This window comes from Vibrio profundi (assembly GCF_005281835.1).
Lineage (GTDB): Bacteria > Pseudomonadota > Gammaproteobacteria > Enterobacterales > Vibrionaceae > Vibrio > Vibrio profundi.
The window spans coordinates 1-112,194 of sequence record NZ_RZIS01000012.1 but is presented as its reverse complement, the minus strand read 5'-3'; the positions used below and the strand labels follow the sequence as shown (position 1 = coordinate 112,194).

The 112,194-nt window shown below is 44.0% G+C and carries 112 protein-coding genes, 1 pseudogene and 2 riboswitches; of the genes and pseudogenes, 50 read left to right on the top strand and 63 right to left on the bottom strand.

The genetic code is table 11. The features are described 5' to 3' along the window. Positions 1-397: 397 nt before the first annotated feature. Complete coding sequence (locus tag ELZ11_RS21650; RefSeq protein WP_137359460.1) at positions 398-925, bottom strand: DUF3087 domain-containing protein; 528 nt, start codon at positions 923-925, stop codon at positions 398-400. A gap of 193 nt (positions 926-1,118) precedes the next feature. On the opposite strand from ELZ11_RS21650, the gene trmY reads away from it, so the two are divergent. Beyond that, the gene (gene trmY, locus ELZ11_RS21645; RefSeq protein ID WP_137359459.1) at positions 1,119-1,715 is read left to right on the top strand and encodes a tRNA (pseudouridine(54)-N(1))-methyltransferase TrmY; all 597 of its coding nucleotides are present in this window, start codon (positions 1,119-1,121) and stop codon (positions 1,713-1,715) included. A gap of 96 nt (positions 1,716-1,811) precedes the next feature. On the opposite strand, the gene ELZ11_RS21640 is transcribed toward trmY, so the two are convergent. Then, positions 1,812-2,114, bottom strand: coding sequence for a hypothetical protein (locus tag ELZ11_RS21640; protein ID WP_137359458.1), 303 nt, complete (start codon positions 2,112-2,114; stop codon positions 1,812-1,814). A gap of 154 nt (positions 2,115-2,268) precedes the next feature. Continuing rightward, entirely contained in the window at positions 2,269-3,120 is an 852-nt protein-coding gene (locus tag ELZ11_RS21635; protein WP_137359457.1) for a LysR family transcriptional regulator, read from the bottom strand. 104 nt (positions 3,121-3,224) lie between these two features. Between ELZ11_RS21635 and ELZ11_RS21630 the strand changes: the two genes are divergently transcribed. Further along, on the top strand, positions 3,225-4,199 hold the full coding sequence (locus ELZ11_RS21630; RefSeq protein WP_137359456.1) for a haloalkane dehalogenase: 975 nt from the start codon (positions 3,225-3,227) through the stop codon (positions 4,197-4,199). A gap of 14 nt (positions 4,200-4,213) precedes the next feature. Beyond that, complete coding sequence (locus ELZ11_RS21625) at positions 4,214-5,131, top strand: short chain dehydrogenase (protein WP_137359455.1); 918 nt, start codon at positions 4,214-4,216, stop codon at positions 5,129-5,131. 78 nt (positions 5,132-5,209) lie between these two features. Here the strand turns inward: ELZ11_RS21625 and ELZ11_RS21620 are convergent, their stop codons facing one another. Next, positions 5,210-6,295, bottom strand: coding sequence for a permease (locus ELZ11_RS21620; protein WP_137359454.1), 1,086 nt, complete (start codon positions 6,293-6,295; stop codon positions 5,210-5,212). A gap of 243 nt (positions 6,296-6,538) precedes the next feature. On the opposite strand from ELZ11_RS21620, the gene ELZ11_RS21615 reads away from it, so the two are divergent. Then, on the top strand, positions 6,539-6,835 hold the full coding sequence (locus ELZ11_RS21615; protein ID WP_137359453.1) for an ArsR/SmtB family transcription factor: 297 nt from the start codon (positions 6,539-6,541) through the stop codon (positions 6,833-6,835). After that, the gene (gene sigZ, locus ELZ11_RS21610) at positions 6,819-7,391 is read left to right on the top strand and encodes an RNA polymerase sigma factor SigZ (protein WP_137359452.1); all 573 of its coding nucleotides are present in this window, start codon (positions 6,819-6,821) and stop codon (positions 7,389-7,391) included. The genes ELZ11_RS21615 and sigZ overlap by 17 nt, the downstream gene beginning before the upstream one ends. A 43-nt stretch (positions 7,392-7,434) precedes the next feature. Here sigZ and ELZ11_RS21605 read toward each other — a convergent pair whose 3' ends face one another. Together ELZ11_RS21605 and ELZ11_RS21600 are read right to left on the bottom strand one after the other, a co-directional pair. After that, a complete protein-coding gene (locus ELZ11_RS21605; RefSeq protein ID WP_137359451.1) occupies positions 7,435-8,040 on the bottom strand; it encodes a DUF6198 family protein in 606 nt (201 codons plus the stop codon). A gap of 173 nt (positions 8,041-8,213) precedes the next feature. Next, positions 8,214-8,660 (bottom strand): hypothetical protein, encoded by a 447-nt coding sequence (locus ELZ11_RS21600; protein WP_137359450.1) that lies wholly within the window; start codon positions 8,658-8,660, stop codon positions 8,214-8,216. Between the two features lie 169 nt (positions 8,661-8,829). Here ELZ11_RS21600 and ELZ11_RS21595 point away from each other — a divergent pair, with 169 nt between their 5' ends. The 4 genes from ELZ11_RS21595 (at position 8,830) to ELZ11_RS21580 (ending at position 11,601) form a co-directional block, all read left to right on the top strand. After that, entirely contained in the window at positions 8,830-9,009 is a 180-nt protein-coding gene (locus ELZ11_RS21595) for a hypothetical protein (RefSeq protein ID WP_137359449.1), read from the top strand. Positions 9,010-9,024: 15 nt separating this feature from the next. Beyond that, the gene (locus ELZ11_RS21590; protein ID WP_137359448.1) at positions 9,025-10,242 is read left to right on the top strand and encodes an MFS transporter; all 1,218 of its coding nucleotides are present in this window, start codon (positions 9,025-9,027) and stop codon (positions 10,240-10,242) included. A 110-nt stretch (positions 10,243-10,352) separates the two neighbouring features. Then, positions 10,353-10,691, top strand: a complete 339-nt coding sequence (locus tag ELZ11_RS21585) for a hypothetical protein (protein WP_137359447.1) — start codon at positions 10,353-10,355, stop codon at positions 10,689-10,691. A gap of 175 nt (positions 10,692-10,866) precedes the next feature. Further along, positions 10,867-11,601 carry a sulfite exporter TauE/SafE family protein gene (locus tag ELZ11_RS21580; protein WP_137359446.1) on the top strand — a complete coding sequence of 245 codons (735 nt, stop codon included), beginning with the start codon at positions 10,867-10,869 and terminating at the stop codon, positions 11,599-11,601. A 117-nt stretch (positions 11,602-11,718) separates the two neighbouring features. Here the strand turns inward: ELZ11_RS21580 and ELZ11_RS21575 are convergent, their stop codons facing one another. Beyond that, entirely contained in the window at positions 11,719-12,183 is a 465-nt protein-coding gene (locus tag ELZ11_RS21575; protein WP_137359445.1) for a hypothetical protein, read from the bottom strand. Positions 12,184-12,517: 334 nt separating this feature from the next. On the opposite strand from ELZ11_RS21575, the pseudogene ELZ11_RS21570 reads away from it, so the two are divergent. Together ELZ11_RS21570 and ELZ11_RS21565 are read left to right on the top strand one after the other, a co-directional pair. After that, a pseudogene (locus tag ELZ11_RS21570) lies at positions 12,518-12,631 on the top strand (sulfite exporter TauE/SafE family protein); the annotation flags it as partial. Positions 12,632-12,754: 123 nt separating this feature from the next. Then, complete coding sequence (locus ELZ11_RS21565; protein WP_137359444.1) at positions 12,755-13,399, top strand: DsbA family oxidoreductase; 645 nt, start codon at positions 12,755-12,757, stop codon at positions 13,397-13,399. A 42-nt stretch (positions 13,400-13,441) separates the two neighbouring features. Here ELZ11_RS21565 and ELZ11_RS21560 read toward each other — a convergent pair whose 3' ends face one another. After that, positions 13,442-14,389, bottom strand: coding sequence for a GlxA family transcriptional regulator (locus ELZ11_RS21560; RefSeq protein WP_137359443.1), 948 nt, complete (start codon positions 14,387-14,389; stop codon positions 13,442-13,444). A 114-nt stretch (positions 14,390-14,503) separates the two neighbouring features. Here ELZ11_RS21560 and ELZ11_RS21555 point away from each other — a divergent pair, with 114 nt between their 5' ends. After that, positions 14,504-15,025: a cysteine hydrolase family protein gene (locus tag ELZ11_RS21555; protein ID WP_137359466.1), complete on the top strand. Its 522-nt coding sequence runs from the start codon at positions 14,504-14,506 to the stop codon at positions 15,023-15,025. A gap of 64 nt (positions 15,026-15,089) precedes the next feature. Here ELZ11_RS21555 and tenA read toward each other — a convergent pair whose 3' ends face one another. The 7 genes from tenA to ELZ11_RS21520 all read right to left on the bottom strand — a co-directional run bounded on the left by tenA (position 15,090) and on the right by ELZ11_RS21520 (position 21,172). Beyond that, positions 15,090-15,758 carry a thiaminase II gene (gene tenA, locus ELZ11_RS21550; RefSeq protein ID WP_137359442.1) on the bottom strand — a complete coding sequence of 223 codons (669 nt, stop codon included), beginning with the start codon at positions 15,756-15,758 and terminating at the stop codon, positions 15,090-15,092. 22 nt (positions 15,759-15,780) lie between these two features. Next, positions 15,781-16,731 (bottom strand): ABC transporter substrate-binding protein, encoded by a 951-nt coding sequence (locus ELZ11_RS21545; protein WP_137359441.1) that lies wholly within the window; start codon positions 16,729-16,731, stop codon positions 15,781-15,783. Positions 16,732-16,814: 83 nt separating this feature from the next. After that, positions 16,815-17,612, bottom strand: a complete 798-nt coding sequence (locus tag ELZ11_RS21540; RefSeq protein ID WP_137359440.1) for an ABC transporter permease — start codon at positions 17,610-17,612, stop codon at positions 16,815-16,817. Beyond that, a complete protein-coding gene (locus ELZ11_RS21535) occupies positions 17,605-18,471 on the bottom strand; it encodes an ABC transporter ATP-binding protein (protein WP_244291700.1) in 867 nt (288 codons plus the stop codon). The genes ELZ11_RS21540 and ELZ11_RS21535 overlap by 8 nt, the downstream gene beginning before the upstream one ends. After that, positions 18,461-19,330, bottom strand: a complete 870-nt coding sequence (gene thiD, locus ELZ11_RS21530; RefSeq protein ID WP_137359439.1) for a bifunctional hydroxymethylpyrimidine kinase/phosphomethylpyrimidine kinase — start codon at positions 19,328-19,330, stop codon at positions 18,461-18,463. The genes ELZ11_RS21535 and thiD overlap by 11 nt, the downstream gene beginning before the upstream one ends. 63 nt (positions 19,331-19,393) lie before the next feature. After that, a riboswitch (TPP riboswitch) is annotated at positions 19,394-19,492 on the bottom strand. A 310-nt stretch (positions 19,493-19,802) separates the two neighbouring features. Next, positions 19,803-20,429 carry an isochorismatase family protein gene (locus ELZ11_RS21525; RefSeq protein ID WP_137359438.1) on the bottom strand — a complete coding sequence of 209 codons (627 nt, stop codon included), beginning with the start codon at positions 20,427-20,429 and terminating at the stop codon, positions 19,803-19,805. Positions 20,430-20,497: 68 nt separating this feature from the next. Next, the gene (locus ELZ11_RS21520; protein ID WP_137359437.1) at positions 20,498-21,172 is read right to left on the bottom strand and encodes a pirin family protein; all 675 of its coding nucleotides are present in this window, start codon (positions 21,170-21,172) and stop codon (positions 20,498-20,500) included. A gap of 185 nt (positions 21,173-21,357) precedes the next feature. Here ELZ11_RS21520 and ELZ11_RS21515 point away from each other — a divergent pair, with 185 nt between their 5' ends. Next, positions 21,358-22,242 carry a LysR family transcriptional regulator gene (locus tag ELZ11_RS21515; protein ID WP_137359436.1) on the top strand — a complete coding sequence of 295 codons (885 nt, stop codon included), beginning with the start codon at positions 21,358-21,360 and terminating at the stop codon, positions 22,240-22,242. Positions 22,243-22,369: 127 nt separating this feature from the next. Here ELZ11_RS21515 and ELZ11_RS21510 read toward each other — a convergent pair whose 3' ends face one another. Then, positions 22,370-23,116 carry a phosphatase PAP2 family protein gene (locus ELZ11_RS21510; RefSeq protein ID WP_244291699.1) on the bottom strand — a complete coding sequence of 249 codons (747 nt, stop codon included), beginning with the start codon at positions 23,114-23,116 and terminating at the stop codon, positions 22,370-22,372. A gap of 249 nt (positions 23,117-23,365) precedes the next feature. Next, positions 23,366-23,543: riboswitch (FMN riboswitch) on the top strand. Between the two features lie 168 nt (positions 23,544-23,711). On the opposite strand from ELZ11_RS21510, the gene ribB reads away from it, so the two are divergent. Beyond that, the gene (gene ribB, locus ELZ11_RS21505; protein ID WP_137359435.1) at positions 23,712-24,368 is read left to right on the top strand and encodes a 3,4-dihydroxy-2-butanone-4-phosphate synthase; all 657 of its coding nucleotides are present in this window, start codon (positions 23,712-23,714) and stop codon (positions 24,366-24,368) included. A 197-nt stretch (positions 24,369-24,565) separates the two neighbouring features. After that, complete coding sequence (locus ELZ11_RS21500) at positions 24,566-25,414, top strand: hypothetical protein (RefSeq protein ID WP_137359434.1); 849 nt, start codon at positions 24,566-24,568, stop codon at positions 25,412-25,414. A 96-nt stretch (positions 25,415-25,510) separates the two neighbouring features. On the opposite strand, the gene ELZ11_RS21495 is transcribed toward ELZ11_RS21500, so the two are convergent. Next, positions 25,511-26,401, bottom strand: coding sequence for a LysR family transcriptional regulator (locus tag ELZ11_RS21495; RefSeq protein WP_137359433.1), 891 nt, complete (start codon positions 26,399-26,401; stop codon positions 25,511-25,513). Positions 26,402-26,537: 136 nt separating this feature from the next. Here ELZ11_RS21495 and ELZ11_RS21490 point away from each other — a divergent pair, with 136 nt between their 5' ends. From ELZ11_RS21490 to ELZ11_RS21480, 3 genes are all read left to right on the top strand, one after another. Next, the gene (locus tag ELZ11_RS21490; RefSeq protein ID WP_137359432.1) at positions 26,538-27,176 is read left to right on the top strand and encodes an NAD(P)-dependent oxidoreductase; all 639 of its coding nucleotides are present in this window, start codon (positions 26,538-26,540) and stop codon (positions 27,174-27,176) included. 277 nt (positions 27,177-27,453) lie between these two features. Then, positions 27,454-28,236, top strand: coding sequence for an SDR family NAD(P)-dependent oxidoreductase (locus ELZ11_RS21485; protein ID WP_137359431.1), 783 nt, complete (start codon positions 27,454-27,456; stop codon positions 28,234-28,236). Between the two features lie 78 nt (positions 28,237-28,314). Next, positions 28,315-29,310, top strand: a complete 996-nt coding sequence (locus ELZ11_RS21480; RefSeq protein WP_137359430.1) for an AraC family transcriptional regulator — start codon at positions 28,315-28,317, stop codon at positions 29,308-29,310. A 35-nt stretch (positions 29,311-29,345) separates the two neighbouring features. Here the strand turns inward: ELZ11_RS21480 and ELZ11_RS21475 are convergent, their stop codons facing one another. Together ELZ11_RS21475 and ELZ11_RS21470 are read right to left on the bottom strand one after the other, a co-directional pair. Continuing rightward, on the bottom strand, positions 29,346-30,002 hold the full coding sequence (locus ELZ11_RS21475; RefSeq protein ID WP_137359429.1) for a cupin domain-containing protein: 657 nt from the start codon (positions 30,000-30,002) through the stop codon (positions 29,346-29,348). Between the two features lie 158 nt (positions 30,003-30,160). After that, positions 30,161-30,928, bottom strand: a complete 768-nt coding sequence (locus tag ELZ11_RS21470; RefSeq protein WP_137359428.1) for an SDR family NAD(P)-dependent oxidoreductase — start codon at positions 30,926-30,928, stop codon at positions 30,161-30,163. Between the two features lie 104 nt (positions 30,929-31,032). Between ELZ11_RS21470 and ELZ11_RS21465 the strand changes: the two genes are divergently transcribed. The 4 genes from ELZ11_RS21465 to ELZ11_RS21450 all read left to right on the top strand — a co-directional run bounded on the left by ELZ11_RS21465 (position 31,033) and on the right by ELZ11_RS21450 (position 33,738). Beyond that, positions 31,033-31,374, top strand: coding sequence for a winged helix-turn-helix transcriptional regulator (locus tag ELZ11_RS21465; RefSeq protein ID WP_137359427.1), 342 nt, complete (start codon positions 31,033-31,035; stop codon positions 31,372-31,374). 177 nt (positions 31,375-31,551) lie between these two features. Beyond that, positions 31,552-32,169, top strand: a complete 618-nt coding sequence (locus tag ELZ11_RS21460) for a PEBP family protein (RefSeq protein WP_244291698.1) — start codon at positions 31,552-31,554, stop codon at positions 32,167-32,169. A 73-nt stretch (positions 32,170-32,242) separates the two neighbouring features. Then, positions 32,243-33,166, top strand: coding sequence for a DMT family transporter (locus ELZ11_RS21455; RefSeq protein ID WP_137359426.1), 924 nt, complete (start codon positions 32,243-32,245; stop codon positions 33,164-33,166). A 50-nt stretch (positions 33,167-33,216) separates the two neighbouring features. Continuing rightward, positions 33,217-33,738, top strand: coding sequence for a MerR family transcriptional regulator (locus ELZ11_RS21450; RefSeq protein ID WP_137359425.1), 522 nt, complete (start codon positions 33,217-33,219; stop codon positions 33,736-33,738). A gap of 73 nt (positions 33,739-33,811) precedes the next feature. Here the strand turns inward: ELZ11_RS21450 and ELZ11_RS21445 are convergent, their stop codons facing one another. The 5 genes from ELZ11_RS21445 to ELZ11_RS21425 all read right to left on the bottom strand — a co-directional run bounded on the left by ELZ11_RS21445 (position 33,812) and on the right by ELZ11_RS21425 (position 36,306). Continuing rightward, positions 33,812-34,309, bottom strand: a complete 498-nt coding sequence (locus tag ELZ11_RS21445) for a DUF2867 domain-containing protein (RefSeq protein WP_137359424.1) — start codon at positions 34,307-34,309, stop codon at positions 33,812-33,814. A 2-nt stretch (positions 34,310-34,311) separates the two neighbouring features. Next, positions 34,312-34,641, bottom strand: coding sequence for a DUF2834 domain-containing protein (locus ELZ11_RS21440; RefSeq protein WP_137359423.1), 330 nt, complete (start codon positions 34,639-34,641; stop codon positions 34,312-34,314). 119 nt (positions 34,642-34,760) lie between these two features. Beyond that, a complete protein-coding gene (locus ELZ11_RS21435; RefSeq protein WP_137359422.1) occupies positions 34,761-35,084 on the bottom strand; it encodes a YqfO family protein in 324 nt (107 codons plus the stop codon). A gap of 15 nt (positions 35,085-35,099) precedes the next feature. Continuing rightward, a complete protein-coding gene (locus ELZ11_RS21430) occupies positions 35,100-35,750 on the bottom strand; it encodes a hypothetical protein (RefSeq protein WP_137359421.1) in 651 nt (216 codons plus the stop codon). A 64-nt stretch (positions 35,751-35,814) separates the two neighbouring features. Next, positions 35,815-36,306, bottom strand: coding sequence for a GNAT family N-acetyltransferase (locus ELZ11_RS21425; protein ID WP_137359420.1), 492 nt, complete (start codon positions 36,304-36,306; stop codon positions 35,815-35,817). Between the two features lie 514 nt (positions 36,307-36,820). On the opposite strand from ELZ11_RS21425, the gene ELZ11_RS21420 reads away from it, so the two are divergent. Then, the gene (locus ELZ11_RS21420) at positions 36,821-37,540 is read left to right on the top strand and encodes an SDR family oxidoreductase (RefSeq protein WP_137359419.1); all 720 of its coding nucleotides are present in this window, start codon (positions 36,821-36,823) and stop codon (positions 37,538-37,540) included. A gap of 135 nt (positions 37,541-37,675) precedes the next feature. Here the strand turns inward: ELZ11_RS21420 and ompW are convergent, their stop codons facing one another. Then, positions 37,676-38,317 carry an outer membrane protein OmpW gene (gene ompW, locus ELZ11_RS21415; RefSeq protein ID WP_137359418.1) on the bottom strand — a complete coding sequence of 214 codons (642 nt, stop codon included), beginning with the start codon at positions 38,315-38,317 and terminating at the stop codon, positions 37,676-37,678. Positions 38,318-38,663: 346 nt separating this feature from the next. Here ompW and ELZ11_RS21410 point away from each other — a divergent pair, with 346 nt between their 5' ends. Further along, positions 38,664-39,179: a hypothetical protein gene (locus ELZ11_RS21410; RefSeq protein WP_137359417.1), complete on the top strand. Its 516-nt coding sequence runs from the start codon at positions 38,664-38,666 to the stop codon at positions 39,177-39,179. A 412-nt stretch (positions 39,180-39,591) separates the two neighbouring features. Here ELZ11_RS21410 and cspE read toward each other — a convergent pair whose 3' ends face one another. From cspE to ELZ11_RS21370, 8 genes are all read right to left on the bottom strand, one after another. Beyond that, the gene (gene cspE / locus ELZ11_RS21405) at positions 39,592-39,804 is read right to left on the bottom strand and encodes a transcription antiterminator/RNA stability regulator CspE (RefSeq protein ID WP_137359416.1); all 213 of its coding nucleotides are present in this window, start codon (positions 39,802-39,804) and stop codon (positions 39,592-39,594) included. A gap of 404 nt (positions 39,805-40,208) precedes the next feature. Next, the gene (locus ELZ11_RS21400) at positions 40,209-41,621 is read right to left on the bottom strand and encodes a YfcC family protein (RefSeq protein WP_137359415.1); all 1,413 of its coding nucleotides are present in this window, start codon (positions 41,619-41,621) and stop codon (positions 40,209-40,211) included. Between the two features lie 548 nt (positions 41,622-42,169). Next, positions 42,170-42,913 (bottom strand): DUF3726 domain-containing protein, encoded by a 744-nt coding sequence (locus tag ELZ11_RS21395; protein ID WP_137359414.1) that lies wholly within the window; start codon positions 42,911-42,913, stop codon positions 42,170-42,172. Beyond that, a complete protein-coding gene (locus tag ELZ11_RS21390) occupies positions 42,910-44,652 on the bottom strand; it encodes a hypothetical protein (protein ID WP_244291697.1) in 1,743 nt (580 codons plus the stop codon). Before ELZ11_RS21390 ends, ELZ11_RS21395 begins: the two co-directional genes overlap by 4 nt. A 234-nt stretch (positions 44,653-44,886) precedes the next feature. Further along, on the bottom strand, positions 44,887-46,518 hold the full coding sequence (locus tag ELZ11_RS21385; RefSeq protein WP_137359412.1) for a BCCT family transporter: 1,632 nt from the start codon (positions 46,516-46,518) through the stop codon (positions 44,887-44,889). 157 nt (positions 46,519-46,675) lie between these two features. After that, on the bottom strand, positions 46,676-47,665 hold the full coding sequence (locus ELZ11_RS21380) for a membrane dipeptidase (RefSeq protein WP_137359411.1): 990 nt from the start codon (positions 47,663-47,665) through the stop codon (positions 46,676-46,678). A 70-nt stretch (positions 47,666-47,735) separates the two neighbouring features. Continuing rightward, the gene (locus ELZ11_RS21375; protein WP_137359410.1) at positions 47,736-49,196 is read right to left on the bottom strand and encodes an aldehyde dehydrogenase family protein; all 1,461 of its coding nucleotides are present in this window, start codon (positions 49,194-49,196) and stop codon (positions 47,736-47,738) included. A gap of 143 nt (positions 49,197-49,339) precedes the next feature. Next, entirely contained in the window at positions 49,340-49,738 is a 399-nt protein-coding gene (locus ELZ11_RS21370) for a RidA family protein (protein ID WP_137359409.1), read from the bottom strand. 157 nt (positions 49,739-49,895) lie between these two features. Here ELZ11_RS21370 and ELZ11_RS21365 point away from each other — a divergent pair, with 157 nt between their 5' ends. Further along, positions 49,896-50,783, top strand: a complete 888-nt coding sequence (locus ELZ11_RS21365) for a LysR family transcriptional regulator (protein WP_137359408.1) — start codon at positions 49,896-49,898, stop codon at positions 50,781-50,783. Positions 50,784-50,789: 6 nt separating this feature from the next. Here the strand turns inward: ELZ11_RS21365 and ELZ11_RS21360 are convergent, their stop codons facing one another. Further along, positions 50,790-51,749 carry a nitrilase family protein gene (locus ELZ11_RS21360; protein ID WP_137359407.1) on the bottom strand — a complete coding sequence of 320 codons (960 nt, stop codon included), beginning with the start codon at positions 51,747-51,749 and terminating at the stop codon, positions 50,790-50,792. A gap of 98 nt (positions 51,750-51,847) precedes the next feature. Here ELZ11_RS21360 and ELZ11_RS21355 point away from each other — a divergent pair, with 98 nt between their 5' ends. Further along, a complete protein-coding gene (locus ELZ11_RS21355; protein WP_137359406.1) occupies positions 51,848-52,723 on the top strand; it encodes a LysR family transcriptional regulator in 876 nt (291 codons plus the stop codon). Positions 52,724-52,792: 69 nt separating this feature from the next. Here ELZ11_RS21355 and ELZ11_RS21350 read toward each other — a convergent pair whose 3' ends face one another. Both ELZ11_RS21350 and ELZ11_RS21345 read right to left on the bottom strand, forming a co-directional pair. Continuing rightward, entirely contained in the window at positions 52,793-53,425 is a 633-nt protein-coding gene (locus tag ELZ11_RS21350) for a response regulator (RefSeq protein WP_137359405.1), read from the bottom strand. After that, entirely contained in the window at positions 53,422-54,801 is a 1,380-nt protein-coding gene (locus ELZ11_RS21345; RefSeq protein ID WP_137359404.1) for a sensor histidine kinase, read from the bottom strand. Before ELZ11_RS21345 ends, ELZ11_RS21350 begins: the two co-directional genes overlap by 4 nt. Positions 54,802-55,275: 474 nt before the next feature. Here ELZ11_RS21345 and pstS point away from each other — a divergent pair, with 474 nt between their 5' ends. From pstS to ELZ11_RS21310, 7 genes are all read left to right on the top strand, one after another. Further along, entirely contained in the window at positions 55,276-56,322 is a 1,047-nt protein-coding gene (pstS, locus tag ELZ11_RS21340) for a phosphate ABC transporter substrate-binding protein PstS (protein WP_137359403.1), read from the top strand. A 138-nt stretch (positions 56,323-56,460) separates the two neighbouring features. Further along, the gene (pstC, locus tag ELZ11_RS21335; protein WP_137359402.1) at positions 56,461-57,381 is read left to right on the top strand and encodes a phosphate ABC transporter permease subunit PstC; all 921 of its coding nucleotides are present in this window, start codon (positions 56,461-56,463) and stop codon (positions 57,379-57,381) included. Next, on the top strand, positions 57,378-58,217 hold the full coding sequence (pstA, locus tag ELZ11_RS21330; RefSeq protein ID WP_137359401.1) for a phosphate ABC transporter permease PstA: 840 nt from the start codon (positions 57,378-57,380) through the stop codon (positions 58,215-58,217). The genes pstC and pstA overlap by 4 nt, the downstream gene beginning before the upstream one ends. An 86-nt stretch (positions 58,218-58,303) precedes the next feature. Then, on the top strand, positions 58,304-59,062 hold the full coding sequence (gene pstB, locus ELZ11_RS21325) for a phosphate ABC transporter ATP-binding protein PstB (RefSeq protein WP_244291703.1): 759 nt from the start codon (positions 58,304-58,306) through the stop codon (positions 59,060-59,062). A 462-nt stretch (positions 59,063-59,524) separates the two neighbouring features. After that, the gene (hpf, locus tag ELZ11_RS21320) at positions 59,525-59,881 is read left to right on the top strand and encodes a ribosome hibernation-promoting factor, HPF/YfiA family (RefSeq protein WP_137359400.1); all 357 of its coding nucleotides are present in this window, start codon (positions 59,525-59,527) and stop codon (positions 59,879-59,881) included. 131 nt (positions 59,882-60,012) lie between these two features. Continuing rightward, positions 60,013-60,168, top strand: coding sequence for a DUF3012 domain-containing protein (locus ELZ11_RS21315; RefSeq protein ID WP_137359399.1), 156 nt, complete (start codon positions 60,013-60,015; stop codon positions 60,166-60,168). 192 nt (positions 60,169-60,360) lie between these two features. After that, positions 60,361-61,413, top strand: a complete 1,053-nt coding sequence (locus tag ELZ11_RS21310) for a sensor domain-containing diguanylate cyclase (RefSeq protein WP_137359398.1) — start codon at positions 60,361-60,363, stop codon at positions 61,411-61,413. Between the two features lie 47 nt (positions 61,414-61,460). Here ELZ11_RS21310 and ELZ11_RS21305 read toward each other — a convergent pair whose 3' ends face one another. Continuing rightward, on the bottom strand, positions 61,461-62,297 hold the full coding sequence (locus tag ELZ11_RS21305; protein ID WP_137359397.1) for an SGNH/GDSL hydrolase family protein: 837 nt from the start codon (positions 62,295-62,297) through the stop codon (positions 61,461-61,463). Positions 62,298-62,531: 234 nt separating this feature from the next. Here ELZ11_RS21305 and agaR point away from each other — a divergent pair, with 234 nt between their 5' ends. Beyond that, entirely contained in the window at positions 62,532-63,296 is a 765-nt protein-coding gene (gene agaR, locus ELZ11_RS21300) for a transcriptional repressor AgaR (protein WP_137359396.1), read from the top strand. 163 nt (positions 63,297-63,459) lie between these two features. Here agaR and ELZ11_RS21295 read toward each other — a convergent pair whose 3' ends face one another. Further along, entirely contained in the window at positions 63,460-64,713 is a 1,254-nt protein-coding gene (locus ELZ11_RS21295) for a Gfo/Idh/MocA family protein (protein ID WP_137359395.1), read from the bottom strand. Between the two features lie 341 nt (positions 64,714-65,054). Between ELZ11_RS21295 and ELZ11_RS21290 the strand changes: the two genes are divergently transcribed. From ELZ11_RS21290 to ELZ11_RS21275, 4 genes are all read left to right on the top strand, one after another. After that, complete coding sequence (locus tag ELZ11_RS21290) at positions 65,055-66,299, top strand: ABC transporter substrate-binding protein (RefSeq protein WP_208746728.1); 1,245 nt, start codon at positions 65,055-65,057, stop codon at positions 66,297-66,299. A 69-nt stretch (positions 66,300-66,368) separates the two neighbouring features. Further along, positions 66,369-67,271, top strand: coding sequence for a carbohydrate ABC transporter permease (locus tag ELZ11_RS21285; RefSeq protein WP_137359394.1), 903 nt, complete (start codon positions 66,369-66,371; stop codon positions 67,269-67,271). A 10-nt stretch (positions 67,272-67,281) separates the two neighbouring features. Then, entirely contained in the window at positions 67,282-68,157 is an 876-nt protein-coding gene (locus ELZ11_RS21280) for a carbohydrate ABC transporter permease (RefSeq protein ID WP_137359393.1), read from the top strand. Positions 68,158-68,189: 32 nt separating this feature from the next. Next, the gene (locus tag ELZ11_RS21275) at positions 68,190-69,371 is read left to right on the top strand and encodes an ABC transporter ATP-binding protein (protein WP_137359392.1); all 1,182 of its coding nucleotides are present in this window, start codon (positions 68,190-68,192) and stop codon (positions 69,369-69,371) included. A 447-nt stretch (positions 69,372-69,818) separates the two neighbouring features. On the opposite strand, the gene ELZ11_RS21270 is transcribed toward ELZ11_RS21275, so the two are convergent. The 6 genes from ELZ11_RS21270 to ELZ11_RS21245 all read right to left on the bottom strand — a co-directional run bounded on the left by ELZ11_RS21270 (position 69,819) and on the right by ELZ11_RS21245 (position 76,333). Then, positions 69,819-70,673 carry a tagatose bisphosphate family class II aldolase gene (locus ELZ11_RS21270; RefSeq protein WP_137359391.1) on the bottom strand — a complete coding sequence of 285 codons (855 nt, stop codon included), beginning with the start codon at positions 70,671-70,673 and terminating at the stop codon, positions 69,819-69,821. 50 nt (positions 70,674-70,723) lie between these two features. Beyond that, complete coding sequence (locus tag ELZ11_RS21265) at positions 70,724-71,881, bottom strand: SIS domain-containing protein (RefSeq protein ID WP_137359390.1); 1,158 nt, start codon at positions 71,879-71,881, stop codon at positions 70,724-70,726. Then, entirely contained in the window at positions 71,866-73,173 is a 1,308-nt protein-coding gene (locus tag ELZ11_RS21260) for a D-tagatose-bisphosphate aldolase, class II, non-catalytic subunit (protein ID WP_137359389.1), read from the bottom strand. Before ELZ11_RS21260 ends, ELZ11_RS21265 begins: the two co-directional genes overlap by 16 nt. Positions 73,174-73,350: 177 nt before the next feature. Continuing rightward, entirely contained in the window at positions 73,351-74,250 is a 900-nt protein-coding gene (locus ELZ11_RS21255) for an ROK family protein (RefSeq protein ID WP_137359388.1), read from the bottom strand. Positions 74,251-74,793: 543 nt separating this feature from the next. Further along, positions 74,794-75,312 (bottom strand): RNA methyltransferase, encoded by a 519-nt coding sequence (locus ELZ11_RS21250; RefSeq protein ID WP_137359387.1) that lies wholly within the window; start codon positions 75,310-75,312, stop codon positions 74,794-74,796. Positions 75,313-75,460: 148 nt separating this feature from the next. After that, a complete protein-coding gene (locus ELZ11_RS21245; protein ID WP_137359386.1) occupies positions 75,461-76,333 on the bottom strand; it encodes a LysR substrate-binding domain-containing protein in 873 nt (290 codons plus the stop codon). Positions 76,334-76,870: 537 nt separating this feature from the next. Between ELZ11_RS21245 and ELZ11_RS21240 the strand changes: the two genes are divergently transcribed. The 7 genes from ELZ11_RS21240 to ELZ11_RS21210 all read left to right on the top strand — a co-directional run bounded on the left by ELZ11_RS21240 (position 76,871) and on the right by ELZ11_RS21210 (position 85,097). Next, the gene (locus ELZ11_RS21240) at positions 76,871-77,698 is read left to right on the top strand and encodes a hypothetical protein (RefSeq protein ID WP_137359385.1); all 828 of its coding nucleotides are present in this window, start codon (positions 76,871-76,873) and stop codon (positions 77,696-77,698) included. Between the two features lie 366 nt (positions 77,699-78,064). After that, positions 78,065-79,690 carry a response regulator gene (locus ELZ11_RS21235; protein ID WP_137359384.1) on the top strand — a complete coding sequence of 542 codons (1,626 nt, stop codon included), beginning with the start codon at positions 78,065-78,067 and terminating at the stop codon, positions 79,688-79,690. 311 nt (positions 79,691-80,001) lie between these two features. After that, positions 80,002-80,349: a DUF3316 domain-containing protein gene (locus ELZ11_RS21230; RefSeq protein WP_137359383.1), complete on the top strand. Its 348-nt coding sequence runs from the start codon at positions 80,002-80,004 to the stop codon at positions 80,347-80,349. Between the two features lie 392 nt (positions 80,350-80,741). Then, a complete protein-coding gene (locus tag ELZ11_RS21225) occupies positions 80,742-82,304 on the top strand; it encodes a methyl-accepting chemotaxis protein (protein ID WP_137359382.1) in 1,563 nt (520 codons plus the stop codon). 241 nt (positions 82,305-82,545) lie between these two features. Then, positions 82,546-82,926 (top strand): DUF3316 domain-containing protein, encoded by a 381-nt coding sequence (locus tag ELZ11_RS21220; RefSeq protein ID WP_137359381.1) that lies wholly within the window; start codon positions 82,546-82,548, stop codon positions 82,924-82,926. A 139-nt stretch (positions 82,927-83,065) separates the two neighbouring features. After that, positions 83,066-83,749, top strand: a complete 684-nt coding sequence (locus ELZ11_RS21215) for a heavy metal response regulator transcription factor (protein WP_137359380.1) — start codon at positions 83,066-83,068, stop codon at positions 83,747-83,749. A 1-nt stretch (position 83,750) separates the two neighbouring features. Continuing rightward, positions 83,751-85,097, top strand: a complete 1,347-nt coding sequence (locus tag ELZ11_RS21210) for a heavy metal sensor histidine kinase (protein ID WP_244291696.1) — start codon at positions 83,751-83,753, stop codon at positions 85,095-85,097. Positions 85,098-85,148: 51 nt separating this feature from the next. Here ELZ11_RS21210 and ELZ11_RS21205 read toward each other — a convergent pair whose 3' ends face one another. From ELZ11_RS21205 to ELZ11_RS21175, 8 genes are all read right to left on the bottom strand, one after another. After that, on the bottom strand, positions 85,149-85,751 hold the full coding sequence (locus ELZ11_RS21205) for a hypothetical protein (protein ID WP_137359378.1): 603 nt from the start codon (positions 85,749-85,751) through the stop codon (positions 85,149-85,151). A gap of 61 nt (positions 85,752-85,812) precedes the next feature. Further along, positions 85,813-86,280 (bottom strand): hypothetical protein, encoded by a 468-nt coding sequence (locus ELZ11_RS21200; RefSeq protein ID WP_137359377.1) that lies wholly within the window; start codon positions 86,278-86,280, stop codon positions 85,813-85,815. Between the two features lie 9 nt (positions 86,281-86,289). Beyond that, positions 86,290-88,245: an alkyl/aryl-sulfatase gene (locus tag ELZ11_RS21195; protein WP_137359376.1), complete on the bottom strand. Its 1,956-nt coding sequence runs from the start codon at positions 88,243-88,245 to the stop codon at positions 86,290-86,292. Between the two features lie 198 nt (positions 88,246-88,443). Further along, positions 88,444-90,120: a methyl-accepting chemotaxis protein gene (locus ELZ11_RS24050; RefSeq protein ID WP_279631087.1), complete on the bottom strand. Its 1,677-nt coding sequence runs from the start codon at positions 90,118-90,120 to the stop codon at positions 88,444-88,446. 13 nt (positions 90,121-90,133) lie between these two features. After that, the gene (locus tag ELZ11_RS24045) at positions 90,134-90,412 is read right to left on the bottom strand and encodes a CHASE3 domain-containing protein (protein WP_257619223.1); all 279 of its coding nucleotides are present in this window, start codon (positions 90,410-90,412) and stop codon (positions 90,134-90,136) included. 227 nt (positions 90,413-90,639) lie between these two features. Continuing rightward, positions 90,640-92,700, bottom strand: coding sequence for a VIT and vWA domain-containing protein (locus ELZ11_RS21185; RefSeq protein WP_137359375.1), 2,061 nt, complete (start codon positions 92,698-92,700; stop codon positions 90,640-90,642). 137 nt (positions 92,701-92,837) lie between these two features. After that, positions 92,838-93,590, bottom strand: a complete 753-nt coding sequence (locus tag ELZ11_RS21180) for a helix-turn-helix domain-containing protein (RefSeq protein ID WP_137359374.1) — start codon at positions 93,588-93,590, stop codon at positions 92,838-92,840. A gap of 118 nt (positions 93,591-93,708) precedes the next feature. Beyond that, a complete protein-coding gene (locus ELZ11_RS21175; protein WP_137359373.1) occupies positions 93,709-94,611 on the bottom strand; it encodes a DMT family transporter in 903 nt (300 codons plus the stop codon). Positions 94,612-94,708: 97 nt separating this feature from the next. On the opposite strand from ELZ11_RS21175, the gene ELZ11_RS21170 reads away from it, so the two are divergent. Continuing rightward, on the top strand, positions 94,709-96,154 hold the full coding sequence (locus ELZ11_RS21170) for an aminotransferase-like domain-containing protein (protein ID WP_137359372.1): 1,446 nt from the start codon (positions 94,709-94,711) through the stop codon (positions 96,152-96,154). A 160-nt stretch (positions 96,155-96,314) separates the two neighbouring features. Here ELZ11_RS21170 and ELZ11_RS21165 read toward each other — a convergent pair whose 3' ends face one another. From ELZ11_RS21165 to ELZ11_RS21155, 3 genes are all read right to left on the bottom strand, one after another. Continuing rightward, positions 96,315-97,955: a methyl-accepting chemotaxis protein gene (locus tag ELZ11_RS21165; RefSeq protein WP_137359371.1), complete on the bottom strand. Its 1,641-nt coding sequence runs from the start codon at positions 97,953-97,955 to the stop codon at positions 96,315-96,317. Positions 97,956-98,133: 178 nt separating this feature from the next. Next, on the bottom strand, positions 98,134-98,586 hold the full coding sequence (locus ELZ11_RS21160; RefSeq protein ID WP_137359370.1) for a hypothetical protein: 453 nt from the start codon (positions 98,584-98,586) through the stop codon (positions 98,134-98,136). A 58-nt stretch (positions 98,587-98,644) separates the two neighbouring features. Further along, positions 98,645-99,100, bottom strand: coding sequence for a c-type cytochrome (locus tag ELZ11_RS21155; RefSeq protein ID WP_137359369.1), 456 nt, complete (start codon positions 99,098-99,100; stop codon positions 98,645-98,647). 138 nt (positions 99,101-99,238) lie between these two features. Here ELZ11_RS21155 and ELZ11_RS21150 point away from each other — a divergent pair, with 138 nt between their 5' ends. From ELZ11_RS21150 to ELZ11_RS21140, 3 genes are all read left to right on the top strand, one after another. Beyond that, positions 99,239-99,886 carry a cytochrome b/b6 domain-containing protein gene (locus ELZ11_RS21150; protein ID WP_137359368.1) on the top strand — a complete coding sequence of 216 codons (648 nt, stop codon included), beginning with the start codon at positions 99,239-99,241 and terminating at the stop codon, positions 99,884-99,886. Positions 99,887-99,891: 5 nt separating this feature from the next. Next, positions 99,892-100,320 (top strand): MarR family winged helix-turn-helix transcriptional regulator, encoded by a 429-nt coding sequence (locus ELZ11_RS21145; RefSeq protein ID WP_137359367.1) that lies wholly within the window; start codon positions 99,892-99,894, stop codon positions 100,318-100,320. A gap of 162 nt (positions 100,321-100,482) precedes the next feature. Continuing rightward, on the top strand, positions 100,483-101,262 hold the full coding sequence (locus tag ELZ11_RS21140) for an HAD family hydrolase (protein ID WP_137359366.1): 780 nt from the start codon (positions 100,483-100,485) through the stop codon (positions 101,260-101,262). Between the two features lie 96 nt (positions 101,263-101,358). On the opposite strand, the gene phnE (ELZ11_RS21135) is transcribed toward ELZ11_RS21140, so the two are convergent. The 8 genes from phnE (ELZ11_RS21135) to ELZ11_RS21100 form a co-directional block, all read right to left on the bottom strand. Then, entirely contained in the window at positions 101,359-102,162 is an 804-nt protein-coding gene (gene phnE, locus ELZ11_RS21135; RefSeq protein WP_137359365.1) for a phosphonate ABC transporter, permease protein PhnE, read from the bottom strand. Then, positions 102,162-102,974: a phosphonate ABC transporter, permease protein PhnE gene (gene phnE / locus ELZ11_RS21130; protein ID WP_137359364.1), complete on the bottom strand. Its 813-nt coding sequence runs from the start codon at positions 102,972-102,974 to the stop codon at positions 102,162-102,164. Before phnE (ELZ11_RS21130) ends, phnE (ELZ11_RS21135) begins: the two co-directional genes overlap by 1 nt. Further along, positions 102,962-103,732: a phosphonate ABC transporter ATP-binding protein gene (gene phnC, locus ELZ11_RS21125; protein ID WP_137359363.1), complete on the bottom strand. Its 771-nt coding sequence runs from the start codon at positions 103,730-103,732 to the stop codon at positions 102,962-102,964. Before phnC ends, phnE (ELZ11_RS21130) begins: the two co-directional genes overlap by 13 nt. A 97-nt stretch (positions 103,733-103,829) precedes the next feature. Then, a complete protein-coding gene (gene phnD, locus ELZ11_RS21120; protein WP_137359362.1) occupies positions 103,830-104,870 on the bottom strand; it encodes a phosphate/phosphite/phosphonate ABC transporter substrate-binding protein in 1,041 nt (346 codons plus the stop codon). 278 nt (positions 104,871-105,148) lie between these two features. Next, on the bottom strand, positions 105,149-106,369 hold the full coding sequence (locus ELZ11_RS21115; protein ID WP_137359361.1) for a glycerophosphodiester phosphodiesterase family protein: 1,221 nt from the start codon (positions 106,367-106,369) through the stop codon (positions 105,149-105,151). 248 nt (positions 106,370-106,617) lie between these two features. Then, entirely contained in the window at positions 106,618-107,970 is a 1,353-nt protein-coding gene (locus ELZ11_RS21110) for a sigma-54-dependent transcriptional regulator (protein WP_137359360.1), read from the bottom strand. After that, positions 107,967-109,910 carry an ATP-binding protein gene (locus ELZ11_RS21105; RefSeq protein WP_244291701.1) on the bottom strand — a complete coding sequence of 648 codons (1,944 nt, stop codon included), beginning with the start codon at positions 109,908-109,910 and terminating at the stop codon, positions 107,967-107,969. The genes ELZ11_RS21110 and ELZ11_RS21105 overlap by 4 nt, the downstream gene beginning before the upstream one ends. 318 nt (positions 109,911-110,228) lie before the next feature. Further along, entirely contained in the window at positions 110,229-111,248 is a 1,020-nt protein-coding gene (locus ELZ11_RS21100) for a GlxA family transcriptional regulator (protein ID WP_137359358.1), read from the bottom strand. 145 nt (positions 111,249-111,393) lie between these two features. Here ELZ11_RS21100 and ELZ11_RS21095 point away from each other — a divergent pair, with 145 nt between their 5' ends. Then, a complete protein-coding gene (locus tag ELZ11_RS21095) occupies positions 111,394-112,005 on the top strand; it encodes a LysE family translocator (RefSeq protein WP_137359357.1) in 612 nt (203 codons plus the stop codon). Positions 112,006-112,194 lie beyond the last annotated feature (189 nt).

Genomic DNA, 112,194 nt, shown 5'->3' with positions numbered 1-112,194 from the left:
TGTGCCAAGACCGAAGTCTTGATTGGTCACTCAGTTCATTGAAACCAAAGTGATTCCTAAGAATCAATTTTTGATATTCATCAACGAGTGCCCACACAGATTGATAGGTTTAAATTGTTAAAGAGCTATTCTTCTTTGCGACTTACATCACATCGGAAGAGGCGGCCATTCTAGCGAGATAATTTATTGTGTCAAACACTTTTTAAAAAATCTTTTTATCTAGAAGCCTAACTGACATTCTTCGCTGAAGCCTTGTGGGCTCTGCCGTGTCAGTGAGGCGGCATTATAGAGATAAGATTAAAGTTGGCAACCCCTTTTCTTAAAAAAACTCGAAAAAAGTAGTTACATGACTAAAAGTCCATCAAAGTGATGTTTTAAGCAGTCTTTTGTCTACTATCTAACCAATATTGTTAATCATCTCTACTTCAAAATCGTCTGTGCTCAATTCTAGTTCCCATCGTTCCGCTTGTTCTTTTACTTCATTCAGCGACTTTACGACAGCTGTAATAGTGAGCGTGTTGTTATCCAGTTCGTAGACTTGCTTTTGAGTCACATAGTAGAAGTACAGAACTTGAAGGGCAGTTCGGTTCCCCTTTTCTGCTTCTTTCTTAATATGTTTAAGCTTTCTATAAATGCGATTGTGGATATGCTTAAGTTCCCAAATATAAACCACCTCTTTTAAGTAAGGTTGTCCTTTAAGCTTATTCAACGAAAAGCTGTTTACAGCGACCGCTAAAATCACACCAATCAGATTTAAGTGGAAGTTACCGGTCGGCTCCCCAGATACATTTGGTTCAGCACCGAAGATACTAATCAGTATTGCTCCAAACCCAACAGCTAAAACTGCTAACGAAGCCACGAAGCCAACAATGACAGTGTTAATCTTTTTCCTGTATTCAGACTTTTCAATGGATAGAAGTTTCATAGGTTTCCTTGATTGTTATTTTTGCATCTTACCTAATCGTATTTTGCCACAAGATTCGCTTCTCTGGGCTAATCGATACATCTAATTAGCAGCTTGATTTGACTTCATGTAGAGAAAGGAGTTACATACCGCCATCTACGCTTAACCTTTATTGGTTTAAGCAACTCACTAGAAATTGAATTAGGTCTTATACATGCGTTCATTCGTATTACGTGCTCGTGCTGCTCCTACAGAGAGCAAACTCATTCTAGAAGGTGTTGGCCAAGACGCTCATACAGAGATTCTTGCGCACACTTTAATGAACACTATCTTTGTGGCGCAGTCCCACCGTGAAAACGTGACTGTCCACTTAGTATTAGAGAGTACCAAAGATTTTTCTCGTACGATTACTTTCGATTCTAACGAAATCACCAACATTGGCGGTTTTCACGAGTCGGCATTGTTAGCAGCAGTCGTACGTGCTGTCGACGCTTCTCAAGGTATGACTAAAGAGCAAACTCGCCAAGTAGAGCCTGGAATAACCGTTCGCACGATCAGTTTTGAGAAGCTAGTGAAGGAACTGGCTGAAGACCACCAGCTTTACATGATGGATAAGAAAGGTGAGTTCATCCGTGATGCCGAAATAGCAGACAACCCCTGCTTCCTCCTCACAGATCATATTCCGATGCCGAAAAAGAGCTATAACAGCCTTAAACGATTAGGAACGGAAAAAATCAGCTTGGGTCCGAACATGCTATTTGCTTCTCAATGCGTAGTCTTGATCAATAACGAACTCGACCTTAGAGCATAGCACTGCTGTTATCCTCTAAATCGAAAGCCCAGCATCGCTGGGCTTTTTTGTATTTGTCTGCACATCCGATAGTTCTGCTAAAACTCCAACTGGACATTACATTAAGTCATTCATCAGAATTTCATACTCTTCTCTCGCTAGCTCCACCAACTGATTCAACTCGTCAGCATCTTTTTCATTTAACAGTAATTGCCACTGACCAGATCTAGCGTCTTCATCATAACCTAGCACCTTAGTCTGCCCCTCATAGCGCTCAAAAGAGAGTTGGTGAAAGGTGGTATCATGCCGCTCATGTGATTCTAATATTTCAAATTCCAACTTCCCGATAGGATTAACTTGAAAGTGTGCATGAAAATGATGTTGGTTCTGTAACACATAGTCTCTGTGTATCGCGAACATACTCCCTCCTTTAAGTATTCCCAGACACCGTACAAATTGTAGAACATCTAACCTCTACCATTAGGTTAATATGCACTTATTTGAATTTTCGATAACCAAATCTGAGCCTGTGAAATTAGAGTAAGAAATATGGTTATACCAGTCACGGCGTAAGTTATTGGAAGTATTCCCAAATCGCTTTTGCCACAGGACCGATTGGCTTGCTTTTCAGTTTCGCGACATAAATAGGCAAATCTAGCTCTCCGTAAGTATCAAGAACTACTAATGCACCCGTTTCTATTTCTGTATCAACCAAGTGATAAGGCATTCTGCCCCACCCCAACCCAGAGTTGATCAATGATTTTTTTGTAGTGAGGTCTGTGACGTACCATTTCAGAGCATCATCCATGATCCCTGTATCTGGCGCTTGTTGGTCTGAAGATTTCATGATGACTTGAGGGAAACGGGATAATTCCGACTCTGTTAAGGTCGACTGGCCATCTGTCAGTAATGTTTTGGAAATAACTAAAGGTATATTAATCGTATCGATGACTTGGTAATCCACTGCGCTATTACGCGAAGGGCTCCCATAAATAGCAATATCGACATTTTCTTCAATCAGCCTTCTTTCACCAGACGCCACTTCGATATCTAAATGAATGGTTGTTGTCGGATAACGCTGTTTTAACGCAAGTAGTAAGCTGGTTATCTTTTCGATTGGGAATAATGAGCCCACACCTAACCGCAATTCTGATTCAACCTCGCCCTTCATTTCCTTAACGAAGGTTTCAAACTCTGTTGCTTGTTGAAGTAGTCGTCTGATTTGAACGATCAGCAATTTCCCTTCTGCCGTTAATTCAGGGCGGTAGGTATCTCGTGTAAATATTTGAACGCCATAGTGCGCTTCCATTTGTTTCACGGAATACGACACAGCGGAACGTACCTTATGCAGCTTCTCACTTGCCTTTTGGAAGCTCCCTTCTGCACAAATCGTTTCAATTACATGTAAATGTTCTAAATTTGTCATGGTCAAATATTATGACCATTGCAGTCAAAAAGCTATGCTTTTTATTGACCTAGATTTTACCTAAAGTGTTCTTAAGCCAATCAAGTATCACTTAAGGACAATCTATGAATATTAAGCCCAACACATTACGAACTCCTGAAAGTGCGTTCGAGAACTTGGTGGATTACCCATTTCAACCGAACTATTTAAGTGTTGATGGGATGCGCATGCACTACGTTGACGAAGGAAAAGAAAATGCGAAGACGATTTTTCTATTCCACGGGCAGCCTTCTTGGAGCTACTTATACCGCCATATGATCCCGCTTCTAGTCGAAGAAGGTTATCGCGTTATTGCTCCGGATCTGATCGGATTTGGCAAATCAGATAAACCGACTTCTTCAGCTGAACATACTTATGCGAACCATGTGAAATGGATGCACGAATTCGTACAGCAGCTCAATATTCAACATGCCTCTGGCTTTTTCCAAGATTGGGGGGGAATGATTGGTTTGCGAGTTTTAGCTCAAGAACCAACTTGGCTGTCTAGGCTCATACTCTCTAATACCGCGCTCGCTGAAATGAAGGGCTTAGAAAAGTTTATGGTACCCAAAGTGCTAAAAGCTCTGGCGTCCATTGCAGGCACACCCACTCTTACCACTCTTAAGAACAAAATCAATTACGGAAACTGGGCCGGCTATTTCAGGCACGCACCACAATTGGAGATCGGTGAAGTCATCCAAGCGTTAACCACTAAGCCGCTCACTCAAGAAGAAATGCACGCTTACGATGCACCGTTTCCATCTCCAGATTATTACGCTGGTCCAAGAAAAATGCCCGAAATCGTCGTCTCAGAGCTAAATGAAGTGAACGCTGATTGGGCCGCGCTCAAATCATGGAAACACCCTGTACTGACTTTGTTCAGTGACCAAGACCCGTTTTTGGCAGACAAAGGCTACGACCTCAAGTTCCAAAACAATTTTTCAGGAGCAGCGAATCAACCTCATCAAACGATAGGTAACGCTTCTCACTTTCTACAGGAAGATCAATCCACACAACTTGCTGAATCAACCGCGCGTTGGCTGCAACAAACTCAATTTTAAAAAAGGAAATAACTATGAAAATTTTAGCGATAGGTTCTAATGGCGTTATCGGTAACGCGGTTGTTCAACAATTAAGCCAAGAACATGAGGTCATAGCGGTTGGTCATAGTAAGGGCGAACTTACTGTCAATATTGAAAACCAAGACTCTATTAAAAGTTTGTTTGAAACTGTTGGGAGTGTTGATGCCATAATTAGCATGGCTGGTAACGGTCAGATGGGGGCGCTATCTGAAATGACAGATGAGCACTTTCAAACCGTTCTTGATAACAAAGTAATGGGACAAGTGAATTTAGTTCGAATTGGTTTACGCTACCTTAATCATGGGGGGAGCATCACACTGACGTCTGGTGAAGCAGCTTTTAACGCAATGCCGGATGTTAGCGCGATTTCCATGGGTACGGCTGCCATTAATGCTTTTGTATCTAGTGTTGCTTTAGAGCTTACAGACGGCAAGCGAATCAATGCCGTGAGTCCAAGCATGGTAAAAGAAACTATGGATATGTGGGGAATTGACAGCTCTACGGGAATTCCTGCTAACGATGTGGCTAGCTACTATCAAGCAAGCCTTACTAGTGAGCAAAACGGCCATGTATATCGTGCTATTCATGGCGCATACCAAGTAGACGTTAAACCGGCCTACTTGATTGCTTCAAGCTTATACCCAGACGGTCATCCATCACTTATCGAATATGCCCAAGCATGCGGGCCAATCTTTAAAGCTCACGGAGCAGAGCCAGTTGTTGTCGGAAATACCAATCAAACGGTAAACGTTATTGAGCAAGATTGGCCAAATCAAGATGCTAAAGTGTCGGTGGTCAAGTTTCCTTCTATGCAGCATCTGCTGGATTGTTTCAGCTGCGAAGGTTACCAAAGCATCAAACACCTACGTACTGATGCGATTAGCACTAAATTCACACTCGCTGTTGAGTAACAAATCACACTGCCTCAAATAGAAAAAGAGCTCAATTACCTTGAGCTCTTTTAACCTTACAACTAAGTCATGGGTTAATTAACCAAATAGATAGCTATACAAGAACCCTGCACCAATCGCCATTGACAGTATTACCGCAAGAAATGCCGCTATCATTTGATTCTTAAAGATTGATTTCAAAAGAATCACTTCTGTTAGACTCGCACCCGCACTACCGATAATTAGCGCCATCACTGAGCCTAATGCCATTCCTTTTTGTACCAGCGCTGCACTTAAAGGAATTACAGCCTCAGCACGAATGTATAATGGGATACCAATGATTGCTGCTACTGGGATGGCGTACCAAGTCGCCTCACCTGCATACTGTGCAATAAGATCGGTTGGAATGAAGCCGTAGATAAACGAACCAATCGCAATACCCATCATTAAGTATGGGAACACTTGTTTAAAGTCTTTCCATGTAGAGTGCCAGATTCTTACCCAACGATTCGGCTTCTTCGCTTCAACCATTTCAGCCGCTACGCTGCCACCGACTGAACACGCGCTCACTTTCACCTCAGTTTCACATGAGGCTTGCTCGCTGCATGAGTTTTTTGCCATTACTGGTTCTGGTTTATCACTAGAGCCACAAGTGTTATCCAAGCAAGAAGATTGTGCTTCTGGCTTAGGTTCACCGCAACTTGATCCACAACTCGACGCTTCCGCCGCTTGGTAAGCTTCGGCTTTTACGTAACGTTCGAAACCGAGTTTCTCTAGTGCGTATCCAGCAACGACAGAAACCGTCATTGCGATAGCAAAATAAAACACCGCAACTTTCCAACCAAAGGTGATCACAAACAAACCAATGATCACTGGATTCAGCAACGGGCTACCAAATAAGAACACCATCATAGGTCCAAATCCTGCTCTTGCACGCAGCAAACCTTTCAAAAATGGGATGGTCGAACAAGAACAAAACGGGGTAATCGCCCCAAGTAGTGCCGCGACGACATAGCCTTTACCATTACGAGAACTCAAAATCGATTGGATCTTCTCAGGTGTTAAAAACTCTTGTAGAACGCCTACAATATAGCTAATCGCTAAAAACAGTATGATCAGTTCCGTTGCCAAAAAAGCGAACATGTCTAATGCGTCGCGCGCCATTGTCATATAGTCAGTTGTCATTACTTTCTCCCGAGCCACTTAAGTCGCTCTTTCCGCATCGTGATTTACATAGAAGTCTTTATTTCTACCTTTCTCGAATTATAGAATTATAAATCACAAGATCAATAAATATTTCGATAAATATCGAAATAAATTCCAACTTCATTAAAGATCAATGACTTACTTTCATCGGATTTATCTCGATATTGTCTTTCTTTATTATTTCCATTATTATCGAAACATAATCATATGTGAGGTTTACCTGTGGAATTAGAAACTGTTGCTAAAGCCCTTAAAGAACTTGGGCACCCAACCCGCCTTTCTATCTACAAAGCAGTAGTAAAAGCCGGATTTCAAGGTATTGCTGTTGGCGGATTACAAGAGCGCTTAGAGATCCCTGGTTCGACGCTGTCCCATCATATCTCTAGCTTGGCGTCTGCTGGCTTAATCAAGCAACGCCGTGAAGGCCGCACATTATTTTGTGTTGCTGAGTATCAATGTTTAGAAGGGGTAATTGGCTTCTTGCAAGATGAGTGCTGCGCAGATGAAAACTGCAAATAATGAATTGCACTTCGAAGATATTTGGAGCGAATACCAAAAAGCAATCAAAGCGTTCCTGTATTCAAAAGTCAGTAACCAAGATGATGTAGACGATCTGCAACAAGAAATACTGATCAAAACGTATCAGAATTTAGGGGCGGTCAAAGACTCAGAAAGTGTGAAATCTTGGCTATTCCAATTGGCCAATCACACCATTATCGACTTTTACCGAAAGCGAGCTCGTCACCAACGAGACAATGAACTTCAGGCTGACGAGTTGTGGTTTGAAAGTAATGAGTCTGATATTGAGCACGATTTGGCACAATGTATTCGCCCTTTCATCAATGCGTTGCCCGCTCAGCAAGCTGAACTGCTTGAAGCAGTAGACTTAAACAAGCAGAGCCAGAAAGAAATTGCCGCGAAAAATGGCGTGAGTTATTCCACGCTAAAATCGCAAGTGCAAAAAAGCCGGACTGAACTCAAAAAGTTGTTTGAAGGGTGCTGTCATTTATCACTCGATAAGCATGGTAACGTCATCGACTACCACGCCAAGTCTGATCGCTGCTCTAAGTGTTAATACAAAACAAGCTAGCATTGACGCTAGCTTGTTTCAGTCTCACCTACTGTTGAACGATAGGTTGATATCGTCCCGGCTTATGGTTCATTGCCAATATCAAGTTAGTCGCAATAGCGCCTAATATGGACAATAGAATCAATTGGATATCAACGATAAACAAAGACAACACAACAATGGTGCAATCCAATAGCATCTGAATTTTACCCGCTCGAATGCCAAACCGCTCCTGTAGGTATAACGCTAATATATTGAAGCCACCTAAGCTCATCTTATGCCTAAAGATGACCAGCATACCTATCCCGATCAGCCCACCACCAAGCAATGCCGCATACAAAGAATGAATTTCTGCAATTTGAATAACATTGTGTAAATGGTCCACCGCCAATGAAACGATAGTCACGGCAATGAAGGTATTCACCGTAAATCGCCAGCCCATGCGCGTTACAGATAAAATGTAAAAGGGTAAATTAAGCGCGAAAAAGACTTGTCCGAAACTAAAGTCAGAGACTTTCGTCAAGAATATCGCGAGCCCTGCAGTGCCCCCAGTAAGCAAACCGACTTTACTGAAAAATATGACGCCTAAGGAAACCAGTGCACTACCAAGTACGAGCGCCAATAAGTTTTCTCTGAGGTTATGATCTTGATCCATTGAACAGCCTTACTTCCATGACTACCTGCGCCTAGTTGTTACGCAGTACAAAATAACGGCGTATAAAATGCCGATAATTTATAAATATGTCGAGAAGCCAGTACAGGCTAGTTATTGATTAGTTTGTAAATGAATCTTTACGACCTCCAAGTTTTACTAGAACCTAAAGACCGCTATGACGGTATTTTTGCCGCCCAAGTCGATACTTTCTTACTGGTTAACATCACCAAAATAGCAAGTAGCATGACAATCAAAGCCTGGTAATTCGTCGTACCATGCAAGATCCACTGGCCGCCAAATTTGGCCAGCCCTTCAATCGTCCAATACAAACCGATCAAAAAAGTACCTACGAACATCAACTCCGATGGGGTTGTGGATACTTCCTCAATAACATCATGATTTTTAGGTAATAAAAGCGTCGACAACAAATGACTAAATAAAAATACCAATGTCGATATCACAACTGGAATCACAACATAGCCACAGATCGTTGCAGCGATAGCACTCACTGGCTGCTGCCAAAAGTTGGGCATCATCAAAGCCGGCAAGATAGCGTAAAGGCTCTTTACCAACACCAACATAGCAATCGCTCTAATAAGCAAAATAGAAAAAACTTTCACAGTAACTCCGCTTTATAAATTGGGTGAACACAATAACACGATATCCGGTTAATTAATGAATCTATGCACATTACGCATGTCATTTATCACAAATGGTCATTTGTTTCATAGCAGAGTGAACATTATGATGCGCGCCTTTCTAAACTCGTAACCATTTTTAAAGTGACTCATGTTTTCTCAATCCTTATTGGCACAACTGACTCGAATGATCATTCTGCTGGTTCTAAGCTTGATTATTGTTCATCACAGCAAGCCACTTCTAGAGCTGATCGCTCAGCATGCAATTAACAGCGGATGCCACCAACAGTCTGGTCACGAGCACCAACATTCTTCCGAACACCATCACTAATTTAAGAGCGTACAAATGAGCATTTTTCGTTTTCCTTTACTTGTATGGCTAGGGATCGGCACACTAATTATTAGCCTAGGGATCAGGCAGTCATTTGGTATTTTCATGATGCCTATTTCAGAACATTTTGGAACTGGCAGAGAGTTCTTCAGTTTTGCAATCGCGTTGCAGAACCTGCTTTTTGGCGTGTTTCAACCTTTTGTCGGCATGGCTGCAGATAAATGGGGAGCAAGGAAAATAATCATCACCGGGGCAATTGCCTATGGCTTAGGGCTTTTGCTCACTTCCCTAACGACTGAATCCAGCGTTTTGTACTTTTCGCTAGGAGCATTAATCGGGCTAGGCTTAAGCGCGACCAGCTACGTTATAGTGTTGGGTGCAGTTGCAAAAGTAGTCCCAGCTGAACATGCGGCCAAAGCCTTCGGTTTAACGACTGCGGCTGGATCCTTCGGTATGTTTGCCGTCATTCCTGGTGCACAGTTCATGCTTAACGAATTTGATTGGCAAAGTGCATGGCAGGTATTCGCGGTTTTATGCTGCCTGATGATCGCATTTGCACTCTTTATGCGAGCCCCAAAACCTAGCACTAGTAACAAAGCCACACAGCAAACCCAAGATACGCAAACCCTAAAAGAGGCACTCCGCGAAGCGTTTTCTCACAAAGGATACTGGTTAATCCACGCTGGATTCTTTGTATGTGGTTTCCATGTAATGTTCATTGCTACTCACCTCCCAAGCTATCTAGCAGACAAAAATTTACCTGCCAGCAGTGCAGCCATGGCGCTTGCCTATGTAGGGATCTTTAATATATTTGGGTCTTATTTTTGGGGAGTCATGGGAGACAAATACAGTAAACGTCACGTCATGTCTGCGCTCTACTTTGTACGTACAGCCGTGATTGCAGCTTTTGTCACTTTACCCGTAACCGGATCTACTGCGGCTTTATTTGGTGGAGCCATCGGCTTCTGCTGGTTAGGAACCGTGCCATTGACATCCGGCCTAGTTAGACAAATTTTTGGTGCTCGATATCTATCCACATTATATGGGTTAGTCTTCTTCACGCATCAAGTTGGCAGCTTTCTTGGTGCTTGGGTGGGCGGCCGTATCTACGATTACTACGGCTCTTACGAACCAATTTGGTGGTCGACAGTCGTATTAGCTTTCATTGCAGCGCTGATCCATTTCCCAATCAATGATAAACCTGTATCCCGGTTAGTCGCCGTTACCCAGTAACACCGTACTTTTCTCTCACCCTGCAAAAGTTACACGCACAAATAAACAGAATTTCATTCTGTTTATTTGTGCGTTAGATTGTTTGTAAAGCAGAGAGAGGGAGACAAAACGTGATCATTTTCAATATAGAGTCAGCATTAGTCATGGCCCGTCAATTTGAACAAGACGCATCGCTGCTTAAAGGTGCGGTCTATTTTAATGACGGTATTAAGAATCACCGCGTACACAACTTGCACACAATTACAGAAGAATTCGAAACGAATGGAATGTATTCTTCGCACCTTATCGGCTACAAACTGTCGATTTCTGACAACACTTCACTGCTCATAAAGGTCAATGGCGAATCTACCCTCCTGAAAAATGAGGAGTTCCACGAGACGTATTCCTCTAAAGAAGAGGTTTTAGTCCAAGACATGGTCAAATCAGGGATTCATCGCTACATGTTTTAAAGCGATATATTTTAAGGCTACGACTTAACTCGCTGACGAGCTATATCCTCCAAGTAAACGTGAATTAAGCTTCCGTGCCCTCAGAACATTATTGAACGCCCGCGATAAATATTTAAGCCACTCGCGGGCTTTTACTTTATAGTAATATCCACTCGCTCTTTATCTGACCAATGCCATGCTCACCGATTACTTGGATCAAACCGCTCTCATCGCTATTGCCCTTATCTTTATAGGCTCATTTGTACAAACCGCTATCGGTTTTGGTTTAGCGATTGTCGCGGCTCCGCTATTGTTCTTAGTCTCACCCGATTACGTCCCGGCCCCTATTTGTATCGTAGCCTTATTCATTTCGATATTGAACGCCATGAAACATCGCGAAAATATCTCGATCGGTGGGCTAAAAATGGCACTGATTGGGCGAGTACCAGGCTCACTCGCGGGTGGTGTTTTATTGGTGATGGTATCCACTAACGTATTGTCACTGTGGCTTGGATTCCTAGTGGTGTTTGCCGTAATCGTGAGCCTATTACCATTTAGAATTGAGCCAACTCCAATGCGAATGGGCGTTGCTGGGTTCTTTTCAGGCTTCTTCGGTACAAGCTCTGCGATTGGCGGGCCACCTATGGCGCTATTGTTGCAACACCAGGAAGCGAATCAACTGCGTGGTAACTTATCGGCATTTTTTGTTTTTAGCTCGATCATCTCACTGATTGTGCAAATCCCTGCTGGGTTCCTCACGTTACATCACTTGTATATTACGATCCCCCTTATTCCGGCCTCTTGGCTCGGGTACAAATTGGCTATGCTGACGACACAGAGCCTACCTAAAGAAAAAATTCGTATTGGCGCACTAGCTCTTTGTTCAATCAGTGGTTTTACCGCCATTTGGCAAGGTTTGTCTGTCGCATAACGGCACGCTCTTTTGGTAAAGTCAATGGGGTAGATTCGAACGTCTTACTCTAGCGCACTAGATGCAATTTATACTTCTCTACTCGATTATTCACATTATGCAGGCTAACTATGAAGCTCAAGAAGTCTCTCTCGACTCCATTACTACTTCGATTGCGTTAACCCAATGCTCAAAGCTCTCAACTGGTAACTTATATAATTTGTACTTTCTAACATACTGATCGCGCAATGAAAGATATAATTGAACCGTATCGTCTGTGCATACCACCTCAAAATTTATGCTATCCCCTCCTTCAGAACTAATTACTCCTAGCGGGCCATTAGATATCCTAAAATTAGGGCACAAACCCGAGTCAGTTATAAGCCTCACATCTCTTCGAGCTTTACTTAAAATGACATTGAATTTTTTTATCGTAGAAGAGTCTAGCTTCTCTACAAATACACTTTTACTTTCTATACCACTAAAGACCATAAAATGGCTTTCAAAGACACGGACAAAAGGCAGGTTTTCCATTTGAATATCTTGATGATGAGCGTGTGCGGAACAACCAAAAAGTACCAATAATAAAACTAATTTTTTCACTTTAACTACTTACATATAAAACAATAGGATGACGTGTCGCTTAAATACATACAGCGAGTTGCGAGCGAGCCCAAACACGAAACACACCACCTCTATAAACAAAATGCACTTAAACTGACTTAATACCAAAGGATTATATAAATAAAAATACATATGACAATACCATTAGATATATTTATAACATATAAACCTAAGGGTATAATGTCGAGCTAAGTTTTTACTGATAAGTAATATATGCAATAGTACTTCTTTTACTAAGCGTATAACTTGGTCTTCAATGTATCTCGAAACTTCACAATAAGGTCAAGAAACATTCCTCTTGGCTCGGGTCAATTTGGCTATGCTGACGACACAGAGCCTACCTAAAGAAAAAATTCGTATTGGCGCACTCGCTCTTTGTTCAATCAGTGGTGTAACCGCCATTTGGCAAGGTTTGTCTGTCGCATAACGGCACGCTCTTTTGGTAAAGTCAATGGGGTAGATTCGAACGTCTTACTCTAGCGCACGGATTGTAGTTAATGGCGCTCTTGTTACTATCCACTTAACTCCCTAATAAAGTTCAAGAGTAAATATGAAAAATGTCACAATCGATATTGTCTCTGATGTCGTATGCCCATGGTGCATCATTGGTTACAAACGCCTAGAACTCGCCCTTGAACAGCTCCAAGGCGAGATTCAAGCCGACGTTCAATTCCACCCGTTTGAGTTAAACCCGAATATGCCTGCTGGCGGCCAAAATCTAGGTGAGCACTTAGCTGAAAAGTACGGCACCACACCTCAAGCCAGCGCTGAAACACGTGACATGATCACGAAGGTAGGCCAAGAGCTAGGGTTCACCTTCAATTTCACCGATGAAATGCGTATGTACAACACGCGTAAAGCTCATCAGTTGTTACTTTGGGCAAAAGATTTTGGTAAACAAAAAGAACTGAAATTGGCGTTATTTGATGCGTACTTTACCAATAATCGTGCCGTTGAAGATGAACAAGTACTCTTAGAAATTGCCCAGTCAATTGAATTAGATGGCGCTCAAGCGCACAACGTCATGTCGGAAGAAAGCTGGGCTCACGAGGTTGAAGCCATTGAACACCAGTGGATGAATGCTGGAATTCAAGGGGTTCCGGCTTATATTATCAATCAGAAGCACTTGATCACTGGCGCTCAGGAGCCTGCAACCCTAGCTCAAGCCATTCGTGAGATATCAGAGCTTGATTAGCCTTGGGTATAGCTTTTTCGCTAGTTCTGCCAATGCAACAAGCTAGGAATTAACGAAGCGCTTTCTAAATTCTTGTGGCGTTAGCCCCATAATACGCAGGAATAATTTCCGGCAAGCACTGGCATCTTCATAACCAACTTGATGAACGATCCATTCAAATGAGTTACTTGAAGTTTCAAGTAACTCACATATCTTTTGGACTCGTAAATTCTGCATATATTCTGTCGGATTAAGCCCTGTAGCCTTTTTAAATCGACGTAAAAAGGTCCGTTCCCCTAAACAGCAATACTCTGCCAGTTCCACCAAGGTCACTTGCTGCGTAACGTGCTGCAAAATCCACTTCTGCACTTTGAGGATCAAATCATCACCATGGTTATAAACAGGAGTAAATTGCTTGTAGTACCGCTGCTCTCTTGTCCCCGTATCCACCACCAGCATTTTGCCTAGCTGCCTCATGACACTCGGTTGCGAATACTGCCCGACGAGCTCTAGCCCTAAGTCGATCCAAGACATCATGCCACCCGCTGTGATCACGTCTGACTCGTTGATCAATATTTTGTCGGTATCCAAGGTAAGTTCAGGAAAGCGCTCAGCAAAGGCAGGCGCTAGCCCCCAGTGTGTGGTGACCTTTCGATGATTCAATAACCCTGTTTTCGCCAAGATAAACGCACCTGCACAAGCCGAGCATAGAATAGCTCCCTGAGACGCTTGCTCTTGCAGCCATTTTACAAGTGAAGGGCACGGTTCAAGGTAGTAATCACTACTGTTGCTTGGCGGTAATAAAACGATATCGAATACTTCGCTTTGATCGTTCGTTTCTGCGCCGCCTAACCCAAGATCATGAGCAATATCGATAATCACAGGCTCGAATCGGAAGCCTAACCCTTGTTCTTCACATGCTAAGTTAGCCATTAGAAACAGCTCTTCTAACCCATGAAGCGCTGACTTCAAACTATCTTGATAGTTCACTATCGCTACATGCAGACTCATTTCATGCCCTTGTCAGTTTTACCCTTAATAACGTCATTAATGACACTGTTTGAATTATTGTTCAAGCCTCAATATATCGGTGTACCGACAAACGCCGACATAACAGGACACACAATAATGAACAAAGCATTACTAGTAATCGACCTACAAAACGACTACTTCGAAGACGGTAAATTCCCATTATGGAACACGCAGAACACCCTCACGAACATCAAAAACGCGATAAAATTTGCCACAGAACGTGGTATGAAAATCATTCATATTCAGCATATCGCTGATTCGCAAGCGGGGCCTGCTCCATTTTTTAATCCAGACACTCATGGCGCCAATATCCACCCGGAGATTTTGAACCAAGCGCCAGATGCCGATGTCGTGATAAAACATTTTGCTGATAGCTTTGAACAAACTGAGCTAGAAGCTGTGTTACAGCAACATGGTATTGAAGAATTGCTACTGTGCGGAATGATGACTCAGAATTGCGTAACACATACCGCAATCTCGAAGGCAGCGGAGAAATACAATCCCGCCGTTATTGTCGATTGCTGTACAACCGTAGACGAAATGATTCACAACATCGCATTACACGCGATTTCAACTCGAGTGCCCCTTCTGTCTACCGAGCAAGCATTTTCGTAACCTACCGGCACAAAAAAAAGAGCACTGAGTGCTCTTTTTAATTTATAGGTAAGTACTAAACTCACTATTTATTCTGTACATCTAAGCCTTGCTGCCAAAAGGCGATTTCCATACGAGTAGCCGTTCTAAACACTTCAGCCAAATTGCGGCCACGTTGACTGTTAAGATCAATTTCAGCAAGCAATTCATCAATATGAGCCGTTCCTTCTGCTACGCCTTGTTGAAATTCTTCACCGCTGTACAGTTCTATCCAACTTGCAAATGGATTTCCTTCAAGAACCGTTTGATCGCTTGCCTTTAAGTTTCGTCCGATCTCAGCGTAACCGATAGAACATGGCGCAAGCGCTGCATACAAATCCACAATGTCACCCGTCATACCGGCATCAAGTACATAACGTGTGTAAGCAACAGTACCAAAATCCTCTGGCTCAGCTTCTAAGTCAGACTCAGTAAGCCCCCAATTTCCACAATAACTGACGTGGTGGCCAATTTCTGAATCCAGTAAGGCGTGGACACTTGGCAAGGCCTTACGCATGTCAGCTAACGTACGAGCTTTGTAAATCGCTAGCGCATAAGCACGTGCATATTGCTTAAGAAACAGAAAGTCTTGCTTTAGGTAATGCAAATAACATGGCTGCGCCAAAGTACCTTTAGCCAGTTGTTGAACAAAATCATGTTGGGTGTAGGCATCCCAATCTTCTCGGCATGCATTGATCAAATCTTGATGATTCATAATGGTGTCTACTTCCGTTCAATTATTGAAAGCTAGGAACGTAATCCTTCGCTTTTGGCAAAGTTTCGATGATGTTTTTGTCGTACATAAACTGTGCGTAGTCGTCATAACGCTTCAAATCTACAGCGGAAGGGCGTAGTGCAAAGCGCGTTAACGTATCGTTCCAAGCACGTTTATTTAGCTCGTTATTAAGGGTATCTGGCGCGTAAGCAACAAACTCTTTCCACGATTGTTGTGGGTGATTCACAATGTATGTGGTTGCCTGCTCTAGCGCTTTATTGAATGCTTTGATCGCTGCTTCATCGTACGTGTTCGCATTAGCGACAAATACCAACTCATCATACGCTGGCACGCCATGCTCTTCCGGGAAGAAAGCTTTAGATTGGTAACCCTCTAATGCCAATTGGTTGGTTTCGAAGTTACGTAGTCCACCCCAAATTGCATCCACTTTTCCAGATGCTAATGAAGACGATAATGCCCAACCAACATTAATGATTTCGACGTCATCGTATTTTACGCCGCCAGTTTGAAGCATGGTACCAATCGTCGCTTCTTCATTACCCGCAATCGCGATACCGATTTTTTTACCTTTAAAGTCAGATAATTCATCAAGCTTGTTATTGTCTAACACCATAAGAGTATTAAGCGGTGTCGCGATCAGCGTGGCAGCGCGAATAAGAGGTAAACCAGCCGCAACATCAATCGTTAAGCTTGGTTGATAAGAGATCGCCAAATCCACTTTATTGGCTGCGACTAATTTTGGTGGAGTACTTGGATCTGCTGGCTCTTGAACTTCGACTTTTAGGCCTTGTTCTGCAAAGTACCCTCGTTCTTTAGCGATGACTATTGGTCCGTGGTTCGGGTTTACGAACCAATCCAGCATTAAGGTCAGTTCCTTAGTTTGAGCTTGAACATTAAACGTGACTGCCGAAGCCGCAAGCGCAACTGCGCTTATAATTGATCGTTTTTTCACTAGATTTCCTTTTGAATTTTCATTTTTATAATTTAGGCACCCATCATTGGTGCTCTATGTTTTACTGCTTGCGAAGGCGAGAATTACGCTTCCCAAGGAATAAATTTTTTCAGCGCTTTATCCGCAAAGAAGTACAAAGACACAGATAAGGCAGAAAGAATAAATAACGCCGCAAACATTTCATCTATCATCATTCGCGCATTGGCTTGGAGCATTAGGTAACCCAGCCCTTCACTTGATCCGACCCACTCTCCGGCAACCGCACCAATTGGAGCAATCACCACCGCCACACGGATACCCGATGCCAAGGTTGGTAAAGAAGCGGGAAGCTGGATATGACGTAACATTTGCCATTTACTCGCACCCATAGTTTTCGCAAGGTCGAGGTAACCTGTCGGTGTATTTCGTAAACCGTCGTAACAGCAAGTCGTTACAGGAAAGAAGATAATCAGCGCAGCCATCACCACCTTTGAAGCGATGCCATAACCAAGCCACAACATCAGAACGGGTGCGATAGCAAAAACAGGGATCGCTTGGCTGGCAATTAAAATAGGCAATAGCCAACGCTTTACCGGTTTGAACAGTAACATTTGCAGCGCGAATACCATGCCCATCGACAAGCCTAGAAACAGGCCTAATATAATTTCTTGAGCGGTTACCCAAGTGTGTTTAGCCAGTACTTCATGACGCTGAATCAAGCGCTCAAATACATCTAATGGTGCAGGCAATATGAACGATGGCATGTCAAAAATGACCACCACTGCTTGCCATAAGCCCACTATCACCAAAGCACTTACCATTACGCGTATAGCTGGATGCGACGCTTTCTCTTTATGGTTGAGTTTGCGTGAAATCGCATTTATTTGGGTCAACTCACTCATAGTCTTTCTCCAGCTGCTCAATAATGCTCTGCTGTAAAGCTGCGCAGTCGGCATCGAGTTTTCTTGGTACGGAAGATTGAGGCACAGTGAGCGACTCAGCGTGTGCTGGCATGCCTTGCATGATGTATAACTGGCTTGCCAAACGAACCGCTTCTTGTGGATCGTGGGTGATCAGCACTACGGTTTTATCTGCAAGCAATTGATGAGAAAGGTTTTGTAATCGGTGTCGAGTCACCGCATCAAGCGCTGAAAATGGTTCATCCATCAACACGATTGGTTTGTCTTGCATTAAGGTTCTCGCAAGAGCCACTCTTTGGCGCATGCCCCCAGAAAGTTGCTGCGGTAGAGCTTGATGGTGCTCAGCTAGGCCTACTTGTTCCAGTAAATTCAAGGCTCGTTGCCTTTGACATTCTGACGCCTTATCAAAACGCGTACTCAACAGAACATTGTCTAAAACGGTTAGCCAAGGCATCAGTAAATCTTGCTGAGCCATATACGCTATATTTTCGTGAATTGTGGTGCCGTCTAGAATATTGCTGCTAATAGCCGGCTGCGCTGTTTCAAGCTCATCACTTTTTCTAAGCGTCAACCGGCCTGCCCACTCCGCCTTCTGATCCAGCAACCCTGCCAAATACCTAAGCAAAGTGGTTTTACCGCAGCCACTACGACCAAGCAGACAAGTCCACTCACCGATAGGGAGCTGCATATTTAACCCCGAAATTGTCGCTTGCTGGCTGTCTTGATAGCGTAAATAGCCGCCTGAAATTTCGATGTAAGGCCGGGCAGACAGATGCCCGCCTACCAACTCAGTTGAGGTATTTGAAGACGACGTACTTACCGACATCGAATTAACGGACATCAGCGTACCCACTGAAAAAGTGGTTTACAGGGCCATGACCTTTGCCGATTTCAAGTTCGTCGGCATGGGCAATTGCGCTTGAAATGTAGTACTTACCTAGCTTAACCGCTTCCAGCAGCGGGTAGCCCTGAGCTAAGAAAGACGCAATGGCTGAAGACAGCGTACAGCCAGTTCCATGGGTATTGCGTGTCGCTACTCGTTTTGCGCTCAAACGCTCCACTTTGTCTGCAAAGATTAGTAGGTCGTTACTGTTTTCATCTTGCTCTAAGTGACCCCCTTTCAATAACACCGAATGCGCACCAAGCTCACGAAGTTGCGTAATCATGGTCGTCATTTCATCTTCATTGCTCGGGACTTGGCCGCCAATTAACGCGGCTCCTTCTGGCAAATTTGGCGTGATCACATCGGCTAGGGGCAGAAGTTCAGACTTCAAGGTACTGATGGCTGATTCTTCAAGTAGCAGATCACCACTGGTTGCAACCATCACTGGGTCAACCACCAAAAAGCTCGGTCGATACTGTTTAATTTTTTTTGCAACAACCTTGATAATGTGGGCGTCTGCAAGCATTCCCACTTTAACGGCAACCACGTTAAGATCAGAAAATACTGCGTCAAGTTGATGTTCGACATGTTCTAGTGGAATGGGGAATATGGCTGAAACGCCTAAAGTATTTTGCGCCGTAATGGCCGTGATCACTGAACTAGCATAACCGCCAGTAGCAGAAATCGCTTTGATATCGGCTTGAATACCCGCACCGCCACCGCTATCAGAGCCCGCAATGGTCAATACAATAGGTGTTGAAGGAACTAAGGTAGAAGGCGTGCTTGTCGCAGTTTGAAAAGCAGAAGAATGTGACATGAAAGCTCCTAAACTGGCGTACAGGAACTTTCTTACAGCGGCAGAAAATAGATCGGTTCACCGCTAGCAAGATCAATAGTTCCCTACGCCAGTATTAACTGAATCAGGTTCAACGGGTCTCGCAATTGCGATCTCAGCCTAATGGCCCCCCGACTATGTATGCGACGATAGTAACAACTTTTTTATCAACTACAAATCATTTCACCGTAATTCTGCCAAGTTGATACAACCTAGTTTTACTTTCTGTTCACAATCCGATGATGTGCTTTCAAACAATTGGGCAAGGCTAAATACGACACAATAGGTACAATGATGGCGACAGACAAAACTGTCACAAGTCCATGATGTTCAGTGACATAGGTCATCACCCATGGCGGAATTAGATAAACTAACGGCAACAAAATTACAAAAGTATATAGCGCCACCCAATGCCGATTGGGTGGCGAACTTTTCTGCTCGCCACTCATAATCATCACCCTTTTGCGAAGTAACTGTTCATCACATAACCATACTTAGTGGTATGGTCGGCTAGCACTCTACCAAGCACTTCACCGTAATCACTGCGCCAGTCATTCATCAATTCAGCCAGTACCGATGCCCAAGTGGTTACCTTAACACCCGCTTGTGTTAGGCGTTGAATCGTCACTTCTTGAACCGTTTTATTCCAGGTACCTGAAGCATCAATCACAGCGTATACGTCGTACCCTTCTTCTACCGCAGAAAGCGCGGGAAAGAGCAAGCAAACGTCAGTAACTATGCCTGCCATAATGATCTTTTTACGCCCAGTTTTCTCAATCGCTTGCTTAAAAGCTATGCTGTCCCAAGCATTAATTTGACCTTCACGTTCAATCACTTCGCCGCCTAATATTTCTGTAATTTCAGGCATCACAGGGCCATTAGGTCCTTCTGGCAAACTTGCAGTGATCACCGATGGCAACCCAATGGCCGCAGCCGTACGAGTCAGGCCAAGAATATTGTTTTTAATAACGGTTGGGTGTTCATCGCCAAGACCAACCATTAGACCCGTTTGATGATCGATCATGGCAAGTACCGCGTTATCTGGTGTTAAGAATTCTGAAAATTTAGTTGAAGTAGTCATAGTCGTTCCCTCGTGAATTAATATTTTTGAATGTGTATCAGTCGTCTGATTCTGTGTTAAGAATTTGGTTACTCAGTAAAAATAAGGATCAACTGACTCTCTTCATGAGCCGTAAAATCCAATTGTTCGGTTCGAACTAACGTGCCAGCTTTGATGAATTGGTCATTGATCGTTGCCGTTCCCGAGCTTAAATAAGCCAGAACTTCACCGTTATGCGTCGTCGTGCTACCAGAACCTGCCGCCAGAACTTCGATAACGGTTCTGCTTGCAAACGGCCCTTTGTTAGTTTGAGCGCCGCCATAAATTCGCGTGCGCTCGCCTTCAACGGGTTGATAAACCTGATAGCCAGCAGGCTCTCCTGAAACTTCCGGTAAAACCCATAGCTGAATCATTTGGTTAGGTTCGCCATCAGGGTTAATTTCATTGTGCGCAAACCCTTCCCCGCCAGCTCTTTGCACTTGAACACTACCGGCTTCTAAACTTTGACCATGCTCTAGTGAACCTGCATGACTAATTCGGCCTTTCACCATGACGCTGATGACATCGATTTCACGATGTGGGTGCATCCCTGTTTCGCCATAAGGCATGAAGTTGGCGTCCGCAAGGTAAACAAAATTGCCGATACCATTTGATGCTGCTGGGTTCTTGCGAGCACCAAACACCTTGTAATCGGTGACAACTTGCTTTTCTTTCAGGCCAGCGAAACCACCCTGTGGTAATTGGTCGAGAGTGAGTATTTCCATGGTTCCATCCTTAAATTTCTATACGAATAACCGCTCAATTAAATGACTTAACTGGGAGGTTGATGCCGTTGTTAAGCGATGAAGTTAGAATAGTTCGTCACCAAAAATTGATATATAAGCGGATTGATATAACATTGTTCTAAAATTGGTAACAATAAATCGAAAGCAGATATTGGGATGGAAGAATGAGCGATCTAAATGACATGTTGGTCTTTGCAACCGTTGTGGAACAAGGCAGTTTTACAGCGGCTGCAGAAAGCATCGGACTACCTAAATCCAACATCAGCCGTAAGATCACGCGTTTAGAGCAGCAGCTCGGTGTGCGCTTATTGGAACGATCGACACGTACTCAGCACCTTACCGAAGTTGGTCGTCAGTACTACTCATTCTGCCAACGAATCAAAGAAGAAATACAAGCGGCAGAACAAACTGTCGAAACCTTGCTTGAGAAGCCTCAAGGAACGATTAAAGTGTGTGTCTCACTCGCCATTGGTCAAAGTTTACTCGCACCAAAGATCACTCAGTTTTGCCAGCAATATCCAGATATTCACGTCGAACTAGCACTAACCAATCGCCGTGTCGACATTATTGAAGAGGGGTATGATCTCGTCATTCGAATAGGCGAACTGACTGACTCAAGCCTGATCGCGCGTAAAATTTGCCAACTGCCACTTAAACTTTATGCCTCCCCCGATTATCTAGCGTGCCATCAGATAATGCAGCCTAGCGATCTTCAACAGGTTCAGTGTTTGTGGATGAATATGAAAGAGCAAAAAGCGCAATGGCACTTGGTGTCGGAGACTCAGCGAGAAACCGTAAACTTTAACCCTGCATTCAAATGCGATGACTTTTCCGTTCTCAGACAACTCGCACAAGATGGGCTTGGCGTTACAGAACTGCCCGAATACATGGCACAGCAAGCCATAGCGAGAAGGGAGCTAATCAACGTACTGCCAGAATGGCAATTTGAAAGTGTCGATATGTTTGCGGTTTATCCGAGCCATCGTGGCGCGACGCCAAAAGTTCGGGTGTTTCTAGAGTTCTTATCCGAAACTTTTCGCTGTCGTTGATAAAGGAACATCGGCAACTCTTTGATTCGCTGTAGCCCATTCGCAGTAGTCATTGCCCTAAACAAAAAAGGAGCCATTTACGGCTCCTCTTTCAATACTATGTGTCAGTACTCAATAGTTGTTGAAGTTACTTAGTGGCAGGCAGGTATCGGTTAAGCCATTGTTCCACTTTCCCCCCTTGGAAGGTCGGTACCAACATATAGATCATAGCTCCCAATGCAATCGAACCCACTAGATCCACCGGTCTATGCATACCAAGCCACAAGCGACTGTAAGCCACTATTCCAGCCCATACTAACAACCCAGTAACGAGCCAATACTGCTTTTTCTCAAGAAACAACCCACCAAAGAAAGCCACACAAATGGCCACGAAAATAGTGTGCCCAGACGGGAACGAATAGTCCTTTTCGCCTTGCCAATGCTTGGTTCTCCACTCACTGACTTGAGACTCTATTGAATCTATAGCGGCGTTTTTCTCAAGCATACTTAATTGATAAAAGTGTTGCGGTGTTTCAATCACTTGCTGCTCAGACAAGTATTCAGTGTACGGTCTCGGGCTTTCCGTAATATTTTTCAACATCGTTTTCGCAGCAAAACTCAACACTAACAGCATCGCCAATTGCGCCATTAGAGCGAAAGTTTTCGTCATCGAGTATTTAAGAGAAAGACAAATTAAGCACAGCACAGCCAAAGTCACGAGAAAGCCACTACTGCCTGCTGAGTTAGTCATCAATTCTAAAAAACGCCCCAGGCCATCGCCGACTTCGCTACTCAAGTCTGTAGACATACCAAGAAAGACGATTGGAAATAACGAATACAGGCTAAGCGATAACACTTTCAAGCCTTTCGCTTTAGGAGTAAGAAATTTAAACACGGCAGTCGTTACCCGTCAGAAAATGAGCGCTGATTCTACTTGGGCGTCCATCAAAGTGCATCAGCACTATGTAAACTTTTGTCCAAGTTATAAGGACTTACTTTAGTTACCCGGTTTTATATCATTATTGAGAATGTGCCATCCCGTTTAATTCATATCATTTTCTGAAACTTTGTTATCAACCCTTTTAAAAATAACTGGAAACCATTACCATCTGGTCTGCTCTCATGAGCAAATCAAATTATTAATTTTTATTCTCAGGGCGGGGCGAAATTCCCCACCGGCGGTATGCTTAAACTTTAGGTAGCGGGGTTAGCTCACCTTGCAAAGTGATTAAGTAAGCCCGCGAGCGCTCGATTCGTCGAGGTCAGCAGATCTGGTGAGATGCCAGAGCCGACGGTTATAGTCCGGATGAGAGAGAATGGAAACACATCAACCAGCCTGCTAGCAATCTATTTGCCGGCCGCTCGTTGGTGCATTTCGTTTTGGATGAAAACCACGACGAGCTTTAGCAAACCGTAATGGGTTAGCTTTGTTGTGCTCGGTTGCCATCCCTCATACAGCCCTGATTCTGGTGATATTTAGGAGTTTAACCATGAATCAGTCTTCACTACTTGCCGAATTTGGCGAACCAATTACACGCGTTGAAAATGCTTTAGAAGCACTAAGAGAAGGACGCGGCGTTCTACTACTAGATGATGAAGATCGTGAAAACGAAGGTGACATCATTTATTCCGTTGAGCATCTAACAAATGAGCAAATGGCACTGATGATCCGCGAATGCAGCGGCATTGTATGTTTGTGTCTTACTGACGCTCAAGCTAACCAACTTGAACTACCGCCTATGGTCGTTGATAACAACAGCGCCAACCAAACAGCGTTCACAGTTTCAATTGAAGCGAAAGTTGGTGTAACGACAGGTGTTTCTGCAGCAGACCGCGTAACTACCATCAAGACGGCAGCTAACCCAAGCGCGAAACCAAGCGACCTAGCTCGCCCTGGCCACGTATTCCCATTGCGTGCTCGTGCTGGCGGTGTATTAACTCGTCGAGGCCACACTGAAGGCACAGTGGATCTAATGCAAATGGCAGGTCTTCAGTCTGCTGGCGTATTGTGTGAAGTGACTAACCCAGATGGCACAATGGCTAAAGCACCAGAGATTGTTGCGTTCGGCAAATTACATAACATGCCGGTACTGACCATTGAAGACATGGTGATGTACCGCAACGAGTTTGATTTGAAGCTCGCTTAATCAAGAAACAGTCGAATCCCCCTATTAAAGCCTCACTTCGTAGTGAGGCTTTTTTCTCGCCAACGTTGAGCATTCATTGCACCAAATACGCTCATGCCTTCTGCCCCCCCTTTCCAACCCATTGATAATTAAGCCTTGATGTATGGCACAGAAAATGAATTACCACTTTATAGGTATAAAGCTTATAGGGTACATTCATGTTTATTGTTATTTCACTCGCGCTATCTTTCATCGTGCTCACCACAGCTGTATGTTTTTCAAGAAAGCAGCATTCAGAGCTTACTCGCCATTTCGACACTTTGATCTTACTTAGGCAACTTCTGCAGCTTTCACGTCAACACCGTGCGGCAACCCATTACACTTTGACCTGCCAATTGTCTTCGCACTCAATCGCAAGAGTAAATTCTATCTTTGACGAAATACTCGATTGCTCTCATCGGCTCATTACTCAAGCCCCGCGCAATAGTCGTCCCATGTATCGCATCTTCCAAAACAAACTCAAAGCGATGCATCATGAATGGCAAACTCGTAGCGTGAACAGGAATCAATCTATCCATGGGAAATCCATTCGACACTGCTTGTTTTTACTCGACGAAGTGATGATCACTTGGCTGATCCAATCTGAACGAGATGACATGAGCAGCGAATACCATATGAATTGGCAACAAGTTCTCGAAAGTATGGAAGTGTTAACACAACTGCGTTTAGCCATCCCCACGATGGCCACACTGGAGGATCAAGCTCGTGTGAGGTACTACTGTGGAAAAATGCTGCGGAAACTCAACCAACTTTCGTTCATTTGCCCTTTGAGCACTCAATCACCCATTTGTACAAGAGCCAGCCAAGCACTCAATGAAATCTCTGAAAGCCTTGAAATTGAGTATTCTCAAGAAGCAATGTACGACCTAACCAGTGACCTTTCTACGGTTATCGCTCAAGTGTATGACCAAGTATTGTCAGAGATGGTCGAGACACTCTATCAACCGCTGCCACCATTGAACCTAGGAGCGACTGACTCCAAACTAAGTCGATTAAAATACGCATAAAGTTAGGAAGTTCGTCCTCTCTAAAGAAAATGCTCCATAAAAATCGAACAAGCATGCTGGAACTCGATGCTGATACCAACAGCGAGTTCCAGGCCTCTATTGAACTAAGATATCTTCAGACCAAGCCTGTGCAACAAAATCAATGAACTGACGTACAACTGGCAACTGATAGCTTCTCGACAAATAAACGGCCCATAAGGTACTACTTGGCGCGTTAAAATCGGTCAATATCGATTGTAATAAACCTTGTTCTATCACTGGATTACCTAAATCACATGGTAGCAGCGCTATCCCTTTTCCGTGTTGAGCTGCTCGCGATAGCACTCCCACGTCGTTAGCTTTAATCGTACCGCTGACATCCACCTTCATGGTTTGGTTGTCTTTAACAAAACCCCAAGTTGCCGTGCCTAAATGCACGAAACAATTATGCCGCTTTAGATCTTCAATCGTTTTCGGTTCACCGTGTTTACTCAGATACTCTGGAGAGGCACAAATCACCGACTCAATTTTCATCAATTTTCTTGCAATCAAACTATCGTCAGGTTGATCGGTATACCGCAACGCAATATCAATACGTTCATCCACCAGCTGGGTGAAGTGGTCCGAAGCAAACAATTCCACCGTGATATCTGGGTGCAAATCTGTGAATTGTTCGACGACGTCTAGCAGCATATTTTGAGTGAGACCGATTGGAGCCGCAATACGGATAGTTCCCGACAGATGATCGGTCTGGTTTAAAGCGGTGACTTCTAGCTCGGCGGTTTCATGCAGAATTTTTTCGCAGCGTTTTAGTGCTTCTTCACCCGCCGCGGTTAAGCTCACTTTGCGAGTTGTACGATGCAGTAATCGCTGCTTTAGCCAAGACTCTATATCTTGAACGTGACGAGAGACTTGCAGACGGCTCAATCCTAGATGCTCCGCTGCCTGTGTAAAACTCGCGCAATTAGCTACTTCCACAAAACTGCGCATGGCTACCAGCTTATCCACTCAAACCTCCTTTAAAATCAATTAGCATCCTAAATAGATACAATTTACATCAATTATGGATATTTATCGCTTATTAGTAAGCTATTAGACTGCAATTGTTGTCGAGAAACAGACTTAATCAATTGGAGAACACATTATGAAAATTGCAGTATTAGGCGCATCAGGTTGGATTGGTAGTCACATCGCAGAAGAAGCAAAGTCACGAGGGCATGAAGTGGTCGCTTTGGTAAGAGACCCAAGTAGATTAGAAGTCGCTGACGTCGAAGTTCGCTCATTTGATTTACAGGATATTCAAACAGGCTTAGCTCAAGCTGTCACAGGTGTAGACGCGGTGATCGCCTCAATCGGTGGCCGCGCAGCAGGTAATCATGACATCGTGAAGTCTACTGCTCGTGAATTACTCGCGATTCTGCCAAGCACCGATGCCAATCGTCTACTTTGGGTTGGAGGCGCCGGTTCTTTAGAAGTCGCTCCTAACGTAAAACTGGTAACGATTCCTGAGTTCCCAGATGAGTACAAAAGCGAATCGCTCGCACAAGATGAAGCACTAGACGTATTTAAACAGTCAAACAGCGACGTGAACTGGACTTTTGTTAGCCCTGCAGCGGAGATATTCCCTGGCGATAAACTTTCGCAATATCGCACCGGCGGAGATCAACTGCTGACAGATGCTGAAGGTAACAGCAAAATTTCTGTTGCCGATTACGCTATCGCCATGATCGATGAGCTAGAAGCTGGCAAGTATCCGCGTCAACGTATCGGTTTCGCTTATTAACCCCTTTTGGCGTTGCTTGCTGTTCACTACAGTAAGCAAAGCCACTTCTAAGCGTAGATACGCAGAAAACCATTTGAAATGTAAATTAATCAGCCACTTACCCAATGCGGGAAGTGGCTTTTTTGTAGTTGTGCTTTCGCCACTTTATTCAAATACATCTAGAATTATTAATGGCGCAATGAGATAGCATCATGGCGTGGTGTACGAGTGCGTGGCGTGATTGGATACCTTATGATTTGTCGTGTCAGCAATAACGCTTAGCTCGCAAGGAACTATCATGAACAATTCAAACATTGCTTTAATCACCGGCGCATCAAGTGGGATCGGATTAGAACTCGCAAAGATTCACGCTCAGAAAGGGGGGGATTTAGTCCTTGTTGCGCGAACCACATCAAAATTGGAATCACTCAAAGCTGAGCTCGAAGAGCAGTACTCCGTTGCTGTGCATGTTTTATCTGAAGATCTTGCAGATCCAGCAAGCCCACAACGTATTTTTGACTATACCGAGTCAAACAACTTGACCATAAACACGCTGATTAACAATGCTGGCTTTGGTGGACATGGCCTGTTCAATGAACGAAAGCTTGAAGCGGACTTATCTATGATTCAAGTGAACATCAGCGCGCTAGTTTCACTGACACACCTGTATCTTCAAGGTATGGTTGAACGTAAGCAAGGTAGAGTGCTCAATGTCTCTTCTACTGCGTCATTTTTGCCAGGCCCACTACAAGCGGTTTATTATGCGACGAAGTCATTTGTCACTTCATTTTCGCAAGCCATTGCCAACGAGTTGGAAAGCAGTAATGTAACGGTTACCGCGCTTTGCCCTGGCGCTGTGAACACTGGTTTCGTTGGAGCCAGTGGCTTAGAAAAGGTTGATGTATGGAAGAATGCTAAAACGCCAGAATCCGTTGCATTGGTTGGCTATCAGGCGATGGAAAAAGGCCAGCTAGTCGTATTTAATGAAAAAGGGCTTCGAGTATTATTAGAGTGGATCACTCCCCTGCTGCCTAGAAAGGTGGTTCTTAAACTATCTCGTCAAGCTATGGAAAAACAGTAACCCTTCAATAAGTAGAGGGAAACAAGAGCGTCCCAGCGATTTAAGAAGTTCAGGTTATCCTCAAACAATAGGCCACGCATGAAACGAGTAAAGAAGTTCTCATATTCTCCAAGTTGGAAGTTGATACTCATTGATATGGGTATCAACCCAGACTTAGTATTAAAGTATGCAAAGTTACCTATGGACCTATTTAATCGTGAGAACTTCTACTTAACTCCCGCAGAATATTATCAACTATGGCATGGTATTGAAGCTGCTTCGGAGCAAAAAGAAGCGCCTTTACTGTTTGCGCAATACATGACCGTTGAAACCTTCGATCCGCCGATTTTTGCAAGTATTTGCAGCCCAGATTTAAACACTGCACTGAAAAGATTAAGCCAATATAAACCTTTGATTGGCCCAATGGTGTCTGATGTGAAAATTGAGGATAAACACACCAGCATTACAATTCATTGTTATGGCTACGACGCTGAAATTCCTAAATTTCTCAGCGCATCTGAGCTGATATTTTTTACTCAATTGGCTCGCTTAGCAACAAGACAAACGATTCAGCCAATCAGTGTCGAACTCCCTCAGTTACCGAACAATATTGACCAATATGAAGCCTATTTTGGTTGCCCAATCACACTATCTAATCAGATAAAAATCACCTTCAAAGCTCAGGATGCGGCTTTACCTTTTTTAACGGAAAATGCCGCAATGTGGACGTTTTTTGAAGGTTCACTGAATCAAAAGCTCATTGATTTAGATAATGAAGCGTCGACCTCGGAGCATGTGAAATCCGTTCTGCTAGAATCCTTGCCGAGCGGCGAAAGCTCTCTAGAGAGCGTTGCAAATAAGCTGGCGGTGAGTAAACGGACACTCCAAAGAAAGCTCACGAATGAATCGGTGAGTTTCCAATCAATTCTTCAAGAAGTGCGAGGCGAGCTTGCAGATCACTACTTACAACATTCCGGTTTATCCCTAGGGGAGATTTCGTTTTTACTCGGTTTTAAAGAGTCCAACTCATTTATTAGAGCGTACAGTGGCTGGAAAGGGATATCGCCAGGGAGCTACAGAGAGCAGGTTCATTAACCAATCCCCTCTGTATCTGAGTTAGGTTATGCCCCTCAATTAAGTATTGGAAGATGCCCCGTTTTAACCAAGATCACTGTTTCTTCTTCAACAAACGGAAAATGTTCACTCATATGAGGACTGCGTATCCATGTATGTTTAGGATATTCGCCATGCTCATCTTTAAACGTTCCAGACAACACGAAAATCTCCTCTCCACCAAAGTGACGGTGGGGTTGAAAACGCTCGCCAACGGGCCACTTCACTAACGCCACATGTTCGTGCTCAAACTCGTGCAGTGGCATTACTTGTAAACCGCCAATCCCCGCGAGCCATTGAGCGTCATTGGTGTTCACGCGAACTTGCGCAAGATCTTTCTCATCAAACTGATTCAACTTCACTAAAATTATGCAACCATTCTGACTAGACGGAGAATGTGCGCTGCCAGGTGGGTTACGCAGATATGTGCCTGCTTGGAAGTCCCCAGTTTCATCCGTGAAAATACCTTCTAGCACAAAGATTTCTTCCCCTTTAGGGTGTGGATGTTCAGAGAAAGAAGACGCAGGATCGTACTTGACTACGCTTGTGGTATGGCCCGATTCCTTAGCCTCACGCTCCAACGGTTTACGCCACACACCTTTGGCAGGGCTGGCAAGCCATTCCATCTGTTCAGTTTCAATGACCAATCTTTTTGAGAAATCCATATTTAGCATCATTACGACCTTGCTCGATTTGTAGTTACTATGGTTGTTCTTTGGTTTTATCTTTCAATAGTACGCACTTTTTGGCGAAGCGGTCTTAGATTTCTATCCGCCCTGATTACCAAGCGAACTACTATCTTCCTTAGCTCGCTTGTGCTCGAACAGTGCGGCTAATTGCGCCCAGCCATTATCCCACCATCTACATCCCAAATAGCCCCCGTCACCCAGTCTGCACGTTCAGAAAGTAAAAAGCAGATACTGTTCGCCACGTCTTTTGCTAAACCAACTCGTCCAATTGGGTGGAAATCATTAAAGCCTTCCAATGCTTGGTCAACTTCTTCAGGGTGAATAAACGATTCATAGATCGGCGTTTTCACGACAGCCGGTGACACTGCATTGACTCGAATATTATGCTCAGCCAATTCCATCGCCATGTGCTGAGTCAGTGAATGCAAACCCGCTTTAGCCATTGAATAGGCAGATGATGGTGTCGCTTTGATTGCTTGCTTTGCCCACATAGACCCGACATTGACTATACTACCGCCGCCAACACCAATCATACGCTTGGAAACAGCCTGAGTGATAAAGAAAGTCGCCTTATTTAACTGCATATATTGTTCATAGTCAGACTCTTGATGTTCAATAAATGCTTTAGGGCTGAAGTAACCTGCCGCGTTCACTAAATAGCGAATAGGCTGCTCAGAAGATTGAATATATTCAATCAAACGCGCTACGCTTTCGTCATCGTAGAGGTTTGCCTGCCAACCAGAAACTTGCCCGCTTTGTTCAAGTTCCGACACCGCTTTGTCTAACTTAGCTTGGTTATTGCCAACCACTAAGACTTGAATATTTTGTTGAAGTAGCTGCTTTGCTGTTTCAAAACCCATACCACTCGTACCGCCAATAATGACCGCTAAACCGTTTTGCGTGATGTTCATTTTGTTATCTCCTAAGTTAGTGAACGTGCTAATCTTAGGCTTTGAACTAACACTCTGAATAGTAAGTACAAATCGGTTAGGTAGGTACTTATTGGTACATCTTTATGAAAAATCAGGAAAACTTTTTTTCACGTAAATCGGCACCAGAACGATCAGCGCGAATGGTCGAAACCATTTATGGCTGTAAATGGTCATTAACTGTGTACCAACTACTCGCGAATGGCATTAACCGCCCCGGAGAAATGGTTCGCTCGGTAGAGGGTTTGTCCACAAAAGTATTGAACGAGTGCTTAAAGCGAAATGTAGAATTCGGCATTTTGGACAAGCAAATGTTCAATGAAATACCGCCGCGGGTCGAGTACCAAGTCACGCCATTTGGCACTAAGTTTTTGCAGATACTTGACCAGCTAGAAAGCCTTCAGCAAGAAATTGATCGCATGGGCTAGCGAATCGTTTATCCCACCAAAATCAAGCTATCTGTTTACCCTAAGTTTACGCAGCTGCTGTTTGTTACTCCTATACTCAAATGATTTATAGAGTGAGATAAACAAAATATGCTTAGCATCAAGTTCAGCAAGATTACATCCAACGCCAGGGGGGCTTTATTTACGGCTCTGTATAGCTTGAGTACTTTGAGCTATGCCGATTCGCTGCCGGGTATGGTATCCATTAATGCCAATGTTTGGGCTGATAATTGGTTCGCTATGTACATTGGGGATGACTTAGTCAAACAAGACTCGGTTTCCATAACCACCGAACGTTCTTTCAATGCTGAATCATTTTCTTTCGATGTCACCTTGCCAATCACCTTGAGCTTCATCATTAAAGACTTTAAGGAAAACGATACAGGGTTAGAGTATATCGGCAGTAGAAAACAACAGATGGGGGATGGAGGCTTCATCGCTCAATTCACCGAAGCAGAATCTGGCAAAGCATTATTGGTCTCAGATAACCAGTGGAAATGTTTACCCATTCATATCGCGCCCCTCAACAAACGTTGTGAGAAATCCAGAACACCAGAGAAAGATTGCGGCAGTGAAATTAAACCTGAGCCTAGCCAATGGAAAGAGCAAAGGTTTAACGACTCAGTATGGGCTAACGCTACTGTATATTCTGAACACTCTGTCAGGCCAAAAGGCGGCTACGACCGAATTGACTGGCACTCCAACGCAAAACTTATTTGGACCTCAGACATAGAAACCGACAACACCATTTTGTGCCGAGCAACGCTTTCGAAATAAGTACCAGCCAGCGTTGACCTGTCTACCGGTGTAGGGTCTAAGCTCAAGCCTCAATAAGCACTGAGGTTTGAACATGCAACACAGCAAATTACTGCGCCACTCTCGCACACCTATCCAATACATAAACCAACTGCCAGATACCATCAAAGGTATCGCGTTTGCATTGATTTCTAATGCTCTATTTATCGGAGTGGGAGCCTTAGTTCGGACACTGAGTGAAAGCTTAGATGTGTTTCAAATCCTATTATTCCGACAGCTCGTTTTTATTGTGTTACTGCTACCTGCAATCACAAAAAACGTCGACCATTTACTAAAGCCGAAAATGCTCCCTTTCCATATACTAAGAGTAACGGGGGCTTTTATTTCGCTGTACCTTGGCTTCCTAACCGTCAGTAATATTCCGTTTGCAGAGGCAACCGCGCTCGGCTTTTTAAAAGTCATATTTGTTGCCATTATCTCGCGCCTATTTCTCTCTGAAATGGTAAACGCTGCACGCATGCTAACCATTACTATTGGTTTTATTGGAGTCATTATGGTTGTGCAGCCCGCTTTCGATAACACTTCAACCTTCTATACTTTGATGGGCGTGATTGCCAGTATTGGCGCAGCGGTCGCGGTGATTTGTGTTCGCAAAATGGCGGCAGTAGAATCTAAAACTGTGGTGTTAGTCTACCAAGCCGTATTTGTTGGCCTAATTGCAATTGTACCCAGCGTATTAGCGTGGCAATGGCCTACGACAGAACAATGGATATTGCTGATGCTTGTCGGTGTAATTTCATCAATCGCACAATGGTTTGGTGTGACAGCTTATAAATGGGGTGAAGCCAATGTGATTGCTAATGTCGAATACACACAAATGATCTATTCAATCGCTCTGGGCTACTGGCTATTTTCTGAAACCCCTAATGCACTTGCTATCGTTGGAGTCGGCGTAATTTTAGGAAGCAGTTTACTGCCGTATATAAAGCCATTATTCAAGCGTCCGGCAACGCGTTAAACCGCTAAATTTATGACAAGTTTTCCATCCATTGTAAGGAAATCACAGCAATGCTAACCGTCACTCAACTGGCGAAAAAACACAGTGTTTCGCGTACCACCATACTTTACTACGAACGTGCAAAGCTGCTGACACCCGCTTGTCGCTCAGACAATGGTTATCGCTGGTATGGGGACAAAGAATCCAAACGGCTGGAATCGATCATGTCATACCGTTCTTATGGCATGCCGATAACGGAAATCAGCGCTCTACTCGATTCACAAGACCAAGCATCGCAGGAGCACGTTTTACAAAACCAGTTCAATGCATTAGAGGAGGAAATCCAAAAGCTGCGGCACCAGCAAAAAGCGATTGTCATGCTGTTAGAAAAACCAGAATTGCTTAAAGATAAGAGTATGACCAAAGATCGTTGGGTAGAAATAATGAAGGCATCGGGGCTAGATGATAATGACATGAAAAACTGGCACAAACAGTTTGAGCAAAAAGAGCCGCAAGGGCACCAGGAGTTTTTAGAGTCTTTGAATATTGAGCCTGATGAAATAGCTCAAATCCGCGCGTGGTCATTAGCATAATTAAAACTAAAGCCCATGGACAACAGCTAAACGCAACTATGGGCTCAACCGAAAAACAACTTTAAGGACGCAGCTATATGCGTCCTTCTTTTAACGCACTCTTTATGCAGTACTTCGCAACGATTTTATGGAATGGTTTGATTACCGCCATATAGAGTTTCCCTGAGCGTGTTTTAAGATTCACTAACGTCGAAACCGCGAACTCTTGATTCGGCAATTTATAAACCGATAGCCACATATCCATGTTGTTTTCTGTTGCCATGGTGATCACTTCCTGCTCAGATACCAACTCAAAAGTTAAAAAGCCAGCCTGACCACCTTCAACGATTTCTTCTTCAGGTAACGACATATTCGATGATGCGCCTGTGAACCCCAAACGCGTCATTACTGCGTTTCTTACTTGTAGCGCAATACGCACAGGTTTAGGCATATGGCCAAAGATCGCGTGATAAACCGTAACTGAGCTCAAATCGAGTTTGCTTGTTTTAACAACAAACGAGTCCCGATAAAAGTCTCCAGATTCTTTGCCATTGACTTGAGTTTGTATAGGAAATTCCCTTTGTTCCACCATGATCATTCCTTAATTCGTTCGATTTTCTCTTGATGACTGACTTTCAGATACAAATACAAAGGTAAGCCGCAAGATACACCCACACTGAATGTCCCCACGATCGCTAACCACCAGTGAGGGACTGAGTTTTCTTTAGCGTCAGCAACGATAAATCCAACTAAAGCAATTGCGGCCACCACCACATCAAGCCAAGCAAAGATACTGATTGGGTTAGCCATTGCAGCTTTAAGCAACGCAGGAATATCGAAACCATTCTCGAATAGCCACGGAAGAAGAGCGCCGTAGGGAATAAAGATACCTAGCAAGGTTAAGGTGAAATAGAACTTAGCCATCATCGCCCTCATTAAGCAATAGACATTCAGTGAACCATTATTTAAATCATATGGTTAAGAGCATTTAGTGTATGAATGCTGATAATGACGATATATAGCACTTTAGTATGAATTAGGAGTTATAGCTCAAATTCATGGTTGTAAAGTTTCATGACATTCACCAGTGGCTCTTCCCAGCCTAAACAGGCTTTAAGTTGCTCGACAATGTCTTTTACAAACCGACCTTCTACGTTGATTTCTATCTTCACTAGTGGGTAATTTTCAACATTACCTACGCTTCCAAAAATGGGGTTTGAACCTTCTAATGCGCGGTGTGACCCCGTCATGCTACCTATCGCCCAGCAATGATCATAATCCCCAATCTTATCAACCCCAGCTTCGTGTAAAGTACTTAATACCAAAGCTTGCTGATCGGGTTGGCAGAAGATATCTAGTTTATACATAGTGACCCTCTTAATTTATGACTCTTCAAGTGATTGAATCGCTCGTAGCACGCCAAGCTTTGGGCTACTTAATACAGGAATATTCGATGTGATGTAGCTTTCCGCGCCGGCCATAGAAGCCTGCGCGAGTACAACCAAGTCATATTCGCTGGACTTAGCTGTGATCGCCTTAGCGATTTCTGACAAGTACGCATTATGGTCACCTTCACTAAAGTATTCCCAAGCATTCTCCACTAAGTAGAGAGAAACATCGACATTCTGGTGCAAGTTACGCATAGAGCTTTCCAGCAGCTCAAGCGTTGGACGCAAAGTGCTTTCTAGAGCCGCCAACACTAATATCTTTCCGCCTTTAGTGACTGCTAAATCAGCCATCGCACGATCGACTCTCTGTACCTGACTCCCGTATTTCCCATCGAATTTTTCAGCCAGTTCGCCAATAGAGGAGCAACTGACGACCACTACTTGGCTATGCTGACTCACAGATGCTAACAACAGCTCTAGCTTGTCAGTAAGCGTTTGGTCAATTCCACTTCGCTGGGCATGTGCCAAGAAGCTAGGTTCAACAATATGTCGCACTCGCAGCCTAGGGGCTAGCAGATCAATCAAACTTTGAAAGGTGTTCACATGTACCTTGGCGGTATGAATAAAGGTGAGATCGTATTCCATTATGCTCTCTCAGGTCGAAGATTGAAGATTATTACTGACAAGCGATATTGACTAGAATTCACCACTACTTAGTAGTATCAAAGTGGAAAAAGTGCATGGTTAAATCTACATCCAGCGCTTGATGATATTGATAGCCTTGATCGACTTTTGAAATTACGGACTTCCAAAACGAAAGCGCCCCCAAATTCTCCAGCAGTACTCTTACCTGCCATTGCCCAGGGAATGTGTTTACCACTTTATTAAATGCCAACTTACCTACACCCCGTCCCGAAAACTTGCGCAATACAAAAAATTGCTCGATATCATAGGTAGAAGGTTGCTGTGGATAGGGGCGGATCAGGACAAACCCCGCCAGTTCACCATCTGCGTAAATGAAGAAAGGGTGATGTCCTTCATCTAACCAATACTTATCAAAATTGTCATTGTTATAAGTAAATAGCCCCCTTTCATCAGGGTTCCACCTCATAAATTCAGACATGTCATAAATATAATAAGGGAACAGGTTCTCTAAAATGATGCGAGATTCTTTAGTTATCGGTTTTAATTCAACTAGCATGATGTTCCTTATCAGAATCACAAAGATCTCGGTAACTATTTAATAAGTCACTATTTCATAGACTATTTACATTGTAAATCCAGATAAGTCGTTATTTAAACCAGAGTTGTAGTGTCACTTAAGCGCGACAATGTTATGTCTATCTAAGCTTATAGATAAACAAGTACAAGCGGTAATAGCGAGCCTAAATATTCCCACCAGCTCTTTTTGAACTTCAGTGATTACCCGTTGTTCTCGTCCTCCCCTGCTAGGCCACTCTCACAACCGACAACTAACCGCTGATGATCATTTATAAGAGCGTCGATTTGGGTTTAGTGTACAAATTCTTCCGATATTCATATCCACATCAATTGTTGTTATATGGCAACAGTGTTTAAAGTAAAACGCTATATATCAACAAGCACACTTTACTTAATATACGTCCATCGCAACGAAACGGGGCAACCACTGATAAGTTCAACGTTTCGATTGCTCTAAAATAAGATGACTGAAAAAGAAAGTAGAGGAAATTAAAATGAAAAAACTAATCGTAATCACAGGTGCAAGTTCTGGTATTGGTGAAGCAATTGCACGTCGTCTAAGTGATGAAGGCCATCCTCTTCTACTTTTAGCTCGTCGTGTTGATCGCCTTGAAGCACTTGACCTACCAAACGCAATGTGTGAACAAGTAGACGTAACAGAGCAAGCCACTTTTGAAGCGGCAATCGCGAAAGCAGAAGAAAAATTCGGCCCAGCAGACGCGCTAATCAACAACGCTGGCACAATGCTTCTTGGCCAAATCGATACTCAAGATGCTTCAGAGTGGAAGAAAATGTTCGATGTGAACGTTATTGGCCTGCTTAATGGCATGCAAGCAGTACTTGCACCAATGAAAGCGCGTAACAGTGGCACAATCATTAACATCAGCTCAATCGCTGGTAAGAAAACTTTCCCGAACCACGCGGCATACTGTGGTACTAAATTCGCTGTTCATGCAATCTCAGAAAACGTTCGTGAAGAAGTTGCGGCATCAAACGTTCGCGTTACTACAATTGCACCAGGCGCAGTTGAAACAGAACTTCTATCTCATACGACTTCTCAAGAAATCAAAGACGGCTACGGTGAATGGAAAGAAGACATGGGTGGCGTTCTTGCAGCAGATGATATCGCTCGCGCTGTATCATTCGCTTACCAACAACCACAGAACGTTTGTATTCGTGAAATCGCTCTAGCGCCAACAAAGCAGCAGCCATAAGCGATAAGCGATAAGCGATAAGCGATAAGCGATAAGCGATAAGCGATAAGCGATAAGCCAGCTAGTTCAGCATGACTGGTCGTTTAAATACACAAAAGCCCGCATTAGCGGGCTTTTTTATTAGCTATTCAGCGGCTAGAACTTATAACCACCGCCAATCATGAATACCCACGGATCAATACTAACATCCGTCGAAAAGCTATCTGAGGCCGTTGTATATTTAGCGGTTGTATCGATATCGGCATACCAAACCGATGCATTCAAGAACCAATCTTCATTGACCATGTAATCAACACCGATGTTACCCGCAAGTCCCCAAGAATCATCTAGGGAAACATCCGTTAGGCCTGCTGTTTTACCTGTCGATGTGAGTGACTCATCAAAGAACACTGTGTAGTTAATACCTACGCCCACGTAAGGTCGAATATCACTATTAGCTTCGCCAAAGTAATACTGAAGCATGAATGTCGGTGGTAAGTGTTTGGTTTCCGCTACATCGCCAACCGTATTCACTGAAATGGTATGAGAAAAAGGCGTAGCAGCCAGTACTTCAAGGCTAACATTGTCAGTCAACATATAGCCAAATGTTAAGCCTAGCTGAGTGTTTGAGTCGACACCAAACTCAAGTGCAGAGCTCCCTAACACATCACCACTGCTATCGTTTGGAGCTACCGTAGCAATACCGGCACGCACGATAATATCGCCTTCTTTATGCGCAAGAACATTAGTCGACATTAGAGCGGTAAGTACTGCGAGACCACATACTGTTTTTTTCATTTTTGATTTCCTTTTGTAGGGCTTTCTTTTATTAATGAATGAGGAATCATTTCTTATTTTGCGTGCAAAGTAGCACACAATAACCACACTTTTTTGATGGAAATCAATTTGTGAATTTATAATACTTTTTGGTTACATTTGTATCGCCATGATCACTTTTTATCCCCTTCTTATTGATAATTATGTAATGCAATTTTCCCGTGCTGCCCTATCAACCGATGAAACACCTGCCATTGCATTCACAAAATTTATAAATGGATCACATTAGATATATTGAAGAGCTGCAATTTATCGCCAATTATTAACTGTCACTCGAAAAACAAACCAAAACAAAGAGGGTTTATCCATGAAAAGGATTTTAGGCTTAACAATCATCTCGGCAGCACTGATCACAGGTTGCCAATCCACCTCATCCAACATGACGGCTGAACAAAATGAACTAGTCAGTAACGTTTGCCGAACCGGTGACAACGGAGACAAAGTCAACACCGCGACTTGGGATCAGTTCAAGCAAGCCTTATTTGACTGTGGCGGTTACGATATTTTCACCGAAGATATGTTACTGGCTGGCGATGTATTACGTACCAACAGTAAAGGTAAAACACGCGTTTACCAGTTTAATGAAGACGGGACCGGGACATACGCAAAAGATCTAGGGCAACCAAGTAACTTACCTTTCACTTGGGAGATTACTCAAGATGGTTATGTATCATTTGTAGATGAAGAAGCATGGAAATCAACTTGGGCATTATTGGGTGAAGTGGATAACTACTGGGCTGTTAAATTCTTTTCGGAAGCGCCAGATGGCTCCGAACAAGTGATTTGGAGCGATGACATGATGGTGAAAACTGTCCAAGAATAAATGCTAATTCAACACAGGTAGGTTCGCCTGCCTGTGCTTCCTTGCTGGTCGCTAATCTCAATAGAGGAATAGGAAGCCACTTAAGTATCACTTATCCTGTGTCCTGGTTGAGAGTCGAGCTACAAAGTCCCAACTTCCTTCAAGCGTATACTCATTCCTTGTACCAGTCTTTCTGCTGGGGCATCTAAGCAAAATCTAAAATCATTCAATTAAATACCGCTTTTGGTTAGCTAAGCGTGTGTATTGAAGAGATAACACGTATTGAGAATTGAAAAACAGGGAGGTATGGAGGGGTGTATAACAGAGCATTGCAAAATAAAAAGTAACAGACACAAAAAAGCGCGAATAACTAAGTCATTCACGCTTCTCTTCTAAATTAGATTAAAACCTTCAGTGAGGTTTTAAATACTAATTAGATAGCTGTAACGTTCGCAGCTTGAAGACCTTTTTGGCCTTGCTCAACTTCGAAAGATACTTTTTGGCCTTCAGCAAGAGTTTTGAAACCCTCAGAAGCGATTGCACGGAAGTGTACGAATACGTCAGCGCCGCCGTTATCTTGAGTAATGAAACCGAAACCTTTCTCTTCGTTGAACCACTTTACTAGACCAGTTGTTTTAGCAGACATAATGTGTCCCTTATATTAAATTAAATTCATTGGATTACCGCATATCAAAATGCGATGCGCTGAGAGCTTGAATTATTGAATGTTACGATGAAGCTAAGGGAAAATCTGAGGATAACAACACTAACGAAGAAATTCTGAGGTTTTGCGTAAACTTACTGTTTCATTAATAACTCTGAACAACAGAGCGAGATGGATAGTACGCTATTCAGCCGCATTGTAAAGCAATAACTGAAAATAACTTCAATAACTTACCTAGCAACACTTTCAAAAGAGCGTCGTAAACTAGATGATCTGGCACCAAATGACTGGTTAAAAAATACACAATTTCAATCAAATGCAAGCAAGACAGCGCGATACTGCCTTACTAGAAATTGACTCAAAATTCAGCGATAAATACCGAAACTTTAGAACGGGCCCAATTCAATCATTTGCGCGATCACTACCGCGATCAGTGCCCCTACAGACCAAAATAGGAACAAAGGTAAGAAGAATCTCACCCACTTGGTGTATGGAACTTTTGCAATCGCTAATACCGCTAATAGTCCACCGTTGGTCGGGTAAATATAGTTCGAGATACCATCACCAAGCTGAGACGCTAACGCGGCTACCTGACGAGTTACCTCACCAATATCTGCAAGAGGAATGATGATTGGCATCGTAATCACGGCTTGGCCGCTTCCAGATGGAATGAACAAATTGATAATCGCTTGTGAGAAGTAAATACCCGCAGCCGCGACTAGCTTCGAGCTGCCGGAAATAATTTGCGCTAAATAGTAAATAATCGAATCAACAATTTTGGCGTCTTCCATAATGGTTAAGACAGAACGAGCAAAGAAAATGATCAATACCGCAATCAACACATCGCTCACGCCTTTCGTCCAATAATCACAAATCTTGTTCGGTGATAAGCCCGCCACTAAACCAGGAATGATTGCCATAGCAACAAACGCACCTGCGATTTCTGTAAAGCCAAAACCTAACGTTAGCGTTCCATAAATCATGTAGCCAAACAGAGCTAAAAACGAGATCCCCGCGGCTTTTTCTCGTGCCGTCAGCGTTTTTACTTCTACGCTGGCTTCGTAGTGATAACTGGTACCATGAAGTAAACTTTTCGTCGGATCTTGTTTTACCTTTCGAGCATAATTCAGAACAAAGGCTGCACCTGTCGTAAGCATGAACATGCCGACAATAAAGCGGTACCACATGCCAGAGTACATGGGTAGTTCAGCGATGGTATGAGCAATACCAGTAAAAAATGGGTTCGCTAGCGCAGCAGCAAAACCAGCACAACTTGCTAATAACACGACACCTAAAGCCGTAATTGCGTCATAACCGAGTTTGATACAAATTGGGATCATCAGCGAGATGAAGATAACGTCGAGTTCGCGCATCCCTGTAAAGGTTACATTAAAGAAAATGGCCGTCATGATCACTGGCGCGATCACATACAAACCTTGTTTCTTCAACTTGCTTGTTAAAGCAACGACAGACGCATCTAAAATGCCCATATGCTTGATGATACCAAACGCACCGCCGACAAAAACGACCACGCCCATCACGCCTGAAGCCGACTTAAACCCCTTAAAAAATGATTCAAAAAAAGACATTAAGGTCGTTGGGGTACTCTGTAACTGAGTGTAGCTATTTGGGTCGATAACGGTACGTCCATCCAGCATGACTCGTTCAAATTCCCCTGCAGGAATAAAGTAACTTGCGATAGCCGCAACGATGACCATGATCACCAAGGATAGAAATGGGTGGTTCACTTCTTTTTCTGACGTAGATTCAGGTACGGAGTTAGATACCGTAGTTGTCATATACAATCCTATTTCAATTGTCTCTCACCACATTTTTCAATGAGATGAGGTTTAGATGGTTAACATAAGCAAAACGAGACCACCACGCAGAATTCAATTCAACGTGTTGAAAAATTGGCAAGTTTTAACAAAGTCTTTTGTAGATGGTGCTCTCACATGCACATAGGTAAGTAACCCAAAGGTTACTCATTTAGCGTCCGAGCAAAATGCAGATGTCAGCTGAAAAGCTGTAATGGAGTAAAGTTTAAACACGCCGTTAGTGCGTATTTTATCAATTACAAAGACAGGCGGCGGATAATAACACAATATAAGGTAAAATTAAGAGCTGGTTGAGTATAAACTCTAATTTTAAATAGGGATAATCTCAGGGTTACGGCTCTATATGCTGTCCCAAACAAATTAAACGGCAAATATTCAATAAGTTAGAATTCATAAGAATACCGTCCTATAGACCTTTAAAGGTTGAATTTAAGCACTAGAAACGAATGGAGCCCAATATTGCTGACAACATTGAGCCCTTATTACCGTTTAATATTATCGGTACCTAACTAAGATGCAGAGGTCGTTAACTCCCCAGCGCCTTGCAAAGAACGCTGGCTGTTTTCGACCAGAATCGCCGTAGCAGTTTCTTTTAATGCACTCCACTCAGCGTCATCGACCTCAATGCCTTGCTGCCAAGCTTGCTCTTGAGCATTTGCCAAAGAGTGCGACGGAATGTGTGTCTCATAACCACTCGAAAGGCGTGATAAGTCAAAATCTTGTACTGACAATTCAATCGTCATGTCATGCAAGTACGTTTCTGATTCTAACGCCAAGTCAGACAAAAATAACTCAGGTGCAACACAGCCGCGATTCAGTACATACAAAGTACGCTTAGGATCTGTCCCGTTTTCCCATTTCGCAACACAAGCGATGCCTTTTGCAGCCAATTTAACGAGCTCACTATACGCCAACCAACGGTTATGGCAGTTATGCAGCTCTATCTTTAGCGCCTTTACACCGACCATTTTTTCTATCGCATAATCCATGAGCACTGGGAGGTGGCACGCCAAGCTGCATTTATGTAAGTCCACTTCTATCGTGTTATCACTGGTTACTTTGATATCAACAGGGCAATCATCTTCTAGCCCCATGAAACTGCTAGCATTGTTAAAGTGGCGCACGCCATCTAGACCAACCATTTGCAAATCCGCAACCATGTTTGCGATCACATCGGCTTCGCCACATGAGCGACGCATGCCTAAAAACGCTTTGTTCACCGCGGCGACTAGTTCATTGTGAGAGACGATCATAGCTTTGCTCCTCCTTGCGCGTTCAACTCTGGTGATTGGCTAGACGATAATTCTTGCTCACTTGGCAGCAATGGGAACAGCCATTCATCTTGATGAATCTCATCCAATAGAGGTGCGCCTTGGAAAAACGTTACTCGCACCCAGCGATCTGAACGCGGATCAAACTTGGTCGCACCAAACACAGCTAACTTACAGCGTAATAAATGCATTGGCAGTGAAGATTGATGTAAAACATTCATTTGAATATCGCCCATCGCTTTGTTCCCTAGCGTCCACACTCGGCGCGCTATCGCACGGTATTGTGGCTTTTGAACCAAAAATTCGGCTAAGGAAAGTTCTGGGGCAAACTCCAGCAATGCATGATACAAACGATACGCTTGGCGCCCGATATCCAATGGCAGCTCACGATCTTCTCCCGGCTCTTCACCTCGAACCCCTAATCTAGGTTCTTCTTTATCCTGAGAGCGGTACCAAAACCAATAATTGTTTTCCGCTTTGGTAAAATCGGTATTGATTGCCCAGCGATAATTTTCTTCTAGTGTCACCAAAAGATCTTGGATTTTTTTGCCGCTTGGTAATGACAATGTCTCGTCGCAGTTCATCTGATCTTGATGACTATCCACCAACTCTGGATACAATTCCATCAAACAAGAAGTCAGGATTTCTTGGGCTTCCAAACTCATGTGTTGATTATTGTTGATGAGATCGTTCCAAGTCTGAGTGCTTTCAAGTTCACTCTGCTCAGAAGATGCCAGCCAGGTGTTTAGTTTAGTTAAGTCATGAACGGCGATAGCGTTCAGCTCTTTCTGTGTTTCATTGATCGTGACGACTTGCTGCAGGTGGCTGACCCCTTTGTAAATCAGGCCATGCAAAGTGTTAAACGTATCTGCATCAGGTTTGCAGGCTAATACTGACGCAAGAGCGGTTTCACGAGTCGTTAGCCACTGGTCCACAATGCTTGGGTGGTTAATCAAGTAAGGCGCCATGCCTAACCCGGTGGCATTGCCTACCCCTAAGTAACGCTGCAGGCCACGATGTAATTGAATGGCTTGCTCACCGCCCTGTTGCTCTGCCAGATAATGTACCCAATCTAAGCTGAACTCACGCAGCATGTATACGGCACACATTTGAGCACTGAACGATTGATTGAAATCAGGGTTGTTTTCAAGAATTTTAAAGTCAGCAATTCCGAACTTACCGTTTCCATATACCGCCGTTGTGCGAAGGATGTAGCCAACTTCCGCTAGTTCCTGTGGCGTGGGCTGCTCACCTTTCGCTAAATGGCTCACAATATGTTCAAACACACGAACACTCTTATTCGCGCGAGCAAGGACCAACACATTGTTTGGGTTTCGACCAGCTTCTTGCAACGGCACATTGGCACGTAACTGCTCTAATAGCGCCACGTCTACATCGCCAAGTACTAGCGCAAAAGTAACATCCCATTTTTCAGCGATAACACGATCGTTACGCTCATCGTCGGCAATTTGATCACAAAATACGACTAAGTGATAAACGTGATTCGGCGTTGCTAATTTATATATCACATGACCAAAGCCCTGAGGGCATAACTGCCAGTCATGCTTGGTGACTTTCCATTGTTGCTGTGCCATTTTTCGAATCAAAGTTCGCACGAAACTGATTCGAGTTTGGTGCATAGCTCCTAGCCTTTCTGGTGCCATGACGATGTCTGCATTGCGCAGGGTTGCTTCAGTGTAGGTAGAACGATGTGCATCCATTTTGCTCACCACCTTTGTTGTTATAAGAGTATTGCTAGCGGCTCAGAACTCTTCATTGTCGAGCTCATACCTTTATTATTTCACTAGCTTTCAGAGTTTGATGTTCTATTTGGGCAACCGCCCACTTTCATTTTTCTAGACTCAGTGATGCCCAATGTATCTTCACCGGGTCACCACTTATCTAAGTCACTGTTTTCACATAGCGTTAGCTAGGTCGTTAGATGTTAATTAGCGTTATAGGCCCTGCTCTTTGGCCATTTTCATCGCTATCTGTGGCGCATTCCAAAGCGATGGCAACAGGATGAGCGACACGGGTACAGCGGTAATAACAATGAAGGACTGCAGCGCTGAAATACCACCGGAACCTAGAGAAATCAGTATTAATGCCGTTACCCCCATCATCACGCCCCAAAAAGTACGGATGATAGCGTTAGGCTCTGTTTCGCCACTTATCACCACACTGATGGTGTACGTCATTGAGTCACCTGTCGTGACGATAAAGATCGTAGTCAAAATCAGGAACAGGATTGAAATCAACATCGGCAAAGGCAGTTGCTGAGTCACCGCAAGCAGAGCGCCCGGCAAATTGAACCCTTCAAATGCTTTACTCACGCTCCCCGGCTCTGCTATTTCAAATGCAAGACCAGAACCACCGACGATAGTGAACCAAAAGCAAGTCACAAGCGGCGCAATAATACTGATGGTCGAAACCAATTGGCGGATGCTGCGACCACGAGAGATTCGAGCAATAAAAATCGCCATCATTGGGCCATAGCCTAAGAACCATCCCCAGAAGAATACTGTCCACCAGCTCAACCAGCCTTCATCCCCGCGGTACGTCGCCATCGGAATAAAGTTGTCTAACATGCTGCCTACACCTTGGATGTAGCCATTAAAGATGAAGTTAGTTGGGCCAAAAATCAGGATGTACACCATCAGTGCCATCGCTAGAATAACGTTGTATCGACTCAGCATTTGCATGCCGCGATTCAAGCCGCTCAAAGCAGATAGTGTGTACAGCACGATAGCGAATAAGATGATAATAAGCTGCGTGGTGAAGCCATCTGGAATATCGAATAGAGCATTCAATGCGTAGCTCACTTGCAAGCCCAAGAAGCCAATTGGCCCTATGGTTCCCGCCGCGACCGCAACAATACAACACGCGTCGATCAATGCGCCGGTATGGCCTTTAAGCGCTCGCTCACCTAACACTGGGTAAAGAAGAATGCGCGGTTTAAGAGGTAGCCCTTTGTCATAGTGAAGGTGCATCACCACAATGGAAGTTAAGCTGCCAACAATCGCCCAAGCTAAGAAGCCCCAGTGCATGAAAGATTGCGATAGTGCGTTTACGGCGCCTTGTTGGGTGTTCTCGGTGGCGCCGTATAATGGCGGCGGGCTAACGTAGTGCGCAATTGGCTCTGCCGCTGCCCAAAATACACCGCCACCCGCGAGTAGCGTACAGAAGATGATGGCCATCCAGCGAAACGCATCCATTTCCGGTTTAACAATTCCACCCAGAATAACCTTGCCTGTTCGCCCTGCCGCTAAGCCAAGACCAATAAGAAAAGTCAGAAGAAGTAGCAATTGCCAATAAGGTCCGAAGACTTTCACCGACCATGCGAAGCCCGAGTTAACTAAGCTAGAAAGTAGCTCCCCGTCGTACAAAGCTAGTGCTACGAACAATGCGATGAAGCCACCGCTATACCAAAAAGCTGGATTGCTTAACCCTAACTTATCTGAATTTGAATCACTCCCTATACTCGTGTTCATTGTGTTTGACTGGCTCTTCGTTCCTGTCGATAGCGAAGCATTTACGCCTGCTGCTTCTAAGTTTGAAGGTTTCACGCTATTGGTTAAATCAGACATACTCTGACTCCAGAGGTTTCTTTGCAGCTGCCATGTGTATGATGGCTACAAGAGGTGTATTTAACACCTGCCCTATTATTTTAGTGTTGGGCAGGCTGTTCCATGTTTGGGTTACGGCTTTACGAAATAGGCGGTTTTCCTTTTTGATTCGCTAGTCTTAATTCAAAGGTTCAAGACCATCGTTTAAAAAGTTAAACCAGTTTTCACCCAGTACTTGTCCCGCCTCAGATTCGCTGAATCCATGACGCATTAATCCGTTGTATATATTCTCCATGCCAGTGCTACCGCAGAACCAAGGCAGAGCATCTGGCCAACCTGAATTGCTTGCAGAGCCTTCCCCGTAATCCATCGCTTTAGACCAGCGACCATTACGCATCCACTCCAGCACCGCTTGAGGTTGATTCAGGCATAAATCACTACCAATCCCTAGGTGCTCAACACCCACCATATCGGCAGTAGTCGCGACCATTTGGCAAAAGTCTTCTAAGGTACATTGGCTGCCGTTTGGCAAATGAAATGGGTACAAGCTAAAGCCAATCAAACCACCACGTGCCGTCAACGCTTTGATCACGTCATTCGATTTATTACGCAATGCGTCATGCGCAAAGGTAGGGTTAGCGTGGCTGATACAAATAGGACGAGAAGACAGGTCAATAGCTTCAAGCGTCGAGCGCTCAGCACTATGAGACATATCGATGATCATGCCGACACGGTTCATTTCTTCGATAGCTTGTTTGCCAAATCGGGTAATGCCGGAATCATTTTGCTCATAGCAACCTGTCGCCAATAAGCTCTGGTTGTTATAAGTGAGCTGCATGATCAATAGGCCTTGCTTACGCATCACTTCGATCAAGCCAATCTCGTCATCAATTGGTGAGCAGTTTTGTGCTCCGAGAAAGATCCCGACTTTGCCTTCAGCTTTCGCTTTTTCTACGTCAGCCATGCTATGAATTGGCATGATCAAATCAGCATTTTGCTCGAACCTTAGGTTCCACTCAGCAAAGCGAGTTAACGTTTCACGAGCCGTTTCGTGATACACCATGGTGGCGTGCACAGCCGTAATGCCACTCGCTTTTAGTGTTTGGAAATACTCTCGGTCCCAATTGCAGTATTGCAATCCATCTATAACAATCCGTTGTTGGTACATAACCACTCCTCAATTCCTTGTCTTATTCCGCTGTACTTAGGTGGCGCACATAGGCGCCACCAACTTACGATTAGTAAGGACGTTGGTAAGCGGTTTTCACCACTGTATAAAACTCTTTTGCGTATTGACCTTGTTCACGCGGGCCAAAGCTAGACTCTTTACGGCCACCAAATGGAACGTGGTAGTCAGTGCCTGCGGTCGGCAAATTGACCATCACACACCCTGTTTGCGCTTGCTCTTTAAATAAGGCGCTAGTACGCAAGCTCTGAGTAATGATCCCGCCAGTTAAGCCAAAGCGAGTGTCATTAGTGGTAGCGATCGCTTCTTCTAGGTTGGCTACCCGAATCACACTTGCCATTGGGGCGAACACTTCTTCTTGGTTCACTTCCCAATCATTTTGAGTATTCAAGAACAGCGTCGGTGACATGTAGTAACCATCGTGCGCTAAGTTCAAACGCTCTCCGCCAAAGGCAAGTTCACCACCGCTTTGACGTGCTTTTTCAATCCAGCTGAAATTCGCATCAAGCTGATTGCCATCGACTACAGGCCCCATGAACACGCCTTCTTCTAGTGCGTGGCCAACTTTCAATTCACTCATTCGCTTAATCAAAGCTTCAACGTATTGGTCGTGAATTCCATCCATCACCACAAGTCGAGAGGAAGCGGTACATTTTTGGCCAGCACCAGAGAATGAACCGGCGATCGTCGCTTCTACAGCCGTTTGAATATCGGCATCATCAGCAATCACTAAGGCATTCTTACTGCCCATTTCTAGCTGACAGCGAACAAAATTTGGTGCCGTAGCAGCGGCTACTTTACGCCCGGTATCTACCGAACCAGTGAAGCTCACACCATTAACTTCTTTTGAGTTGATTAAGGTATTACCAACTTGCGAACCGCTACCTAGCACTAGGTTAAAAGTGCCTGCAGGGATACCTTGACGATGAATGATTTCCGTTAATGCCACTGCACTCGCCGGAGTCAAGTTCGCCGGCTTCCAAATCACACTGTTACCAAATGCCAGTGCCGGGGCAATCTTCCAAGCCGCTGTGGCTGTTGGGAAATTCCAAGGAGAAATAATGGCGATAACGCCTACTGCTTCACGAGTCACTTCAACAGAGACTCCTGGACGGACGGAAGCCGCGTTATCACCAATTTGACGCAGCACTTCAGCCGCAAAATATTGAAAGAATTGACCCGCTCGGTAAATTTCACCACGGCCTTCAGCAAAAGGCTTACCTTCTTCACGAGAAAGTAGCGTACCCAGTTCGTCACAGCGTGCGATTAGCTCATCACCAATGGCCTGAAGCACTGCTTGCTTACGTTCAATCGGTGTTTTTTCCCATTCAGGCTGAGCATGTTTCGCAGCTGAAATGGCTTGTTGAACTTGCGCTTCACTTGCCTGTGCGAAATCCCCTAAGTTTTCAGAAATGTCTGAAGGGTTAATGTTAGCGACGGTACTGATACCTGATTGCCATTCGCCCGCAATATAAAGTGCTTTTTCTGCAGGAACATTCTGTAATTGAGTCATCATTCTGTCCTTGTATCGGTTGGGCTGCATTCGAGTCTGGCAGCCAAGTTTTTAACTATTTATTTCGTTGGGAAGTTTGTTTAACTGGGAAATGTATTTACCTAGAACTCCAAACAAACGTGTTCAAATTTCGAGTTATCCATTTATTCCGGTGTAGAGGCAGAGGCGTACACAACAAACTCCACCAGCATTTCTTCTCGAGCTAACCCTGCCACCACCATCGCAGCGCGGTTTGGATAAGGCGCTTCAAAGTACTCGGCATACACGCTATTCACCGTTTTTAGGTATTCGCGATCAGTGACGTAAATCAACACTTGCAGCACGGAGTCTAGCGATTCGCCAGCACACTCTAAGGTGTGTACTAGGTTGTGGAAGGTTTGGCGTGTTTGTGCCTCAATACCACCTTCAACGACCGCCCCAGTATCATCAATTGGGATCTGAGCAGTGTACAAAGTACCGTTATTAACGATTGCCCATTCAAGTGGCGCTTTAGAAGCAAAGAGAGAAGTTTTCACTGGGTGTTTTTTAGTTTGAGCGTTCACGGTTCCATCCAACTTTGTAACAATTATGTTTCAAGATGGTTAAATACTGCCCGTTGACACCTGATAAATCTAACGGTAAATTTTGTGCATTTGATAAAAAAAACTTATCACCTTAAATAAAGTAAGGTAAATCAAGGGCTGACGAAGGATCACGGTTATGAGTATTAAACTCCAACAATTGAAACATTTTGTTTTGGTCGTCGAAGAGGGAGGATTTAGAGCGGCTTCTAACCGTGCAAATCGATCTCAAGCGGCGCTTTCTACGTCAATAAAAGAGCTTGAAAAAATACTCGGCCAGCCTCTGTTTGAAACGGGAAACAAATCGACTCTCACACCATTTGGAAAAATATGCCTCCCAAAAATCATTCAATTCCTGAATGTTTACAAAGCTTTAGATAACGATTTACGAGCAGCCGCAGCGGGCCAGCAAGGGCGAGTTCGAATTGCGAGCGTGCCTTCCGTAGCGGCGAAATTGATCCCGAGTGTGTTGGGTGCGTTCTGCGAGCAGTTCCCTAATGTAGAGGTAAGCCTGATTGACGATAATGCTGCTGGAGTGGAAGAAAGGTTGCTATCTGGAGAGGTCGATTTAGCGCTTGGTAACTGTTCAAACCTTGAAGAAGATACGGTTGAATTCACACCATTGATCTCAGATCCTATCGGTGTGGTGTGCCTAAAAGACAACCCAATCGCTCAGCAGCTTGAAGGGATCGAATGGCAAACTTTGTTAAAACAACCGTTCATCCGAAATGGAACCTGCACTCTACTCGATCCCACTCCCGCCCGAACACTCAGCCAACAAGCTTTGTATTCGGTCGAAAACATTACATCTCTATTTTCAGTACTCGAACTCGGTATCGGCGTGACTACGTTACCGAAACTGGCATTCCCAACCAATGAAACTCGCTTGGTGTGGATCCCTTTAATCGATCCGCCACTTCAGCGCCAAATTGGGATTTTCCGATTGGCTGATCGAACCATTTCCCCTCAAGCACAAGCGTTCCACAACCTTTGTATCGAGTACCTGAATTACACCGGAGAGTCCTAGCTCCTACTATTCTTCAGCAAAGCGAGCCTGATGCGGGTCGAGCTCATTCCCCAAAGCTTGTGTCATTGGTTGGTACAAATCAGGTCGTCGGCCTCGAATCCATCGGCGACCCGTGCACATCTCCAGCTCTTGCGCTTTCAGCTCTGCTATCACCATGTCGTCTTCTATGCTGTCGGTCTCGACTATGGTTTCACCATACGGGCTTAATATCATCGCGTTTCCAGTGCGAACTTCACCCGTATCAACGCCTACCCCATTACTGAAGATCAAAAACATTCCGTTGTCATGTGCGCGCGCAGGCAACCAGCGCATTAACCACTCTCTTCCATTTTTCCCCTGCATTTCGGCGCGGATGGCCTCAGGATCTTTATCTCGATTGAGCCACAGGTTTGGATCAATGTGCTTCATCGAATTTGGACTTCGAGACTGACAACCACCCGTTTGGTGCGGTGCAATCAAGATGTCCGCTCCTTTTAACGCCGTGATCCTGACATTCTCTACTAAGTTGTTATCCCAGCAAATTAAGATCCCTACTTTGCAGCCGTGGGGCGTATCAAACACAGTAAAATCACTGCCGCTGCTCATATATGGGCTAACGAAGGTGTGTAATTTACGATGCTTTTTAACTTCCCCGTTAGGCATCGCAAGTACATAGGTGTTATACAATTCGCCATCTTCACCGAGCTCAATAAGCCCAGCGCCAACACTCACCTTGTTTTGAGTGGCTAACGCCAATAAACGCTGAGATGAACTGCCAGCTGGTATACGTTCAGCGCGTTGTTCAATGTCTTCTCGGGACAGCTTAGAGACATGCCAATAACCGGTGATACACATTTCGGGAAAGCATATAATTTCAACACCTTGCTGAGCTGCTGACTCTACGTATTTCTCTATCGTTGCTAAATTGTAAGCTTTATCATCGGCATGGTGGTTGAATTGAACTGACGCGACTTTCACATCTCTCATAGTATTCCTCTCATTAGCTTGGTTACAATTCCGCCAGTATAAAAAATCAAAACAATTCCATATAATGAAGAATATTCTGCTTTTCATGAGTGTTTGGAATGGATATTGATTTGCTTAAAGCTTACTGCCAGTTAGCGGCGTCAGGGAATTATCGCCTCGCTTCAGAACAATTATTTATGACTCAGTCGGCTTTGACTAAAAAGATTCAAAGACTAGAATCCCAAATAGGTACGGCTCTGTTCGAGCGCGGGAGAAATGGTGCAGAGCTCACTCGTGCTGGCGAAACATTATTGCCTGAAGCGCAAAAGCTGGTTGGTTCAATGCAAGCTTTTGAACAGTTATCGGGATTGGTATCGGCCGGGACAAGCGGACACCTCAATATCGGTTTTGGTGTGTCCACCTATCATGTCGCACCTAAGTTGATTTCTGAATTTAAAGCTAGGTTTCCGTCCGTTCACATCACTTTGAACGACACGCCATCACAGCTGCAAATTGACCAATTACAAAATCATGAGTTAGATATCAGTTTCAACCGGATCCCAAATATTCCTGCGCTCGAGAGCCAACCTTTGTTTGAAGACTCGCTGGTTATCGCTGTGCATAAAGATAGTAATATCACTCCTGAAAACTTATTCACGAGTTTAAGCGCATTGCCCTGCTTAAAGTTAGCGCGTCATCGTGGACCAGGGCTCGATAAACAAATTCAACAATATTGCCTTCACCACCATCTGGAGCTCAATGTCGCTCAAGAGGCGGATGATATTCTTACTTTGCTGGCACTGGTTTCCGCAAATCTAGGTTTTACCATAGTGCCAAGTAGCGCCAGACACCTTAGTGATCATTCAATTAAGTTTTTATCGCTAACAGGGGAAAAGTCGACATGGAAAGTTGGGGTCATTTGGAATGCCAACAGGCAGCACCCACTTAGAGATCAGTTTCTAAAGTTTGTGAACAATAACCTTGGTGGTGATTAAGAAACAAAGAACATTGGATAGAGGACATACTTAGCTTTTTCCAAGCCAATTCCACTCAAAAGATCTGATTTACTGCAGCATGCTTGAGTGCACTGCTTTACCACGTTTGGTCAGGGAGTAAATTCTATTTTCACCTTTCTCTACTAGGCCACAATTTACGAGTTGCCTCAGATGGAAGTTAAATTTAGTGTGATCCTCAATGCCGACAATACGGCATAGATCCATAAACTTTAACCTTTGATGTGTTCGGAGATGATTGAGTACGGCTCTACGTATGGGGTTAGCTAACGCACTGAAAATTTGATCATTACTGCGCTCTTCAATGGGAGTTAATGGAGATCTCTCAGCATGCACTCGTTTTAGCGTCACCGATAATGCTGCTAAGTTAAATGGCTTAGTTAAGAATTCATCGGCGCCTTTTTTCATCGCATCAACCGCGACATCTACCGTCGCGAAAGCTGTTGTAATGATAATGCCAATATTAGGCTGCTGACGACGTAAGTTAGAAAGGGCTTCAATGCCTGACATCCCTCCCATCACCACATCAAACAAAGCAAGGTCAAAACTCTGCTCGGTCGCTGCGTCGATGGCAGACTCCGCATTATCATACCCCACAACGTCAAACCCCTCTAAAGAGAGCGCTTCTATCAATACTTCTCGTAGCTGCTCGTCATCTTCCGCTAATAGTAGTTTTAAGCTCATTGCAGTGCCTTAGGTAATCGAATTTGAACGCATAAACCACGCTCAGTGTTCTTCAATGATAACTCACCGTGGTGCTGCATAAGTATTTGCCTACAAATCGCCAGCCCCATACCGGTTCCTTCGCCAACACCTTTCGTTGTAAAAAATGGCTGTATCACTTTATCTAATAACGCATCCGGTACGCCTGTACCTGAGTCAGTGATTTCCACAATCACGAAGTTCAGATTTACGTAACCTAAGATAGAAATAGATTTAGTGTCTTGGCTAGCATCTATCGCATTCGCTAGTAAGTTGACCAGCACTTCTTCTAAAAGAACCGCATCACCTTGAACTGATAAGTGTTCTGGCACATGAACTTCAATAGAAAAGTCTGACAAACGATACTCAATTAAAGACGTAGCCGACTCAACCAGTTGATTAACCGTTATTTCCTGAACATTCATTTTACGATGATGGGCAAAACTCAATACCTCTTGGCTAATATGTGCAGCACGTTCAATACCATGCCGAATACGCAACAACTGGCGAGAGGAGTTTTCGTCATTCGGCAAATGCGCCTCCAATAAATCGCAACTCATCAGTGCACTACTTAACGGTGTTTTTACTTCATGAGCCACGGCTGACGTGAGTTCTCCTAACTCTTTCAATTTTGCGTCTTGATAAGAATTCTGCAGTGCCGTTTCTATTTGTCGCTCTCTCTCAATATCGAAGACTCTAAGCGCTCTCCATAAAAAAACCAGGATCGCAATTGCTGCACCTGTTCGCAGGAAAATAACCCAAATTCCCAAATCAGAAAAGAGAATGCCAGCACTAACGCCATACGCAATCATTGCCGTACCAGTATAGGTAAACGGTGACGCGGCTCCATGCCCCGCATCATAAAACTGTTTAGCGTAGACAATCAGAGTTACGCCCGCGAGCAAACCGGAACCAAAACCAAATAGCAGGCGTATGTGCTCTGCACTGGTGTCTATATATTGTTGAAAAGGCTGAGTTTGATATCGAATGAATAGGCTTGAGACAAACATAGCCATCAATAACGTTAGCCCTGCTTTCAGCCACTTTGACCAGCGTAATTCAATTAAGTCGATCATTTTCCAACCAAACGCGCCTAACGCTAAGAAAGAGACCCACAACTTAACGGCTTTGAAAACTTCAATATTAATAGAATGACTGTACTCATGCTCATACAACTCAATATAAAGTTCAGACCACTCATGAATACCATGAATAAAACCAAATACTGCGAGAGTCGGTAAAAGCTTAGAGATACTTATTTGACTGTTTTGGTAATTCCTAAAAATAATAGAAAAGCCAATTGCGAAAAACGCCAAGCCATATATAAGATAAATTGAGAATAGAATGAGCATGTCCATTTATTTAGTCTAAATCAAAGTTCTTAATCACTTCAATATAATTGTCACTTCTATACGACTCCATCTCAAGTTCCCTCCGATCCCAAGTAAGTCACAGTCTCACTGATTTTAGCCACCCTAGAGAGTGTTTCGCTTTACGTATCGCCTTTTAAGCTGGGCACAACTCGACTCGAACTTTGGAACAACCAATCGCACTTGTGGCTACTCTGAAAGTGAAAAATCAAACCGATTCTGTGAAGTTTATTTATCAGAATAGATGGTTTTAGATAAACCTTTTCAATTTATATCGATTAGAAACACACATTAATAAAACTGAAATATTTCATTAATAGTCTCCACCTCGACAACTTAATCAGTCTAGTCACATTTTACTGAGCTTGAATAATCACAATGTTTTACTTGAACACTAGAACTTTTATTTATTCAAACACCGATATTGTTCATATTGAATAATAGATTAACTGGAGATATACCGTGAAATTGATTAAATCTACACTATTGTCGTCTTGTTTAGTCGCGGCAACTTTTAACGTTTCTGCCAACACGACGATTAATGGTGCAGGTGCGACCTTCCCTCATCCAATCTATGCAAAGTGGGCTGAGCAATACCAGCAAGCGACTGGTGTGCAAATCAACTACCAAGCAATTGGTTCAGGCGGTGGCATTCGTCAAATCACAGCTAAAACCGTTGATTTCGGCGCAACAGATGCACCATTAACCATTGATGAACTCAACAAAGAAGAGATGATTCAATTCCCAATGGTGATGGGCGCAATCGTACCCGTTGTAAACATCCCTGGCATCAAAGCAGGTGAAATGAAACTGACAGGTGAACTGCTTGCAGACATCTATCTAGGCAAAATTAAAAATTGGAACAATGAAGACATTGCCTCGCTAAACAGCGATCTAACGATTCCTTCTCAACCGATTTACGTTGTCCACCGCTCAGATGGGTCTGGCACCACATTCAACTTTACTGAGTACCTTGCTCAAGTAAGTAAAGATTGGGCAGACCAAGTCGGTGTTGGTAAAGACATCACTTGGCCACGTGAAGCCACAACTATTGGCGGTAATGGTAACGCCGGAGTCGCTAATTTCGTTAGCCGAACCCGTGGAGCAATTGGCTACGTGGAATACGCTTTCGCGAAACAAAACGACTTAGTTCACACGCAAATGGACAGTGCGGAAGGTAAGTTCTTGCAGCCAACGATGGATAGCTTCCAATCTGCAGCAGCAAATGGTGACTGGGCGAGCGCACCTGGCTACCACTTACTTTTGAACAACCAGCCAGGTGCTAACTCTTGGCCGATGACCGCTGCAACTTTTATCTTGATGCATAAAGATCAAAAAGACTCAGCAAAAGCCCAAGAGATCATCAAGTTCTTTAACTGGAGCTATGAAAACGGCGCTTCAGCAGCGGAAGAGCTAGATTACATTCCGATGCCGAAAGCCGTCACTCAGATGGTGAACGACACTTGGTCACAAGAACTCACTACCAATGGAAAAACCTTTCTTAATTAATCGATGATTTGATTCGTTGAACCTTAACATCACCTTTAATTAAGAGCCTATACTGCCAGTTGTGACTCTCTAGCACGGGCTAACACCTACGCGATTGGGTCGCCTCTGGCAGTATTTATAACGCATATGAATACGACAATGACGACAAAGAGACTGGATGGAGATTCGATTTTTGAAAAATTGAGTTTTACTTCATCAATTCTTATTTTTATCGCTTTAACAGGCATCATTCTTTCTTTGATTGATGGTGGCTGGCAAGCATTCTCAGAATTTGGTCCTGGTTTTGTTTTTAACAATGTTTGGGATCCAATTAATAGTAATTTCGGTGCTGCATCAGCAATCTATGGCACATTAGTAACCTCATTCATCGCAATTTGTATCGCCGTGCCGATCGCATTGGGTACCGCTATTTTCCTTGCAGAATTAGCACCTAAATGGATCAGCCCCCCAGTAAGTAAAGCCATTGAACTGCTCGCTGCTATTCCAAGTATTATTTACGGCATGTGGGGCTTATTTGTATTTGCGCCATGGTTCTCAGAAGGATTCCAAATGTGGGCTCTCACTTACCTGGCCGACATTCCGCTAATTGGTGTTTGGTTCAGTGGGCCGCCAATCGGTATTGGCTTACTAACCGCAGGCATTATTTTATCTTTTATGATCTTACCGATCATGACGGCACTCACTCGAGATGCTCTGCGTTCAATCCCAGATGTATTACGTGAAGCGGCTTATGGTGTAGGTGCGACACCATTCGAAGTGATCACTAAAGTCCTGTTACCTAAAGTAAAAAGTGCCGTTGCAAGTGCTGGGATTTTAGGATTAGGTCGCGCTTTAGGTGAAACGATGGCCGTCGCTTTTGTAATTGGCGGTGCCAACCGCATCGAAACATCACTCTTTATGCCAGCAAGCTCTATTTCTTCGACCATAGCGCAACAATTCAATGAAGCGACGAATGAAGTGCATATTTCATCACTCATTGCGCTAGGGCTTGTTTTATTTGCGATTACTTTTTTGGTCATGGGAACAGCACGCTACCTACTGAAGCGAGGTGAATCATGAACATCAGAAAATTCAAAAACGCACTATTTTTTGCCTTTTGTATTGCCGCAACGGCATGTGGCCTAATCGTCTTATCAAGCATCCTTTACACGTTAATTGGTGAGGGGCTAAAAGGACTGAAATGGAGCCTATTTACCGAACTGACACCAGCACCGGGAAGTGAAGGTGGCCTCAAAAATGCCATCTATGGAAGCCTTTTACTTACAGGGATGGGAATCGCGATTGCTGCTCCACTCGGTGTACTCGCGGGCACTTGGTTATCTGAAGCTCCAAAAGAAAATAAAACGGCCGAAACACTACGATTTTTAAATGGGATGCTAGTTAGCGCACCATCGATTTTAGTGGGGTTATTTGTCTACGCGGTCGTTGTCGTACCTATGGGATCTTACTCTGCATGGGCGGGAGCGATTGCATTGGCAATTCTTGCATTGCCAGTCATCATTTCATCAACAGAAGAAATGCTTCGACTTGTCCCGCCCACATTAAAAGAAGCGGGAAGTGGTTTAGGTGCACCAAAATGGCGAGTGATCACTAAGCTCAGCTACCGAGCTGCGGGACCAGGGATCATCACCGCAATTTTGCTCTCTGTCGCACGTATTTCAGGAGAAACCGCTCCGCTGCTCTTTACAGCATTGAATAGCAGTTTCATGACGACCAACATGAGTGCACCAATGGCTAACCTGCCTGTCACCATCTACCAATATGCGATGAGCCCATACTCATCCTGGCAGGAGTTAGCTTGGGCCGGAGCTCTATTAATTACTTCCTTTATTCTATTTGTAAACGTACTAGCGACAAGCTTGCCAAAATATCTGAAAGCGAGAAAAGCATCATGAACGCAATGACTGATTCATTAATGAACGACACGCCTTTTTCTAAAGGCTATGAGCCTGCTTCAAACAGTGCGGCAAACGACCAAGCCATGCATTGTCGCATGCAAATAGAAGACCTTAGCTTCTTCTATAACAAAAGCTTACCAGCTTCACTTAAGAACATCACAATGCCGATTTACAATAATAAAGTAACAGCATTGATAGGTCCTTCAGGGTGCGGTAAATCCACTCTTCTTAGAACGATGAACCGTATCTACGATTTGTATCGAACTCAGTATGCCGAAGGTGACATTTTACTTGATGACGAGAGTATCTTGGGCTCGATAGACTTAAATGAACTGCGTTCAAAAGTTGGTATGGTATTTCAAAAGCCGACTCCTTTTCCTATGTCGATATACGAAAACATGGCCTTTGGCCTAAAGCTAAAAGGGGGGCTGACTAAGCAAGACATCGATACACAAATCGAGAAAGCACTTAAAAGAGCCCATTTATGGGAAGAAGTGAAAGATAAAATGCACGCTGATGCCATGGGGCTTTCTGGAGGTCAGCAGCAACGATTGTGTATCGCACGAACCATTGCGTTACAGCCTGAGGTCATTCTAATGGATGAACCTACTTCAGCGCTCGATCCAATCGCGACCGCTGCAATTGAAGAGCTAATTACAGAACTGCGTGAGAAATACACAATCGTGATTGTTACCCATAATATGCAACAAGCCATGAGAATATCTGATCACACTGGGTTTATGTATTTGGGTGAGTTGATCGAGTTTGGTGAAACGCAGCAAATCTTCAATGCACCTAAAAATGACCGAACTAAGCGTTACATCTCGGGTGATTTTGGTTAACAACTGCCTCGTTGGGCTGTCTCCAAGTTGAGATAAAAACAAACTTTCTAAAAGCGTAAGTTCCACTCCAATGGATCTGCGCTTTTTTTATAGCGAATTAGATTAGACGATACATACCGTCGACTTGCCTTCACTCTATCAAACGAAACCGGATTAGAGCGCGTTTCAAACAGAGATAGCATTACACAAGCAAAAAACGAATAACTCGCTAAGCTTATATATTTAAACGGAGAATATATTTTTGAACTAAGGAACAAACGTTCTATAAGGAAAGAGTAGATTTTCACCACAAGTCAAAATCACGAAACATAATATGCTGACGTACGGGCAAGTATTCAAGGGGTAACAGTCAGATTATTTGATAACACTGAACTTAATCACACATGTGTAAATCTACACTTGGTTAAAATACAGCGAGTTTGCTACGTTTAAATGACACAGTCATTGGAAAGGTATGATTATATGAAAGTAAACGTTCAAACACATCACGTATCAATTAACGACGACTCACGTAAAGAAATCGAAAGCAAGTTTGAGAAGATATCATCCCACTTTCCACAATTAATCAGCTGCGACATCATCATTACAAAAGAACACGGCCAACACGAAGTAGAAATTTTTACTAACTACGAAGGCGTGCGTGTTTCTGCGAAATCGACGAACGATATTATGTACCCAGCGATCTCCTCAGCTCTGAAAAAACTAGAAGCAGGATTACGAAACCGTAAAGGGCAACTGAAGTCTGATCTTCATGAGAAGCCAACGAGCACAAAACCTGAAATCGCTTCAGACATCATCCAAGAGATGAAACTTGTATAACCTCGATTAATCAAATTTTTGAAGCCAGCAGCAATGCTGGCTTTTTCATCTCTGGTATTCTCAAACTTTGACTGTACGATAAACACAGATACGCTTTTAATTATGAGCAAATGGACATTGAGAAGGTCACTATGAAAAAAATTTCAGTCGTCATGTTATTAGCTCTATCTCTTACAGCCTGCGCAGAAGTTGGCAGTGAAAGGTGGTGTGAAAACATGAAAGATAAACCTAAAGGCGATTGGACAGCGAATCAAGCTGCCGACTTTGCTAAGCATTGTATTTTCTAACTCGACTTATTTTACTAAACCAAGCTCGCGCTTGGTTTAGTTTTCTCTACAGTTCACTGATTTTCCCTGCATTCTCCCATTTTCATCGTTCCGCTACCTAATCGCCATCTCAGTTGTAAGATTGTCAATGAGCCACTCTTTACCTAAACTTTTAAATTAAGGTACATAAGTTGTTCACGGGGGACTCCCAATTTGAAATTTTGCTCTCTCGAAGCCGATGCCTCAGCTAAGCAGGACAAACACGCCTATTTCCCATTGGCATTTTTTGACGAGCTCTCCCAAGCCGAATCTTTAGAGGACATTCTTCACAGTACCTCCTATTGGATTAAAGAGATCTTCCACTCCGACCGAGTCAGTGGGGCGTTGCAACAAGACCCCAACTTCTTATCTTTATTCGCATTAACTGGTAACCAAGCCATCCCATTGGATCGCGCCATCCCTATTGAAAACACTATGGTTGGTAGCGTATTTAGCAACGAGCAGCTAGCAATTTGCAATGACACAACGGAAGAAGCCCTTCTCGATTGCCAATGGTTAGCTGAAGGCGGATTGTTGTCATGCATGGATGCCCCGCTTATCAGTGAAGGTCGTTGTTATGGCACTATCAACATTGGCCACCACGACAAGTATCATTTCAACGAACAAGATGCCCGCGTTCTAACGAGTTTAGTCAGTTGGATCGCATCTCAGATTCGAGTACAAAAGAAAATGGTTAAGATGGAGAACCTGGCCAATATCGACACGCTCACAGGGATCCTTAACCGACGTGCGTTTATTGAAGCGACTAAACTCATCAACAATAAACCTCGCGCCTTCGATAAAAACCACGTGCTGCTGATCATCGATATCGATAACTTTAAATCACTCAACGATGAATACGGCCACTTAGGTGGCGACGAAGTGTTAGTTACCATGGCACGGCAGATTCAAAGCATTAAACGCAATAGCGATTTATTTGCCAGAATCGGCGGAGAAGAGTTTGTATTGTTACTGAGTAATATTAACGAGAAAGAGGCATTGGACCTTGCCGAAAAATACCGTTATTCGATTGAGAAAATGTCGGTATTTTTTAACCGAAAACACCTTAATATTACCGTGAGTATCGGACTTTCTAGCCCTAAAAATGCCGACGCAAACTTTAGGGCGGTGATTGCTCGTGCAGACACCGCTTTATATAAAGCCAAGCAAATGGGACGTAACCAAGTACTTTGCTGGAGTGAGCAGCTAGAAAACAACCAAATGTGATCGTTCTTACATTGAGCGAGCCTGCGTAGGGTCGTGGTCTTATTCCATTAGAGGTTCGAAGTTTTCAATTCAGGCTTTAAGATTTCTAACCACTTCAAATACGCATACGCCGATAAATGCAAATCATCACAACTATACTCGTCTAGCAGTTTGCTCTGTGGGGCGAGTACTTGGTTTACATTTAAAAACCTAAGCTGATGGGTTTGGCAGTAATCGAACAATTTTTGGTTCAGCTCCGTCACTTGGCTAGTTAAGCTCTCCAACCTTTCACCGCCATATAACGTTGATTGAACCAGCACGTCGACTCCTTTTTCACGCCATACATTAAGCATCTGTTGGTAGTTTTTAAAAACTTCATTAACGCTGTACCCTTGAGCTAAGTCGTTAATACCCGCCATCACACACACCAGCTTAGGCTTAACCAATAAAGTAGTATCAATACGGCGTAACATGCCCGCAGTGGTGTCTCCGGCAATGCCACGATTGACTAATGAGTAGTCACGCAGCGCATCGACCCAAGGCCCCCACTCGGTGATTGAATCGCCAAACATCACCAAATTAGCTTGTGGGGCATAATGCCTGTGACCATCGGTTGCCAAAATATAGCGGCTCATACTGTGCCCACGCTGTTCAAATTCCAACTTATCTTTCAAACGCTGAATAGACTCAGAATCTCCGCCTGAGAAATTCGAATCTTCTAGTAAGCGTTCTATTTGTGTTTTAAACGAGCTCAATCGCGTATCTAAGCCATGCTCTTTCTTAATCTCGTTTAGCGCATCCATCAAGGTATACAAAGAGATAGAATCTCCAACTTCTTGATACAAGGTATATAAGTCAAGAATAGGCGCTTTACGAAGTGCATCCAATAGCGTGTTTTTATCCATAATCGTTTGAACTCAAATTTAAACAGTACACTCATACTAAAAGATAAGTCAGGTGAATGCTGCTGCAACATCGCCCTTTCGAGTAAATTTTTCAGCTTTCGTCAGAATCTATTTCCGAAACAGACTTTATTCATCACAAAACCCTTATTTTTCTTCTACCTAGAGTAATTATTCGTGTTTTTTTTCCTTTTATTTGGATATATTTTAGATAACGCCCCCTGAAATAGATACGTTATGAAACAAACAAGTAAAAGAAGAGAAAACATTCTCAGCCAGTTGAAAGAGAATGGCAGCGTTTCGGTTATTGAGCTTTCTCAAGAGTTTGATGTGAGCACAGTGACAATCCGTAACGACTTAGCCTATCTAGAAAAGAAAGGTTTACTTATGCGTTCCCACGGGGGAGCAATTAGCGTCCAAGATATCGTTCCTGAAACAACCATCGAGGTTAAAACCTCACTCAACACAGGCCTCAAAGCGAGCATTGCTCAAGTGGCGGCTGATATGGTCAAAGATGGCGATAACATCATTCTAGATTCAGGAACGACCACCGAAAAAATCGCGCAGTTGCTAGGAAAGAAGAAAGGTGTCGTAGCCATGACTAACGGCTTAAACATCGCGCAGAGCCTTTCACAATATAGTGACGTTGAAGTCATGATTACTGGCGGTAGCTTAAGACGCAAAAGCCAATCTTTTTACGGGACACAAGCTGAAGATAACTTGCGTTCATTTAACTTCAGTAAGCTATTTCTTGGGGTAGATGGCTTCCATATTGATAGTGGCATCACGACTCATAACGAAAATGAAGCTCGACTGAACAGAATGATGTGTGAAGTCGCCAATGAAGTGATTGTGGTTACGGACTCAAGCAAATTCGGTAAGCTTAGCCTGCACAAAATCATCCCATCAGAAAAGATAAACACCCTGATTACTGATAATAAGATACCGAAAGAATACAAGCTGGCTTTGATGGCAAAAGGCATCAATGTCATCACGGTCTAAGTAAGCATTTCAACCGCTTAATGTTTTAGACCCATCAAGCAGTATGAACATTAAAAAAGCCCCGCAAAGTGATTCACCTGCGGGGCTTTTTAGTTATTCCTTTATAGGCAAGTAGACACTCACGCTAATGTTTTATCTTACCTATATTGAGCCTGTGCTGACATTACAGTGTGACATCAACGACTTTCTTTTCTAGTCGCGATTGTTCGGCTGCAAATACCGTAAGGTGTGTTTCTAGCGTTTCTTTTGGCCCCGACAGCACTTTCGTTGGGTCATTATTCGCAACGGCCGCGACAAACTGCTGCATCATGTAATAATCACCGCCACCATGGCCTGTCATTGCTGTGTCTGATTCTACGGCGTTAACATCATAGACCGTCTCTTGATCCGTTCGGAAATCACGTACCTTGATAAGGTTACCGTCACCTTCTACTTGACCATGGGTGCCAAATATACCAGTTTTACGATCTGCATATTCTGTAAAAGCAGTCATGGTAAATGACGCTGATTTCCCTTGCTCAAATTGAAAGTTCACCACTTGGTGGTCAACAACATCATTGTCACAGAGGTAAACACATTTCCCGTAAGGGCCTGTTTCTAAAGCCTCTTGTAAAACCTCTTCACCCTGTAGCGGAGTGACAATTTTCTTGAAGTAGTCACCTCCGTATCCCTGTTCTAAATACGCTTTCTTAGCAGAATATGGACAAGTACTTTCTACTGAACAGTCAAAGCAATTTTGCCCTGCACCTTGTGGGTGGTTCTCTTTTTTAAAGTGATATAAACCACCAAAAGAATGAACCGATTCCACAGGTGTATCCATGATGAAACGAATCCAATCTAAGTCGTGACAGGCTTTAGCAAGCAACATAAAAGTCGACTCTTCTTGATTTCGCCAATTACCTCGGACAAAAGAGTGCGCTTGATGCCACCAGCCAACAGGTTCTAGGTGTTGCATTGTCACGACTTCGCCAATCACACCACTGTTTAATATTTCCTTCAGCTTTGTGGTGTAACGTGTATAACGTAACACGTGGCAAACGCCGAATATGATGTCGTTTTCTTGTGCGGCATGAACAATTTTCCGGCACTCTTCCGCACTTGGCGACATCGGCTTTTCCAGCAACATATGGTACTTCTGCTGAGCAAATACGATTGCTGGCTCGGTATGCATATTGTCTTGCGTGCAAATTAATATCGCGTCTGCAATCTTTCCTTTTTCTGCGACTTGTTCCCAGCTCTCGAATAACATTTCAGAAGGAATATCATGCTGTTGCGCCATGGATTCACGGTACGCTGCTCTCGGCTCCGCCACTGCGACCACTTTCATTTCATCGGGGTGCTCTAGTGCGTATTTCGCGTAAAGCTCTCCACGAGCACCACCACCGATCACAACCACGCTTATTGGCTGACTATTCATTGCTCACCTCACTATTATTATCAATATTCCCTTCTTGATATCGAGACAAAAAGAAAGACAACAAAAGATTACGAAAGAACAAGCAACAAAATCAACTATGGATATAAATAGTTGTGATACAGCACAGTTATTAATCACAAGCACGGTAGTGATAAGAAATAAATCTAATAAATACATATATATAAATCAACACATCAAACCATAAAGTGTATTTATCATTTTATTAACAAAAGTGAGTATTAAGACCGCTATCACACCTTTATCTTTTTCAGTGTGATAAAAAGTAAATGAAAGAAAACGAAAACAAAAGAAATGTACATCTACATCAAAAGGGATCTGATATGAGCAATAATAAATTATTAACGCAAACGTTGTTATGTTCTTCCATGGCAATGGCAACTGGAGCATTTGCGGCTGATAAAGTTGAAATCCGCTACGGTATTTGGGACAGAAACCAACTACCAGCAGTAGAGAAAATTGTTGAACGTTTCGAAAAACAAAACCCAGATATAGATGTAGAGATAGAACTAACCCCTTACAAACAGTACTTCGTAAAACTCAATGCAGCGGCAAGCGGTGGAGTAACACCGGATGTATTTTGGATGAACATGCCAAATTTCAGCGTTTACACTAAGCACGGTTTGTTAGCACCAATCGATGAATACCTGCAATCTTCTGACACCAAGCTTGATGATTTCGTCAACAGCTCCGTTCAAGCTTACAACTCTGCAGGAAAACAATATGGTATCCCTCGTGATATCGACTCAATTGCGGTTTGGTACAACAAAGAGCTTTTCGATAAGGCGGGTATCAGTTACCCAACCAATGATTGGACTTGGTCAGACATGGAAAGCAAAGCGACCGCTATCCAAAAAGCGACCGATGATTCTGTTTACCCAATCATGATGAACTTAACAGACGGTCAAGAAACCTACTTCAACATCATCTTACAAGCCGGTGGCGATATTGTTAGCCCAGACAAGAAATCAACGGGTGTTGCCGACGATCGCTCCATTGCTGCCTATAAGAAAGTTCAAGACCTGATGAAGAAAGAACTGCTTCCAAGCGCTCAGCAAATCAGTGAACTTAGCATGAGTGAAGTTTTCCAATCAGGCCGTGCGGCAATCGCTTATTCAGGTTCATGGAACTCACTTCCTTTCTCAAGCAACCCTGAAATCAACGACCATATTGGAGTGGTGACTATGCCAAAAATTGAGCGTAGCGCAGGCGTGTCACACAGTATTGCTTATGTCATGGCAGAAAAAACACCGAATAAAGAGCAAGCATGGCGCTTCATGGAGTTTCTAAGCAGTGATGAGGCTCAATCTATCCTTGCTCATTCACGTACCGTAATCCCAGCAAAAACCACCGTGAGCAACGAGTGGGTTGAATCATTCGACACAGTAGACGTATCTGCCTACACGCAAGCACTGAAAAGCGCGCACCAATACCCTACGGCAGCGAATACCGCTAAGTGGCACTCTATTCTTAATGACGGGTTGAAAAAAGTTTGGTTGGGTTCAGAGCCTGAGCAAGTGATGCCTAAAGTCTCTAAGCGTATCGATAGAGTTCTAAAGAAAGGCTAATCCGATAATGGGAGGCAACCAGCCTCCCTTTCACGGTTAACTGGTATTGCATAACAAAAAGGATTTACCATGCTGTCGAGCACCCAACCAGCACTGAGCCAATTAGAAAAAGACTCCCGCTTCTGGGGAGTTGTCATGATTTCACCGCTGGTGATCGGCATGGCGATTTTCTTTTTCTTCCCCTTTTTCCAAAACATCTTTTATAGCTTTACTGATCTAGGTGAGTTCGAAGTTTGGAATACGATCAGCACCGAAAACTATCAATACCTCAAGGAAGATGGGGAGTTTTTTGGCGCACTCATCAATACGCTTTTCTATGTTGTCGTGTGCGTGCCAATCATCGTATTGCTATCACTGCTTCTTGCCATTGGCATCAACCAAAAGATCTCTGGTCTCAGCACATTCCGCACCTTGTTATTTTTGCCTGCTGTCACTATGCCTGCGGCGGTCGCAATGGTTTGGAAATGGTTGTACAACAGTGACTTTGGGTTGCTTAACCAATTTTTGTTAGGCATCGGCCTAGAACCTGTTGCTTGGTTATCTGATCCGGAAATGGTTCGAGTAAGCTCCGCTATCGTAGTTATTTGGTCTTCTGTCGCGTTGAAAATGATCATTCTCCTTGCTGGGCTACAAGGCATTCCAGGGCAACTTTATGAGGCTGCGGCCATAGATTGTGCAGGCCCAATACGCCGATTTTTCTCTATCACCTTACCTATGATGATCCCTACTTTGTTTTTTGTATCCATCATTGCTTTTATCGAGATATTGCAGACATTCGATGTGATTTACCTTCTTTTCGGTGAAGGTTCGATGGTAGAAGAACAAACAATGACCATTGTTTACCTGTTTTATAAGTACGCCTTTGTGTACCAAGAGAAAGGTTATGCATCTGCTATTGCCGTTGCCCTATTCCTCATCACTATGGCGATTACATTAATACAGATTTGGCTTGGCAAGCGCCTAAACCACTAAGGAGAGCGTAATGACATCTGCTTCTGCAACACTCAAAACAGAATCTAAACACAAGCCAAGCAAGTTTACGTTTTCATTCGAAAAAGCGTTGGTTTACTTTTTCATGGTGCTCGCCACCATCGCTACTATCACACCATTTATTTGGATGATTCTGACCTCGGTGAAAACGCAAAGTGAAGCGCTTAGCGTGCCGCCCAAGGTCATGCCGGATGAATGGCAGCTCTCGGCTTACGCGAAAATCATTGAAGAGCTACCTTTCATTCAGTTCTATGTGAACTCGATTTTAGTCACTTTCGCAATGGTGCTTCTACAAACACTTATCGCGGCAATGGCGGCATATGGATTCGCACGGCTTAAATTTCCAGGCCGTGATGCCATCTTCATGATTTGTGTATCGATTTTAATGGTACCAGGGCAAATATTTCTCATTCCTCAGTTTTTGATCATTCAAGAGATGGGGCTACTCAACACACTGACAGGCCTAGTGTTACCGGGGCTATTCAGTATTTACGGCGCTTTTTTGCTTAGACAGTTTTTCGTAAGTGTACCGAAAGAGATAGAGGAAGCCGCGATCGTGGATGGCCTCAACCATTTTCAAATCTTTTACAAAATCATGTTGCCGCTGATAAAACCAGGCCTTATCGCTTGTGTGATCATCAATGGTTTATGGAGCTGGAACAACCTAATGTGGCCACTCATCGTCAACACATCATTTGACAAAATGACGCTACCTGTCGGATTAGCTTCGCTATCAAGCCGAGCTGGCGTTGAATACCCAATGCTAATGGCTGGCGCACTCATGGCCATTATCCCAATGCTATTCCTTTACATCTTATTTCAAAAACACTTCATCGAAGGTGTTGCTAGCGCTGGCGTTAAGGGCTAACTCGCGCTTTAAATTAATTCAAGGAGACCCACATGGCTGGTGTAAAACTAAAGCAAATTGAAAAGCAGTACCCGAATGGATTTAAAGCCGTACATGGTATCGATCTAGACATCAAAGATGGCGAGTTCATGGTTTTTGTCGGGCCGTCAGGTTGCGCGAAATCCACGACGTTACGAATGATAGCAGGGCTAGAAAGCAACACAGGTGGAGAGATTTGGATAGGTAACCAGTGCGTAAACGGCAAGTTGCCGAAAGATCGTGGCATTTCGATGGTATTCCAAAACTATGCGCTTTACCCACATATGAATACTTATCAAAACATGGCCTTTGGCCTTAAGAATGCTGGGTTCCCTAAAGATGAAATCCACGAACGAGTAATGGATGCCGCTCAAAAATTAGAAATCGTCGACTTGTTAGATCGCAAGCCAAAAGAAATGTCTGGTGGGCAATGCCAACGCGTCGCGGTTGGCCGAGCAATCGTCCGTAAACCAGATGTATTCCTGTTCGACGAGCCACTCTCTAACCTTGACGCTAAGCTTCGTGTCACGATGCGGGTCAGCTTAATGCAGCTTCACCGCCAGCTTAAAGATGAAGGCGTGAGTTCCACCATGATTTACGTTACCCACGACCAAGTTGAAGCCATGACCATGGGCGACCGCATCTGTGTTTTGAACCAAGGTCAGGTGATGCAAGTGGATACGCCAATCAACCTATATCACTACCCAGCGAATAAGTTTGTGGCAGGTTTCATCGGTAGCCCGTCCATGAATATTATCAGTGCAAACTACCACCCAGATTCAGCAAGCATTGACCTTGATGTTGGCCAGCAAATGGCGATTCCAGCCTCAGTCCGTTCATTAATGAAGTTTTATGACCAAGACAAAGTGTGGTTCGGGCTACGTTCAGAGCACATAAAAGTCGAGCATCAAAGCACCGATGAAAATATCGGCGCAGCTATCGTCAATGTAGAGCGAATGGGGAATGAAGATTTGCTGCACTGTAAAGTGAATCAGCATATGTTCGTGGTTAGAACGGCGTCTAACCCTAGCTGGCTACCAAGCATTGGAGAACAGGTATATTTGAACTTCGATTTGAGCGAAGCGCATCTATTTGACCACCGAACGGAAGAAGCTTTAATCGTAAGACAGCGCGTAACCGACTCGGCAACGACCAACGAGGTCCATCAAATTGAGCCACAGTCAAAAGCCAGCTAACTTCTAATAAGTAACGCTACATAGCGTATGAAAAAGGCTTCCTCGGAAGCCTTTTTAGTTGGTTCAAAGTCCTCATCTTCTATCTTCTATCTTCTATCTTCTATCTTCTATCTTCTATCTTCTATCTTCTATCTTCTATGCAGTATTGCTCCAGCCATGCACTCCGCTTAATACGAGCCTGCGACATACTCTTTCTCCCGTCTAAATCGTTTCAGGGTCACGTAGCACTTATTGTCGGTAATGTTCACATAGCTTCACCGCTTCCTAACCTCAGAGTAAAGTGCCAAGGCATGCGCTTGATACAGACGCAGAATGGAGCTTTCTTATATGCTTAACCATCTGATGTTTATCGGAGTTAGCCAGAAGATAATAGATAATTAAGGAACAAAAAAAGCGGCCCAAAGGCCGCCAAAGAGAAGAACTAAAGAGTTGAAGATTGTAGTCGGTTTATAACTTACCCTCACTCCCACATAAGCGTATTTTTTCTGCGACAACTTGTTTCATTGCGACTTTCCCCGGCACTATGTATTTACGAGGATCATTAGCAGTCGGGTTTTCGATTAGATAACGCTTCACGGCATCGGCAAACGCGATTTTAAGCTCAGTCGCGATATTCACTTTGCACACTCCGGTTTCTATGCAGCGACGAACAGATTCATCAGGAACACCCGAAGCACCGTGCAATACCAAAGGAATATCTACTTGGCCTCTGATTTTGTCTAACCTTGCAAAGTCTAGCCTTGGCTCGCTTTTGTATAAGCCATGTGCGGTTCCAATCGCAACCGCTAGCGAGTCAACACCAGTACGACGCACAAACTCTGCCGCAGAACTAGGGTCAGTCATGTAAGCATCAGCGGAATCCACGATCAAATCGTCTTCCTGCCCGCCTAAACGACCGAGTTCAGCTTCGACACTTACGTCATAGCGGTTACAGTAATTGACGACATTTCTCACGATATCGATATTGCTATCAAAGGCATAGTGGGAGCCGTCAATCATGACTGAGCGGATGCCGTGCTCGACCTTATTCTGAATATCTTGAAAGTCTTCATGATGATCTAAGTGCATTACCAGTGGGATATCGTGCTTTTTCGCCGCTTCATTACATATCGCGACCATATAATCGGTACCAGCGTAATCGTAAGTGCCAGGAGTGCCCGCTAGAATCACTGGCGACCCCATTTCTGACGCTGTCTCTACGATGACTTGAACCGTTTCCAAGTTATGCATATTAAATGCAGGAACCGCATAACCCTCTTTTTGCGCGCGCTTTAACATTTCACGTGAAGAAATTAAGTACATAAGCCCTCCAGGCTTAATCAGTGAGGCGTTCTCTTAGCCCCATAGTGAGACTAAAAGTTATGAATTTTTACGCCTTGAACCACTCGATTCACCTCACCGCTTGGACAAGGATTATCTGGGGTTAAGCCAAGCGCAAGAGACTTCTCAAAAGCCAACATTTGTGCGAATAAAATGTATGGGAACGTCAGCCATACGTCTTCTAGGTCGCAGTTAAGGTTGAGCTGATTTGAACACGCTTCTAAATCGCTTTGAGTGCCTGATAACACCACAATTTCTTGGGCAATGCCGTCACTCTTCAATTCATTGAGTAGATCGTTATCGTAACGACGGGTATAAACGTTCGACGACAACATTTGAACCACAACGGTTTGCGGATCGACAATGAATTTAGGCCCGTGGCGGAAACCTAAAGACGAATCAAATGCCGTCATGATCTGGCCAGCGCTTAGCTCAAGCGACTTTAGCGCCGCTTCCTGCGCCAATCCACTCAGGCCCCCACTTCCCAAAAACACCAGTCGCTGGTAATCCGTCGCCGCCAGCTTTTTAGACGTACCCTGCCAGTTTACGAGAGCCTGTTCACTGATCTCACTAATGGTCGACACCACACCATCCAGCTCATCTAAAGGGATTTGCCCAACGGTTGCCAATGCAGAAAGCGTCATACAACTAAAACTTGAAGTCATAGCGAAGCTAAGATCATTTGAACCTTCAGGCATCAGTAAGCAATAGGCATTGCTCTGCACTTCAGCTTGCTTTGCCAATTGTCCGTCTGGATTACAGGTCAAAAATAGGTGGTAACATTGATTCACCACTTGATTCGCTAATTCAACAGCCGCAACGCTCTCTGGGCTATTACCTGAGCGAGCAAATGAAACAACTAAAGTAGGCACATCTGGGTCGAAATATTGATAAGGGTTCGACACCAATTCAGTACTTGCGATTGCATCAACTTGAGCATCACAATGCGTGTTTAACCAAGGGCTAATCGCTTTACCCGCAAACGCTGAAGTGCCAGCACCGGTTAAGATCACGCGGATATTGTGTTGCGCTAAAATAGGTTCCAAGAATCTATTGAGTTCATCGGAATGTTGCTTAATCAGCTGAGCAGTTTGCTGCCAGAAGCGCGGCTGCTGAGAGATTTCCTTGGCGGTATGAATTGCATTTTTACTTTCTAACCAAGCTTCTTCGTATCCTAAATAACTTCGCATAACACTTCCTCTTTCAATGACCCAACACACGCTTGGCTGTAGGTTTCTGTAACTTCCATGATTTTATGTATGACGAGAGCTTTAGGGTTGAGATCGATCTCTCCCCTCACCACGGCTTGTAACTGCGCAGGCAAATACTGGCTCAGCAACGTTAGTGGTGGTGGATTTTGCGTAAGATTCTCGAACAACACATTGAGAGATTTTTGAACTTCCGGATGTGGCCAGTAGTAACGGATACGATCACTAAAACTGTAAGTGCAATCTAAAATCTGCTGATGCCCGGCAGCTTGATAGTAATTAGCCCAATACTCTGGTTTTTCTCGCATCACTTGTTCAACAGTGCTTCGTAGGTGCGAGGCTTGCTGAACACCGATCCATTCTTGTTCTAGCTTATCGAGAGCAAACAGAGCTTCTCTCAAGGCAAATGTTAACGCGGGGCCGACTTTTAAAATGGCGAAATGATCTTTGACTAAAGCTTTGTAAGCGGAAGCTGGCTGATAGTCGGTAGAGTGCGCTTCAAACAACATTGTGGGTTGAGTATCAATAAAGCGGCTGAGTTGCTGTGATTTATCTTGCTGATAATGAATCACTTTATGATGGTCAAATTCCACACCAGGTTGAACGACCAACCCAATCACTCGTGGCCACACATGGCTCAATCCAAAGTCATCAAAAGCACTAAAGTGTTCTTCAATGGTTTGTCGAGCCGATGACTCTGTCGTGACTTCCAATTCATCCAGTGATTCTTGCGCCCCGCCAGGCACTGGGACCTCGGTTCCGACAACATAAACTGGCGCTTCGCCACCGACGCTTTTCCATGTCTGCTCAGCTATCGCGCACAAACGTGCCGCTCTTTCAGCTACAACAGAATCGGTAAGTGGGACAGAATCTCCTAAACAAGACATTGAGCAGTCTAGATGAATCTTTCGAAAGCCAGCTTCGATATAGCTTTGGATAAGCTTTTCAGATCTATCCATCGCTTCTTCTGCGGGCAAGCTTTGCCAACAGTTTGGCCCTAAGTGATCGCCACCAAAGACAATACGATGGTAGGGAAACGAAACTTCATCCGCTATTTCACGAACCAATTGAGTAAAATCATTCGGTTGCATTCCCGTATAGCCACCGTATTGATTGACTTGATTCGACGTCGCTTCAATTAATACGATACTGTCATCTTTGAGCCCTTGCCTGAGCGCGGCTTCAATGACGAGTGGGTGAGCAGAACAAACGGAGTACACGCCTACATCCTCACCTTCTTTGTGCCTCTTAACTAACTCGAGCAATAACTCCATCTACTTCCCCTTTCGGCTCAATAGCCGTGATGACTTTCATTTTCTTTTCTTTAATCTATACAAACAAAACGAAAGAAACCGATATTTAGATCACAATAAAAAGAAAACGAAAGACACAAAAAAGCCCGCTATAGATTAAAACGGGCTTTTGAAAGAGTAGATTTAGGGGAAATTCGTTCAGCTAGCCAACATTGCGGCTCCTCGGACTCCGCTAGAATCACCAAACTTAGGGGGAACAATATCGGGCATGATCACCGCACTCAATAAATGTTCAGATAGGCATTCTTTCACTTGGGTATAAAGTTCAGGGACCTTACTTAGGCCGCCACCAATCACTATCACATCTGGATCATAGGTATGGATAACATTCGCAAGGGAGCAGGCCAGTATATCGATGAAGGCAGAAAAGGCCTGCTTGGCAATATCGTCACCGCCTCGCATTCTATCAATGACCTCTTTGGTTGATACATCTTCACCATCAAAGAAGCGATGCAAAAAAGCCAAACCCCGCCCTGAGATATAACGCTCAATACACCCTTTGTGACCACAGCCACAATCACGAATAGGCAAACCATACTTCTCAACAAACATAGCCGGTAATGGAGAATGCCCCCATTCTCCAGCAATGCCATTTCTTCCTTTAACTAATTGACCATTAAAGCAAAGTCCACCACCAACTCCTGTTCCTAAGACCGCTCCGAACACTGAACTAAAGCCATCTCCTGAACCGCCATTGGCTTCAGAATACGCAAAACACTTACAGTCATTTTCTAACTCAGTATTACGGTTTAACCTTTGGCTTAAATCGGCTGCTATATTCTGCCCCGACGCTGCAGGTATATTGGAGGAGAGTAACTTACCAGTATGAATATCAATAACTCCCGGCATTCCAATCCCGACATAGCTATCGCACCCGCACACTTCATCAGCCGTTTCGACTAATTCAGCAAGAGTACTAAGAAATTTAGCGTAGTCATTCCCTGGCGTGGGCAAACGCTTTTTGAATACTTCTTGATAGTCATCGTCAAATGCGACGATTTCTATTTTGGTGCCACCGATATCAAACCCGTAATGCATGAATGCTTCCTTTCTTCCAATATTGAACTCTGCAGTGCAGCAAGATGTACCCTATCAATAGCATTTATACTCAAGAAAAACCGTACACAGTTCAAAAAGAAACGAAAACAACAAAAGAAAAGAAAAAGATTCGAAAGCAAGATCACATATACGGACAATTGAAATGCAGTGAGTAGAACTAGGCTTATAGCGCGTGACTTTAAGAGCTGAGCTTTTGAAACTGAAACTACATTGTGACTTCACCATGGTGCAACTTTCTAACCATGCCGGAGTAAGAGTTCAATTGTGGGTAATATGAAAGCAGACGTTACTAAGTAGAACTGGGGTAACTAATTTGGGTGTCTCTGGGGTACACACAACCGTGTGACTTAAGCCAGTTACGCAAAGTGACTCGGGCAACACTCGAAGGGGCGGTAACCAGAACGGTTTATACAGATTCTCACCTTATTTCATGGTAAGTCTCTGACATTAAGCCACAAAAAAGCAGAGCGCTATGGCTCTGCTTAAGAGATTCTATTTGAGGTACTTTCACCAGAACGGCTATTACTCGGCGGCCTCTTTTACTTTTAGGTGATTTCGATTATCGCGGCTGCTGCGAATCAGCTCTTCACTGTCGTCAAGGTTATCTGATTTAGCCATGCGATCGTAAAGCAATACATTCACTGTCGCGGCGAGGTTCATACAGCCAACCGTTGGAACGTATACGACATGGTGAGCGCGGTCTGCAACATCTTGGCTAATTGAACCGTCTTCTGGCCCAAAGATATAGATGGCTTTTTCAGGATGTTGGAAGCGCGGAAGTGGAGTTGCACCTTCTGCCAATTCGACACACACGATTTGAGTGTCGGGATCTAAGTCATCTAAAAAAGAATCAACCGAAGTAAGAGGAATAGAGCGAGTGGCACTTTTAGTGTCAGTGTGAAACTTCGCAGCTTTAGCGTAGCGCTGCCCTGTGTATTTCACTTCGTCCACTTGATAACAGCCTGCCGCACGCATTACCGCACCGACATTCGTTGGGCTCTTCGGGTTAGTTAAGCCAACGGTTACCTGACTTGTTTTCATTATTTCTCTCACTTCTACGACAACTTCAGTACAGCATGTACTCAGAGGGGCGGCATTTTAGCAAAGCTCCCTCAAATACTAAAGTTATCCTAAAACTGAGGGCCACAGCCTCTTTTCAGCCAACTTACAATTGATAACAAGAAAGCCGCTATTGAGCGAATTGTTCAGATAAGAAATCCACCAGCAATCGTACTTTTGGAGACAAGTTTCGGTTTTGTGGATACAGCGCCCAAATCCCTTCTTTGTCATCTCGATAATCGGTCAGCACTTCAACCAACTCCCCAGAGTCCAGCGCATCATTGACATAATAATCAGGCAATTGCACTAAGCCAACGCTATGCTTAGCGGCATCTAACAACGCCAAGCCACTATTACACTTGATGCGGCCATTCACACGCACTGAGCGTGATTGTTTGTTTTCTTTAAAACGCCAATGTTCAAAACTGCCTACTAAACACTGATGATTCGATAACTCTGAAAGCGTATGAGGCTCACCATACCTTTCGAGGTATTCAGGGCTTGCACATACGTACAATTGACGCTGCGACAATCGTTTTGCAATTAAACTGGAATCTTCCAAACGGCCTAAACGGATTGCAACATCTACACCTTGATCTATCAAGTCGAGCTTTTGGTTGGTGAGCATAAGATCGAGCTCGACTTGCGGGTGCAACTGAATAAATTGGTGTAATAACGGCGCTAGCATACGCTCACCATAGGTCACGGGTGCGGTCACTTTAAGCAGACCTTTTGGTGTCGACTGCATTTGAGTCACAGCTAGTTCAGCAAGCTCCAAACCTTCGACGAGTTGCTTACATTGCTGGTAATACACTTGACCCGCTTCAGTCAGGGAGACTTTACGTGTGGTACGGTTAAATAGCTTAACGGCTAATCGCTCTTCCAATGTAGATACTCGGCGGCTTATTTGAGCCACAGACGTCGCAAGTTTTTTAGCCGCTCCAGTAAAGCTTTCTAGCTCTGCAACCGCTACAAATTCACTCACGCCTTCCCAATTTGCCATATTGCCAACCTATCTCATTCAGTTTTCTAGAAAATACTCGGCTAGTGTATTTTAGATATTACCGTATGTCACATATTCAACTTACTTGTCGTCGCTACTTTCTGAGGACACTAAAGATTGAAGTTAGATAATAAAGAGCAAAATTCTTCAATGTTGTTGTCCAAGTTTGTCTTTTGTTCTAACAAGGTTTTGCCCAGAAATAAGTTAGCTCAAATAATCTAGGAATTTGTGATTCTGCGTTTTCTCTACTAAGTCTAATTCAATTTTAAAAGGGACTGACAATGCTCATTTGGGGCAACTCAGGCATACACTAGATTAATTGCCTTCAATGTTGCTAACGTGGTCTACAAAATTATTTTGATATCTCATTTTTTGTGAGGTATCGGTCCGGTCATGATTCCGGCTTGAAGAGTTCCATCAGAGTAGGAGCTTACCCTGTAATAAATAACGCATCTATTTACATAAAAACCAATTGCATATAGAGTGTTAATTTTTAATCACCGATTTATTATCTTACTTAATAACAAAGGCTTAAAAGTGAATAAATTAAATTACCTTTTCCCTAAGACTCTATCTTTGGCTTGTATTGCTCTTACGTTCCCTGCTCAGTCAGCGGAAACAATAATATTCCGACCTCAAATGAATACAACATTTCCAATCTATGCTTCGCCAGACGTTGGAATGGGTACGAAATGGACCCTCGCTCTTGGCGAGACTTTTACTACGATTTCTAAAATGTGTGTGATGACAAAGGGCGAGAGAATATATAATTCTGGGAATACACCACGTTATGGTCATAGAACCAATGTGTACACCGCTCCTGGTAAAAGCTATAGTCTCGACTTTAGTGGGTGGTTTAGTAATGGGGTTCACACTTCTTGCCATAGAAGCGAGGGTTGGGATAGCCACCCCGAATTTTTTAAACGCCTAGCAGAATCAGGTAAGTGGAACTTCACTTTATACACTTGGAACAGTTCCGTTCGTTACGATGATATATGGGTTGAAATTACAGGTGAAACAACCACAACTGGAGATAATATCGTACTTGATATCCCCTCTAACACTTTGGGCACACTAGGTTCTGGCGAGCTTTATAAACATGTTGTAGAGAAAAATGTATCTTATTCTATAAAAATTTACGACAATCGTTCTAATCATGATACTAGTATAGATACGACACAATTTAAATCTGTTGGTGTAGCTTATTTGGACAACGAGAAGAACAAGCAGCTTGCCGTAATAAACCAAGAAGATACTACAACAGTAAGTACTATTGATGGGGAGCTGCAATTCTTTCTTATTGATGATAACGCCAATAACGACGGGCAAATAACAATAAATATCAAGAATTCTAATCTAGATTAATCACCTATTTTAACATCAAGCCCTTTTATAGTGCGATTTTGTTCATCGCACTATTTCTTCACAACGGACTTTTTCATACCTATAATTATCCATTATTATTTAGCAAAATATCTAATAAATAAATGTCCGAAATTGAGTTTCGAACTTTGGTGCCACAATTTCTTTGAATAGCTGTGACTATTCAGTCAAAGTTTCAAATATTACTGTTCTCCGACAGTTACACTGAGACAAAATCACCGCTATCACCTTAAACTCCTTGAGAGTCAGTTTGCGAATCTCACAGCAAAACTCTGGTTCCTTGCTTGAACATGTTAATTCAGTTACTTACACTCAAATTAACTCTCGAAGATCAGTAAAGGATTAACCGTGGAGAGACAGCCTCCGTACCTCAATGAGATCAATATACTCATCATTGATGACTCTAAAACCTCTTCTATGCTGATCAAGCAGCAATTGGCAGGCTTGGGGATAAAGCACAACAACATCGTCACCGTCACGTCTTATCAAGAAACGATAAAAGCGGTAGGGCTGCGTCACTACGATATTTTGATCATGGATTATCATCTAGAGCAGACGCTAACCGGGCATGAACTCGCGACACTGCTTTATAAGAATAGACTGATTGACACATCTACTGGCGTGCTGATTATCTCTGGCGACTCTCGCCAAGAAACGGTTCTGACTTCCCTTTCTGGTAAAGTGAAACACTTCATTACTAAGCCTATCAAAACCAAAGATCTCAGTGACAAGGTTAATACCATTTATCAAGAGCGTGAGCTGCTTCAGCAAATCATTCGATTGATTAAATCGCCGTCTAACGATTTAACAGGCCAGTTAATCGATGTGATGACTCAGATCGATTTCGCGATTAGCTTAGAATCAAGCTTGATCGACCTCTTGATTCAACATGATTCTTGGCAAACATTATCCGAGTACATGGCGCACTCTTCGTCACCTAACCACCCGACTAAGCAATACGCGTATGCAATGTTATTGTCTCAAGAGGGCAACACTGACGAAGCTATTAAGTTTCTATCGGACTATATCTTACAAAACCCTTTGTCTTTAAAAGTCATGGATGGACTAGCCAATCTGTACGAACAACAAGGTAACTACAAGGATGCCTTACACTGGGCACTTAAAGGATTCGAGTTCACGCCGAGTATTAGTGAGCGAGCCATTCACGCTAGCCAGCTCGCAGCCAAGCTAAATAAACGAGACTGCCTAATCAAAGTCGGACAGACATTCGCTAGTCATTTGTCGTTAGCAGACAGCCACTGGCTCAGCTCCATCATCGAATACGGTCACAACTTAGAAACCGTTTATCTAACCAGTGAACGAATTAGCGCTAAGCGTGAACTTTTGGATCACTTCAACCAGTTCATAAAAGCAGCTGAGAAACGCTTAACTGCCGCGCGAAAAGTGCATTTGCTCGCGTATCAACAGATATTTCATAGCCGCATTTGGTTACATGAAGGCAAGTTAGAAGGCGCACACAAAAAAGCTCTGCAGGCCATCGCACCTTATTACGATAACTTATCTGGTTGCCCAGCCATTGTCATTCAAGAAACGTTACCGATTTTGAAGTGCTTTGGTGAATTATGGCTATATAAATATTTAGCTAAAGTTCTCGCTAGCCAACCTGACAGCCCAACGAGCGCATTGCCTCTACCAGCAAAAGCCCCCTTTGATATCGCGCAGCTTGCGGCATTGTTAAAAGAAGCGGCTGAGATCGACAGTGCAACGTCTAACGAGCGCATCATCGCGATTTACGAGCGTGTCATTGCCAATTACCCATATGCGACCGAAGCGAAAATGTATTATTTAGATGCGCTTCGTCTTGCCACTGAAGCGCCAAATCTCAACCCACTTATCGTGCTAGACACGCTTGCCGAAGTGGAATTGCCTCCGAACTGGAAACGCTGGCTGACCGTTCTCAAAAAAGGAGACATTTCAGCAGAACTGCCCGTGCCGTTTTCGATTTCACTTTAACCCACTTAATAAGGGGTTGCTGTATTCACACAACCCCTTAGTTAGTAGCAACACAGCCATACCTCAACTCCTTTTTCCACCTGTCGATGTACTTTATTGTCCCGCCCTACCCAAGCCGTTAACTCACAAATACTGCCAAGGCAAATCAAACCTCAAACTACCGATGCAACATTTTATTGACATAAGTAAGGCAATCTTTACCAAACCTCACCGCTTGTTTACTTTCGCTGACACCCAATTTACCTAACGATTGATAAGATTAATTTCACCAACACAATGGTCAAATAAATAATATAAGTAAGGGTAATCCTATGAAAAAAGCACTCATCCTAACGTCAGCTCTCGTTCTAAGTTCAACGGCTTTTGCTGCAACTCAAACACAAACTACGGCAACAACACTTAAGTCAGATGGCTACGCGACTCAAGCTGAAGCATTTGAAGCAGGTTTCGATATGATGGACCAACTCAATGAGAAATCTTCATATGAGCTATCAAAGTCGTTACCTGTAATGAGCCAATTCTCTGGTGTGAAAAACGTAACGATTGAAGGCATGGAAGTAACAGTAGAGAAATTTGCTATCGATAGAGATACCATCCAATACCGCGCAATTCTAGACGTCGATTACGAATACAAGTACAACGAAAAACGCGATAGCTAATGGATGACACATGCAATGGAACGCTAGAAAACCCGTAGAAGCACTCTACGGGTTTTGTTTCCACAGGCCATATTTGGCCTTTCTCTGCCGGCTTAAACATCGCTAAGCAAGTCACTTACTTTCGTCTTCTGCACCTACAGGCGTCATCTTTCCCCCTTGTTAGTTCAAACGACTCATACTGAAACCGCACCAAGATAAAGCTTCACTTTCACTTCAGGCTCTCTCATTCCTTTAGGCCAATTTAAAAGCATAAATACCTCTAGCCTTTATTGAGTTTTCCATCATCAAGCGCTATACCAATAGAGTGCATATAAAAAACATAACGACCGCACACTGGTAACCAACGTCTCTATTTCGGCTTTTACTATCAACAATTGATGTTCGAGGCCTCCATGCGAATCAATCAGCCAGTCACCCAAAAAGAAGTGACTTACCCTGCTAGCTATAATCTACTCTCAGTGACGCAGCCAAGTAGTCATATCACATATGCCAGCAAAGAATTCTGCGAAATTGCAGGCTATGAACTCGAAGAATTAGTCGGACAGCCACACAATATTGTCCGACACCCAGACATGCCACCAGAAGCCTTTAAAGATATGTGGGAACACTTGAAACAAGGCAAATCATGGATGGGAATCGTTAAAAATCGATGCAAAAACGGGGACCACTACTGGGTAGATGCCTTTGCTTCCCCCATCAAAGAAGGCGGAAAAACCATAGAGTATCAATCTGTTCGCTTGGCTCCGAACCGAGAGCATGTCAACAATGCAGAAAAGATCTATGAACAGCTACGAGCTGGTAAGGTGCCACGTCAAGTCAAGGGGCCTCGAACCCGATTATGGCAGCGCGCTGCTGTTGCAATGCTACCAATCGCAATAGTGGCTGGGATCCTCGACAAAATGATCATGCCAGGAGTGGGCGTTTGGTTGTTCTTCATAGGCTCTGTTTTTGCCGTTTATGGGCTAACACGCCGCCTTGAAGAGCTTTCCGCTGAGGCGAGAAAAGTCTTTGATAACCCGCTCATGGAGCTGGTGTACAACAACCATGTGGATGACATTTCTGAAATCAAACTCGCGCTGAAAATGCGCCAATCTGAAATCAATGCCGTGGTGGGTCGAATTCAAGACTCCAATGACCAAATCGGTGAAGCAGCACAATCGTCGTCGAAAAACTGTGATACCACGGCAACCAATCTTGAAGGGCAAACTGCAGAAACCGAGCAAGTGGCGGCTGCGATTAATGAAATGCATTCAACGGCCAATGAAATTGCTCAAAATGCACAAAGTGCTTCAGAAGCGACAGAGCAAGCAAGTACCGCTGCAAATGAAGGGGTGGTTTCGGTTAAACAAACCGTCGATTCAATTCAAATGCTCGCCACACAGCTTAGCGAGGCGTCCAATGTCATCGGCCAGTTGGAAGAACATGGTAAGACAATTGGTACCGTACTGACTGTCATTCAAGGCGTTGCAGAGCAAACCAACTTGCTGGCATTGAACGCCGCCATTGAGGCTGCCCGTGCAGGTGAACAAGGGCGCGGATTTGCGGTGGTAGCAGATGAAGTTCGAACCTTGGCACAACGAAGCCATGAGTCCACCGAAGAAATCCAAGCCGTTATTTCGCAAATTCAAACCAGTACCCAAAGGGCGGTACAAGCTATGAATGAAGGTAATCAACTATCAGAAATCTGTGTTAGCAGCGCCGAAGTATCCGGTAGCAAACTGGACGTATTGATTACTCAAGTCGCTGATATATCAGACAGAAATGGACAAATCGCGACGGCTATTGAAGAAATGGCAAGAGTAACAGAAGACATGAACTCCAGCGTTCAGTCCATTAGTGAAGTTTGTGCTGCAACCAGTATTCTTGCAGGCGACACTCGTGACGAATGTGAAGGGCTAGTGTCCAATTTGGACTCGCAAGGTAAATTGGTTAGTCAGTTTAGACGAATTAATTAATGTACTAATTTCTCCAACGCAATGTGACCTCAACCAAGGCTTTAAGCACACGCTTAGAGCCTTTTTCTTTCTTAGGTTTATCAAGGCCTTCTGCCAGCGTTAGTAATAATGAATGTGAACACTCAAACTTAAACCTCATTCTTTAACGAATAACATGACAAAAATGTCATTTTCGCGACGGGTTATTGTCACTAGCACGCTGATAATCTGTATGCATATCAGCCATTAAAGGAACAACAAAATGAAAAAATCCATGACATTCTTACTCGCAGCGACACTTTCTGTTGTCAGTGCGCAATCTATGGCAAACACAATGAATGCCAACGGTAATTACACTGTTATTGAGAAACACCGCACTATCCTAACAGACGCAACCAGCAGTAAAACTTCAGCATACCAAGACGCGTTGAACATCCTTAACAATCTACTGGAAAGCTCTCCATTAGAGTTAAAGCAAGAGCTCAACGTCAATACCTTTACCGCGCATGAAACCAACAGTATCAACGTTAAAGATGGTGCTTACGTGACTGCTCAAGAATACATGAGTAAAGATGGCCAATTGCAATACAAAGGCGTAGTGAACTTGGACTATCAATACCTTAAGCGCGATAACAACAGCTAATTTAGGCCCTTAACTCAATGGCGAGAGAACCCGCTCTCGCCATGTTGTATAATGATGCCATCGCTCCTTCGGACGAAGGTAAGCGCGAGTTAACTTTCTCCTAGTCACTCATTTCCCATTCGAACGTACAAAGGCCTTAATGAAAATACTGATCATCGAAGATGAAGTTAAAACTGGAGAGTACCTCGTTAAAGGCTTATCTGAAGCAGGGTATAACTGTGAGCATGCCGCAAACGGAGTTGATGGACTTTACAAAGCCACCAGCGACAATTTCGATCTCATCGTCTTAGATGTCATGCTACCTATGCTAAGTGGCTGGCAAGTTCTGCAAACACTTAGAAGCAGTGAAATAGAAACGCCAATCATAATGCTGACAGCACGTGACCAAATTGAAGATAGAGTTAAAGGCTTAGAACTTGGCGCTGACGACTACCTCATCAAACCTTTTGCCTTCGTAGAGTTATTGGCACGCATCCGAAATGCACTCAAACGAAAAGCCCCAACCACCAATGCTCACTCATCTCTCACTATCGCCAACTTACATCTTGATTTGCTTCGCCGACGAGTGATGCGCGATGACACCATCATTAACCTGACCGCCAAAGAGTTTGCCTTACTGGAGCTGTTTATGCAGCGAGCTGGCGAAGTGATGTCTCGTTCACAAATCGCATCTGCGGTATGGGATATGAACTTCGATAGCGACACCAACGTAATTGATGTCGCGGTACGCCGATTACGCTCCAAAGTAGATAAAGATTTTGAGCCGAAGCTCATTCATACCATTCGTGGCATGGGCTACTTACTCGAAGAAAGAGATGAGTAATATGCGTTTTTTGACGAATTCCATTACTGGGAGGCTCGTTCTCTCATATTTTGCCGCTTCCATCGTCGTGTTGTGCGTATTGAGCACCGCCACTTTGTATTCGTTAAAACACCACTTTTATCAGCAAGACTACTTCACCATTGAACAAAAGTTTCAGACCATCGACAAGCTAAGAGTGGAAGGTGACTTTATCGCTAAATTCGGAGAGTTTTTTGAAACCGGCGACACCAAACTTTGGTTGATATCCGATGGTAAGCTCATGTACCAATCGCAAAATGTACCGCTGCCAGAGGGTTTATTGGCTTCTAAATCCGACCGCCACCTTGAATGGGTAGTCGATGGAAAACAGTATCGAGCACAACTATTCTCGTTAGAAAACAGCCCTGGAATAGTCGCGGTACTTGGATTTAACATCGACCATCAAGTCGTTTTTATTCAGAGCTTCACCAAAGTTTTAATACTGACCACCATTATCGCCAGTATCATCAGTGGTGTGCTAGGTTGGTTAATCGCACAAAAAGAGTTGAAGCCACTCAAACGTTTAGAACAACACGTAAATAACACCTCCACCAACCAATTAGATTTGCGAATTCCGACCAATCATTTCCCCAAAGAATTGATGCCATTAGTGATCGGCTTTAACGCCATGCTTGATAGATTAGAAGGCGACTTTGAACGCTTATCTGATTTTTCATCCGACATTGCGCACGAGCTAAGAACCCCTATCGGAAACATGATGACGCAAACTCAAGTGGCTTTGTCTAAACCAAGAACCACGCCTGAATATCAAGATATCTTGGTGTCTAATGTGGAGGAATTACAACGCATCACTAAAACCATGACCGACATTCTTTATCTGGCAAAATCTGAGCACAACTTGCTATTAAAGACCAATCAGCAGATTGAACTTAAGCCTTTGCTTGAAGATATGGTCGAGTTTTATGAGCTCGCTGGAGAAGAGAAAACACTGAGTTTTACAGTAGTAGGTGAAAGCACTGTGCTCGCCGATAAAACCATGTTGAAACGAGCATTAAGCAACTTACTTTCCAACGCGGTGAGGCACAGCCATATGGGTAGCGTTGTTGATGTAACAATGACGCACTCCGAGACACATAACTTTATCGCAGTCAGTAACCTTGGTGACTCCATTCCGGAAGATTCTCTTCCGCTGCTGTTTGATCGCTTTTATCGTGTCGACAAGTCACGCGTACATAACTCCAGTTCTGGCGCGGGGTTGGGGCTCTCGATTACTCGCTCTATCGCAAAATTACATGGTGGGGATATCACAGTCCGTTCAGAAAGTGGAAAAACAACCTTTACTTTGTCTCTGGCGAAGCCATCAAACTAGTGTAGCGATACGAAAAAACAGGTTGATCAGCCACCCGAAGCACCTTTGATTTTACTTGTTTGACTCTATTTCCTGCCAAATTTGCTGCTGTTTTTCCGTGCTACTTTCTAGTGCTTGTGCTGTGGTGCGAATTGCCACGGCCATAGTCAAAATATTTGCCGTCGCTTGAACAACCGTTGTTTGCATCGGCTTAAGTACCAACCAATAAATGCAACCGATCACCGCTATTAACACAAGTGCAATTAGAGCAATCACCAACATCAGGTTAAACTTCACTTCATCGAAAAAGTCTTGGCTGTTTTGTTGTACCACTTGCTTTGCCACCGGAAGCGCTTTCACCGAATCACGAGATACTGTGATTAAGCGATTTAAGTTTTCCACTGTGTCAGACAACAATTGCTGCTGTTCGGCAGTCAAGCTATCGCTACTCGCTATCATCGCCAATGAGTCAGAAATGCTGGCAAATGAACCCTGAATCTCTTGAACAGAGGCCTCGATACCATCAAGTTCAAGCACCATATTTACATTGACGAACGGCTCACTCTCTTTACTTAGCTCGCTTTGCTGTTGCGCTTCTTCAGCGTAAGCCTTACCTAATGCAGCTACCACCAAAATAGCCAATGCGATAGCCAGTTTAACCATAGAAATTTTCAAATCTCGCTCCTCGAAAAAGAACCCCACTAGCCTATGCTAATGGGGCTCTATTATTACGTTGTTAGCCCGCTATTTGGGCAATACCAAGTTCGATAGCACTTTGTAAATCGACTTTTTGACTGACCAACGCCTGCAATGCCGCTTCACTTAATAGAAGCACAGACGACGCATCATCGGAGTTAGGCGGCACATGGATCTCTATTTGATTACCATTTGAAACCTTTGACCAAAGATGACTATCGACCAAATAAATATAAGATACCGACTCCAAATCGTTGGCATTGTGTTTCGTCATAAGTGTCAACCACCAGCTTGCTCGCCTGAGCCCTTGCGCTCCTTCCAGCACCTTAATATGCTCCAAAGATTCATCAGACAGAGCATCCTGCGTGGCAATTGCTATATCTAACGCGCCCGGATAGCTTTCTTTAAACGGGTTATTAAACTGGCCATCATAAGAGCAAGCCTGAGCTGACAAACTTGCCCCCCATAATGAAAGCCCCAGAAGTGTCGTTACGTAGCTAGGTTTCATCTGCTTTCCTTATGGGGTCACTATGTTGAACCAGAAGTTGAAGGTATCGAGCATACCTACGAAATCTTTAAAGGCCTTCTTATCACCTTTCAGCTTAATTTCACCGCTCGAAATCGCCTTCTCTAAAGTGATCACGCCAAGTTGAACATCATCAAGCGCCGCTTTCGTTAAGGTCAAAGAGACATCAGGATCATCACTTAGCTTAGTAGTGTGGTTGAGCACAGAATTTTCGATATACAAGGTGTACTGCTCGTCTAGGTCAGTGAAGTTGATATTAATGGCGTACTCTTTACCGGCAGCTTTTTCAGGAAGCATACGAACCGCTAAGTAATCAAACAGCATTTCAGGCGGCATATTCTTGATGATATCTGGCGAGGCTGTGTTCGTTCCCCCAGAAGCAGGCGTACCGTTTCTTAGCTCAAACGCTCCTTGTAAATACACTGAACGCCAAGGCCCTGATTCGGCTTGGTAACCAAGTTGCTCATAAGTATCCGCTAGTAGAGCTTTGCCTTTTTTGCTTTGCGGGTTGGCAAAAACGACATGCTTCAACACTTCTGCTACCCAGCGGTATTTGCCTTCATCAAAGTCTTGCTTAGCTTTCTCAATGACCGCTCGCTCACCGCCCATGTATTCGACATATTTCACCGCAGCGTTAGTCGGTGGCAAGTTGTTAAGATCAGAAGGATTACCGCTGTACCATCCCATATAGCGTTGATAAACCGCGCGGCTATTATGACGAAGTGTTCCGTAGTACCCGCGAGTGCTCCAGTTGTTTTCAATTTCATCTGGGAATTGAATGATTTCAGAAATTTCAGAACCGATGTAGCCTTGGTTCATTAGACGAACGGTTTGATCATGCGTGTACTTATACATATCACGCTGCAATTTAAAGTAATCAACGATCTCTTCCTGTCCCCACATTGGCCAGTGGTGACTTTGGAATTTCACATCAACTTCATCTCCCCACATTTCAATCGTTTCATTCAAGTACGATGACCACTTCAAGGCATCTCGCACTTGAGCGCCACGTAGAGTCAGAATGTTATGCATCGTATTGGTGCTGTTCTCAGCCATCCACAGTGCTTTCTTTTCTGGGATCCAAGTGTTGATCTCCGTTGGCGCTTCAGAGCCAGGGGTATATTGGAAGACCATCTTCACACCATCGACAATATGCTCTTCACCTGTTTTCTCAATCACCAGAGTGGGGCGAATTAATGTCGCCAAACCTGTTGAAGTCGTTTGTCCTAGCCCTCCATTAACACCACCTTGTGCGTTTCTTGGCAGTAACGCTCCATACATATAAATAGCACGACGCCCCATTGCGTTACCGGCAATGACATTTTCAGAAACTGCATGCTCGGTAAATCCATGAGAAGCGATGATTTGCACTTTACCAGACTTCACATCTTGCTCGTCGACAATCCCTCGAACTCCGCCAAAGTGATCAATATGACTATGACTGTAGATAACAGCGGTAACAGGGCGCTCTCCAAGCTCTGCATTAATGAACTCTAAGGCCGCTTTCGCTGTTTCTTGTGAAATCAGCGGATCAAATACGATCCAACCTTTCTCACCTTCGACAAACGTAATATTGGTAAGGTCATAGCCACGAACTTGATAAATACCGTCCGTCACTTTAAACAACCCGTTGATAACATTGAGTTGAGCGTTTCGCCATAAACTTGGATTCACACTGTCTGGTGCTTTGGCATCCAGCGTGATAAATTTCTTATACTCTTCCAAGTCCCATACTACATCCCCCTTATCATTCTTGATGGTCACTACATCTTGCTTTGCGATAAAGCCTTTCTGTGCACGCTCAAAATCTTTTTGGTCTTTAAATGGTAAGGTTTTATAAAGAGCTTGGTTAACGTCTATTGTCGCTTGGGTAGCGGGTTTCGAGCCTGTTGCGAAAGTACCGCTAGAAATGACCATTGCTAATATCGAAATGGCGAAACGCTTCATAACTGAGTCCTTTTTATATGAACATGATTGCATCAAATAAACCCTAGTCGATAGCGACAATTTCCTCCAACCCAGCTTGCTATTTTCTTAGTAATTTCAGTTATGTATCACCTTTTTCTGAACGATTAGTTCTCCTACGTTACGCCAAATAACAAAAAAGCGAGCCTAAGCTCGCTTTTTAAGTAATAACGAAATGAACTAGCTCGCCTTACCTACTTTAAACTGACCAACAATACCTTGCAGCTGCTCAGACAAACTCACTAACTCTTGGCTCGATTCCACCGTTTGTTCAGCACCATCCACACTTTCACGAGAGATCTTATTCACGTTCACCACGTTTTGATTGATCTGATCAACCGTGACACTTTGCTGCTCTGACGCACTGGCACTTTGAGTGCTCATATCATGAATCTTTCCAATCGAGTTAGTGATAGTGTCAAATGCGCCTCCCGACTTCTCAGCTTTGACGACACTTGAGCGAACAATATCGCTGCTCTTTTTCATACTTTCGACTGCATCTTGAGTGCCACTTTGTAAGCGTTCGATTAAGCTTTGAATTTCTGAAGTAGAATCCTGAGTTCTCTGCGCAAGGCCGCGAACTTCATCGGCGACCACTGCAAAACCTCGCCCCTGTTCACCTGCTCGCGCTGCCTCTATCGCCGCATTTAACGCTAGTAAGTTCGTTTGTGCAGCGATATCCAAAATAACATCTAGGATCCCACCTATGTTGGTGGCTTCTTGGGCCAAATCGTTTAAACGCCCCATGGTGCCTTCAAGTTCGTTTTCTAAAGTGTTGATGCTATCTATGGTTTCTCTAACAACCGCTAACCCTTGTTTGGCTTCCGCGTTTGCATCACTGGCAAATTGCGCCGTATCAACTGCATTTTTCGCCACTTCTTGAACAGAAATCGACATTTGATTCATTGCGACCGCCACTTGATCTGTCATGTGCATTTGCTCATTCGCACCATTATTGGTGCTGACAGTAATACTGGTTAGCTGACTCGATGAACTACTCAACCTTTCACTGGCGACTGCCATATTGCCGATGATCTCTTTCAAACTGTCTGCGGTAGATTTCAACGCATTGGTTAATTGGCCAATTTCATTATCGGCGCCTTTTTCAATATTGTGCGTGAGATCTCCCTTCGCTAACTGCTTGGCAATATTGATCACCGCACTAATTTGAGAAGTGATATTTTTTGATATGAAGCCACTAAAGCCAAAGCTGAAGATGGCGGTAGAGATTCCTCCAACGGCTATTACCATCAGCGCTAAGTTAGAGGCGGAGGCTGCTGCTTGTTGACGTTGCTTCATCAGAACTTGCTCAACAGCCACAATTTCAGCAACTTTATCACGCAAGCCATCCATGTATTGCTTACCCTGTTTCTTCGTTAATTTGACGTATAGGTCATCGATAGAGCGATAACGATTAACCTCTCTGACCAAACCAATTGCCTTGGTAGCATAATCGTTCATCCAACCATTTATATTTCGAGTCAGACGAGATGGAGGCATGGTGCTGAGTAGCTGTTCAATTCTCTCTTGACCATCATAATAAGGTTCAAGAAACGTCTCTTCACGATTAAGCATGAACCCGCGTAATCCAGTTTCCATATTCACGATACTTTCGAGCAATTCGTCTCCATTTTCGTGCAGACCAATATCGATTTCGGCTCTTATTCCATCCATTTGGGCCTTGCCTATACCACTAGCAATGAGCCCTTTGAGTGCATTAACGTAAGACTCCCCTTCATAAATGTTCGCTCGAAGCTCAATGGTATTTTGCGCATATTCCTGCCAGTTCGCAGCGTCTATCGCGACTTCATCAAAACGCACTTGTTGCTCTGGATTATCACTGGTTAAGCCTTTCACTATTTCTAAATGTTCACTGAACGCCTTTTTTCCCCGAATGATAAGGCTCTAAGTAGTCTTCTTGGCCCCCTATCGCGTAGCCTCTTAGCCCCGTTTCTTGATCGACCATGGCATTCACTAAAGCGTTTGAATGATCAATCACGTTGTAAGTATGAGTAACCATATTGTCCGTTTGATTCATGGTTCGAATTGAGTTCCAAACCACGGTGCACAGTATCGCTATAATCCCAACAGTAACGATGTTGCCAAACAACAGCCTACTCCTGATTGTAAGATCTGATATTTTCTTCATATGTTGTCCCTAACCTACTTATATCCCTGACGTTTAAATTGGCTGCATGAATTGTTTTTATGGCGCGTATTCATACTAGACACCCTTAACCACAATAAGCAACGGGTTTCTTAAAATTTCATTTATTAACCTTTTACTGTTCTAAAAAACAAAAAGCGAGCGGTGATTTCTCACCGCTCGCTTCATTGTTTCTATTCTATCTTTGTCACCTATTACCACTCAGTCATTCAGTTTCTATTTCGCACCCAGCGTACGAGTGGTAATAGCAATAATACTCCCCAGCCTAAGCTTCCCCCACCACTTCCAGAATGGCTTGGCGCAGGTTGGTTAAACATAGGTTGAGCTTCATCGGCTCGGTGTTGGTTACTTGATTGACTGGCTCTCTTCTCTCGAGCCAACTGCTCTTTTTCCACGCGCAGTTTGTTGGTTCTGTCGATGCCAAGTTGGTCGAACACCGCATCTTCTACCACCAGCAGCGAGGTGTAATCCGTTAGAAAACCATACTCTAGTGCCAACGATTCAATCGCTTTTTCCGAGTCTGAATCCGCTTGCTCTAAATAGTTCATACGCTGCTTAATATCTTGAATCGAAGAGAACGCCCACAGCCTTTCTAATTCAGGGTTGGTATTGGCCACTTCTGGTAACTCAATTTGTGTGTGGTACTGGCGCTCTTGACCCGCTACCGTCGCCGTCAATGTCACTTTTGAAGTCCCTGATTTGAAATAATGCCCAAACACAGTTAACTGCTCGCCACGATACAAACTATTGATTTGAGCCGGAGTAAGATCGGTAATCTTCACGCCATCCACTTTAAGCTTAATATCTCGATACGCTAGATGAGAAAGCTTACTGGTTACATTCATCATATGACCAAGAATGTCATCTGAGTTAGAGACTACCGTCGAGAATCCATTTGAGGTTTGGGTCATTGGCTCTAGCAATGGCTTGTTTGCACTATTACCCATAATAAAAGTAAACAAACGCACATCGTGATCTTTCATGAGTTCCAAGAACTTCTGCTTATGCGTGACTCCCACATTGGCAACTCCGTCAGTCACTAGCACTACACCACTAGCCCTATCGGCATCTAAGCTACCTAGACCTTCGATTAAACCAGCGTATAAATTGGTTCCACCTTTAGGTGACGATTGGCTCACCCGGTCCAGCACAGCTTGTACATTTTGTGGGGTGACTGACTGGTAACCTTGAGATAAATCTTCTGTACCATTGTTAAACATCACAACACGGAATCTATCGTTGGCAGGCAGACGGGCGAGCCCTTGTCTCACTCCCTCCACTAAGGTTTGATACTTACCGGCCATCGACCCCGACTTGTCTAGAATAAATATCCAATCACGACCTTGCTTCACAACAGAAAGGTCATCACCCGGCGTAAAGGTCAGCTTAACGGTGCCTCGATTACTTTGTTGAGGGTCACGATAAGCCACCATATCTAAGCGCCCCGGTAAGCCACTTTTCAAACGCCAGTAAACCGCAATGTCTTGGTTAAGTTGAAACGGCGTGCTCTGCGCTATGTGACTCTCATCGTCATTGGTATTCGCAACATCCATCGCAGAACGGTTTGAGAGGTTGGCTTGCCAAATGGTTTGCTGCTGCACTTTAGACTGACTAAATGTGGCTTGCGGGTGTTTAGGTAAACGAACTCCATCAACTGGGTACACCGATTTAATCTCGATATTGAATGAAAAGTCCTGCTCTACCGTATCATTTCGGCTCCAAAATGCGTCTTGCTGCTCATCCACGCCCCCTTCTTCCATTGGATATACATAGTGACCAACAGAGTGGTCCAGCAATGAATCTTGTAGGTAGACCAGCCTTACTTTCACTGATTGCTGTGGCTGGACAGGAAAGACCCTCATTTCAAACGTTTTATATTCATTTTTCTCGGTTATCGCTGTCGCGTTACCCTGCGCTTTTTGGTCTTGATAGATTTGCTCCGCTTGTGCTTTGGCAACGGCTTCCGCAATTACGGGTTGCCCATTTATCCAATAAATGAATTCCCCAACTACCGCTTTATCTGGAATTGGGAAAGCATACAGCGCCTCTAACTCAGATTGATTAGGGTTATAGAACTCTTGTTCGATGGCGGTGGTTGCATAGCCATCTTCGATAACGACGTTAACGTGATGAGACTGGATTTTAAGCGCTTGATATTGACTGTTTACAGGCTTAAGTAATCCGCTAGCAAAACTTGAAGCGCTCACAAGCAAAAACAAAATTGCGAGAAAGCACTTCCAATAAAATGAGGATGATTGAGTGGTAGACATATTAGGCTCCTTGGCTAGAACGCAGAACGTATTCCGCTGTTTCCTTCACCTGCAGAGTGCCTAATATTCCAACATCGTAATAGCGATAAACACAAAGTCACCTTATAGGTAACTTTGAGGAGTGTTATAGGTAACTTTTATTTGGAAGCGCTGGGTTTATTCTCCAGTTGATCAAATAAAGGAAAGTTCCAACGACGAATGGCCACTATCATCGACGTTCCATGCCGCTGATCCATATCTAACCCATCGTCTCGCTGACAGGTGGAATAAAATTCCTGTACCAATTTGTGAAGACGTTGCTGAAGCTTTTGATTGCTCGGAATCGACATCAAGCCTGTCGCCATAAGCAGTTTTTCGTCTGGTTGAGTAAAGTTAGATTTGAAGAACTCGGCTTGTACTTGTTGTTGGAAAAATTGTTGAATTGGCCCGCCCGCTAACCAAGAAAATGACGGCGAGATCCTAAGTTTAATGCGATTACCAGGCAGCAGTTCAATCACTTTAAGCCTATCTAAGTGAGCCAACATTTGAATCAACTCAGTTTCACTAAAGCAGTACTGCTCAACGATTTGCTCGAACTTGTAACCATTAACCACACAAACCGCGACGAGTAGCAAACCTTTATCGGCCACTAATTGTTCTTCTTGCTGCCACTCCAAAGACATTAACTGCTGAGAGGAACGACTCGCCAGTCTAAATAGCTCTGCCATTTCTAAGCCAATCAACTGACAAATCTGCTCTAGTCGATCTAGGCTCAAGTTATTGCCTTGAGCAAACAAGCGCTTTACCGACCCCTCAGTCAACGACAAAGCTTTCGCAATGTCTTGATAAGTAACGCCGTGTAATTTTAACTGCTTTTTTAGCTCTGCGATCAGCAAAATAGATTCCGACATTTATCATCCCTTAAATGTTCTCAAAGTATCGAACCGTAGGCCCAAGCTTACTAGCCACGCCAGCGATATTCTTACTATAAATCAATTCTGTAGCGCTAACCGCATCCCAAAGTATTTTCTAGGCTTTTTCTCGGACCACGTTTAACTGAGCAGGTAGAAGGTTGGGCTTTTTCACCACTAAATACACTGCGACAGCGGCCAATACAAAGCCCAATGCACCTAATGCATCAAACGTTTCGCCAAACATTAACCAAGCTTGAATGGCCGTGACAGGTGGCACCATGTAAAACACAGAAGCGACGGCTGAGGCTGCACCATTTTCTACCATGTACAGAAGCAGCAAAATCGCGACACAAGACAGCACCACCACTAACCAAACCATGGTCAAAATGAATTCCATAGTCCATTGCACTTCCATCGTTTCATAGTGCAGTGCAGCAGGTAAAAACATGACGCCAGCGGCTAAGTATTGAATCAGTGCGCTCCCCACCATATCGACCCCTTTGCAATAACGTTTTTGATAAAGCGTCCCAAATGTAATGCCTATCAACGCCAGCATACAGCCAGCAAACGCGATGAGTTTATGGTCATCATTTTGCCATTCGATATCGCCAATCAACACCAAACAAATCCCAATAAAACCGAGCCCAAGGCCGAGCCACTGCGATAATTTGAATCGCTCAGCGGTAAAGCCAACAATCAATAGTGCCGTCAGTATCGGTTGCAACCCAACCAGCAAAGAACTCAGCCCTGCAGGCATTCCCCAGCCAATCGCTAAATAACTGCCACCTAGATAGAAACCATGAATCAAAGCTCCCACGATAAAACTGTGTACGAAATCCATCCCGCGTGGAATTTTCCGTTTCAACAAGGCAATTAACAGCAAAAAGAAAGCGACATTTGACACCATGCGAATGGTCAACAAAGTCGCAGGCTCTGCGTATTCCAAACCTAATCGAGCACCAATAAATCCAGAGGCCCACAACATGACGAAAACGAAGGGGATCATTTTTAATAGCATTTCTAAACCTCTGGCAATTTTATGGAATGTGTGATTACTTTAATAAGGTACAGAATGATTAGAAAGAGACAGAATCAGATAAATTAATGGGTACAGAATGAACGTAAGCAATAAATACCTACAAGTGGAAAAGTACGTTAAGCAAGCGATCGAGAACGGGCTATTTCAACCAGAAGATAAGCTTCCTTCAATTCGTCAACTTTGCGACAAACTTGATGTAAGCAAAAACACTGTGATACGTGCTTACCAAGAACTGGAAGCGGTAGGCTACATTTATTCTGTACCTCGCTCTGGGTACCGTGTTAATTCATTGTCAACTATTACAGAGTCAGAACCAACAACGCCTATGGACGTCGATTTGCTTTCAATGGCTAAGTCGATCCTTTCGTATCCAGAGGGTAAGCAATTACTCGCAACGGGGTCTGCTCACCCCAATACAGATTCTCCAGCCATTAAAAGCCTATACGCCAACGTTGGTCGTCATAGCCGTATGCAAAGCCAAATTCCGAGCCACTATCAGCTACCACCGGGAAATGAACGCCTAGTGCAGCAATTGCTTAAAATCAGTCAAGATTTAGGCGTCACTACAGCTAAGAATGAAATAGCCGTGACCAATGGTGCGCAGCAAGCGATTACCCTAGCATTGCGTGCGCTCACTAACGTGGGAGACATTGTTATTGTTGAGTCACCATGCTACTTCGGAAATTTGTTACTACTTGAATCGTTAGGTCTAAAAGCACTAGAAATACCCAGCCATGTCGCCACAGGAATCGACATTCCAAGCGTGAAAAAAGCACTCGATCTTTGGGATGTAAAAGCAATAGTGGTTACCCCTAATTTCAACAACCCCACCGGTTCACAAATGCCTCTCTCCCACCGCCAAGCATTGCTGGATGTCAGTGAGGATACTCCGATCATTGAGGACGATGTATTCGGTGGTTTGAGCGCAGGCAAACATATCCCGAGCCTAAAAACACTGGATAAAAAAGGCCGCGTAATTTACGTAAATTCACTGTCTAAAACGCTAGATTCGCGGTTACGTATCGGCTGGTTGCTCTCGGAGCGTTATCAAAAACAAATTGAAAAGCACATGATTTGCGAAAATATGGGCAGCTTAAACTTAATGCAATCAGCTGCCGGGGAATTTCTTACCACAGGAAAGTACCGCATGCATGTCGACAAGATGCGTAGGCTTTATCAAAATAACCTCAAACAGTTTTCTGCGCTTTTGTCTCAAGCGCTAGACCAATACCCTTTGCTCAAAAATCAGTACCACATCAGTCGACCAAATGGCTCCTTTCTGACTTGGCTAACCTTGCCGATTCAAACCGATAGCCATCAGATCTATTTGGCGTGTAAAAAGAAAAAGATCAATATCTTGCCTGGAAGCGTGTTCGCTACGACGGGTCAATACGACAATTGTATTCGTTTAAGTGTTGCCAACTTCAAAGACGAGCCGCAATGGCGTAAAGGCATTCACGCGTTGGCAGAGCTCATCAATCAGCACCTGACTAGCAACTCAATCGAAACACCAAAAACTTAATGGGGCGACTTGGCTCTTACTAAAGCCAGCCCAAATGAAAAATCCCCTAAGTTGGGGTACTTAGGGGATTAAAATTGCTTAAAATTTGTGATTTTTGATAATTATCGATGCACGATTACAACAATTTACCGACAATAACCTCTAACAATTGATTTCACGTTTACACTTCAAATTGAGAAACTAGATCATCCAACGCTTCACATTGCACAGCCAGCGCCATACAAGCATTCTCGGCGCTGCTCGCCATCTCAACCATGTGCATGGTGCTTTCTGCAATTCGTTGAACGTTTTGATTCACATCTTCTGAAACGTTTGATTGCTGTGACGCAGCGGTCGCAATTTGAGTATTCATCTCATTCATTAAGCCGATTGAATTTCGAATTTCGCTTAACGACGATGCCGCTGTCTCTGCTTTCTCAATAGTGGTTTCACTGCTTTGCTTACTTTCGTTCATCACGCTCACGGCCTGTTTCGCACCCGCCTCTAAGCGCTCAATCATCGACTCAATTTCACCGGTGCTTTCTTGCGTTTTACTTGCCAACGCTCGAACCTCGTCCGCTACCACAGCGAAACCTCGACCTTGCTCGCCAGCACGCGCGGCTTCTATCGCTGCATTCAATGCCAGCAAATTGGTTTGCTCAGCGATGCCTTTAATCACGTCCAAGATAGACGCAATGTTTTTCACATCGGTATCGAGTTCGTGTACCACACCACTCGCATTTTCAATATCGTTTGCAAGCTGCTCAATCGAACCAACGGTCTGCGCTAACGTACTATTCGCCGATTCCACTTCGTCATTCGCGCTGTTACTCGCACTCGCGGCATCAGTAGCATTACCACTCACGGTTTCACTGGTGACCTGCATTTCGTGAACGGCTGCCGCCACGACTTCACTTTCTTGCTGTTGATTGGACGAAAACTCAGCCACGCTTTGCGTCAACGACTTGATGTTTTCCATCTCAGCACGAACCGCATTGGACGCAATAATGACTTGCTCGACCGTTAGATGAATCTTACCGACAAACTGGTTAAACGCGGCACTCAAACGAGCAATCTCATCATCGCCATCCACAGCCATACGCTGCGATAAATCGCCATCGCCTGAAGCGATTTCACTCATGGCTTTTTCAACGTTCTGAATAGGTTTAATAATGAAGCGGTTCGACAACCACATGGCAACCAACGCAGCCAAAACCGCAAGAGCCATACCGACTTCAATCACAATTTTACTGGACTGAATTGACGCGTTCGCTTGTTCTCGTAAAAGCGTTTGTTTCGCTTCAATCAAACCACGAATTGAGCGTAATTGCTCTCGTACGATGGCAAATTCTCGGTCAATCGCAGCGGTGTTATCTTCATTATATTGCTTGGCACCCGCAGGGTTGGAAAACAAAGGTTCATGTAATGAAACCCAAGTTTTGGCCGACTGAATCAACTTGGTGTATTCGCTGCGAGATTGATTACCCAGTACCCCTTGATCAAATAAGGTTTGGATACTTTCTAAACGAGGAACAGCTTTGTAGGCATTATCTTTAAATTCACCGACTTGATATTGCACCGCAGCCGAGTCGCCTTCGGCCAATAGCAATCCTTGTGCGGCGGCAATAACTTGATAAATATCACGATAGGCATCTTCCAAGTCATCTAATACCGGTTGAACAACGTTGTTCAATTCGTGGTTAATTGCAGCCTGCTGATTTGATTTCACTACGTTCAAAACAGTAACCATAGAGAAAACAAACACAATCACAATTAGGGGAATCGCAATTTTCGTTTTAATAGAAAATTTATTTATATTCATAAGCTTCATAACCAATTAGATTCATAATAAAAGCCCGACCAATATAACGTATTGATTGCGATTCTAGACAGTTATTTTGGACAGCAATATAAAGCTAAGCTTAGCAGGTAAAATCTCGACTGCTCTGCTAAGTGCTTTATCTTAATAGTAATGAAGCGATGAAGCTGGTTGAGCGCAGTTATACTTTCGCTTTAATCGGGCGCTTTAGGCTTCGCGCGTCACGAATGTTGAGCGCCATTAAAGTAAGGTTAACTAACCCTGCCACCAATTCTGCAATTTGAATCGTGTAAAAGACAGCATCAAACTGACCGACACTGGCTAAGTGTTGTAAGTAAATTGCCGCAGGTGTTAACACCAGTAATCCATTTAATGCGACGAATGGCATGCGTTTTTTCTTTCGCCCTAATGCTCCCGATTTCGCGTTCGGTGCCATTTTTGCTCCAGTAATGCCGGTTATTGCCATAGTAGGAATCAACACCCAAATCGCATAAAAGATCGCGGTTTTAACCGCCAATACTTGTTGCTGGTTGCCAAAAATTTCAACCAATAATGAACTCACGAAGAAGCTCAAAATTAGAAGAAACGCCAACATTGCTGCGCTGCGATGGACGATCTGAATGGTATTTTTCATGGTGATGCCTTTTAATAATTTTTCGAAATGTAGAAGCTAATGTATGACGAGCCTTTGACTACCAACGCGAACGGTAAGAACGGTGGCAGCTCTTGCAGGTCTTTTCTGCTTGTTTGATTCCTGCGCTGGCCTGTTTTGGATCTTGTTGGGCGCTAGCGTTATAAAGCGCTTCGAAACCCGCATCCATCTGCGCCAGCAAAGTGTTGAACTTACTCGGTGACGTCCATACCTCTTTTTTCGCTTTACTGCCTTTTTGGCTGCCTTCTGGGAACGATTCGTTCAACGTATTTCCATGCTCGATCAGTTCACGGCTAACTGCAGTCAACGCTTCCCAATCCGTACTCTTACCGTCGAGTAATCGACTCGCACTTTTTAGGTCATCTTCAATCGATGAAAATGCCGTTTGTCTTTGGCTTATTTCAGCCTCATAAGCGTTTGCAAACACTGACGTTGAAAATATTGGCGAAGCAACAGTAGTCAAAACAAGTGAAAGAGTAAGTTCAGAGTTTTTCATTTTGGCATCCTCATGGTTCGGTTAGTGGTGTTGTTTTCTTGCTTGCCATTTAATTTACACAACAATAGTTGCGTACGCAACTATTGTTGTGTAAATTATTTCCATCGCTGTTTTAAATAATGAATTGGAAGAAAGAAAATGAAAGTATGGGACTTAGCCACTCGCCTATATCACTGGGCACAAGCTCTTGTTTTTATTGCGTTGATTGGCACTGGGTTTGCAGGTAACGGCCCTCACCTACCTCTTGGGCTTGCACTGTTTACCTTAATTACATGGCGAGTTCTATGGGGATTCGTTGGCAGCGAGACTAATCGCTTTTCTCAATTTGTCCGTTCCCCACTGGCGACAATTCGCTATTTACGTGGCCAATCGCCACAGGATAATACCGCTGGTCACAACCCTGCGGGCGGCTGGATGGTCGTGGCTTTGATTGTGGGCCTACTAATGCAATGTTTGAGTGGTTTGGCACTGGCGGGCATGTTAGATAACTTACCCTTCGCTCAATGGTGGCTAACCGATCATATCTTTGAGCTTTTCGAGTCCATGCATTTCATGCTCGCGAGAATACTGCCGGCTCTGGTTCTTCTCCATGTCGTGGCCATTTTAGTATACAAGCTCAAACGAAAGCCTTTGGTTAAAGCCATGTTCACGGGTTTTCAAGATCAAGCCAGAACAGAAGATGGCGAAAATGTACAACTAAACTTTGTCTCGCAACGCCGCGCTTTTTTAATGCTAGTTGCTGCAGGATTAGTTACCATGACAATTATTGCATCATCAATGGTATGACACGAATGAGTGAGAAGTTTGATAGACAATCGAGCTTTGGCTGGCTGATCAATGTGGTCGCGGGTCAAGCTGCAAAAAAATTTGAAGCACGCCTAAAAGAGCAAGGTCTGACTCTCGCTTTATGGCCGACACTAATGTGCTTATGGGAAGAAGAAGGCGTGACTCAGCGAGAGATCTCTGCAAAGTCTAAAGTTGAAAACTCAACCACTACTCGAACGCTCGACAAACTGGAAAAGCTTGGCTTAGTTGAACGACGCAATGACCCGAATAGCCGACGCTCATTTCGCATTTACTTAACCGAACAAGGCCATGCGATTAAATCAGATCTTCTCCCACTACCTGTCGCGGTTAATGAAGAAATGCTAGCGTCATTAAACGAAGAAGAGCAGCAACAGATCATTAAGCTGCTACAAAAAATGGTCGCAGCCGTTTAAGCATCTTTCCTTTCCCAAGTGCCAGCGAATCGCTGGCATTTTTTATTGCCCCTTTCCGTTACATTTCGATAACACTACCTACTAGCTCACTGTTTTCTTAGCACTGAATTGATAGAGTGAAAATCACAATAATCACTGAATAAATCTGGCAGAGTCAAAGTCATGAAGGATCAATTAAGCCAAGAATGGAAAGACATCAAATGGGTGTTTACTGACGTCGATGACACCTTAACTTGGCAAGGTTCATTGCCACCCGATACGCTCATCGCTTTACAGAATCTACGCGATAAAGGCATTAAGGTTGTTGCGGTAACAGGTGCTTGTGCTGGTTGGTGCGACCATATTGCTCAACTATGGCCAGTGGACGCAGTACTTGGGGAAAACGGGGCCTTTCTATTAGAAAAAGAGGCTGGATCTTTACAAATATCAACTGAAATCCCTCTAGAGAAAATTCGCGCAAATCAAGCAACATTAAAACAGCAGATTGAATCTATTTTGCTCGATTACCCGGACCTTTCGTTAACACTCGACCAGTCATACCGATTATGCGAAGTGGCGATAGATATCGGCCAAAACCGTTCTCCTGTAGATCCTGAGATCGTTCAAGCGGTACTGAAGAGAATCCATGCTTTGGGCGCACATGCCACGGCAAGTTCGATTCATATCAACGCTTGGTATGGCGAGCATTCAAAAAGAAATGCCGTAGAGCACTACTTAACAAATAAAGGTTTCTCAGCAGAACAGATCCAAACACAAGTTTGCTATGTGGGCGATTCAATGAACGACGAGCAAATGTTTGGTTGGTTACCACTGACCGTTGGCGTGGCCAACATTCAGCATTACTGGGATAAGTTAGAGCATCACCCGAGCATCGTAATGACGGAACCTGGTGGATTCGGATTTGCGCAATTTAGCCGAGGCTTGTTAGCAATCCAACGCTAATTGAGCGCTATTTTACTGGGTGCCCTAAATAAGAAAACGGCCTAAGGTTGACAGAAAGTACCTTAGGCCGTTTTATGTTAGCGTATCGAATAACCGCTAGATAAGTTTATTTCGGATATGAATAACTACCGCTTCCGCAATAATTACCACAGCAAAAATACTCACTAAGACCATTGATACTTTTTGCCATTCAAACAAGTTTTGCGCGTCGTTAAGAATCACACCAATACCACCGGCCCCCACCAGTCCAAGTACAGCAGATTCACGAACGTTGATGTCCCAACGGAACAAAACTATTGAGTAAAATGCAGGCATGACTTGTGGCCAGTACCCTTTAAGCAAAATACTCATCCATGAAGCGCCCGTTGCTCGCAGCGCTTCGATCGGCCCCATGTTCACTTCAGCAATGGCTTCCGCTAACAGCTTCCCTACAAAGCCGATACTACGAATGGCAATTGCCATAATGCCTGCAAGAACACCGGGGCCAAACAGTGCGATAAATAGCAGTGCCCAGACTAATGAGTTCACTGAACGTGAAGACACTAGGAAAAACTGAGCTACCCAATTTAGCGCTTTGTTTGGAGTGATATTTGGTGCATTTAGCAAGGCTAAAGGAATCGCAAATACCAAAGTAAATAATGTACCTAATGTCGCAATGTGTAGCGTTTCTATCATCGCGGCATGAATCGATTCTGGGTAAAACGCATAGTCCATCGGCACCATTCGCTGGAACATATCTGCAAATTGCGCTGGCGCGTCGTATAAAAATTCAGGAATCACTTCCACCGTTTGCCAAGACCACACAATGGCCATTACCAAACTCAAGTAAATAGCGAAACGGGCAATACGTTCATTCGGCGTAAAGCGTTGCCATTCTTTATCAATATTTGCCGTTGTCATTAGAAGATTCTCCTAACAATGTTCGATAGAAACTCACCTACTAGAATCAATGCGATAATGGTGATCAAAATAGCCGCTACAAAATCGTAGTCGAAGCGTTGAAAAGCCGAGAACAAGGTGCCTCCTAAGCCGCCAGCCCCTACAATGCCGACCATGGTCGAGTTACGCAGATTCGAGTCCAACTGGTAGCTAGCAAAGCCAATAAAACGAGTAAATACTTGCGGCATTACCGCGTACAAAATCACACTCACAAAGCTTGCGCCTGTCGCTTTAATCGCTTCAACTGGTTTAAAGGAAATCTCCTCAATCGCTTCGGCAAATAGCTTGGCAATGAAGCCAATGGATGCGAATACCAGAGTAAGAATCCCGGCTAGCGCGCCAAAACCAACCGCCTTTACAAACAAGATGGCAATGATCACTGGGTGGAATGAACGGCATAATGCGATGAAGCCACGAATCGGGGTAGAGACAATCGCAGGCATCATGTTACGAGCCGCCAGTAAGCCTAAAAACAGTGAAATCACAATGCCGAAAAAGCTCGAAATAATGGCAATTTGTAAACTTTCAGCAAGGCCACTCAACAGTAAACTGGTACGAGAAAAGTCTGGCGGAAACATTCTAGACAGTAAGCGTTCACTTTCACCAAAGCCGATAATTAATCGGTCAAAAGTCAGGCCTAATGTCGATACACTGTAAAAAAGATAACCGACGACAGCCGCTATGATGGCTCGGTTCGTCCATGAGACTTTAAAGGGGTTATCGTAATTTTTAGACGCACCGCTTGCTGCTGCGCCTTGGGTTAATCCAGCCATGATTCACCTCCATAAATGATCTTCAGATCTTCTTCGGAAATGCCTTCAGGGCTACCGTCATAATGCACCTTACCGTTACACATGCCGATGATGCGTTTGGCGTATCGCTTAGCAAGGTTCACATCGTGGATGTTGACTAAAACTGGGATGTTCTTCTGCTCAGCGAAGGTTTCCATTAGTTCCATAATTTCAACGGCAGTTTTAGGGTCTAGCGATGAAGTCGGTTCATCCGCCAGTAGAATATACGGGTCTTGCATGACTGCTCTGGCAATGCCCACGCGTTGGCGCTGACCACCAGACAGGCTGTCTGCTCGTTGATTCGCGAAATCTTGTAGGCCAACGAATTCTAGCAGTTCAAATGCTTTAGCAAGGTCTTCTGAAGAGTAGTTACGTCGCCACGCGTTCCACGCTGACATGTAACCTAAACGGCCACTGAGTACGTTTTCGATAACCGTGAGTCGCTCAACTAAGTTGTACTCTTGAAACACCATACCAATATGGCGGCGCTGTTTACGTAGTGCCTGCCCTTGAAGCTGCGTTAGGTCTGCACCGTCAAAAAGAATTTCTCCTTGGCTCGGATCGTTCAAACGGTTGATACAACGCAGCAAGGTACTTTTACCTGTGCCCGATGGGCCAATAATTGCGATGATACCCGGTTCGTCGATATCAATGTTAATGCCTTTAAGGATTGGCTTGCCTGCCACATATTCATGAAAAAGGTTGTTGATCTTTATTCCGTCATAGCTTGCTACGGCCATACTGCATTTCCTTATACAAAAATTTAGGATGAACTATGCCCTACCCGTGAGGGCATAGTTTTTTCGTTGAGATAGGTGCTCGGGGGAGAGCTAAGAATTAACCGTTGTTTGCTTGCTTAGCCAGTTCGGCTGCTTTTTTCTTAGCGCGTTTAGCCGCATCTTTTTCAGCCAGTTTTTTCAAGCCCGCTTTTGTGTAAGCCGTGCCTGTCGCGTGGGCGATATCACGAATCACATCCCACTCTTCTTGGTATGTAATTGGAGAGAAACGGTCTGCACCTTTGAACGCTGCGCTCATTTCTGGCGTAAAGCGGTAGCTGAAGAAAGCTTCGTTGATCTTTTCGACAAGCTCAGGTTTCAAGTTGTATGCGTAACCAAATGCCGACGTTGGGAAACGTGGACTGCGGTAGATGATTTTAAGCTCAGAGTCGTCAACACGCCCTGCTGCCACCATACGGTCGTACACATCAGATGCCACAGGTGCTGCATCATAGTCTCCGTTATAAACACCTAGAATAGATTGGTCGTGCTTACCTGAGTACAACACTTTGTAATCTTCATCTGGCACTAGACCTTTTGCAGGGAATAGCGCACGTGGAGCAAGGTTACCAGAGTTGGAAGACGCAGAAGTGTGAGCAACCTTTTTCCCTTTCAGATCAGCCATAGTGTTAATACCGCTGTCTTTACGAACGATAGTAATTAGGTTGTAGCCTTGGAAACCAGACTCATCACCTTTAACGGCAATTGGTACGTAACCCGCTAGGTTAACCGCGTAGCCTGTTGGCCCCGTTGAGAAACCAGCCACGTGTAGACGACCAGAACGCATCGCTTCTACTTGCGCAGAGTTCGAGTGAACCGTGTAGTATATAACTCGTTTGCCAGTGATCTTGCTTAGGTGCGCTTGGAAGTCTGCGAATGCATCTTTATACAATGCAGGATCTTCTACCGGCGTGTACGTAAATACAAGCGTGCTTGGGTCGTTCCACTCATCAGGATTCTTCGGTGAATCTGCCACTAAATCTTGGTTTTCATCACAGTATCGATCGTCTAACACACCACGGCTAGAGCAGTCGCTTGCCATAGCCATTGAAGGAAGTAGTAATGAGCTAGCGATTAACAGTCCTTTAACACTGATTTTCATATTCAAACCTTACTTTTACTTATTGTTGAAAGTCACAAGCTCTATAGCAGCCATCATGCCAACAATTAAATTATTATAATTCAACAACTTAAACAAACCATTCAATTCATCAATTGATTATGGGTCACTCGTGTCCAAGCGCATAGACTGCATTTGGGTCATTTATGTCCCATGATATTTATACCCAAAAAAAGAGCCCGAAGGCTCTTTAAACTATCCATGTTTTAAACCAAGGACCTTTATGTCTATGGCTTTTAAACCCACTTATAAGCCATCTATTAAGATTGGCTGTCCATGCAGTTTGCGTAGTAAGTAACCGTTGCAGGCCAATCACTGAATACGCCAAGCACGCCCACATCTTGTGCTAGCACGTCCAGCATTTTCATCATATCACCATCATTGTTGATGCCTTGCTTAACGCTTTGGTAATACCAACCGCCACCTTGTGCTAATGGGCCAGAGCGCTCTAACGTCCAAGCAATGATATCGAGGTCCGCTTCCTTCGCTAACTTCGCATAGTTAGACGCCACAAGGTCGTTTTTGTCATCAAGTTCAACAAGAGCAAACAGCGGTGGCGCAATAATGTTGACACCGGCATCTCGCAAGTCTTTCATATTCTCAACAGACGCCACGAAATCAGCTTGGTCATAGACACGGTCATCTAAGTACACCGCTTGTTTACCAAACTTTGGATTCTCGTTGATCCAGTACTTCACGTCATCTAAGTTAAACGACTGCAAATACGTTTCAGACGGTTTAAAGCCAGCCGCTTTCAACTCGTCGACTAACTTTTGCGCGTACATTTCTTGAGTAAAGCCATTGAAAGGCATGTCGACAGAAGCAGACTTCAATTCAGGTGTCACTTTCACTCCGTGCTTTTTAAATAAGGCTGCACTTTCTGCATGTGTCATCAAAGTCCCGCTTTGGCTGTACAAATCTGTACGCCAGCCCGGTGTTCCATTCATGTACTCCTCAACCGTGGTCGCTTTCGGGTTAGCACCATCCATTTTGCCTTTTAGCGTTTTAAATTCCGCCAAAGTGAAATCAGACGTACGACACTCTACTTGCGCATCTTCGCCTGTCGCAGGGTTTGCTGGCTTGAAAGGCACTGAACATTTCTTCGCAAGATCTGGGTGCGCTAGCACATCCGTCGTAGTATGAAGATCGCTTTGCGAGTGGCGACAAACAAGCTCTTTGTCTTTGGTGAAGGTAACGTCACATTCCACGACACCTGCACCCATTTGAATCGCCGCTAAGTACGATTCCTTAGTATGCTCAGGGAACTGCATGGCAGCGCCGCGGTGGCCGATAGAGAAATCACTTCGATGAAAAGGCCCTTCACTACAACTCAGTAGCTTAGATTTCAAAGGTCCTTCGTCCATATTGTTTACTAAAAAGAGGGGACGAGGCCCTAAATCAGCAGACTTAGGCGCAGCAGTTGCTCCCATAGCAGTCATACCTAGTATTAGAGCAATTGAACCTTTCAGTATTTGCTTCATGTTTGTATCTCCTTGCAACAAGCAATGTTCTTGTACTTTCCGTTGTTCGGTCAGCGAAGCGGAGTGCCACCGTGATACAAGCTTTCGGTAACGGCCTATGCTGACCTCCTGTGGACTAACGCCACATCCAGTGAATTGCACGCTTCATGCCAATTGTTAATTTACTTAAAATACAATAATTTACCAAACACTCAAGACTATTAACTCTAATAATGGGTCATTCTTGTCTTGTGTGTTTCATCGTTTATCTAGGCTTTAAAACTTTCTTTATCAAGCTGATGTTTCTTCATTTTTCGGTACAAGGTTTTACGGGGAAGGTTCAGTTTGGCAGACACTTCATTGATATTGCCGGAGCTTTCAATCAAGGCCTCTGTCAGTACATTACGCTCGTATTGTTCCATCTGCTTTTCGAAAGCAAAATCTTCATTGGTCGATTCACAAATAGGTGATTGAAGGTCGAATCCATCGCCGACAATGCCAAGTACGAATCGGTCGGCAACATTACGAAGCTCTCGAACGTTACCCGGCCATTCGTGTCTGCTAAGCTGCTGGATTTGCTCAGGATAAATCGTAGATGGACGGGTTTTATACTTCTTACTCGCTTGGATTACGAAATGGCGAAACAGCAGCTGAATATCTTCTTTTCGATGGCGTAGCGCTGGCAAGTTTAGGCTCGCGATATTCAGTCGATAAAACAGATCGGCTCTAAACTCCCCCGACTCGCTGAGGCTGGCTAAATCGGCTTTGCTGGCAGCGACTACCACAATATCGACGGGGATCAGTTCGTTACCGCCCACTCGCTCAATCACGCGTTCTTGTATCACGCGCAATAGCTTAATTTGAACAGCGATTGGCATACTCTCTATTTCGTCTAGAAACAGGGTGCCACCATTAGCCTGTTCAATTTTACCAATGCGCTTTTTGTTGGCGCTGGTAAACGAGCCCGCTTCGTGGCCAAACAGTTCACTCTCAATGATGCTTTCTGTCATGCCACCGCAATTGATGGCGACGAACGGCTTTGCTTTACGGCGGCTGAATTGATGGAGCGCTCTCGCGATCACTTCTTTACCTGTCCCAGTCTCGCCATTGATGATGGTATCAACCCCTGTGTGCGACAGCGCCAATACTTGTTTTCGAATCGTATCCATACTCTTAGATTGGCCAATCACCACCGATTCAATAGGCAGTTCAGCGCTCTCTTCGCCATCTGGTGCCTGAGGTAAGTTTTGCTGGCTTTGAGTCAATGCTAAATCGAGTTTTTCCACTAACTCTGCGGTATTCAACGGCTTTTCGAGAAAGTCGAAAGCGCCAAGCTTCATCGCTTCAATGGCCATTGGAATATCCCCATGCCCACTCATTAATAGCACTGGTACATTTGGCGCTCGATGTTGAATCGAGCTCAGCAGCGTTAAGCCATCTACTTTTGGCATTCGCACATCACACAACACCACAGATTGGCAATTGGCGGTTAATGATTTCAGCCCCTGGTTTGGGTCTGTAAACGTGGTGACATTAAAGCCTTCCAGTTCTAGCATTTCACTCACGGCTTCCACGACATCTATTTCGTCATCGATAAGAACTATGTGTTTTTCTAGGGTCATGAGTGAGTGCCTTTTTGTAAAGTAACGATAAATTCTGTGCCTTGATGCTCTACCGATTCAACATGAATCGAGCCACCAAAATCTTTAATAATGTTGTATGCGATGGATAGGCCGAGGCCCAACCCTTTACCTGATGATTTACGGGAATAGAAAGGGTCGAACAAGTGTGGGATGTCTTCTGCTGGAATGCCGAGGCCATTGTCTTTGACCGAAATGATGACTGTAGCTTCCGATTCTAAAGTTGCGATTTCTATGCTCGGAGCATCATTCAACTCAACCGCATCTAACGCGTTGCTGATCAAGTTCACCAACACTTGCTCAAGACGAATGCTGTTCGCTCGAACGCTAGGGATCGGGCCTTTCTTGTAAACAATCGCCACGTTATTACGTCTGGTTTCAAATAGCTCAATAGCATCGCTGATAACACCCTGCAGTTCTACGCTCTCTATTTTTCCGTCACTCTTGCGTGAGAATGCTTTCAAGTGGCGGGTAATAGCAGCCACCTTTTCGAGTAAGGTTTCAATTTTTTGTAGATTGAGTACAGCTTTGTCGGGCCTATCTTTATCCAGCCACAATTGAGCGCTTCGCACATGGCTGTTTACTGCGGTCAGCGGCTGATTGATTTCATGAGTAATTCCGACACTTAATTGCCCAAGCGCTGCCAATTTCCCTGCTTGCACTAGCTCATCTTGAGTCACTCGTAATTTGGCTTCCGCTAAGGTGCGTTCTTCGACCTCAGCTTCTAGTTTGCGGTTAGTCTGCTTAACGATTTTGGCGGTGGTTTGGAATACTTTTAAATACTTCGCCATTTGCGTCACTTCGTCTCGCCCGCGAATCGCAACTTCGGTATCTAAATGCCCGGTCGAAATCGCGAACATGTTGTCTTTTAGCTGTAATAAACGTTCTAAAATGCTTTTACGAACGTAGAACCAAGAAATCGCAGCCGCCGCTAAGATGCTGAATAGAGAAAGGAATAATGACAGGCGTTGATTTGAGTGCAGCGATTCCTGAGCCTGATTGATCGATTGATCAATATTGCGGTTTACTTTGCTGGTGTTGCTTTCTATTTGTACCGTCAGTTGATTAAGGTGCTCGCGGCTATTTTGCAGAAAGTATTGTTCTTGATATCGATAATCTAGCGCTTTATTTTTCACAGAATACAAACTACTTGAGCTTGAAGCTAAGTTGTAAATCACCGCTAATTGTTTATCGAGTTCTGGGAATTCACTGCGCAGATCACCATTCACCCACAGCGCCCACCACTCTTCACCCACTTGTTCCAAGCGGTAGCTGGTGTAATCCAGCTCATTAAAACTCGAATCGTTGTATAACTTCTCTACCAAGCCCAATTGATAATAAAGTAGCGACTTTAGCTGGGTGTATTGAATTCTCTCTTTACTGGCCTGTGGCAGTGCATCCAGCGAATTACTGGCCAATTGCAGCAAAGGATAAAAACCTTCTAGCAAGTTGCGTAATTCTTTATTCAAATGATCGGACTCGATTTCACTTTGGTAAAGCAAACTCAAGCTATTGTGCACTTGCGCGATCAGGTCTTTAAAATAGGAGTGATATTCAGGGAACTGAACCATGATGCCATCCATCACGGCAATCGCTTCTTCAATGCGTTGAAGAAACTGTTTTCGCTCAAGGTTAGATTCGGCATCACTCAATTGGGAGGAGGCGACAATGATCACGCGCACCATGTCGTTCAAGCGTGCCGCTTGATCCAGTGCGGGAATCTCACTTTCCTTGAGTTCAACGAGGCGCTGGTTGAGATCGTTAAAGGTAAACGTGGAAACCACCGACAGAAAGATCGTCGTCATTGAAAGCATGGCCAGCGCGAGCACTAAACGTTGCTCAATACCCTTCCAGCCAAACCATTTTCTTCGGGGGGATTTCAGCGCACTTAAAGGTCGAGAACTCACATTGGGTTCAGCGATCTCTTTGGCTGAATAAACGTCACTGTTCACTACACCACCCTCTTGATAGTTCGACTGCGCATGGTTTAAATGAATAAGTTTGCTAATTGTTTTAGTAAGTTAGAGGCTGAATAACCGAATCTTCATTATGATTTATCAGCTTCAATTGCCTAGCATTACTATATAAAACACCAAGCAAGCATTAACATTTCTTATAAAACACCATAACAATTCACTAATAAAGCGCTGACTGCCTGTTTTGCGATAACAGTAAGTGACCCAATTAACAAAATTATGGTTATCAGGTCGAATTAGGGTTCGAACTGCGCGAAAAAGCCGCTATTCGATAGAGGGCTGGCGTAATGAATTAGGGGTCACACCAAAACGTTTTCGAAACACTTTGCAGAAATAACTGACGTCTTGAATACCGATTTCGTCAGCCAAATATTGCAAGCTATGCGCTGAATTTAGGACTCGCCAATGCACATGTTGCATTCGCATCTCAGCCCAATATTCTCTGGCGGTTTGATTGAATTTGTCTTGAAACAATCGATCGAGCTGGCGCCGGCTAATCGCCAAACTGTGTGCCAATTCATCGACCGTTTTAGATTCCGATAATAGTTGGCGCATCAATCCGATAGCTCGGCCAATATGACGGTTGGGAATATTGTTGATCTTGGTATCAGCGTCCAGCGATTTAAGATGATGAGCTTGCTCGCGCGCTTCATCAACCAACATATCCGCCAGTCCTTTCAGTGCACGATTACGGCCACAATGGCGAGTCACCAGTTCAACCGCTAAATCAATCGCGGCATTGCCTCCGGCGCAGCTAATCCTTTTATTATCGATGCAATACAGTTGCTCAGTGCGCACGTCAATCAGTGGGAAAGCCGTCCTAAATTCTTGCACGTGCCGCCAGTGAACGGCCACTTTGTGATCCTCCAGTAATCCAGCTTCGGCAAATAAAAAACACGCATTATCTATGCTGACCAAAGTCACCCCTTTAGACGCCGCTAAGTGCAAGACCTTGCGGTATTGGTCGCTTAACTGACGGCTGTCTTCTGCTCTACGTCCGCCAAACACCACCAAATAGTCGTAATCGCTCAGTTCAAGTTCATCGATGCAGCTTTCTGGCTCAATTGTCACGCCGCTACTCGACACAATATTGCCAGGCTTTAACCCACTAATGTGCCATGCACAATATTGCTGCTGACTGTAATCCTCTTCATCAGCCGACAAACGTAGTTTGTCTAAAAAACCAGCAAATGGAAGCAAACCAAACTCAGGTAAAGGCAACAATAAAAATCGAACGTCTGGTGATCGCTTCTCTGGGTGCAACGCTTTGTTATCCGTATTCATAAAGCCGCTTCCTTCTCACTTTGGCTAGTGATGCGATTAAACACTTGTCTAGATATTACCACCATACGACCAATTAACACCCAATTAACTGCGCATTCTCCCCCTATACTTTTTGAATATTCCAACAACTTTATCGAGATAAACTATGCCGTTAGATACTTGGTTCATCTATTTTATTGCCGTTATTGGCCTCACTCTTGCCCCAGGGCCTAGCGGACTATTGGTGTTAACTCATGGCGTAATGTACGGGCAAAAAAAGACCCTATTTACCATTAGTGGCGGGATGTTTGGTTTCGTACTTCTCATGGCATTAACCATGTTTGGCATTAGCGCCTTGCTGCTTGCTTCAGCCAATCTATTGTCTATCTTCAAATGGGTTGGCGGCGCTTATCTTGTCTGGTTAGGGATAAAAATGTGGCTCGCACCGCCTCTAGAGCTAAAACCTGTCGAGAAAGGACGCACCGCGAGCAACTTTTCTTTATTCCGACAAGGTTTGCTTGCCGCCATTGCCAACCCGAAAGTGCTGTTGTTCTTCGCTGCATTTTTGCCGCAGTTCATCAACCCAGAGCTACCGTTATTCACGCAGTTCGTTGTTATGGCTGCAACCTTTGCCTTCGTCGAGTTTTGCGTTGAATACCTTATCGCTGGCGTTGCGATCAAACTTCGCCCTTGGCTCGCGCGTACAGGTAAGCGATTTAATCAGGTGAGTGGTGGCTTATTCGCAGCGATTGGGACTTCACTGCCGTTAACTCAATGATTTGTTGGCTATTAATAGAAAAAGAGAAAGTTCTCACACTTTACTATTACAAATACGTAAAAATCATTTTCATTTTGGTGGGATTATCAATTTTCCATAAACCCCTATACTGGCTCCAACAAAACGAGACAGCGGAAACAAACAAGCTCGACTAACCTTAAAGCGAATGACTTCACGACTCTCCGTGAA

Excerpts from the sequence above, each read along its gene's own strand:
- ELZ11_RS21170 (WP_137359372.1), top strand. The coding sequence starts at position 94,709 with ATGAACGTAAGCAATAAATACCTACAAGTGGAAAAGTACGTTAAGCAA.
- ELZ11_RS21650 (WP_137359460.1), bottom strand. The coding sequence starts at position 925 with ATGAAACTTCTATCCATTGAAAAGTCTGAATACAGGAAAAAGATTAAC.
- ELZ11_RS21470 (WP_137359428.1), bottom strand. The coding sequence starts at position 30,928 with ATGAACATCACGCAAAACGGTTTAGCGGTCATTATTGGCGGTACGAGT.
- ELZ11_RS21215 (WP_137359380.1), top strand. The coding sequence starts at position 83,066 with ATGAAAATACTGATCATCGAAGATGAAGTTAAAACTGGAGAGTACCTC.
- ELZ11_RS21560 (WP_137359443.1), bottom strand. The coding sequence starts at position 14,389 with ATGAGTCTGCATGTAGCGATAGTGAACTATCAAGATAGTTTGAAGTCA.
- ELZ11_RS21520 (WP_137359437.1), bottom strand. The coding sequence starts at position 21,172 with ATGGAAATACTCACTCTCGACCAATTACCACAGGGTGGTTTCGCTGGC.
- ELZ11_RS21590 (WP_137359448.1), top strand. The coding sequence starts at position 9,025 with ATGAGCATTTTTCGTTTTCCTTTACTTGTATGGCTAGGGATCGGCACA.
- ELZ11_RS21620 (WP_137359454.1), bottom strand. The coding sequence starts at position 6,295 with ATGACAACTGACTATATGACAATGGCGCGCGACGCATTAGACATGTTC.
- ELZ11_RS21375 (WP_137359410.1), bottom strand. The coding sequence starts at position 49,196 with ATGACTCAATTACAGAATGTTCCTGCAGAAAAAGCACTTTATATTGCG.
- phnE (WP_137359365.1), bottom strand. The coding sequence starts at position 102,162 with ATGACAACGGCAAATATTGATAAAGAATGGCAACGCTTTACGCCGAAT.
- ELZ11_RS21635 (WP_137359457.1), bottom strand. The coding sequence starts at position 3,120 with ATGACAAATTTAGAACATTTACATGTAATTGAAACGATTTGTGCAGAA.
- ELZ11_RS21445 (WP_137359424.1), bottom strand. The coding sequence starts at position 34,309 with ATGGTGGAACAAAGGGAATTTCCTATACAAACTCAAGTCAATGGCAAA.
- ELZ11_RS21195 (WP_137359376.1), bottom strand. The coding sequence starts at position 88,245 with ATGAAGCGTTTCGCCATTTCGATATTAGCAATGGTCATTTCTAGCGGT.
- hpf (WP_137359400.1), top strand. The coding sequence starts at position 59,525 with ATGAAAGTAAACGTTCAAACACATCACGTATCAATTAACGACGACTCA.
- ELZ11_RS21595 (WP_137359449.1), top strand. The coding sequence starts at position 8,830 with ATGTTTTCTCAATCCTTATTGGCACAACTGACTCGAATGATCATTCTG.
- ELZ11_RS21565 (WP_137359444.1), top strand. The coding sequence starts at position 12,755 with ATGAAAAATGTCACAATCGATATTGTCTCTGATGTCGTATGCCCATGG.
- thiD (WP_137359439.1), bottom strand. The coding sequence starts at position 19,330 with ATGTCACATTCTTCTGCTTTTCAAACTGCGACAAGCACGCCTTCTACC.
- ELZ11_RS21360 (WP_137359407.1), bottom strand. The coding sequence starts at position 51,749 with ATGAGAGATGTGAAAGTCGCGTCAGTTCAATTCAACCACCATGCCGAT.
- ELZ11_RS21290 (WP_208746728.1), top strand. The coding sequence starts at position 65,055 with ATGAGCAATAATAAATTATTAACGCAAACGTTGTTATGTTCTTCCATG.
- ELZ11_RS21640 (WP_137359458.1), bottom strand. The coding sequence starts at position 2,114 with ATGTTCGCGATACACAGAGACTATGTGTTACAGAACCAACATCATTTT.
- ELZ11_RS21605 (WP_137359451.1), bottom strand. The coding sequence starts at position 8,040 with ATGGATCAAGATCATAACCTCAGAGAAAACTTATTGGCGCTCGTACTT.
- ELZ11_RS21515 (WP_137359436.1), top strand. The coding sequence starts at position 21,358 with ATGAGCGATCTAAATGACATGTTGGTCTTTGCAACCGTTGTGGAACAA.
- ELZ11_RS21465 (WP_137359427.1), top strand. The coding sequence starts at position 31,033 with ATGAAAAATCAGGAAAACTTTTTTTCACGTAAATCGGCACCAGAACGA.
- sigZ (WP_137359452.1), top strand. The coding sequence starts at position 6,819 with ATGAAAACTGCAAATAATGAATTGCACTTCGAAGATATTTGGAGCGAA.
- ELZ11_RS21350 (WP_137359405.1), bottom strand. The coding sequence starts at position 53,425 with ATGAGCTTAAAACTACTATTAGCGGAAGATGACGAGCAGCTACGAGAA.
- ELZ11_RS21365 (WP_137359408.1), top strand. The coding sequence starts at position 49,896 with ATGAGTATTAAACTCCAACAATTGAAACATTTTGTTTTGGTCGTCGAA.
- ELZ11_RS21295 (WP_137359395.1), bottom strand. The coding sequence starts at position 64,713 with ATGAATAGTCAGCCAATAAGCGTGGTTGTGATCGGTGGTGGTGCTCGT.
- ELZ11_RS21210 (WP_244291696.1), top strand. The coding sequence starts at position 83,751 with ATGCGTTTTTTGACGAATTCCATTACTGGGAGGCTCGTTCTCTCATAT.
- ELZ11_RS21475 (WP_137359429.1), bottom strand. The coding sequence starts at position 30,002 with ATGCTAAATATGGATTTCTCAAAAAGATTGGTCATTGAAACTGAACAG.
- ELZ11_RS21630 (WP_137359456.1), top strand. The coding sequence starts at position 3,225 with ATGAATATTAAGCCCAACACATTACGAACTCCTGAAAGTGCGTTCGAG.
- ELZ11_RS21625 (WP_137359455.1), top strand. The coding sequence starts at position 4,214 with ATGAAAATTTTAGCGATAGGTTCTAATGGCGTTATCGGTAACGCGGTT.
- ELZ11_RS21420 (WP_137359419.1), top strand. The coding sequence starts at position 36,821 with ATGAAAAAACTAATCGTAATCACAGGTGCAAGTTCTGGTATTGGTGAA.
- ELZ11_RS21450 (WP_137359425.1), top strand. The coding sequence starts at position 33,217 with ATGCTAACCGTCACTCAACTGGCGAAAAAACACAGTGTTTCGCGTACC.
- ELZ11_RS21140 (WP_137359366.1), top strand. The coding sequence starts at position 100,483 with ATGAAGGATCAATTAAGCCAAGAATGGAAAGACATCAAATGGGTGTTT.
- ELZ11_RS21535 (WP_244291700.1), bottom strand. The coding sequence starts at position 18,471 with ATGTCCGTTAATTCGATGTCGGTAAGTACGTCGTCTTCAAATACCTCA.
- phnD (WP_137359362.1), bottom strand. The coding sequence starts at position 104,870 with ATGAAAATCAGTGTTAAAGGACTGTTAATCGCTAGCTCATTACTACTT.
- ELZ11_RS21270 (WP_137359391.1), bottom strand. The coding sequence starts at position 70,673 with ATGTACTTAATTTCTTCACGTGAAATGTTAAAGCGCGCGCAAAAAGAG.
- ELZ11_RS21345 (WP_137359404.1), bottom strand. The coding sequence starts at position 54,801 with ATGGACATGCTCATTCTATTCTCAATTTATCTTATATATGGCTTGGCG.
- ELZ11_RS21355 (WP_137359406.1), top strand. The coding sequence starts at position 51,848 with ATGGATATTGATTTGCTTAAAGCTTACTGCCAGTTAGCGGCGTCAGGG.
- ELZ11_RS21455 (WP_137359426.1), top strand. The coding sequence starts at position 32,243 with ATGCAACACAGCAAATTACTGCGCCACTCTCGCACACCTATCCAATAC.
- ELZ11_RS21110 (WP_137359360.1), bottom strand. The coding sequence starts at position 107,970 with ATGACCCTAGAAAAACACATAGTTCTTATCGATGACGAAATAGATGTC.
- ELZ11_RS21255 (WP_137359388.1), bottom strand. The coding sequence starts at position 74,250 with ATGCATTACGGGTTTGATATCGGTGGCACCAAAATAGAAATCGTCGCA.
- ELZ11_RS24045 (WP_257619223.1), bottom strand. The coding sequence starts at position 90,412 with ATGAAGAAAATATCAGATCTTACAATCAGGAGTAGGCTGTTGTTTGGC.
- ELZ11_RS21230 (WP_137359383.1), top strand. The coding sequence starts at position 80,002 with ATGAAAAAAGCACTCATCCTAACGTCAGCTCTCGTTCTAAGTTCAACG.
- phnE (WP_137359364.1), bottom strand. The coding sequence starts at position 102,974 with ATGGCTGGATTAACCCAAGGCGCAGCAGCAAGCGGTGCGTCTAAAAAT.
- trmY (WP_137359459.1), top strand. The coding sequence starts at position 1,119 with ATGCGTTCATTCGTATTACGTGCTCGTGCTGCTCCTACAGAGAGCAAA.
- ELZ11_RS21435 (WP_137359422.1), bottom strand. The coding sequence starts at position 35,084 with ATGTATAAACTAGATATCTTCTGCCAACCCGATCAGCAAGCTTTGGTA.
- ELZ11_RS21390 (WP_244291697.1), bottom strand. The coding sequence starts at position 44,652 with ATGGATGCACATCGTTCTACCTACACTGAAGCAACCCTGCGCAATGCA.
- ELZ11_RS21145 (WP_137359367.1), top strand. The coding sequence starts at position 99,892 with ATGAGTGAGAAGTTTGATAGACAATCGAGCTTTGGCTGGCTGATCAAT.
- pstA (WP_137359401.1), top strand. The coding sequence starts at position 57,378 with ATGAACATCAGAAAATTCAAAAACGCACTATTTTTTGCCTTTTGTATT.
- ELZ11_RS21245 (WP_137359386.1), bottom strand. The coding sequence starts at position 76,333 with ATGGCAAATTGGGAAGGCGTGAGTGAATTTGTAGCGGTTGCAGAGCTA.
- ompW (WP_137359418.1), bottom strand. The coding sequence starts at position 38,317 with ATGAAAAAAACAGTATGTGGTCTCGCAGTACTTACCGCTCTAATGTCG.
- ELZ11_RS21425 (WP_137359420.1), bottom strand. The coding sequence starts at position 36,306 with ATGCTAGTTGAATTAAAACCGATAACTAAAGAATCTCGCATCATTTTA.
- ELZ11_RS21305 (WP_137359397.1), bottom strand. The coding sequence starts at position 62,297 with ATGGATAAAAACACGCTATTGGATGCACTTCGTAAAGCGCCTATTCTT.
- ELZ11_RS21315 (WP_137359399.1), top strand. The coding sequence starts at position 60,013 with ATGAAAAAAATTTCAGTCGTCATGTTATTAGCTCTATCTCTTACAGCC.
- ELZ11_RS21275 (WP_137359392.1), top strand. The coding sequence starts at position 68,190 with ATGGCTGGTGTAAAACTAAAGCAAATTGAAAAGCAGTACCCGAATGGA.
- ELZ11_RS21485 (WP_137359431.1), top strand. The coding sequence starts at position 27,454 with ATGAACAATTCAAACATTGCTTTAATCACCGGCGCATCAAGTGGGATC.
- ELZ11_RS21410 (WP_137359417.1), top strand. The coding sequence starts at position 38,664 with ATGAAAAGGATTTTAGGCTTAACAATCATCTCGGCAGCACTGATCACA.
- ELZ11_RS21115 (WP_137359361.1), bottom strand. The coding sequence starts at position 106,369 with ATGAAGCAAATACTGAAAGGTTCAATTGCTCTAATACTAGGTATGACT.
- ELZ11_RS21260 (WP_137359389.1), bottom strand. The coding sequence starts at position 73,173 with ATGGAGTTATTGCTCGAGTTAGTTAAGAGGCACAAAGAAGGTGAGGAT.
- ELZ11_RS21440 (WP_137359423.1), bottom strand. The coding sequence starts at position 34,641 with ATGGCTAAGTTCTATTTCACCTTAACCTTGCTAGGTATCTTTATTCCC.
- tenA (WP_137359442.1), bottom strand. The coding sequence starts at position 15,758 with ATGAATCATCAAGATTTGATCAATGCATGCCGAGAAGATTGGGATGCC.
- agaR (WP_137359396.1), top strand. The coding sequence starts at position 62,532 with ATGAAACAAACAAGTAAAAGAAGAGAAAACATTCTCAGCCAGTTGAAA.
- ELZ11_RS21250 (WP_137359387.1), bottom strand. The coding sequence starts at position 75,312 with ATGAAAACAAGTCAGGTAACCGTTGGCTTAACTAACCCGAAGAGCCCA.
- ELZ11_RS21160 (WP_137359370.1), bottom strand. The coding sequence starts at position 98,586 with ATGAAAAATACCATTCAGATCGTCCATCGCAGCGCAGCAATGTTGGCG.
- ELZ11_RS21220 (WP_137359381.1), top strand. The coding sequence starts at position 82,546 with ATGAAAAAATCCATGACATTCTTACTCGCAGCGACACTTTCTGTTGTC.
- ELZ11_RS21175 (WP_137359373.1), bottom strand. The coding sequence starts at position 94,611 with ATGCTATTAAAAATGATCCCCTTCGTTTTCGTCATGTTGTGGGCCTCT.
- ELZ11_RS21280 (WP_137359393.1), top strand. The coding sequence starts at position 67,282 with ATGACATCTGCTTCTGCAACACTCAAAACAGAATCTAAACACAAGCCA.
- ELZ11_RS21225 (WP_137359382.1), top strand. The coding sequence starts at position 80,742 with ATGCGAATCAATCAGCCAGTCACCCAAAAAGAAGTGACTTACCCTGCT.
- ELZ11_RS21165 (WP_137359371.1), bottom strand. The coding sequence starts at position 97,955 with ATGAATATAAATAAATTTTCTATTAAAACGAAAATTGCGATTCCCCTA.
- ribB (WP_137359435.1), top strand. The coding sequence starts at position 23,712 with ATGAATCAGTCTTCACTACTTGCCGAATTTGGCGAACCAATTACACGC.
- ELZ11_RS21265 (WP_137359390.1), bottom strand. The coding sequence starts at position 71,881 with ATGCGAAGTTATTTAGGATACGAAGAAGCTTGGTTAGAAAGTAAAAAT.
- ELZ11_RS21385 (WP_137359412.1), bottom strand. The coding sequence starts at position 46,518 with ATGTCTGATTTAACCAATAGCGTGAAACCTTCAAACTTAGAAGCAGCA.
- ELZ11_RS21200 (WP_137359377.1), bottom strand. The coding sequence starts at position 86,280 with ATGAAACCTAGCTACGTAACGACACTTCTGGGGCTTTCATTATGGGGG.
- ELZ11_RS21525 (WP_137359438.1), bottom strand. The coding sequence starts at position 20,429 with ATGACTACTTCAACTAAATTTTCAGAATTCTTAACACCAGATAACGCG.
- phnC (WP_137359363.1), bottom strand. The coding sequence starts at position 103,732 with ATGGCCGTAGCAAGCTATGACGGAATAAAGATCAACAACCTTTTTCAT.
- ELZ11_RS21095 (WP_137359357.1), top strand. The coding sequence starts at position 111,394 with ATGCCGTTAGATACTTGGTTCATCTATTTTATTGCCGTTATTGGCCTC.
- ELZ11_RS21180 (WP_137359374.1), bottom strand. The coding sequence starts at position 93,590 with ATGTCGGAATCTATTTTGCTGATCGCAGAGCTAAAAAAGCAGTTAAAA.
- ELZ11_RS21540 (WP_137359440.1), bottom strand. The coding sequence starts at position 17,612 with ATGAGTGAGTTGACCCAAATAAATGCGATTTCACGCAAACTCAACCAT.
- ELZ11_RS21185 (WP_137359375.1), bottom strand. The coding sequence starts at position 92,700 with ATGTCTACCACTCAATCATCCTCATTTTATTGGAAGTGCTTTCTCGCA.
- cspE (WP_137359416.1), bottom strand. The coding sequence starts at position 39,804 with ATGTCTGCTAAAACAACTGGTCTAGTAAAGTGGTTCAACGAAGAGAAA.
- ELZ11_RS21285 (WP_137359394.1), top strand. The coding sequence starts at position 66,369 with ATGCTGTCGAGCACCCAACCAGCACTGAGCCAATTAGAAAAAGACTCC.
- pstC (WP_137359402.1), top strand. The coding sequence starts at position 56,461 with ATGACGACAAAGAGACTGGATGGAGATTCGATTTTTGAAAAATTGAGT.
- ELZ11_RS21580 (WP_137359446.1), top strand. The coding sequence starts at position 10,867 with ATGCTCACCGATTACTTGGATCAAACCGCTCTCATCGCTATTGCCCTT.
- ELZ11_RS21150 (WP_137359368.1), top strand. The coding sequence starts at position 99,239 with ATGAAAGTATGGGACTTAGCCACTCGCCTATATCACTGGGCACAAGCT.
- ELZ11_RS21100 (WP_137359358.1), bottom strand. The coding sequence starts at position 111,248 with ATGAATACGGATAACAAAGCGTTGCACCCAGAGAAGCGATCACCAGAC.
- ELZ11_RS21480 (WP_137359430.1), top strand. The coding sequence starts at position 28,315 with ATGAAACGAGTAAAGAAGTTCTCATATTCTCCAAGTTGGAAGTTGATA.
- ELZ11_RS21395 (WP_137359414.1), bottom strand. The coding sequence starts at position 42,913 with ATGATCGTCTCTCACAATGAACTAGTCGCCGCGGTGAACAAAGCGTTT.
- pstB (WP_244291703.1), top strand. The coding sequence starts at position 58,304 with ATGCATTGTCGCATGCAAATAGAAGACCTTAGCTTCTTCTATAACAAA.
- ELZ11_RS21500 (WP_137359434.1), top strand. The coding sequence starts at position 24,566 with ATGTTTATTGTTATTTCACTCGCGCTATCTTTCATCGTGCTCACCACA.
- ELZ11_RS21155 (WP_137359369.1), bottom strand. The coding sequence starts at position 99,100 with ATGAAAAACTCTGAACTTACTCTTTCACTTGTTTTGACTACTGTTGCT.
- ELZ11_RS21430 (WP_137359421.1), bottom strand. The coding sequence starts at position 35,750 with ATGGAATACGATCTCACCTTTATTCATACCGCCAAGGTACATGTGAAC.
- ELZ11_RS21400 (WP_137359415.1), bottom strand. The coding sequence starts at position 41,621 with ATGACAACTACGGTATCTAACTCCGTACCTGAATCTACGTCAGAAAAA.
- ELZ11_RS21380 (WP_137359411.1), bottom strand. The coding sequence starts at position 47,665 with ATGTACCAACAACGGATTGTTATAGATGGATTGCAATACTGCAATTGG.
- ELZ11_RS21490 (WP_137359432.1), top strand. The coding sequence starts at position 26,538 with ATGAAAATTGCAGTATTAGGCGCATCAGGTTGGATTGGTAGTCACATC.